This window comes from Rhodanobacter sp. A1T4 (assembly GCF_014207185.1).
Classification (GTDB): domain Bacteria; phylum Pseudomonadota; class Gammaproteobacteria; order Xanthomonadales; family Rhodanobacteraceae; genus Rhodanobacter.
On sequence record NZ_JACHCP010000004.1, the window covers coordinates 402,316 to 517,658 of the forward strand.

A 115,343-nucleotide genomic window follows, 5' to 3' on the forward strand; every position below is an offset into this window, starting at 1 on the left:
GATGATGCGCTGGACACGTGCGGGCATGCTCTGCGGCGATTTCAGTGAGTATAGAGGTGGCATCGTCCGCTGCGGTACGTGGCCGGCGAAGCGCATGGAAATGTCACGCGAGACAAGCAAAATCGGCTGGCTCTTTCCATTGCCGCCCGCTTCCGCGAAAATGGGCGGCCGAACAGCGCGGTTTCCCCCTCGTTGGCGTGGCAGAAAAACTGCACCCCCGCCAGCGTGTCACTCCGCCGTCCGACCTTCCCGACCCACGCGATCGCTTGCGTGCGGCCTCCATAAGTTTCTCCGTTCGCTCGAGGTATCGAATGAATTTCCACGAGTACCAGGCCAAAGAGTTGTTCGCGCAGTACGGTATTGCCGTGCCGCCGGGCAAAGTTGCCAATTCACCCGACGCCGCTGTCGATGTCGCCAAGCACCTTGGTGGTTCGCAGTGGATGGTCAAGGCGCAGATTCACGCAGGCGGACGCGGCAAGTCCGGCGGCGTCAAGTTCTGCAAGACCCTTGACGATGTCCGCGCTGCCGCCAAGGGCATGCTCGGCACCAAGATGGCAACCTACCAGACCGCCGGCCGTGCGCTGCCGGTGAACCTTGTGCTGGTCACCGACGCGACCAACATCGCGAAAGAGCTGTACCTGTCGATCCTGGTGGATCGCGACAGCAAGTCGGTGTCGTTCATCGCCTCCAAGCACGGCGGCGTGGACATCGAGCAGGTCGCCAAGGAAACGCCGGAAGACATCCACACCATCGTCGTCGACTTCGTCGAAGGCCTGCAGCCATATCAGTGCCGTCAGCTGGGTTTTGCGATGGACCTCAACGGCAAGCAGGTCAACCAGCTGACCAAGATCATGCTGGGCTTGTACAAGCTGTTCAACGAGAAAGATCTGGCCCTGGTCGAGCTGAATCCGCTCGCCGTACTCGAAGACGGCACACTCGCCGCGCTCGACGGCAAGGTCGATTCGGATGACAACGCCGAATTCCGTCATCCGGATCTGGGCGCCATGCGCGATCTGACTCAGGAAGACGCGGCCGAAGCGGCTGCTGTGCAGAACAACCTCAATTACGTGACGATGGACGGCAGCATCGGCTGCATGGTCAACGGCGCGGGTCTGGCCATGGCCACGATGGACGTGATCAAGCTGGCGGGCGGTGAGCCGGCCAACTTCCTCGACGTCGGCGGCGGCGCCACCAAGGAACGTGTCACCGAGGCGTTCAAGCTGATCCTGTCCTCGGACAAGGTCACCGCCATCCTGGTCAATATCTTCGGCGGCATCGTGCGCTGCGACCTGATTGCGGAAGGCATCATCGCCGCGGTGAAGGAAGTGGGCCTGAAGATCCCCGTCATCGTTCGCCTGCAGGGCACGAATGTCGAGAAGGGCCGCGAACTGCTGGCCAACTCCGGACTGGCGATCACGCCGGCCGACGATCTCAACGACGCGGCGCAAAAGGCCGTGGCTGCGGCCAAGGCTTAAGGGAGACATGCAAGCATGAGCGTTCTCGTCAACAAAAATACCAAGGTGATCGTGCAGGGCTTCACCGGCCAGCAGGGCACCTTCCACGCCGAACAGGCGATCGATTACGGCACCAAGGTTGTTGGTGGCGTGACCCCGGGCAAGGGCGGTTCAGAGCACATCGGTCTGCCAGTCTTCAACTCAGTCGATGAAGCTGTTCTCGAAACTGGTGCCGATGCGTCGGTGATCTTCGTGCCGCCGCCGTTCGCTGCCGACTCGATCCTCGAAGCGATCGATGCCGGTATCAAGGTGATCGTGGCGATCACCGAGGGCATCCCCGTGCTGGACATGCTGCGCGTCAAGAACGTGCTGGCACAGCATCCGGAAATCGTGCTGATCGGACCGAACTGCCCCGGCATCATCACCCCGGGCGAATGCAAGATCGGCATCATGCCGGGCCACATCCACAAGCCGGGCAAGGTCGGTATCGTGTCGCGCTCCGGCACGCTCACGTATGAAGCAGTGTTCCAGACCACCAACGAAGGTCTGGGTCAGTCCACCTGCATCGGCATCGGTGGCGATCCGATCAACGGCCTCAACTTCATCGACTGCCTGAAGCTGTTCCAGGACGATCCGCAGACCGAAGGCATCATCATGGTCGGCGAGATCGGTGGTTCGGCCGAGGAAGATGCCGCCGAGTTCATCGGTGAGTACGTCACCAAGCCGGTCGTCTCGTTCATTGCCGGTGCGTCCGCTCCGGCGGGTAAGCGCATGGGTCATGCTGGCGCGATCATCTCCGGCGGCAAGGGCACCGCCGCGGCGAAGTTTGCTGCGCTTGAGAAAGCTGGCGTCACCACGGTGAAGTCGCCTGCCGATCTGGGCAAGACACTTGCCAAACTGATGTCGAAATAAGTTGATGACGCAGTAAGTCACCGCTTTCTGGTGACAAGCAAAGGCCGCGGTCATGCCGCGGCCTTTTTATTGGCGTCGAAGTGGCGTGTATTCGAGTGGCATCAGCGCCGATGTTTCGTTCCTTCGGCAATCTGCAGGTCGCTGGCTGCAGCGCGAAGCAAAGTTTCGGTTAGTTGGGACAGTGCCGGCGAACGGATCGTCCAGTGCTGCCAATACATCGGAACGTCCAGCCAGCGATCGGACGCCAGGGTCTGCAGCATGCCGTTGGCAAGTGGGTTTTGCAGCATCGTGGCTGGTGCCATCGCCCAGCCAAGGCCAAGTGCGGCTGCTTCAACGAAGGCTGTCGACGACGGGATGTAATGGATCGGCGGCAACAGCTTCGCACGCGTGATGCTGCGTATGAATCGTGCCTGCAGGGTATCCCTGCGATTGAACGTCAGTACCGGGGCATGGCCCAATGCGGCGGCATGGAGGCCATCGCTGAAGTAAGTCCTAACGAAGGCCGGTGAGGCGATCGGCAGGTAGCGCATCACCCCGAGCTTTTTTACCGCACAACCCTGCACGGGTTTGGCATCGGCCGTGACAGCACCCAGCACGGAACCGTCGCGCAGCAGGTCGGCGGAGTGATCCTGATCTTCTGTCTTTATGTCGAACAACATGCCATGCCGCGTATGCAGTTCGGCCAGCGCGGGTAGCAGCCAGCTGGCCAATGAGTCGGCATTCACCGCAATCGCCATGGTCGACGGTGCCTTGTTCGCCGGATCAGCCGCGGCGAATTCGCCCAGCGTTTCGGCTTCCATCAGCTGCATCTGCTGCACGCTGCGCAGCAGGCGCTGGCCGGCACTGGTGGCACGGCAAGGGCTGCAGCGAAGGATAAGCACCTGGCCGAGGCGATCTTCGAGGGCCTTGATCCGCTGCGAGATGGCTGAAGGGGTCAGTGACAATCGGTGTGCTGCGCCGTCGAAGCTCCCCTCGGCGAGCACGGCGGCGAAGGCGGTGAGTTGGGGATTCAACAGCGTCATGGATTAAGCACCTGCGGGCTGCTTTGGATGGTTTTTGCCATCTTAAGAAAATCTAATCTAGCTGAAGAATATTCAGCTTTACTGATGATATCCCCTGCGCCAGATTGTGCTTCGTCTTCGGGAAAATTCCTATGTCGTCCGCTGCCTATCTGGCCGGTCTCGGTACCGGTGCCAGCCTGATCATTGCGATCGGCGCCCAGAACGCTTTCGTGTTGCGGCAAGGCCTGCAGCGACGCCATGTCGGTCTGGTGGTGGCGATCTGCACCCTTTCGGACGTCACACTTATCCTGCTCGGCGTAGCAGGCATGGGGCTGGCGGTGCAGCAGCACGTTGGATTGCTGCAGTGGCTGCGCTATATCGGCGCGATCTTCCTGCTTGGTTATGGTCTGCTCGCGGCTTGGCGGGCGTGGCGTGGCACATCCGGCTTGCAGCCGACGGGCGGCGATATCGACGCTGATCGCTGGCGTGTTGCGCTGGCCTGCCTCGGCTTTACCCTGCTCAATCCGCATGTGTATCTGGATACTGTCGTGCTGCTCGGCTCGGTATCCACACACTACGCAGGCGATGCTCATTGGTGGTTCGCCAGCGGCGCGGCGAGCGCGAGCGTGGTCTGGTTTACCGGGCTTGGCTATGGCGCGCGACTGTTGCTACCGTGGTTTCGCAGTGCGCTGGCGTGGCGGCTGCTGGATGCCTTCGTCGCCGTGCTGATGCTGGTGCTGGCGTCGGTATTGCTGGGTGCATTTGGCTGAACTGTCGTGCTGTGTGCACGCGGCGCTCGGTTATCATGCGCGTCTGCATTCGACGTCGGACCTCCAGGGCATGACCACCTTACGCTTCGCGCTAGCGCAATTCGATTTTTCGGTGGGTGCGGTGGCCGCCAACGCGAAACGCATGCGTGGCCTGATCGAACAAGCGCAAGTGCAGGAGGCGGCGCTGATCGCGTTTCCGGAGCTGGCGCTGAGCGGTTATCCACCGGAGGATTTGTTGCTGCGGCCGAGTTTCCTTGCCGCTTGCGAAAGCGAGCTGAAATCTTTGGCGGCAGCGTCTGCAGGTACGGCAGTTATCGTTGGCCACCCGCACAGCGAGGGTGAGGTCTTCAACGCGGCCAGCCTGTTGCGTGAGGGTGCTATCGAAGTGACGGCGCACAAGCAGGCGCTGCCCAACTACGGTGTTTTCGACGACAAGCGCTATTTTCGACCGGGCCATGAAAGTGTGGTGGTTACCATTGACGGCGTGCGCGTCGGCCTGCTGATTTGCGAAGACGTCTGGATGCCGGAGCCGGCAGCACAGGCGGCAGCAGCGGGTGCCGAACTCATCGTGGTGATCAATGCATCGCCTTGGGATGACGCCAAGCAGTCGACTCGCGAGGCCGTGCTGACGGCACGGGCACAGGAAACCGGTTGCGCGATCGCCTACGTCAACGTGGTTGGTGGCCAGGATGAGGTGGTTTACGACGGTGCCTCGCTGCTGGTGAATGGCGACGGCCGCATTGCTGCCCGTGCGCCGGCATTCGTCGAGGGGCTGCTGTGGGCGCAGTTCGACGCGCAGACGCGCAGCCTTATTGCGGAAGACTGGCCCGAGGCCACGGATACCTCGCACGAAGCGGTTCTGTACGCAGCACTTGTGCGCGGCATCCGCGACTACATCGACAAAAATGGCTTCGGCGGTGTGTTGCTGGGCCTGTCCGGCGGCATCGATTCGGCGTTGACCCTGGCACTCGCGGTCGATGCGCTGGGCGCTGATCGCGTCACCGCGGTGATGATGCCGATGCGCTACACCTCACAATTGTCGCTGGACGGAGCCCGTGCACAGGCGGAGCAGCTCGGCGTGGATTATCACGTGATCTCGATCGAGCCGACCTACGAGTCGTTCATCGATGCGTTGACGCCGGCGTTTGCAGGCAAGCCAGCCGATACCACCGAGGAAAACCTGCAGTCGCGTACGCGTGGCGTGATGCTGATGGCGTTGTCCAACAAGCACAGCCGGCTGCTGCTGGCGACCGGCAACAAGAGTGAGATGGCCGTCGGCTACGCCACCTTGTATGGCGACATGTGTGGCGCCTACGCGCCGCTGAAAGACGTTTACAAAACCGAGGTCTACAAGCTTTCACGCTGGCGCAATACCCAGCTGGGTGGTGCGGAGTTCATCCCGGTGGCCGTGATCGAGCGGCCGCCGTCGGCCGAGCTGCGCGAGGATCAGACCGATCAGGATTCACTGCCGCCTTACGACGAGCTCGATGCCATCCTCGAACGCTTTATCGAAGGCGAGCAGTCGCAGGCCGATATCGTTGCCGCGGGATTCGCCGCCGAGACAGTGCGACGCGTCGCGCGGCTGGTGCTGGCCAACGAGTTCAAGCGGCGTCAATCGGCCCCTGGACCGCGCGTCACCACCCGTGCGTTTGGTCGCGAGCGGCGTTATCCCATCACATCCGGGTGGCGATAACAGGAATTCGGGGGGCTGGCTCGCCTCGACGCTGCTCCGTCCGGCAGCAATAAAAAAGCCGGCGATCACTCGCCGGCTTTTCGATTTCTGACCAATCTCCTCAATAGTGTCCGGAGAATGGCACCATCTTGCGCAAGGTCGACGGCGCATGCGGCCACTTCGGGTCGGTCAGGTAGGGGTGATTCGGGTAGTTCAGCGCCAGCACCTGACGGGTCTGGTCGGCCAGTTCCTTGTGGTCGAGTGCCAGATAGCTACGGGTGAGGATCGCCAGCGCATCGCCGGTTTGTGGCGCCTGCTGGTAATGCTCGATGACATACTGCGAGCGGTCGGCCGAAGCTACATAAGCCTTGTTGCGCAGATAGAACTTGGCCACATCTATCTCGAACTGCGCCAGACTGTTACGTAAATAAATCATGCGCTGGCGCGCGTCGGCCGCGTAGGCGCTGTCGGGATAGCGCCGGGTCAGCTCGGAGAAATCGTCGAACGACTGCAGGTTGTAGCCTTGGTCGCGGCGTGCTTGGCCATTCTCGCGGTAGACGTAGCGCTCAATTACACCCGTGGTGCGCTCGAAATTGATCAGGCCGCGCAAGTAGTAGGCATAATCGATGTGATTGTTGGCCGGATACGTCTTGAGGAAGCGGTTCACCGTCGAATAGGCATCATCGAGCTGGTTGTTCTTGTACTGCGCGTAAGTCAGATCAAGCTGGGCCTGCTCGTTGTACGGACCCGACGGAAAACGCGCGATCAGGCGCTGATAGGCTTTGACCGCTGCCGCATAGTCGGAATTTTCCAGCGAATTGTGCGCATTGTTGTAAAGCGCATCCACCGGCATGGTATCGAGCGTGTCGCGTTTATGATGGAACATTGAACATGCGCTCATCGATACCGCGAGCGCGAGCACGGTAAGTACCTTGAAAACACGCAATTTGGACATCGGCAGTTTCATTACACGCATGGGAAAAGAATTCAGATGTTTGATCGAAGAGGCATGATAGCCGAAACCGGCCATAGCCCGTGGGGACAACCATGACTACCATTCGGCATGAGGCGGGCGTGCCTCTGGCCGCCGCAGGACGTAGATTCGACCAGGCTTTGGCCGAGATGTTCCCCGATTACTCACGGTCGCGACTCAGCGGCTGGATCAAATCCGGCGCGGTGACCCTGGATGGCGCGCAGGCACCGCCCCGTCAGCTGCTGCGTGGCGGCGAGCAGGTTTTGCTGCAGGTCGAGCTGGAGGTCGAGGTCTCCAGCGAGCCCGAAGCGATCGCACTGGAGATCGTGCACGAGGACGAATATCTGCTGGTGCTGAACAAGCCAGCTGGACTGGTCGTGCACCCAGGCGCCGGTAACCCGGCGGGAACCCTGCTGAACGCGCTGCTGCACCACGATCCGAAGCTGGCCGAGCTGCCGCGTGGCGGCATTGTGCACCGACTGGACAAGGACACCTCCGGACTGATGGTGGTGGCCAAAACATTGCCGGCCTGCACGGCGCTGGTCGACCTGCTGTCCCGTCATGAGGTGGAGCGCCAATACGAGGCTGTCGTGCTGGGTACGATGGTGTCCGGCGGCACGGTAGATGCAGCCATCGGACGTCACATGGGCGATCGACTGCGTCAGTCGGTGCGCGACGAAGAGGATGGCAAGCATGCGGTCACGCATTACCGGCTGCGCGAGCGCTTCCGTGCCCACAGCCTGCTGCAGTGCCAGCTGGAAACCGGCCGCACGCATCAGATCCGCGTGCACATGGCGCATATCAACCACCCGCTGCTGGGCGACCCGCTGTACGGCGGCGGTCTGAAACTGCCCAAGGGCGCCTCACCGGAACTGATCGCCACTCTGCGCGGTTTTCGCCGCCAGGCGCTGCACGCCGAGCGGCTTTCGTTCGTGCATCCGGTCACGGAGGAGGCGCTGTCGTTCATTGTGGAACGGCCGGCAGATCAGCTGGCGTTGATCGAAGCGCTACGGGCGGATCTGGCAGCCCACGGCGCCGACGAGTATTGAATGTCGGTGGCGGATAGCTTTCTCCCAGGTACCGATAGCTGGATTTACCCGGACTGGCCGGCACCGGCCAGCGTGCGCGCGTGCGTAACCACCCGGCACGGGCCCGGTGTGTCGGCGCCGCCGTTTGATCGGCTCAATCTCGGTCTGCGCAGTGGGGATGCGACTGACACGGTCAAAGCAAATCGTGAAGGGCTGCAACAGGCACTGGCGCTGCCATCTTCTCCGCGTTGGCTGCATCAAGTGCATGGCATAGCCGTAGCCGAATTGGGGCCGCTGCCAAGTGATCATGAACCGCAAGCAGATGCGGCGGTATCGCATCTGCCTGGCGCGGTGCTGGCTATTCTCACGGCTGATTGTTTGCCGGTGTTGTTTTGCGCCGCGGATGGGAGCGAGATTGCAGCCGCACACGCTGGTTGGCGAGGTTTGGCCAGCGGTGTGCTGGAAGAAACGCTGACTCAGCTACTTGCTCCACGTAAAGATTTACTTGCGTGGATCGGGCCGTGTATTGGCGCGGCATCATACGAAGTAGGCGGCGAAGTGCGCGCTACATTTCTAAAGCGGCATGCGAATGCATCGCAATACTTTGTGTCAACGCGTCCGGGGCATTGGCTATGCGATCTTGCCGGACTGGCGTGTCTCTTCCTCAGGGCGTCTGGCGTTCAAAACATTTGCGGCAGCGGGTTCGACACCTTCACCGATACGAGATTCTATTCTTACCGGCGAGAAGGTGCGGCTAGCGGCCGTTTCGCTAGCTTGATCTGGCTGGAGCCGCAGCACGGATCGCCGGTTCAAAACAACATGGCTCAAAACAACAGATAAGTAGAGATGATGTACTTGTCGTTGGAGCGTGGTGGCAATCCCGCGTGCTGGTACATCCAGTAAGGCGGAAACATCAGCAGGCGTCCGGCACGCGCGGAAACTCGCAAACCCATATCGCAAAACTCGGTTTCGCCCCCGTCGATCACGTCGTTCAGATACCAGAGAAAGACCATGTACCGATTGCAGGTGTAGTCAAGTGCGTCGAAATGCGGTTGGAACTGATCGCCTTCTTCAACGACATAGCGCTTGATTCGCAAATTTTCCAGCCGGTTGCGTGGCGGAATCGGCAGAGTCAATGGAGCGCGCTCGTTGTAGAGGTCCAAATACTGCAGCACCTGTTGCCGAAACAGGGTCTCGAAGGACGCGTCAGCAACCTTGCTCACGTTGAGTTCGGTCCATGCGCTTGACTGTAGAGCGCCGCGACCACCGCGCGTCTGGAAGCGAGCAAGTTGGTCAAACGACTCGATCATGCGCTTGCAGAAATCAGGCTCAAGCGCGTTGTCGAACCACTGCACGTAGCGCGCAAGGTCGCGAGTGGAGGGTACTTCCTGAGCGGTGATATCGACCGTAGTGGTATTCAAGCCTGCTCCAGTTTCGTGTCGAAATCCACGATGGCAATGGTAAGAGCTGTTAGTGCCTCGCGCTCAAATGGTGTGAGGTCGGGATGCCAGATTTCGGAAGCGAGTAAGCGCGCCTCTGAGTCGCCGCCATTGGAGTATTCGACACCGAAACTGCTGTCGAATACCAGGGCTTCACCTTCCTGAAGGCCGTGTAATTCACCGCCTATCGTGATGTCGATAGGCGCGCTGCCGGGCAATGCGATGACTATGCCGCATCGTGAGTTGCTACGCCCGAAGGGAGTCGATGCCTGCATGGCTGGCCCGATAGCGATGATCTCTGCATCAGGGCTATGCTGAGGAATACGTACCAGCGGCATATTCACCATGGCAGCAAGCAGCTGCGGCGCCTGCTGGCGGATCCCCTCAAGTGGGATGCCATGGTGATAGATGGCTATACGACGTACACGCGACAGCACACTCTCGCTATCTACTGCTTCATCGTCCTTGACCATGCCCAAGTTGAACGCTGACACGCTTGGTTTATCGTGCAGCGCAAGGCATGTATCGATCTCGGTGCTTGTTGTCGCAATGCATGTTGTGCAGGCAGCTAACCAGTCAAAACGCGAAAGACCGATAATAGGCGCCGCGCCGAGGTCGGGAACATAGAGCATGGTCGGCCGCTGACGTGGATCAGCAGGCCGTTCGTTGCTATCGTGCAGATAGATGGCCAGCGCTCGATCGATGCGACCAAGCTCGGCCGACGGCATTTCTTCACGAAAGCGCTCCAGGACGCCGTTGAACCATGCTTGGCGTCCTTCAAACACATATTGCATCGCGTGTTGAACCAACAGGCGTATACCTTCCTGGGTACTGTTGTCATCAAGCCAGTGACCCGTTCGTTGTGCGTCCAAAATGGCTCGGAAATACTGTATCAATGCTAGTTCGGGGCGCTCATCCAACTCCAGCACGTTGGCCAGCAGTAGACGGGCTGTCGTGTTGCGCCCTTCGCTTAGCTCCAGGGCGCGTTCGAATACATAACGCGATGCGTCAAAGCGGTCGGCAATGCGGTACGCGACGCCGAGCTCCATAAGAACGCCAATATCATTGCGATCGATTGCCGCCGTGCGGTTGAGCCATTCGATCGCGGCTCCAATGTCTCCACGTGCCATCGCAGCTTTGGCTAAAAAACGCAGTGCCTCGACTTGTTCCGGTTGCGTCGCAAGAACGTCCAGGAAAGCTCTTTCAGCTTCTGCCACGCGGCCTTCACGCAATAGTTGCTGCGCGGTTTCGAGTGTGTGGTTTATCGAGTTAGAGGCAAATCCGGGATCGGTCAGCATGGCGACGGTCGACAAGGACTCTATAAAGTCAAAACAGTAGCATGTTGCAGCGCGAGCTTGGTATTTCAAGATTGAGGTCAAGCGGGCACCTGGTCTAGGTGTGCGTGGATGCCGGGAGTGCCCGAACAAGCTGCTATTACTAGCATGCCACTTGCGCTGATTACATTCTTTTTTGTCTGGTTTAATCAGGTTCAATGCGGCGCAGGACTTTAATTCTGTCCGTTGTGCAGGCGAGCGCATCCGCGAGTCTATGCGGCAGTATCATCAACCAAGGCAGCGAGAAAACCATTGCGCCATGTGTTGATATCGTGGTTTTCCAGCACGCCCATCATCGCGCGCCAGCGCCGCTGCCGTTCCTTCAGCGGCATTTTCAACGCGCGTTCCAACGCATCGGCGACTTCGGCGGTGTCGGCAGGGTTGATGAGCAGCGCGTCGGGCAGTTCGAAAGCGGCGCCCGCAAAACGCGAAAGTACCAGTACGCCGGGATTTTCCGGATCCTGACTGGCAACGTACTCCTTGGCGACCAGGTTCATGCCATCGCGTAATGGTGTGACCAGACCGACTCGCGCGTTACGGTAGTAGCCGGTGAGCACGCTGTGGGGGAACGATTGATTGACGTAGCGGATCGGTACCCAGTCCGGTGCGGCGTACATGCCATTGATATGGCCGGCGCTGCGTTCCAGGTCCTTGCGGATCTGGCGGTACTCGGGCACGACGCCGCGCGTGGTCGGTGCGATTTGCAAAAAGGTTATCTGCCGATGCAGCTCAGGTGCACGCTCCAGCAGATGCGCGTAACCGCGGAAGCGTTCGGGCAGTCCTTTGGAATAGTCGAGCCGGTCGACGCCGATGATCAGCGCCCGGCCCTCCAAGCTGTTATGCAGTTGTTCGATTTCTTCGAGTGACTCGGCGTCGTGTGCGGTCTGGGCCACTAGCGCGGTATCGATACTGATCGGAAACACGCCGGCGCGAAAACGGCGACCGTTGGCAGCCTGCAGCCTTCTAGCTTTGCGCATGGTGCCGCCGATTTCGTACAGGAAGTAATCCTCCAGGGCGCGCAGGTCGCGGGCGGTCTGCAAGCCGACCAGATCGTAGCTGGCCAGTGTTTCCAGCAGGTCGCGATGCTTCGGCAGGACGATCAGCAGCGCGGCAGGCGGCAATGGCGTGTGCAGAAAGAAACCGATGCGATTTTTTACGCCGCGCTCGCGCAGCATCGAAGCAATCGGTATCAGGTGATAGTCGTGTACCCAGAGGATGTCGTCTGGCTTTAGAAGCTTCAGCAGATGATCGGCAAACAGCGCGTTGGTGCGCATATAGCCATCCAGATGGCTACGCTGATAGTCGACCATGTCGAGTCGAAAATGCAGCAGCGGCCATAAGGTGCGGTTGGCAAAGCCTGCGTAGAACTCGTCATGATCCTGGCGCGAAAGATCGAACGTGGCGTAGTCGACGGATTCATGACTGACCCGATGGAGTTTTTCGTTGTTGGAGACCTTGCCGCTCCAGCCAAACCACAGCCCGCCGCGTTCTTGCAGCGTTGCCTGCATGGCCGACGCAAGCCCACCGGTAGATGTCTGCCCGGGCAGCGCGATCCGGTTAGATATCACCACCAGACGGCCGGGTTTGTGATCGCTCATAGCGCCTCCTCCCAGCGGCGGGAGAGCCGCATTGCTGCCTGAATCATGCCGACCAGTGAATAGGTTTGCGGATAGTTGCCCCAATGCTCGCCACTGCCTGGTGCCAGATCTTCTGACAACAGCCCAAGCGCGTTGCGCTTGCTCAGCATGTTTTCGAACATCGCTCGCGCCTGTTCCTCGCGACCGGTGGACGCCATGGCCTCGATGTACCAGAACGTGCAGATGTTGAAGCTGGTTTCCGGCGTACCGAAATCGTCCGGAGCGATATAGCGGAACAGATAATTGCCGCGGCCCAGTGCCGCGCCGATGGCATCTACTGTGGCGACGAAACGCGGGTCGTTCGCTTCGATGAAGCCGATATCGGCCAGCAGCAGCAGGCTGGCGTCCAGATTCTCGCCGTCGTAAGCGTCAACGAAATAGCCGAGCGTCGCATTCCACGCGCGCGCCTCGATGCGGGCGTGAAGCTCGATGGCTTCGTGGTGCCAGTAACGCGCCCGGTCATCCAATCCCAGCTCGGTGGCAATGTGCGCCAGACGATCGCAGGCGGCCCAGCACATGGCTGCGGAGTAGGTGTGCACCGAGGCGCGGCCACGAAATTCCCACAGACCGGCGTCGGGCTGCTCGGCCATGCGCAGTGCGGCTGTGCCCATGCGCTCAAGCCGCTTGAACATGATCGCGTCGCCGCGATGCTCGATGCGGCGATCGAAAAACAGCTGCGCCGATGACAGCACCACGGAACCGTAGGCGTCGTTCTGGCGCTGCTGCCAGGCGTCGTTGCCGACGCGCACGGGGCCCATGCCGCGATAGCCGGCAAGTCCTTCCACCTGACGTTCGTGCAGCTCCCGCTCGAAGGTGATACCGAACACAGGGCCGACCTCGTCATCGCCCTCGACCACCGCCAGGTTGAAAACGTAGCGTATGTAGTCTTCCATGGTGTTGGTGACGCCGAGTCGATTGAGTGTCCGTACGGTGAAGGCCGAGTCACGCAGCCAGCAGTAGCGATAGTCCCAGTTGCGTGCTGTGCCCGGTGCTTCGGGGATCGAGGTGGTGAGCGCGGCGACGATGGCGCCGGTGGCTTCGTACTGGCAAAGCTTCAAGGTAATGGCGGCGCGGATCACCGCCTCCTGCCATTCGTAGGGAATCGACAGATTGCGTACCCAGTCGCGCCAGTAAGCCTGTGTACGCTCCAGCGCCAAGTGGATGAAGTCGGCGGGGCTCTCGCTCAGTGTTTCGTCGGGGCCAAAGACAAAATGTGCCGGACGATCCAGGCTGAAAGGCAGGCTGCGTTCGATCAACGGTGTAGCCACATCGCTGGTCAGCCGCTGGACGGTTTCACTGAGCATATAGCGAACGTGGTTGCTGCCGGACGTGGTGGACGCCGGTTGTGAGCCGTAATCGCACAGCGGTTGAAGCTTGACGCGAATGCGCGGTGAGCCGCTGAGCGGGCTGATTTTGCGAGCCAGCATGACAGGGTGATACATCCGTCCGAGAGAGCGGTTGCGCGGTGCGAAATCGACGATCTCGATCGCGCCACCGTGCGTGTCGAAAAGCCGCGTCACCAGGACGGCGGTGTTGGGCAGATAGTTCTGCTCGGCCCGTTCGAAATCTTCCAGCTCGATGGCCCATTCGCCGCCATCGATCTTCGGTGAAAGTAGTTTGCAGAAGCTTGCATCGGCGTCGAAGCGTGGCAGGCAGCACCAGACGATGCTGCCATGCGGATCGATCAGCGCGGCGATGCTACCGTTGCCGATAACGCCGAGTTCAAGGCTGGCGGGCAGGGCGTTCGGCGGATTGTTCGTCATGTCGAGGTATTCCTCACGAAAGTGCGTCAAGGACGCGAACCAGCCACGTTTTCACCGCAGCGGGGTCACGCAATGAAAAAGATGCCTGCGTGGATGAATGGGGTGAGCCGATCAGCACGCCCATGCCATGCTTTTGACGGAGGCTGGCAAAAGCGTGTTCGTCCGTCAGGTCATCACCTAGGTACACGGGCAGGCGCCCGTTGAACGGCGCGCTGGCAAGCAGTTCGAGTACCGCCCGGCCTTTGTCCATGCCGGCTGGCTTGAATTCGATCACCAGGTTGCCTGGCTGTAGTTCGTAGCCAGGCAATTGCGTAACCATCTGAACTGCGGCGTCGCGAAGTGGTTCGAACTGTTCGGGTACGCGTCGGCAATGCAGGGCAACGGCAATCCGCTTGTCCTCCAGCTGTACACCTTCGAACCGCGTGGCCAGCGCCGTAGCGGCCTGGAGCATGTGCTGCTGTTGTTCGGGTGTTAACGTTATTCGTCGAAAACTGCCGTCGGCACGGCGCAGTTGCAGCCCATGCAGACCCGCCGCGGCCCAGTGTGGATTGCCGAACAGTCGATCCAGATCATCCAGCTCACGGCCGCTGACCAGCGCCAACGCGCCGCCCAGCGCGTTGTGCAGCGAATGCAGCAAGGCAAGCAGAGGTGCAGTGACTTCGACAGCCCGCGGGTCGTCGTTGAAATCGAGCAGGGTGCCGTCGACATCGAGAAACAGCGCCCAGCGGGAGTCGTTGGCAGGTAGCGGTGGCGCTGGCAACATGCGTTGGGGTGAGTCGGCGTTGGAATTTTTCATATCCATCAGCCCCACCGTAACAAGGCCTATGTGAAAGATATCTTTGCTGGCAATGGGAGAGCAGCAACGGGCGGCAGCGAGGATCTTGATTCCGTCCGAGCTTGATTCAACCCAGGCCGTCCGCATCTTCCAGTCAGTGGCAAGTCGGCTGTTTGAGCGCTGACGGGCCAAACCAATGAGGGCTCATCAATGCGAATGGACAAACTCACGTCGCGTTTCCAACAGGCGTTTGCCGACGCACAGTCGCTGGCGGTTGGCCGCGACAACAACATGCTGGAGCCGGCGCACGTGATGGCCGCGTTGCTCAACCAGCAAGGTGGCTCGACCGGACCGCTGCTGACGCAGGCGCAGGTCAACGTGCCTGCGCTGCAGCAGCGTGTCAACGAATTGCTGGAACGACTGCCGAAAGTCAGCGGCCAGGAAGGCAATATCCACGCGGGCAACGAGCTGACTCGGCTGCTAAACCTCACCGACAAGCTGGCGCAGCAGCGCGGGGACCAGTTCATCGCCAGCGAGCTGTTCGTGCTGGCGGCACTGGAAGAGAAAGGTGAGCTGGGTGCGGCGCTGAAGGCGGCAGGCGCGACAAAACCGAATGTGGAGGCTGCGATCGAAAAGCTGCGTGGTGGTGAAAAAGTGCAGAGCGAAAACGCCGAAGAATCGCGCCAAGCATTGGAGAAATACACCATCGATCTGACCGAACGCGCCGAAAGCGGCAAGCTCGATCCGGTGATTGGCCGCGATGAGGAGATTCGTCGCACTATCCAGGTGCTGCAGCGGCGCACCAAGAACAATCCGGTGCTGATTGGTGAGCCCGGCGTGGGCAAGACCGCCATCGTCGAAGGTCTTGCCCAGCGCATCGTCAAGGGTGAGGTGCCTGAAGGCCTGCGTGACCGCCGCGTACTGTCGCTCGATATGGGTGCGCTGATTGCCGGCGCCAAATTCCGTGGCGAGTTCGAGGAACGACTGAAGGCCGTGCTTAGCGATCTGGCCAAGCAGGAAGGTCGGGTAATCCTGTTCATCGACGAGCTGCACACCGTGGTCGGTGCCGGCAAGGCTGACGGCGCTATGGACGCGGGCAATATGCTGAAGCCCGCCTTGGCGCGCGGCGAGCTGCACTGCATCGGTGCGACCACATTGGACGAATACCGCAAATACATCGAAAAAGACGCCGCGCTGGAGCGCCGCTTCCAGAAAGTGTTCGTGGGCGAGCCTTCGGTGGAGGACACCATCGCGATCCTGCGTGGGCTGAAAGAGCGCTATGCCGTGCACCACGGTGTGGAGATTACCGATCCGGCCATCGTCGCCGCGGCCACGCTATCGCATCGCTATATCGCCGACCGCCAGCTGCCGGACAAGGCGATCGACCTGATGGACGAGGCGGCTTCGCGCATTCGCATGGAAATCGACTCCAAGCCGGAGGAGCTCGATCGGCTCGAACGTCGGCTGATCCAGCTGAAGATCCAGCGCGAGATGCTGAAAAAGGAAAAGGACAGCGAATCGAAACAGCGCCTCGCCGATCTGGAAACCGAGATCGACAAGCTCGAGCGCGAGTTTTCCGATCTCAACGAAATCTGGAAATCGGAGAAGGCTGCGCTGCAGGGCGTGACTCGCGTCAAGGAGCAGATCGAGCAGGCACGGCAGGATCTCGACGCTGCGCAGCGCCAGCAGGACTATGCGCGCATGAGCGAGATTCAGTACGGCAAGCTACCCGAACTGGAAAAGCAGCTCGCCGCCGCGCAGGCTGCCGAAACGCAGGACTTCAAGCTGCTGCAGGACAAGGTCACTGCCGAGGAAATCGCAGAGGTCGTGGCGCGCTGGACCGGTATCCCGGTGAGCAAGATGCTCGAAGGCGAGCGCGAAAAGCTGCTGCATATGGAAGACGACCTGCACCGTCGCGTGGTCGGTCAGGACGAGGCCGTGCGTGCGGTTTCCGACGCGATCCGGCGCGCGCGGGCCGGGCTGTCTGATCCTAACCGGCCCAGCGGCTCGTTCCTGTTCCTCGGCCCTACCGGCGTGGGCAAGACCGAGCTGTGCAAGGCGTTGGCCGAGTTCATGTTCGACACTACCGATGCGATGGTACGCATCGACATGAGCGAGTTCATGGAGAAGCATTCGGTCAGCCGGCTGATCGGCGCGCCGCCGGGCTATGTCGGTTATGAAGAGGGTGGCTATCTCACCGAGGCCGTGCGTCGTCGTCCCTACAGCGTGATTTTGTTGGACGAAGTAGAGAAAGCGCATGCTGATGTGTTCAACATTTTGCTGCAGGTGCTCGACGACGGTCGCCTCACCGATGGTCAGGGGCGCACGGTGGATTTCCGCAACACCGTCATCGTGATGACCTCGAACCTGGGCTCCAACGTGATCCAGGACATGTCCGACAACGGCGGCGATCTGGACAGCGAAGAGCAGTACACGCAGATGAAGGCGTCAGTGATGGGCGTGGTGCAGGCGCACTTCCGTCCGGAGTTCATCAATCGGCTTGACGAGTTGGTGGTGTTCCGTCCGCTGGACAAAAAGCAGATCGGCGCCATTGCACGCATCCAGCTGGCCTCTCTGGAGAAGCGACTGGCCGAGCGCCAGCTGAAGCTGCAGGTCAGCGACAACGCGCTGCTGCTGTTGGGTGATGTCGGTTTCGATCCGGTCTACGGCGCGCGGCCACTGAAGCGGGCGATCCAGCAGCAACTGGAGAATCCGCTGGCCAAACAAATCCTGGAAGGTCGCTATGCGTCCGGTGCCACCATTGGCGTGGATGTCGAAGGCGGCGTGTTGGTGTTCAACACGCTTTGATCGCCGGGTGCAAGTAAAAGCAAAGGCAGGGCATAAAAAAATCCCGGCATGGATGCCGGGATTTTGCCTTGTCACACAACGTCACGGTTACCAGCTGTAACGCACCTTGCCATAGACGTAAGCGCCGTTGTAACCGAAGGGCGAGAATGTCGAGTAAGGCAGGGTGCCGTTATTGGTGTTGTTGGCAATGTTGCGGTCGGGATATGTATCCAGCGCATCGTCCGCACCTACCGTAAAGGTCCAGTTGTTCAGTCGATAATTCACCGCCAGATCGAGCAGCCACTTTGGCGAAAAGGTCTGGTCGACGACACCGGTGGCCACGTTGTAACTGGCCAGGTTGCTGACATAACTCGTGTAACTGCCATAACGGGTCAGGGTGGCGGTTACGCCCCAGTTTCCGACGTTGTATAGCTCGCTGATTATCAGCTTGCTGCGCGGCGTCGAATTGGCCAGATAACCCTCGATGTCCTGACGGTTCAGGCGAACGAAGTTGACGCCCAGGTTTTCCAGTACCGCCGGATTGGCTTTGACCTGGGTAACCTTGTTCTGGTTGTAGTTGGCGCTGAGTGTGGTCGAGAGCGTTCCCGCACTGCCCAGGTCGGACAGGTAGGTACCGACAAAATCGACACCGCGCGTGCGCGTGTCGGCGGCGTTGGTGAAGTAGTTGACGCTGCTGTAGTTGAGGTTGCTGATCCCGTTGGCCGCCAGATAGCTCACTACCGACGGCGCCGTGGTCGAGATAGCACCGGACAGGGCAATGCGGTTCTGGATATCGATCTGGTAGATATCTGCGCTGAGCGTCAGCGCATCGGTGGGATTCCAGACTGCGCCGAAGGTGAAGTTTTCGGATTTCTCGGGCTTCAGTGGCTGCGAGCCGAGCAGTCGCGCAATCTGACTGTCCACCGGCACCAGGCCTGAGTTATAGATACCGGCTGGCAGCCCGGCCGAATTACCGGTGGCATAGAACAGCGATGATATCTGCGAGAAGTATTGCTGCCCCAGCGATGGCGCCCGGAAACCGGTCGAGGCGCTGGCCCGAAGGGCAAAGCGGTCGGTGAAATCAAAGCGCCCTGCCAGCGAGCCGGACGTGGTGTTGCCAAAATCGTTGTAGTGCTCGTGCCGCACGGCGGCCGAGACCGCCAGGCGGTCGGTGAGATTGGTTTCCAGATCGAGATATTCGGCAACATCCTGCCGTGACGCGTCCACGGCGTTGGCTGGCTGCCAGCCGGCAAAACCCTGCGCGCCGCCGGACACGCCGGATGTGCCTACATACCAGGATGGCAGAGAGCCGGCATCGATGCTGTAGGTCTGACGAAGGTATTCGGCGCCGAAGGCCACCGTCACCGGGTTGGGCAACCAGCTTGGCGAAAGATCCTTGGCGATATCGAGGTCGACCGCTTCCTGGGCGGCGGTCAGAATGCCGTCGTCGAATGTCGTCGGCGTGCTGCCGAAGTCGTGCAGATAGGCGTAGTTGAGGCTGTTTTGGGTTTCATAGGAAACCCGGTTGCGACCAAAGTTGCCGCTCAGATCCCAGCGCCAGCCATCGACCGTGCCGCGCAGCCCGGTAACCAGAGACTGGTCGGTGGAGTCGGCATGCTCCAGTGGCAGAAAGCCGTTGGGGTATATCTCGCCGACCAAGGCGTTGTTGGGCTTGGGCGCATTCGTTCCATAACGGAAAAACGCCGGTGAGGTGGTTTCACGGCGACCGAAATGGCCAAACGCATAGAACTGCACATCTGGGGTGATGTCGTACTGGGTATTCAGCAGCAGGTTGGTGTCGTGCACCGCCGGGTCGCCCTGGCGGTAGTTCACACCCAACCCGGTATAGCCCGTGCGGGTGTCCGGTGCGGCACGGTTGGTGTAGTCCTCGTTGCCACTTTGCGCGGTCAGGCGCAGCCAGCCTTTGTCGTCGCTGAGCGGTATGCCGAAGTCGGCCGAACCTTGCCACTGCCGGCCATCGCCCGCCGAATACTGCCCGCCGGTGACCTCGACGTCGCCGCCCTTGGCGCCCTTTTTCAGGATGATGTTGATTACGCCGGCAATGGCGTCGGAGCCGTACTGGGCCGACGCGCCGTCGCGCAGCACTTCGATGTGATCGATTGCCGATAGCGGAATGGTGTTGAGATCCACCGATTGCGAACCCCGGCCAATGACACCGTTGTTCAGCAGAATCGCCCCCGAGTGCCAGCGCTTGCCGTCTACCAGCACCAGCACCTGGTCCGGCGAGAGGCCGCGCAGCTGCGCTGGCCGCTGGCTATCGGCGGTGTCCGATGTCGAAGGCCGCGGAAAATTCAGCGACGGGATGATGCGCGCCAGTGCTGTGGGCAGATCGTTGGTACCAGTCTGCTGGAGAACTTTCGCGGACACGACATCGATCGGAGTGAGAGAACTGCTTTCAGTGCGACTGTCCGAACGTGTGCCGGTAACGATGACGGCGCTGAGATCCTTGGTCTTGGCTGGAGACGGGGGCGTGGAATCCTGTGCTAACGCAGCGTTTGAAAGCGCCAGCGCAATGGCAGCGGGCAGATAGGCCGAAAAAAAAGTGTGGCGACGCTTGCTGATCATTACTTCCCCTGAACTAACGGATTTATAACTGAAGAAATTTCAGGTTAGCGACAACTTAATAAATCGTCAATAGACGTATAGACGTCTATATTTCCAAATGTATATAAGCACAATACGTTAAGTTATGGCGTGCGTTATCACTCCAGCTCAGTCGAGTGTGTAGCCGACAGTGTTTGACCAAAGGCACGGCGAATCAGTCGAGCAGGTTGGTGTGCGAAACGATGGGTGCATCATTCGCAAAAAATCATAGTGTCGATCAATATTCGCGGTATGGAGAGTTTGATTGGTGGTCCACAAGCCCTGCCGCTGCATAGTGACTGGCGCTATGTACAAAGCATCACAGCACAACGATTGTCAGATATCCAAATCGTGGCTACCGCCACCGATAAGGCAAAAAAATCCCGGCATCACAGCCGGGATTTTTTCTTGACCATCTGTGAAACTTAGAAGCGGTAAGTCACCTTGCCGTACCAGTAGCGGCCATTGAAACCGAACGGTGATAGGGCTGAGTACTGCAGGCCGGAGCCATAGTCGTATTCGTTGTTCGCCGCCACCTTGGTCGGGTACTGGTTGGTGACGTTGTCGGCGCCAACGGTAAAGGTCCACGCATCCAGGTTATAGCTGGCAGCCAGATCGAGCAGCCAGCGTGCCGAGAAGAACTGATCCTCGTCACCGTTGGCATCGTCACCGCGACGAATGATCGAGCCATAGCGGGTGAGATTGGCGTGCAGGTCGAAATTCTGAATGTTCCAGTCGCCGTAGAGCACGTATTTGGTGCGCGGCGTGGATGAGGTCAGCAGACCCTGACTGGCACGACCAAAGTTGGGGTTGGTCACGTCCAGCACGTCAGTCTTGTTGTAGTTGCCGCTTACCCCGAGGTTCAATTTCCCCCAATCGCTGAGATCGACGCGCTGGTTCAGTATCAGGTCGACGCCGCGAGTCCTGGTGGTGCCACCGTTGACGAAGAACTGGGCGCCGCTGACTTCACCATTTGCGACGGTCGGGGTGACATCCAGTTGGTCGCTGTAGAGGATCTGGTCATAGATTCTGACCTGATAAGCGTCTAGCGTCGCGCTGAAATCATTGGTCGGTTGCCATACGGCACCGAAGCCGTAGTTGGTGGACTTCTCCGGTGTTAGTGGCTTGGCTCCCAGTGCGATGGCTGTGGGGCTGGATGTACGGAAGGTACCGATTTGCTGGAGTACGCCATCCTGAAGCAAGGTCACAACAGACTCGTAGTTTTGCTGAGCCAGCGAAGGCGCGCGGAAACCGTTGGACGCCGTGCCACGCAAAGCAAAGGTGTCGGTCAGCTGATAACGCAACGACAGCTTGCCCGAGCGGGTCGAGCCGGAATCGCTGTAATCCTCGTAGCGTGCCGCCACGCCGGCGGACAGCTTGCTGGTGAGGTCAGTTTCCAGATCCACATAGGCTGCTTCACTATGGCGTTGGAAATTTCCGGCGACTTCAGGACTGAGGCCCGGGTAGACCTGTGAACCGCCGGGGGCAACGTCACCGCTTATCGGGTCGATGATATTGGAATTGAAATAGTACGAGTTCGGATCACCTGCACCGATGTCGTAGTAATCCTTGCGATATTCGCCGCCAAACGCCACGGTTACAGGGTTAGGCAAAAAGGCAGGGGAATATTCCTTGCTCAAATCGACGTTCGCGACATCCTGTTTGGTGGTGAAGTTGCCTGCGTTGAAATAGGTGGGGCTGAATCCGGTGCCTGTGGCGGCAAGCGTGCTGTAGTACTCGTTGATGTTGAGGCTGTTCGCAATGTCGAACACCATGTGGTTATAGCCAAAATCAGCAGAGGCATCCCAATGCCATCCGCTGTCGGTGGTGCCCTTGATGCCGACGACCGCGGAAGCGTCATTCACATGATTGACGATCTGTGGCAGAAAACCGTTCGGGTAGATCGCCGTGGTGTTGCGGTAGTTGTCGCTGGCTCGGTAGTAGCCGTTCGAGGTGACATCGCGGCGACTCAGGTCGAGGTAGCCGTAAAGTTCGATATTGGGTGTCAAGTCATAGCCGAAATTCAGCACTGCTTGGTACGTTTTTACGGCTGGGTCGCCATAGCGTTCATAGGGCACGCCTTGTGCATTCGCATTGTCCGGAGTAAGCGTGGTTGCGATGTCCGTATTCTGCGCGCGGTTGGTGTTCATGACGTCGGAATAGTTCCACGACAGACGTGCCCAGCCTGGCGCACTGCCTTGTGGGCCGCTGAGCGGAATGCCGACCGAGCCGGACAAGCCATTCTGTGCGCCGTCGCCCTTGTCCATGACGCCGCCATTGGCGGTAATTTCGTTTGAGCCTGGAGCGCTGCCGTGTTTCAGCACGATATTGACAACGCCGGCGATGGCATCGGAGCCGTATTGCGCCGCGGCGCCATCGCGCAAGACTTCGATATGGTCGATGGCCGAAATGGGGATGGAGTTGAAATCGACCGGCGCCGAACCTCGGCCAATCGATTCGTTGTAATTGACCAGACTGGTCGTGTGATAACGCTTGCCATCAACCAGCACGAGCACGTCATCCGGTGACAGGCCGCGCAGAGTCAGTGGGCGGACCGCATCGTTACCGTCATTGATCGCCGGGCGAGGGAAATTGAGCGATGGTAACAATGTGTTCAAGGCACTGGCGATATCAGTGGCGCCACTGGCGGTAATGTCGGCTGGCGTCAGCACATCGATGGGCGAAAGCGACTCGGCTACGGTGCGATTCGTCGAGCGCGTGCCCGTAACCACCACCTGCTGCAACTGCTTGGTGTCTTTGGTGGGTGCCGGAGTGCTGCTGTCCGGCGTTGTGCTGGTCGAAGTGTCTTGTGCGAACAGTGTTGCGCTGAACAGGCTCATGCCAAGTAGTGGAATGAGTGCACTGGCCAATCGATTGCGACGAAATCTTGCCATGTTGAAACTCTCCCCAAATTCACTAGTTAGTGATGCGGTCCCCTCGCCGCTGCGCACCAAATTGGTGGTGCTGTATCGACCGTAAGTGAAATTGATGCGTTGCGCAACAAATAATTCACACAACTTCACAATTTTTGAAATAGATAACATTTGGCAAATAAAAACAAATGCTTACATTTGAAACAATAGTTGGGTCGATCACGCTTAACGTGCTGTGACGCAGCAATCTGGCGCGCGGCGTTCCGGCGCCGAAAGTAAGATGGCCGCAGTGGGTGGTCTTGCACAGCAAGAAATTGCTAAATCCTTTTACGAAAATCACCCGGAAATTTTTGACTAAATGGACGTCTAGAAGTCCATATTGAAGAATAAGGCTTGGGTCGGCGTGTCCGAAATATTGGCATTTGCGGGTGTCGAGGATGTCGGTAACCGGGAGGTGGGCGTTTCTCGCATGGGACGCGGTTTACTGATGGTGACGTTGAAATCCACTCGAACGGGCCGATAATGGTGTGTTGCCGGCCTAGTGTTGGCTGGACAGTACGGAGTTTGAATGCCTATTTACGAGTTCGAGTGCGCCAGCTGCGGTCATCGTTTTGACCGTTTGCAGAAGCTGTCCGACGAAGATCCCACGATCTGTCCTGGTTGCGATGCGCCACAGCTCAGGCGCCGGGTGAGTGCACCGTCGTTTCGATTGGCCGGAAGCGGCTGGTATGAGACCGACTTCAAGAAAGACGGCGATAAAAAGCGCAACCTTGCTGAAAGCAGCAGTGATAGCAGTGGGACCAAGTCCGAATCCTCCGAAAAGGCCGCGGTTACCTCTGCGGCACCCGCGCCTGCGGCAGCAACACCCGCGCCCGCGCCATCGGGGTCGTCCGGTGGCGGGGATTGAGGCAGCTCGTAGCGACCAGCGTTCTTGGTCAGGCGCTGCAGTGGTAAGATTCGGGGTCTTTTCCACCTGATTCAGCCGTTCTGCGGCCCGGAGTTTCAAGCGCATGCGCACGCACTATTGCGGCCTCATCAATGAGTCGTTGATTGGCCAGACGGTCACGCTTTGTGGCTGGGTCAACAAGGTTCGATTGCAAGCTCACGTGGCCTTTGTCGACTTGCGCGACCACGAGGGTCTGGCCCAGGTGGTGATCGAGCGCGACAACGCAGCCGCCTTTGCTATCGCCGGTGAGATCGGCAACGAATACTGTCTGCGCGTCACCGGCACGCTGCGCCAGCGCGTATCGGTCAACGACAAGCTGAAAACCGGCACGGTCGAACTGCTGGCCGATACGGTGGAAGTGCTGAACGCTGCGAAAGACCTGCCGTTCGCCATGCATGAAAATCCGAACGAGGAGATGCGTCTGACGTATCGTTACCTCGATCTGCGTCGCCCCGAGATGCAGCAGATGATGCGCAAGCGCATCAAATTGGTACAGGCGCTGCGCCGTTACCTGGATGAGCGTGGATTCCAGGATGTCGAGACGCCCATCCTGACCAAGGCGACACCGGAGGGTGCCCGCGATTATCTGGTGCCCAGCCGCGTGCATCCGGGCCAGTTTTATGCGCTGCCGCAATCGCCGCAGCTGTTCAAGCAGATCCTGATGATGGCCGGTTTCGATCGCTACTATCAGATCGCCCGCTGCTTTCGCGATGAAGATTTGCGCGCCGATCGCCAGCCCGAATTCACCCAGCTCGACCTGGAGTTCGCCTTCGTTGAAGAGAAGGACGTACAGGATTTTGTGGAGGAACTCATTCGCCACGTATTCCGGGAAGTGCAGGGCGTCGAGCTGGATGCCGCCTTCCCGCGCATGACCTGGGCCGAGGCGATGCGTCGATTCGGCTCGGACAAGCCCGACCTGCGCATTGCACTCGAACTGATTGATATCGCCGATGCGGTGAAGCATGTCGAATTCAAGGTATTCGCCGAGCCGGCCAACGATGCCGGCGGCCGTGTCGCTGCGCTTCGGGTCCCGGGTGGGAGCACGCTGACCCGCAAGGAAATCGATCAGCTCAGCGAGTACGTGACTCGTTATGGTGCAAAGGGTCTGGCTTGGCTGCGCATCGACGATCTGGCGAAGGGGCGCGAGGGCATCAATTCGCCGGTGGCGAAATTTCTCGACGACACAGCGCTGACGAATGTGCTCAAGGCGACCGGCGCGCAGAGCGGCGACATGCTGTTCTTCGGCGCCGGCAGCTGGAAGACAGTTACCGACTTCATGGGTGCACTGCGGCTGAAAGTGGCCAAGGATCGCGGCCTGGTCGAAGACAGCTGGAAACCGCTGTGGGTTAGCGATTTTCCGATGTTCGAATACGACGACGAGGCGCAGCGTTACGTGGCCCTGCATCACCCGTTCACTGCGCCGAAGGTCGATGACATCGGCGACCTGCGCGCCAATGCCGCGACCGCTGTGAGTCGCGGCTACGACATGGTGCTCAATGGCAACGAGATCGGCGGCGGATCGATCCGTATCCATCGCCCGGAGATGCAGAGTGCCGTGTTCGAGCTGCTTGGCATAGGCGCGGCAGAGGCCGAGATGAAGTTCGGCTTCCTGCTGAAAGCGCTGAAATTCGGTGCGCCACCACACGGTGGTCTGGCTTTCGGTATCGACCGCATTGCAGCGCTGATGGCCGGTACCGAGTCGATTCGTGACGTTATCGCGTTCCCCAAGACCACCAGCGCGCAGGATCTGATGACGGATGCGCCGTCGATGGTCAGCGACGCGCAGCTGAAAGAATTGCATGTGCGCGTGGCCGCAGACCCGATAAGCTGAACCCCTCGGGCTCATTAAGCAATGGGCTGCTACTACTGCTTTCTATCCAGGATAGTGCCGCGCGTTGACATTTAATGCTGTCGTCGCGAGGCACAATTCAGTCTCACACCGCAGGCGTGCTCTGTTTGCGGTTATCTTTTACGCATGCCCACCGAACCCCTGTCCCATGACCGAACATGTCATCCTGTTACACGGCCTGTGGATGCGCGGTTTCGCGTTGGCCATGCTGCATCGACGCATGATCGAGCAGGGTTTTCGCGTCCATCGCTTCGACTATATGAGCGTCGCCAACTCACAGGAGCGCATTCTCGCCCGTCTGCACAAGCGCATGCAGTTGCTGGCCGAGGATTCCGTGTCGGTGCATTTGGTCGGTCACAGCCTGGGCGGACTGCTGGCCTTGCAGGTCTGTCATGAAGAGGGAGAGCTGCCGGCGGGCCGCATCGTGTGTCTTGGTTCACCGTTGATGGGCAGTGCGGCGGCGCGTGGCTTTGCGCGCTGGGGCCGCGGTAGTGAGGTGTTGCTGGGACATAATCGCGAGTTGCTGGAAAAAGGCTTTGGCCAATGGAGCGGGCCACGCGAGGTTGGCATGATTGCCGGCCGCTCGCCGATCGGGCTGGGAGCCGTATTGGCCAGTATCGAAGGCGAGCATGACGGTACCGTGGCGGTGGAAGAAACCCGCTTGCCCGGTCTGGCTGATCACTGCGTGGTCGATACCAGTCATACTGGGCTGCTGTTTTCGCCCGATGTGGCACTCCATACCGGGCGATTTCTGCGCCAAGGCTCATTTGCGATGGGGGCGGGAGCGCCCTCGAAAATCGGTTCGGTGCCACCGAGTTCCGTTTCATCCGGTTGAACCATTCATTCGGGCCATCGCGGGTTTTGCAGCCTCGCGGCCCGAGTGCGGTAAAATCACCGGCTTGTCCATTCGCGCAGTGCAGGAATCGTCATGGGTAGAGGTCCGTCCATCGAAGGTCGCAAGAGCGTCGAAGACGCCAAGCGCGCCAAGGTGTTTACCAAGTTGATCCGTGAGATCACCGTTGCCACCCGCGCCGGTGTGGCCGATCCGGCTGCCAACCCACGCCTGCGCACGGCGATCGACAAGGCGCTGTCGGCCAATATGACGCGCGACACCATTGATCGTGCAGTGAAGCGTGGCTCCGGTGCCGATGGCGGCGCCGAAATGCACGAGATGCGCTACGAGGGCTATGGTCCGGCCGGTATCGCTTTCATCATCGATTGCGTGACCGACAACCCGGTGCGCACCGTAGCCGACGTACGTCATGCGCTGACCAAGCACGGTGGCAACCTGGGCACCAGTGGTTCGGTGGCGTTCCAGTTCCAGCGCTGTGGCGAACTGGTATTCGAGACCGCCGGCGATGAGGCACTGGAAGAAAAAATTCTCGAAGCCGCGCTCGACGCGGGCGCTGACGATGTGGTGAATGAGGCGGGTGAAAGTAATGTGCTCTGCACTCCAGACAGTCTTGAGACGGTGCAGCAGGCATTGCTTGCCGCAGGTCTCAAGCCCGCACGTGCTGAAGTGGTGATGCGGCCAGCCAATCGCACGGCAGTACCCGCCGAAGCTCAGGAAACCCTGCTGGACCTGATCGACTGGCTCGAAGAGCTGGACGATGTGCATGACGTTTATCACAACGCCCTGCTGCCCGCCGAGGTTCATCCGTAAGCGCTGCCGGCGGGTTTCCCGCCGCCGCATCCGGCTGCCCATTATGACGTTTTGCCTGTCTCCGTGAGTCGAGCTTCATGACGCGTATTATCGGCATCGATCCGGGCAGCCAGCGCACCGGCGTCGGCATCATCGATGTGGATGATTCGGGCAAGCTCAGCCATGTTTTTCATGGCGCGCTGGCGGTGACCGGCGAGGCGACTTTCCCACTGCGGCTCAAACGCATCTTTGACGAACTCTGTGACATCATCGCCACGCATCAACCGGCTGAATGCGGCATCGAACGTGTATTCATGGCACGTAATCCGGATTCAGCGCTGAAGCTGGGGCAGGCGCGCGGTGCGGCGATTTGTGCGGTGGTGAGTCGCGGTATTGAAGTGCACGAATACGCGGCAACGGAAGTAAAGAAGTCCGTGGTGGGCAGCGGTCGCAGCGACAAGACTCAGGTGCAGCACATGATCGGTATTCTGCTGGGAATCAAGGGGCCGTTGCAGGCGGATGCGGCCGATGCCTTGGCAATCGCGGTGACACACGCCCACACGCGGGCGAGCCTGGCTCGTGTCGGCATTCCACGTACAGCCTGGAGACGCCGCCGATGAAATCGATTGATTCGCACGTGTCGACCAAGGTCGCCGAGATACCAGGACGATGATTGGCCGTCTTCGGGGAATCCTGTTGTCCAAGCAGCCGCCACGGCTGCTGATTGAAGTTGGCGGCATTGGCTACGAGTTGGAAGCGCCGATGTCGACCATCTACGACCTGCCGGCCACCGGCAAGGAAGTGATTCTGCTCACGCATTACGCGGTCAAGGAAGATAGTGTTGCGCTGTACGGTTTCATGCATGAGTCCGAGCGTGCGTTGTTCCGCAGCCTGCAGAAGGTCAGTGGTATCGGCGCAAAAATTGCGCTGGCGGTGTTGTCAGGGGTGTCGACCGATCATTTTGCGCGGCTGGTGCAAACCGGTGACGTGGTGGCGTTGACCAAGATTCCCGGGATCGGCAAAAAAACCGCTGAACGCATCGTGGTGGAACTGCGCGATCGCGTCGACGGGCTTGCCAGCTCGCCGGGCACCCGCGTCAACGGTGCCGAGATGCCGCTGGATGCGGCTGGCGAGGCCACCGTGGCATTGCAACAACTGGGTTACAAGCCGGCTGAAGTGACACGGCTGGTGCAGAAAGTTGCCGCCGATGGCGACAGCGCCGAAGCCATTATTCGCAAGGCGCTGCGCGCCGTGTTGGGAGGTTGATTCCGTGAGTCAGACAACTGTGCAGGGTGATGCAGCGACGACAGATATGCGCCGTCGGCTCGCGGTGCTCGCGTTGGGTGCGATCGGCGTGGTTTACGGCGACATCGGCACCAGCCCGCTATACACGCTGCAAGTCACGCTGACCCATGACGGCATGAAGCCGACGCCGGAAAGCATCTTCGGCGTGCTGTCGCTGATTTTCTGGGCACAGATTCTGGTGGTATCGCTGAAATACGTCGTGTTCATCATGCGCGCCGATAACAAGGGCGAGGGCGGCATCATGGCGCTGATGGCACTGGCCCAGCGCAGCGTGCGCGACCAGCCAAATCTGCGCTGGGTGCTGGCAATTCTGGGCATCTTCGGCGCGTCGCTTTTCTACGGAGACGGTGTGATTACGCCGGCGATTTCGGTGCTGTCCGCAGTGGAGGGTGTAAAGGTCGTCGCACCGCACATGTCCAGCTGGGTCGTGCCGATTACATTGGTCATCCTTCTGGTCCTTTTTGCCATCCAGCGCCGCGGTACTGAACATGTGGGGCGCTTGTTCGGGCCGATCATGGTGGTGTGGTTTGTCGTGATCGCGTTGCTCGGCGTGCACATGATCATGCACAACCCGCACGTGCTGCAGGCCTTGAACCCCTGGTACGGGATCCGGTTTTTCCAACTGCACGGCTTTCAGGGCTTTATTGCCCTGGGCGGTGTGGTGCTGGCGCTTACCGGCGCCGAGGCGCTGTATGCGGACATGGGGCATTTCGGGAAAAAGCCTATCCGGCTTGCCTGGTTCAGCTTTGTGTTGCCGGCACTCGTGCTGAATTACTTCGGTCAGGGCGCGCTGCTGCTGAGCGATCCTTCGGCAATCGACAGTCCGTTCTTCCGGCTGGCACCGGACGTACTGAAGATTCCGATGATTGCGCTGGCTTGCGTGGCCACGGTGATCGCATCGCAGGCGGTGATCTCCGGTGCCTATTCGATGACGCGCGAGGCGATGTCATTGGGCTATTCGCCTCGCATGGCGGTGGTGCATACGTCGAACGAAATGTCTGGCCAGGTGTTCGTGCCATGGGTCAATTATTTCCTGCTGATCATGGTGATGCTGGCGGTGCTGGGCTTTCGCTCGTCCGACAATCTCAGCGCGGCCTATGGCATTGCGGTAACCGGCACCATGGCGATCACCTCGATGCTGGCGTTGGTCGTGGCGCGTTATCAATGGCGCTGGAACCTGGCCGCGGTGATTGGCGTGGGTGTGTTGTTTCTGCTGATCGACCTGTCGTTCTTCAGTGCCAACCTGATCAAGATCGAGTACGGCGGCTGGTTTCCGCTGGCGTTGGGTGTGGTGGTTTTCGCGATGATGACGACTTGGCGTCGTGGTCGCGAGCTGGTGTTGCGCGAGATCAAGCAATCGGGTCTCGCGCTCAAGCCTTTCATCGAAAACATCGGACAGCATCCACCGCTGCGCGTGCCGGGTACGGCGGTTTTCCTGACCGGCAACCAGCACTCGGTGCCGCATGCGCTGTTGCATAACCTCAAGCACAACAAGGTCTTGCACGAGCGCAACGTGCTGCTGACTGTGGAAATGCTGGAGACGCCGGTGGCCGAGAAGTCAGAGCGTATCAACCTGATTCCCTTGGGCGACGAGTTCTACGGGCTGGAGCTGCATTTCGGTTTTGCGGAATATCCGAATATTCCACAGGCGCTGATGGATTGCGGCCGAGAGGGTCTGATGTTCGACATGATGGATACCACGTTCTTCCTGTCGCGCGAAAACATCGTCGCCGATCGACGGCGTCCCGGCATGGCGCTGTGGCGTGACAAGTTATTCGTGTTCATGGCGCGCAACGCGCTGCCGGCAACTGCGTTTTTCCAGATTCCGGGTAATCGACTCATCGAGCTCGGGGCGCAGGTGGAGATCTGATTGCGGTCGAGGGCGCGCTCGTGATTTCAGATAGCCGTATGGTCGGGATTCCCCGTTTCCGACCTGCCATAATTCACGCATGACCGAAACACGTATCATCACCGCTGCCGCGCAGCTGGATGACGAGGCTCTCGAGGCCACCATCCGTCCCCGTCGACTCGCCGAATATCTCGGCCAGCAGGCGGTGCGTGAGCAGCTGTCGATTTATATCGAAGCGGCCAGAAAACGCGGTGGTGCACTGGATCATGTGCTGATCTTTGGGCCGCCGGGCTTGGGCAAGACCACGCTCAGCCACGTCATTGCGAATGAGCTGGGCGTCAACGTGCGCTCTACTTCGGGTCCCGTGCTGGAGCGCGCTGGCGATCTCGCCGCGCTGCTGACCAACCTCGAAGCGAACGATGTGCTTTTCGTCGATGAGATCCACCGCCTGTCGCCGGTGGTCGAGGAAGTGCTGTATCCGGCGATGGAAGATTTCCAGATCGATATCATGATTGGCGAAGGCCCTGCGGCGCGCTCGATCAAACTTGACCTGCCACCGTTCACCTTGATCGGCGCGACGACCCGCGCCGGCATGCTTACCGCTCCTCTGCGTGATCGCTTTGGCATCGTGCAGCGGCTGGAGTTTTACTCGACCGAGGAACTCACCGCGATCGTGCGGCGTGCGGCGCGCATCCTGGGTATCGTCTGCGCGCCGGAAGGCGCCACCGAAATCGCGCGCCGTTCCCGTGGTACGCCTCGCATCGCCAACCGCCTGCTGCGCCGCGTACGTGACTACGCCGAAGTGCGTGCCGAAGGTGAGATCACACTGGCTGCGGCGCAAGCCGCGCTGGATATGCTAAAGATCGATCCGGAAGGTTTCGACGAGCTGGATCGGCGCCTGCTCAGCCTGATCGTGGAGAACTTTGACGGCGGTCCGGTTGGCGTCGAGTCGCTGGCTGCTGCGCTCAGTGAGGATCGCGGCACGCTGGAAGACGTGGTCGAACCCTACCTGATCCAGCAGGGTTACCTCATCCGTACGGCGCGTGGTCGTATGGTCAGTGCGAAGGGTTGGCGCCACCTGGGGCTGACGCCGCCAGCGCGCCAGGCCGTAGCGGCCGACCTGTTTCCGGGTGAGCCTGATGATGTCTGACGAGCCAGCAGTATCGTTACCTTTCAGCTGGACCATCCGGGTGTATTGGGAAGACACTGACGCCGGTGGTGTGGTGTATCACGCCAGCTATCTGCGGTTTCTGGAGCGTGCCCGCAGCGAGTGGCTGCGCGGGCTTGGTATCGACCAGGTGGCGCTCAAGCAGGCGACCGGGCTGGCCTTCATGGTCCGTGATATGCAGATCGATTTTCTCAAGCCTGCCCTGCTGGATGATGAACTGTCGGTAACGGTGGAAGTCAAAGAGCAGCGTGCAGCCAGTATCCTGTTCGCGCAGGCGGTTACGCGAGCAGACGGCAGTTGCCTGATTCGGGCGAAGGTTCGCGTGGCTTGTGTCGACCTTGGACGCATGCGGCCGGCGCTAATTCCGTCGGATCTTTTTGCTGCCGATTCGCTTTCGTGAAATTCGATTTACCCGATGTGATCCATTGGATCTGTTTAGAAAATCCTCTTACAGAGTGACGCCGTGCTAGCCCGTTTGAAGCAGCTGCCTTGAGCGGGTGATCGAAAAACGGTGTGCCACAAGACAACCTGATCTATCCCAACCAAGCCGACCGGCGGAGAACCCTAAAGCAATGAACGGTGGACTGAATATTTTTTCGCTGATCTCCGATTCCAGCATTCCAGTAAAACTGGTGTTGCTGGTGCTGGTGGTGTTTTCCTTCATGTCGTGGGTCATCATCATACGCAAGCATTCGCAGACCAAGGCAGCGATGGAGAATGCCGAGGCGTTCGAGGAGCGCTTCTGGTCCGGTGGCGACCTGGCCCAGTTGTTCCGCGAAGTCAGCAATCGCGGCGGCGCTGGCGGCATCGAGAACATCTTCGAATCGGGCTTTCGCGAATTCGCACGCCAGCGCCAGCGCAAGACACACGATGTACGCAGTGTGGTCGAAAGCTCCGAGCGTGCCATGCGCGTCACCGGCACCCGCGAGATCGGCCTGCTGGAGCGCAATCTGGAATTTCTCGCCAACGTCGGTTCGATCAGCCCTTACGTGGGCCTATTCGGTACGGTGTGGGGCATCATGGGCGCGTTCCAGGGCCTGGGTGAAATGAAGGACGTGACCATCGCCGTGGTCGCGCCGCATATCTCCGAAGCACTGATCGCCACTGCGATGGGCTTGTTCGCCGCCATCCCGGCGCAATGGGCCTATAACCGTTTCGCGACCAAGGTCGAGCGTGTGGCCTCGCATTACGAGGTGTTCCAGGAAGAATTCTCCTCGGTGCTGCAGCGGCAGATCCAGACCGACGACGTGGCCTGAGCGGAGCAGTACCCATGGCCATTTCCCAGCGTCGCAAACGCTACAAGCTCAAGTCCGAGATCAACGTCGTCCCGTATATCGACGTGATGCTGGTGCTGCTCATCATTTTCATGGTCACCACACCGATGATGAAAAGCCTGGGCGTGCCGGTGCAGCTGCCACAGAGCAATGCCAAATCACTGAAGGACATCAAAGATCCCGTGGTGATTTCGATTGACCAGAACGGGCAGATTTTTCTCAAGGTCGGCGATGGAAAAGCCGATCCGGTGAGCGTTGATGAATTCACCCAAAAGATCACTGCGTTCCAGCAGGCCGATCCCGATCTGCAGGTAATACTCGCAGGCGACAAGAATGCGGTTTACGGCAAGGTGTACGTGATCCTGCCGATCCTCCAGCAAGCCGGGGTGACCAAGATCGGACTGCTGAGTCAGCCGGGGTCGGGCGGGACGAATGGACGAAAGTAAGGGCACGCCGAAGGCGGTCATACTTTCCGCCATCCTGCACGTCGGTATCGTGGCGTTTCTGTTCCTCGCGACTCTGCCGTGCTCGAGCTTCGAAAACTTTGTCAACGCGCTGGGCCTGCCTGCGTGGATGAACCCGATTACCTGTACGCCTCCGCTGAATTTGCAGGGGCAGGTGATCCAGGCCGTGTTTATCGGTCCGACCGGCAGCCCACCGCCAAAAACCGTGAAGACCAAACCGGTTCCCGATGCCGTGCCGCCGCCACCCACCACGCCGCCTCCACCGCCGACGCCGCCCAAGCCTGACGAGCCGAAGATCAAGACCTTGCCGCCGCCGCCGGAGCATCCGGACGTGGTGGATCAAGAAAAAGTGGTCGAGGATGCGCTGCAAAAGGCTGACGATGCCAAAAAGCTGCAAGAGGAAAAAGAGCAGCAGCGCCAGTCGGAGATCGACGCGCAGGCAGTGAAGAAAAAGCAGGAGGAACAAAAGAAGGTTGATGAGCTGTTCCGCAAGATGGACGCGGCAGCCAACCAGACCAAAAGTCTCAGCAAACAGGCCGAGCAGCAGAAGCAGGATTTGGCCAATGCCAGTGACCAAAGCCAGCCTGATCTGCCCAAGGCCGACCAGCTGCAGAGCGGCAACAACAGCGACCATACCGATCTAAGCAGTGCCTACGCTGCCGCCATTCAGAATGCGGTCACGCCAAATTGGTTGCGGCCGGATAACATCACGGCCGCCCCATGTGAAGTAAATATTGTTCAGTCACCTGGCGGTGACGTTCTTTCTGCAAATGTTGATCCGAGTTGTCCATACGATGATGCCGGCCGACGTTCGGTCGAAAACGCGGTGCTGCGAACCAAGACACTGCCCTACAAGGGTTTTGAAAAAGTGTTCCAGCGCAACCTAACCTTCACCTTCAGGCCGTAATCATCACGCCATGCAAAAACTCACTCAAACCCTAGTTTTAGTACTCGCAGTGCTGTTGGCGTTGATCACCCTCCCGGCGAGTGCGCAGTCGTCGCTCAATATTCAGATCGTCAAAGGGACTCTTTCGTCGACACCAATCACGGTCGTGCCTTTCGCCCTGCAGGGCGGGTCGCCGCCTCCGACCGATGTGGCCGATGTCATCCACAACGATTTCAACCGTTCCGGCAAGTTCCGCGCACTGGACAAGTCGAGCATCGTCGAGCTTCCGTCGCAGGGCTCGGATATCAAGTTCGACACCTGGCGTCTGCTCAAGCAGGACTACATCGTGGTCGGCCGCATCAAGGATGCCGGCAACGGCATGGTGCAGGTGGAGTACGAGCTATGGGACGTGAACAAGCAGCAGAGCCTGCTCTCACAGGCCATGCAGCCAGCGCCGGTCGGTGATTTGCGCAATGTGGCGCACCAGATCGCTGACGCCATCTACCAGAAGATCACCGGTGTGCGCGGGGCTTTCTGGACGCGTATTGCCTACATCACCGCGGTCGGTCTCGGTAACAACACGACGTATTCGCTACTGGTCGCTGATTCGGATGGCTTCAATCCGCAAGTGGTTGCCCGCTCCAAGGAATCGCTGCTTTCGCCAGCATGGTCGCCGGACGGCAAGAAAATTGCTTACGTATCGTTCGAAAGTGGCAATTCAAACATCTATGTGCAGGACATCACGACGGGCTCGCGCCAGCTGGTGGAGTCGCACCCCAAGGGCATCAACGGCGCACCGGCCTGGTCGCCGGACGGCAGCAAGCTGGCCGTGGCGCTGTCGTTCTCGGGCAATTTGAATATCTATGTGCTGAACATGGCCAGCCGTCAGGAAACCCGCGTAACCTCGGATAACCTTTCCATCAACACCCAGCCAGTCTGGTCGCCGGATGGTCAGAGCATCTACTTCACCTCGGATCGCTCCGGTCGGCCGCAGATCTACCAGACATCGGCCAGCGGCGGCGGTGCCACGCGTATCAGCTTTCAGGGCCAGAACAACCAGAACGTTGCGGTAGGCTACGACGGCAAGCAGATCGCCATGGTGCAGGGCAACGGGAACGTGTATCGTATTGCCATCATGGACCAGAGTCTGGGTGGCCAAGTGCGGTTCGTATCGCCAGGTCCCTATGACGAGTCCCCGAGCTTTGCACCGAATGCCAGCATGTTGTTGTACGCCGCTACCGATGGCACTCGCGGCGTGCTGTACTCGGTATCAGCCGACGGCAACGTTCGTCAGCGGCTGGTGTTGTCAGACGGCGATGTGCGTGAGCCCTCCTGGGGCCCGTACCGCGAGCGCTGATCTTTGAATGATGCCGGGCGCGAATACGCGCCGGCATCATCGCCCAGGGATGGGGTCGAAGGGTGCTTGCGAGCGATTTGGTTTTTGGCCGCGATACTTGGTTGTGTCGTGGCCAATATGTATGTGTGATTGCGTAAAATGATGCACAATCACGCTTACAGTAGTGTCAAAATAACAGCCGGCCTACCGGCGTCGCTGTCCCGCTACCCCAATCGTCATCGTTTGTCGGAAACTCAACCGTTAAGGAATATCACCATGAATAAGACCGCACAAATCGCCTTGGTCGCCCTGCTGTGCGTCAGCGCGGCCGCCTGCACCAAGAAAGCTGTCAAGCCGATGGCTGAGCAGGCCCCTGTCGACCAGGGCGCCATGACCAGCAATGACACCAGCACTGGCAAGTACAAGCAGGGCGATCTCGAGACCGACGCCTGCCTGCGCCAGCGCGTTGTGTACTTCGATTTCAACCAGACCGAGATCAAGCCGGAGTTCCAGCAGATCGTGGCTTGCCACGCCAAGTACCTGCAGGATCGTCCGACCTCGCAGATGCGTCTGGAAGGCAACACCGACGAGCGCGGCACGCGTGAGTACAACCTGGGCCTCGGCGAGCGTCGCGGCAAGGCTGTCTCCGATGCGTTGACGGCAGCCGGCGGTTCGGCCAGCCAGATCAACGTGATCAGCAACGGCAAAGAGAAGCCGGTCTGCCGCGAGCACAACGAGGATTGCTGGAGCAAGAATCGTCGCGTCGAGATCGTCTACACCGCCGAGTAAGCAACACGTATGAAGAAGCCACTGGCTAACAGTTTTACGGCCAGAATCAGCATGGCGGGCGCGATTGCGTCCGCCATGTTTTTTTCGACGGCGGTAACAGCACAGGAGTCGCGTCTGAGTCTTGCAGATCGTGTCACGCAGCTCGAACAGCAGGCGCAGAACAAGGACCAGGGCGGCATCGGCATGGTCAACCAGATGCAGCAATTGCAGGCGCAGGTCCAGCAACTGCAGGGACAGATCGAGGAACTGCAGCACAGCCAGCAGCAACTCGATGACAAGAACAAGGCGCAATACGGCGATATCGATGCCCGGCTTGGCCGCCTTGAGGCAGGTAATGCGGGTACCGCGGCTTCCAAAGCGCCGGCCGGCAATGCACCTGCTAACGCTCCACCCGCGTCACCCCCGAATAATCCGTCAGCGGCTGCACCCGCTGGGCCGGCAAATGCTGCTCCCAATGCAGGGGCCAATGCGGCGGCTGATCCAGGCGCGGCCGCTGCTTACGACGTTGCCTTCAAAGCCATTCGTGCCGGCGACTACGTATCGGCCTCGCGAGATTTTCGCGGCTTCATCCAGAAGTATCCGAGCGATGCGCTGACGCCTAACGCCTTTTACTGGCTGGGCGAGTCGTACTACGCGACGATGAATTATCAGGTCGCGCTCGATGCCTTTCAGCATTTGCTGACCCAATTTCCGCAGAGCGAAAAGGCGCCTGATGCTTTGCTCAAGCTGGGTTACTCCCAGTTGGAGTTGAAACAGATGCCGCAAGCCAAGGCAACACTGACCTCAGTGGCCAGCAAGTACCCTGGTTCCAAGGCTGCCGGTCTGGCTCAGGAGCGGCTGCGTCAGATTCAGCAGTCGTCGGCCAACTGAGGTTTCGCCCGTGAATAGTGACAGCGCTGGCGCGGTCTCCCCCGCACCGGCTGCGGTGATCCCCGAACGGCTGCGCATCACCGAGATTTTCCACTCGATCCAGGGCGAAGCCGATGCGATCGGCTGGCGCACGGTGTTTATTCGTCTGACCGGCTGTCCGTTGCGCTGCGTCTGGTGCGATACCGAGTATTCGTTTTACGGCGGTGACTGGCATGCGATCGACGATATCCTTGCCGAGGTTGCCAAGCACGACGTCAAGCATGTGTGCGTCACCGGCGGCGAGCCACTGTCGCAGAAGCGCTGCCTGATCCTGCTGCGCAAACTCTGCGATGCCGGCTACGACGTGTCGCTGGAAACATCGGGCGCTATTGACGTTGCGTCGGTCGACCCGCGTGTCCATAAGATCATGGATTTGAAAGCGCCGGATTCGGGCGAGAGTGCACGCAATCTGTGGTCGAACCTCGATCATCTGCTGCCGCACGACCAGATCAAGATCGTGATCGCCAGCCGCGCCGACTACGAATGGTCGCGTGTGATGCTGGTCGAGCATGCGCTGGCGCAGCGCTGCATGGTGCTGTTTTCGCCGGTGCACGGGGCAGTACAGCCGCGCGAGCTGGCTGAGTGGATTATCGAAGACAAATTGCCGGTGCGATTTCAAATGCAGTTGCACAAGCTGCTGTGGAACGATGCGGCCGGGAGATGATTTGTGCGTTCATCCATGAGCGCGAAGATCAAAAAGTGGCCATCCATGGCCGCACTCTTCAACAAAATCCGCGTTGTGGCCACGTTGCTGCAAGCGACAAGAAAACCCGCGCGCCGGCCTGTGTTGTCGGTGGCGTTTGTGGCCGGTGACCGGTCAATCCAGTGTGGAATTCCTCATGTCAGAAAAGTCATTACCTAGGGCTGTTGTGCTCGTTTCCGGTGGCATGGATTCGGCCGTTACCATCGCGCTGGCGCGTGAGCAGGGCTATCAGGTACACGCCTTGAGCGTGGCCTATGGGCAACGTCACAGCTCGGAGCTGGCGGCGTCTGCCCGTGTCTCGACCATGCTCGGCGCAGTCGAACACAAGACGGTGACCGTCGACCTGCGCAGTATCGGCGGTTCCGCCCTCACGGCAGATATCGACGTACCGCTCGATACCGCCGAGAGCAGCGATATCCCGGTGACCTACGTACCGGCGCGCAACACCATCATGCTTTCGATCGCACTGGGCTGGGCCGAGGTATTAGGCTCCAGCGACATCTGGTGCGGCGTCAATGCGGTGGACTATTCGGGCTACCCGGACTGTCGTCCCGCCTTTATCGAAGCCTTCGAGACGCTGGCGAATGTCGCCACCAAGGCCGGCGTCGAAGGCGCCGGTATTCGTATCCACGCGCCACTGATGCGCATGGGCAAGGCCGATATCGCGCGCGAAGGTCAGCGCCTCGGTATCGATTTTTCCGCGACCGTCAGCTGCTACAACGCCGACAGCGAAGGCCGTGCCTGCGGCCACTGCGATGCCTGCCGTTTGCGTGCCCAGGGCTTCCGCGAAGCCGGTTTGCCTGATCCGACTCGCTACGTGTGACGCGTTTGCTTGTGCCGCCGACGCCCAGCACGTAAAATTGCGGGCTGGCTTTTGTTCGTTGGGTCGTTAGCTCAGTTGGTAGAGCAGTAGACTTTTAATCTATTGGTCCCGGGTTCGAATCCCGGACGACCCACCAGAATTTCGAAGCGCCCGCAGGGCGCTTTTTTTTGCCCAAATATGGCGTGCTATCTCTAGCCGCCAGCTGCCCGGCAATCAGTCAATGCGCTTGGTGGGCTGCCGGAAACGCCGGGTCATCCGCTCGATCAGCAACGGTAGCAACGCCAGCACGGCGAGGGCGGCCGAGGGCAAAAGCACTTCGCGATGCATGAAGAGATCCATGCTGAAGTTGGTGCTTTGACTGAGCACCGTGCCGATGCCTGCACCGATCGAGGTTTCGAAAATCAGCGTGATCGTGCCACCCAACCAGGTTGCGCCGATAAACAGCCACAGCGGGCAGCGCAGCCATGCCAGCCCGACCGTCACTGCGCCAAATGGCAGGATCGGCAGAAAGCGCAAAAACAGCGTGTAACTCACCGGGTGAGATTCGAATCCGTGATGCAGTTTCACCGCGATGGCCGGCGGCTTGCGGCTGCCGGTGCCGAAGGCATAGCGGCTGGCGAGGAAGAGGATCAGCGAGCCCAGCGTCAGAGCGACCGATGAGCACAACGTACCCTCCGGCACGCCGAACGCGAAGCCACCGGCGAGGATCACGATGATCGTGCCGGGAATGCCGGTGCACATCGTCAGCGTCAGCAGGCCGATGAAGACCAGGCGGCTCAGCCACGGGTGCGCAGCGATATGTGCATGTATCTGACTCTGATGCGCGACAAGCTGCTGTGGCGTGAGCCGATCGAGCGCGCCCGACGCAAACAGCACGATGCCGGCCAGTATAAGCAGGATCAGCGGTAGCGAGGCGCGCAGGCGATTCAATAGACCGTACCGGCTGCGCCGTAGTCGGCCAGAACGCTGCGTGCCTGATCGCGCAGGATGTCGCGGCGCACGGCGATGCCGCGACGTTCCAACTCACCTATCCAGTCGCTCGGCAGCGGACCTTCATCGAACTCGGTGAGTTCCTCGACGTCTTCAGCGCGCGCGCCGATCAGCAGTTCATCGATGCCCGCCCATACCGTGGCGCCATAGCACTGGCAGCATGGTTGTGAGCTGGTGGCCAGCACATAGCGACTGCCGGCCTGGTTGATCCGGTGCTGGCCGAGGCGCTGCTGCGCGACCATCAACGCCATGATTTCGGCATGCGCAACCGAGCAGCTTTGCGGCACGACCCGATTCACGCCGATAGCAATCAGACGTCCACTCTCGGCATCAAATACGGCGGCACCGAATGGGCCGCCGCTTTGCTGCGCCACATTGCGCCGCGACAACTCAATTGCCAGTCCTACGCGCTCCTCATCGCTCATGTAGGGTCGTCCGATATCGGCGACATCGCCCATCCAGGGCGGCAAGGTGAGATGGATTTGCAATGGCAGCATCTGCGTTCCCTCCGTCTACTGGCCAGCCTGCCTCGTCCACGTGTCGCGCAGGGTGACGGTGCGGTTGAACACCGGTTTTGCTGGCTGGTGATCGACGCGGTCGGCGACGAAATAACCGAGTCGCTCGAACTGGAACCGCTGCTCCGGCGCTACATCTGCTGCGGCAGGCTCCAGCCACGCCTGCACAACGCGCTTGGCCTGCGGGTTGACGTGTTCGAGCCAGGTCTTGCCATCCTCTTCGTTCTCGGGCGCAGACACGTTGAACTGGCGATCGTAGAGACGCACCTCGGTAGCGATGGCGTGCTTCGCGCTCACCCAGTGAATCGTGCCCTTTACCTTGCGGTCGGCGCCCGGCATGCCATGGCGTGTTTCCGGGTCAAGCGTACAGCGCAGCTCCGTCACGTTGCCATCGGCGTCTTTGATCATCTGTTCGCACTTGATGATGCCGACGCCGCGCAGGCGAACTTCGCCATCGGGCTTGAGGCGATGAAAGCCCTTTGGTGGAATTTCGGCGAAATCCTCACGCTCGATCCAAAGCTCGGGCGCAAACGGCACGTCGCGCTGGCCGAAGCTGTCGTCCTTGGGATGGTTGGCGAACCGCAGCGTTTCTTCGTGATCGGCCGAAAGATTGGTGATCACCAACTTCAGCGGATCGAGCACGGCCATGCGGCGTGACGCAGTGACATCCAGATCTTCACGGATGCAGTTTTCGAGGATCGCGTAATCGATCACGCTGTTCTGCTTGCTCACACCCACGCGTTCGATCAGCAGGCGCAGTCCGGCCGGCGTGAAGCCGCGCCGGCGCAGACCGCGTAGCGTGTTCATGCGTGGATCGTCCCAGCCATCGACGAAATTTTCGGCGACCAGCTGCGCCAGTTTTCGCTTGCTGGTGATGCAGTAGCTGAGGTTGAGGCGAGAGAACTCGATCTGTCGCGGCTTGGCCGGATGCGTACGCACGCCGCTATCGAGCAAGCTCTTCCACAGTTCGGGATGCTTTGGCAGATCGACCTTGTCGACAAACCAGTCGTACAGCGGCCGGTGATCTTCAAACTCCAGCGTGCACAGTGAGTGCGTGATGCCTTCCAGCGCATCGGACAGGCAGTGCGCGTAATCGTACATAGGATAGATCGGCCATGCGTCACCGGTGTTCTGGTGGGCGATCTTGCGGATGCGGTAGATCGCCGGGTCGCGCATGTTCATGTTACCGGCGCTCATGTCTATCTTCGCGCGCAGTGTCTTGCTGCCGTCGGCGAATTCGCCCGCGCGCATGCGGCGGAACAGGTTGAGGTTTTCCTCCACGCTGCGCGAGCGATGTGGTGAATTGCGCCCGGCCGTCGTCAACGTGCCGCGGTACTCGCGCATTTCCTCGGCGTTGAGGTCGTCGACGTACGCGTTACCATCCTCGACGAGCTTCAGTGCCGAGCGGTACATCACCTCGAAATAATCCGACGCGTGGCGCAGGTCATGCCATTCGAAGCCGAGCCAGCGCACGTCGTCCTTGATGCCTTCGACAAACTCCGGGTCTTCCTTGCCGGGGTTGGTGTCGTCCAGGCGCAGGTTGCACCAGCCGCTGAATTCGCCAGCAATGCCGAAATTCAGGCAGATCGCCTTGGCGTGGCCGATGTGCAGATAACCGTTCGGCTCCGGCGGGAAGCGCGTGTGGATCGCGCGGTGCTTGCCCGCGTTGAGGTCATCGCGCACGATCTGCCGGATGAAATTCTGCTGCACGACCTGCTGCCCGTTTGACGCGGCCGGAATGACAGGTTCGACGGTAAGGTTTTCGGTCGACATCGTGCAAAAACTCGTGTGCGGTAGCGGAAACGTATCAGTTTACCTTGTCACCGCTGCCGGGCGCAGAAAGCTTGCCAGGTGGCCGAATTCAAGGTGCGGCTTGCCCATCGACGGTACGAGGGTTAGCGTGTGGCGTATGCAAACCATTTATCGCGCCGACAACCTGTTTGATGCCCATCTGGTGAAAGATGCGTTGGAGGCCGAAGGCATCCCGGCCTTTATCTCCGGCGAATACCTCACGGGCGCGGTCGGCCAGTTGCCGGCAATGGATTTCATTGCCGTGATGGTGCCCGAATCCAGCCTGTCGGCCGCCAGCGGCATCGTTCAAGCAGTAGAGGTGCAGCTCAGCGAGGCGCGGCTGGCGATCAAGGAGCAAACTGACGTGCCAGACGACCCGCTGGCCGTTTTCTGCTGATAGCGCTGGCTGACCGCGGATCGCCCTGAATACCATGCAAGCTACCGGCTTGCTGTGACGAGAAAGTTGCCGTGAAAGATTTTGCCAAACTGATCCGCGCCGTCGCCGACTTTCCCATGCCCGGTGTCACTTTCCGCGATGTGACTCCACTGCTGGCCGACGCCGAGGCATTTGGCCGCTGTATCGATGCGCTGGCCGAACCGTGGCAGAGCCAGCGCGTGCAGGCGGTATGTGGCATCGAGGCGCGCGGCTTTATCTTCGGCGTGGCGCTGGCGCAGAAGCTGCACGCCGGCTTCGTGCCGTTGCGCAAGCCTGGCAAGCTACCACCACCCGTGGTTGGCGTTGACTACCAGCTGGAATACGGCAGCGACCGACTCGAAGCAAGCAGCGATACGCTCCAACCCGGACGGCGTGTACTCATCGTGGATGATGTGCTGGCCACTGGCGGCACGCTGGCGGCGGCGTGTGCACTGGTCGACAAGCTCGGTGGCCAAGTGGCTGGCGCCAGTGTGCTGATCGAACTCGATGCGCTCAACGGACGAAGCCGTTGGCCATCAGCTTCATTGCTTTATAGCCTGATGCATTATTGAAAAGCCGATCACATCACTTTTCAGAATGCTTCGCTGCAGGCATTCGCCAAGCCCGGGCCATTGATTCACGTTCAATGCGCGACGACGTCAAACCGTTCCACATAAACCAGCTCACAGGCGCCAGCACCGACATCGTCCCGCGTCATCGACGTTTTCCAGTGCCAGCCGCCCGGACGGCTGGCATCGACGAGAAAGCCTTCGAAGTGCACGACCTGACCGACGCGAACCTGGTCGAGTTCGCGTTTGACGCCGGCATCGGCGGGGATCATATGCATGTTGGCGCTGGAAGTTTCGATTTCGCGCCGGGGAATCGGGAACTGGTCGACGTGCCAGTAGTAGAAGCGGTCGGATTGGGTGATCTTGATGCTGGCCAGCACCGAGCTGTCGGACATGCGGCCCCAGCCGAGTGCGAGATCTTCCGGAATGAGCTTGGCGTCGGCGCCCCATGAATAATCTTCACGCGAAAGCACGCGCGCGGTGACAACGAAATGCGCGCGGGTCGTGAGTGTGACATCGCCTTGCTGCAAAACCGGCGCGTCGGTTCCGAGGTTGTCCTGCTGCGGCGTGTCCGGTGCCAGTATGCCGGGTGGTTGCGTCACGGCGCGATGCCGCCAATGGGACAGTGCGCCCCAGCCGATCAGCAGCGCGAGCAGGGCGATCAGTACGCGACGCATGGTCTCGGCCTTGTGTGTGCTGAAATGGTGGAGTGGCTGAACTGCTGCGGTGACTTCCGGAGACTTCGCGTGATCGTCGTCGCGTCCCGATAAATCAGCTCTTGGCCAGCTTCGCCCGTCTGGCCCGCTCGATGCCCGGCACGAACAGATCTGCCGGCAACTCGTGAAACACCTGGGCCACCCGTTTGAGAAAGGTGTTCATCGATGCGCTCTTGCGCCACACCATGGCGATGCGCCGGCTCGGCGGGTGGCCGGCGAATTCGATCAAGTGCACGTTGTCGGTGCGTGCCATCGGCGGCTTGGTCGCCAGCGTGGGTAGCAGGGTAATGCCCACGTTGGCAGCGACCATCTGCCGCAGGGTTTCCAGGCTGGTGGCGCGGAAGCCGGTTTTCTCGCCAGCGCCAGCCAGCTGACATACTTCCAGCGCCTGATCGCGCAGGCAGTGGCCGTCTTCCAGCAGCAGCAATCGCTCGGCGGCGAGGTCGGACAGCTTGAGCTTGCCCTTCTGTTTCACCAGGGCGTGATTGTTGGGCACGGCCAGCACGAAGGGCTCCTCGAACAGGAACTCGGAATGCAGCGAATCCTCATGTAGCGGCAGCGCCAGGATGCCGGCATCGAGCGAACCGTCGCGCAGCATGTGAATGATGTCTTCCGTCTTGCCTTCGGTCAGCAGCAGCTCCAGCCGGGGAAAGCGGTCGCGCATTAGCGGGATCACATGCGGCAACAGGTACGGCCCGAGCGTAGGGAAGATGCCCAGCCGCAGCGTGCCGGCTTCCGGGTCGCGAGTGCGCTGGGCCGTGGCCTTGATCTCGTCGACCTCGGCCAGCACCATACGCGCGCGGCGGGCTATCTCGCGACCGGTTTCGGTGAGCAGCACTTTGCGCGGCATGCGTTCGACCAGCGTGACGCCAAGCTCGTCTTCCAGCTTCTTGATCTGTGTCGACAACGTGGGCTGGCTGACGAAGCTGGCTTCGGCGGCGCGACCGAAGTGGCGATGTTCGGCCAGGGCAACGAGGTAGTGCAGGTCACGCAGATTCATGGGCGATGTCAATTGCCTTGATAGTCAGTGCCTATGATTGTGATGTAAACCATCAATTTGAACAATGGGGGCTGGTTTCGTACGATGGTGCATCGCGACATGCCGTAAACGGGCTTCTTGCTCATATTTCTCTCGCCCATTTTGCAGGGCGTCAATCTGCCACACCCCTATTCATCGGAGAAAAACCATGCTGACCATCGGCGACAAGTTCCCGCAGTTCAACCTCCTCGCGACCGTTTCCACCGAAAGCGTCGAGAAGGCGTTCGCCCCGATCGACAATGGCACCTACAAGGGCAAGTGGCTGCTGGTGTTCTTCTACCCGAAGGACTTCACCTTCGTCTGCCCGACTGAGATCAAGGGCTTTGGCGACTTGAACGGCCAGTTCGCTGATCGCGATTGCCAGGTGCTGGCTGCCAGCACGGACAGCGAGTTCGTGCATCTGGCGTGGCGCAAGGATCACAAGGATCTGCGTGACCTGCCGTTCCCCATGCTGGCCGACATCAAGAAAGACCTGACCTCGGCACTGGGGATCCTGGGCGACGACGGCGTGGCGCAGCGCGCCACGTTCCTGGTCGATCCGGACGGCATCATCCGCTTCGTCTACGTCACCGACGGTTCGGTCGGCCGCAACCCGCAGGAAGTGCTGCGCGTGCTGGACGCTCTGCAGACCGACGAACTGTGCCCATGCAACTGGAGCAAGGGCGAAGAGACCCTGCAGGTTGCCTGATCGCTTGATAGCCGGTATTTGACTGTTCGCTCTACCCCTGGCGTCAGAGTTTGTCCCTCCCCCCGCTGACGCGAGGGTTTTAAACCACCGGCGGCGAGGCTCGCTTCGCCGCCGGATTTTTTTGCCCTGAATTTTTATTTCTTCCCGAAATTTTACTGAGGTGTTCCATGAGTCTTGCCGATCTGAAAAGCCAGTTGCCCGACTATGCCAAGGACCTGCGTCTCAACCTCGAGTCCGTGCTGACCGAGGGCGGTGCGCCCGGCCTGACCCAGAAGCAGATCGTGGTGATTGCGCTCGCGTCGGCGATTGCTTCGCGCTACAAACCGCTCACCGCGGCTGTCAACGAACTGGCTGCGCAGCACGCCAGCGAAGACGAGTTGAAAGGTGCCCGCGTCGCGGCGTCGATCATGGGCATGAACAACATCTATTATCGTTTCATCCACTTGGTGGGCGACGCCGAATACGGCACGCTGCGCGCCGGCCTGCGCATGAATGCCATGGCCAACCCCGGCGGTGACAAAGTCGACTTTGAACTGGCGTCGCTGGCGGTGTCGGCGGTCAACGGTTGCGGCATGTGCCTGGAGTCGCACGAGAAGACGTTGCGCAAGCATGGTCTTTCGGCGCAGCCGATCCAGAGTGCGGCACGCATCGCTGCAGTGATTCACGCGGTGGCCGTGGCGCTGGAGCAGGCGGACGTGGCGGGCTGATTTCGCCGCAAACATGTCGCGTTGATTGACACAAAGTGAACCTCGGTCAGCGATGGCCGGGGGTTTTTTACGCGCGGAAATCAGCCGGGTCATGCCTTCTGGCACTGGGTCGAAAGTCATGTGCCACTTAGCGTGGGCGGTTATCACTTCGGTAACGGGAATCCTCATGCGTCGTTTTGTTCGTCCTCTTTTGCTGACTGCGCTGGCCTCGTGCTGCGGTGCTGCGTTTGCTGCCACGGCTGATCAAGTGCCGCAGGGCAGGTTGCCGCTCTGGGCGGTTCCGCAGTCCTACGCGTTGTCGTTCAAGGTCGATCCGGCACAGGAAGATTTCTCCGGCACCACCACGATCAAGGTCAAGCTCAGCAAGGCCTCCGATCATCTTTGGCTGGACGGCAGCGAGCTGAAGATATCGAAGGTGGCCATCATCGACGCCGCTGGCGCGGCGCATGTGGGTACTTACACCTTGGCGGACCCGGAAGCCGGTGTGGCGCGCGTGGATTTCGGCAGCACGTTGAAGCCGCAGACGCTGACGCTGGCTTTTGAATATACCGCGCCGCTCAACGCGCAACTGCAGGGCCTGTACAAGGTATCGGCGAAGGGTCAGCCCTATGCGATGACGCAGATGGAACCGATCAGCGCGCGCTTTGCGTTTCCGGGTTTCGACGAACCGGGCTTCAAGACGCCGTTCACGATCAGCCTGACCATTCCCGAAAAAGACACCGCCGTTGCCAACACTCGGCAGGTGAAAGAGACGCCAGCTGGTGACGGCTGGAAGACGCTGGAGTTTGCACAAACGCTGCCGCTGCCGACCTACCTGGTCGCCTTCGGTGTAGGGCCGTGGAGCATCGCCACCGCGCCGGACATATCGCCGGACGCCTATCGCACCACGCCGCTGCCGCTGCGTGGCATTGCGTCGGCCGGCGAAGCCTATCGCATGCAGCACGTGCTCGGCGAAACCCCAAGCATCATCCATGCGCTGGAAAACTATTACGGCTTCGGCTATCCGTGGGACAAGCTCGACGTGCTTGCGGCACCGGATTTCGCTGCTGGCGCGATGGAGAACGCGGGCCTGGTGACCTTCCGCGACTGGTTGCTGCTGCTCGACAAGGATTCACCGGCACGCAACGTGCGTGGTTCGTTCAACGTCACCGCGCATGAGCTCGCGCATCAGTGGACCGGTGACACGGTGACGCTGGAATGGTGGAACGACATCTGGCTCAACGAGGCGTTCGCCACCTGGATGCAGCAGAAGGTGACCGAGCAGGTTCATCCGGAATACCGTGCCGATCTCGATCGTGTCACCGGCGCGCAAGGCGCGATGAGCAACGACAGCCTGGTCAGCGCGCGCAAGATCCGTCAGCCGATCACCGGCAATGGCGATATCGAAACCGCATTCGACGGCATCACCTACAAGAAGGGTGCCAGCGTCATCGGCATGTTCGAGAATTACGTCGGCGAAAAGACCTTCCAGAAAGGCATGCAGGCGTACATCCAGAAGCACAAGTTCGGCAACGCCGGGGCGGATGACCTGGTCTCGTCGATTGCCACCGCGGCCGGCAAGGGCAACGACTTCAAGCACGCGTTCAATAGCTTCCTCGATCAGTCGGGCGTGCCGTATGTGCAGACGTCACTGGAACAGAAGGATGGCAAGACCGTGCTGCATCTGAGCCAGAGCCGTTTCCTGCCGGTCGGCAGCACCGGCGACAGCAAGCGCATCTGGGGTATTCCGGTGTGCGTGCGCTATGGCACGGCCGCTAACGGCAAAGATAAGGCACAGTCCAGCAAGGTCAATTGCGAGGTACTGGACAAAGCCACCGGCTCGATGGTGCTGGCCGGCGCCAGCCAGCCGACGTGGATCATGCCCAATGCCAACGCTAGCGGCTATTACCGTTTCAGCCTAGGCAAGAGGGAGCTGGGCGATCTGACTGCACACGTTGGCCTGCTCAGCGACGCCGAACAGCTAACCTATGCCGATGCCATCGATGCGAGCTTCCGGCACGGTGACATCGACGCCGGTGATGCGCTGGTCGCACTGAAGCCGCTGACATCCTCGAAGATTCTGGTGGTTGCTACCGCACCACTCGATCAAATTGAGTGGATCTATCGCAACGAGGCCACCACCGACGCGCAGCGCAGCAAGCTTGCCGAATGGGTGAAAGATGCTTACCTGCCGCATCTGCAGCAGCTCGGCTACCAGCGCAAGGACGGTGAATCCGGTGATGATGCGTTGCTGCGCAGTGAGCTGGCCGGTGCGCTTGGTCTGCAGTACAAGCTGCCTGAAGTACGCGCCGAGCTGCTCAAGCAAGGGGAGGAGGCACTCAAGCGCCAAGCAAATGGACGTCTGAATCTCTCCGCTGCCGATCCCGATTTGCTGGGAGATGCGCTGGGCGTGGCTGTGCAGGAACAGGGCAAGCCTGTCATCGATGCGCTGATCGCCGAACTGCCCCAGACCAGCGATGCCGCGCTGCGCAACAGCATGCTGGCGGGTCTGGCCAGTGTGGAAGATCCCACGCTGATCAACGAGGTGCGTAACTTCGCCCTCAGCAAGCCGGTCAAGGTGGGCGAGATGGCATCGCTGGTGCGTGGAGGTCGTGATACGCAGGCACAGCGCGATGCGTTGTGGTCCTGGTTTACTGCGCATTACACGCAGATTTTGGCACGTACGGGCAGCTTCGCCGGTGGTTATCTGCCGCATTTTGCCGCCGGTGGCGGTTGTTCGGCTGCCGAGGTCGATCGCGCGCAGGCCTTCTTCAAGCCGCGACTGAAAGATGCGGCCGGCGTCGATCGTGGCTTGGCGCAGACCAGCGAATCGATCCAGCTCTGCAGCGCGCTGAAGACCAAGCAGGATCCGGCATCGATTCTGCGTTGAGTGCCTTGATGTCTTGCTGAGTCCAGTGACTGCAAATAAAAAACGCCGGGCCGTCATGCCCGGCGTTTTTTATGACGCTTTTCTAAAGTGCTGACGCCGCCTGCCGTCGCTGCATCACCTGTGCGTGGATGAAATCCACAGTGTCGTTCAATGCCGGCGCCTTGCTGCGGAACTGCCCGGATAGCGAAAACAGCAACGCGAAATGGCCGATGCCCGGGTAGAGTTTTACTTCGACCGGTTCGTGCTCGCGGCGCATGGCAGCGGCCAGCGAAAGGGTGTTACGCGGCCAGACGATCTTGTCGGTGGTGCCTTGCATCAGCAGCATCGGCGGTTCATCGCCGTTGACGAAATGCACGGGCTGCGAGCGCAGCTGGGCTTCATGGGTGGGGCCGAACATGTCGACGAAATCCGGATCTTTCAGTGGCAGGAAATCATACGGGCCGGCCAGGCCGATAAAGCCGGCCAGCTGCCTTGGTTGCATGCTGTCATCAGCAAGCCAGTGCGCGTCCGTTGCCAGCAGGGCGGCGATGTGCGCGCCGGCCGAATGCCCCATCACGAACAGCTCATTGTTGTCGCCGCCGTATTCGCCTGCATGCGTGTGCGTCCACGCCAGCGCGCGTGCACCGTCCCGCATGAAGCCGTCCAGTTTCACTTTCGGCCACAGCCGGTAATCCGGAATCATCACGACCAGACCGCGCTTGGCCAGCGCCTCGCCGACGAAGCGATACCACTGGCGCTTGCCGGACTTCCAGCTGCCGCCGTAGAAATACACCACCACCGGCGCGTGTTCGGTATGCGGCAGGCGATAGATGTCCATGGCCAGACCATGCTCGGCGTCAAACGTCACGTCGCGATCAACGATGACGTCACCGTGATGGCTGGTCGCGTTGAGACCGGCAAAAAGCGTTGCCTGGCAACCTGTCAGCAGGCCGGCACTTAGCGCCAGGAGAATCGCCGCCAGCAGGCCGGAGCGACGTGGGCGAGGGGATGGAGCGTGGTGGTCCGACGGCATGCCTGTTCCTCGCATCTTTGCGGTAGCTCGCCGGGTTCGTCGCCGATTTTGGCGACAGAAAACGGTGCGCGAGCGTATGAGTGAGCTTTTAAATACGTGATGACGCCGCCGCAGGATGCAGGCCCCGCTGTATAGCACCTACACTGTGACGGCCGCAGGAGTGAACCAGGGAGCGCAAGCATGAGGGGCATTGGCATGGGGAAAGCAGAAATGGATCGTCGATCGGTTGTGTTGCTGGCCTTTTGCTGGCTATTCAGTTGGCTGATGGCATCGCCATTGTTGGCGCAGGACATACCGCCGCCACTGCGCGACTGGCAGGCCTGGGTGCTGCACGGCGTACCGCAGCATGACTGCCCATTCCTCGCCAACCAGATGCCGAACGCCGGCAGTTATCAGTGTGCGTGGTCCGGTCGGTTGACCTTGGATGCAAACAAGGACGGGGGCCATTTCAGCCTCGATGTGCATGTGGACGCGCCCAGCTGGGTCGTCCTGCCGGGTGATGCGAGAAACTGGCCGCAGCAGGTCAGCACCAATAAGCAGCCGGCGACCGTGTTGCAGCACGAGGGTCAGCCGATGCTGTGGCTCACCGCGGGTGACTACATATTGCAGGGCACTCTGCCGTGGACCGCACGACCGCCGCGCCTGCGCGTGCCAGCGTCGATCGGTTTGATCACGTTGAGCGTGGATGGCGCCGCGGTCACCCGCAGCGAACGCCAGGGCGATCAGCTGACGCTTGGCGAAGCCGCCTCTGCGCAGCGCGCTGCTGATGCGCTCTCGTTGCGCGTCTATCGTCGCCTGGAAGATGGTCTGCCGGCGACGCTGGAAACCCAGCTGCAGTTCAACGTGACCGGCAGTGCGCGCGAGCAACTGCTCGGGCCGGCCCTGCCAGCCGGTTTCGTTGCGACCGCGCTGACTGGCGATTTGCCAGCGCGACTTGAGAATGATGGCCGTCTGCGCGTGCAACTGCGGCCTGGTCAATGGACTGTTTCGCTGCAGGCGCGGCGCACCGATGCACCGAGTGCCATCGTGTTGAAACTGCCGGTAGCGCCGTGGCCGCGGCAGGAAATCTGGAGTTACGCCGATAACACTGATCTGCGCAGTACGCGCGTCGACGGTCGCGCTGTCGATGCGGCGCAGGCTGGCGTGCCGGACGACTGGCGGGAGCTGCCGGCCTTTGCGTTGGACGATACCGCTGGCCTCACGATCGAACAGGGGGCGCGCGGCGACGAAGGCGGCCAGGGCGCTCAGCTGCATCTGCAGCGAGAGCTGTGGCTCGATTTCGATGGCGCTGGACTCAGCGTCGCCGATCATCTCAGCGGTGACCTGCGTCATCACCAGCGTCTGGATGTGGCCACTCCGTGGCAGCTGCAGCGGGCATCGCAGGGCGAAGAATCGTTGCTGATCAGCAAGGGCGACAACGGTCGCAGCGGGGTCGAAGTACGTCAGCAGAAAATCGATCTCAGTGCAGGTCTGCGTCTGCCCGAGCACAGTGTTGCCGTGCCCAGTGCCGGCTGGCAGCTGCCGCTGGAAAGCATCGACGCCACGTTGCATCTGCCGCAGGGCTATCGCCTGCTCGGTGCGCCCGGTGCGGACCGTTCGCCGGATTCGTGGGTGGCGCAGTGGAGCCTGCTCGATCTTTTCATCGTTGCGGTTATTGCATTACTTGCCGGCCGTTTGCTGGGCTGGCGCTGGGCGGCGCTGGCCGTTGTTTTTCTTGCGCTGGCGCAGCACGAGGACGGCGCGCCGCGCTGGACGCTTGCCGTAGCCATCGCGCTGGCGCTGCTGATGCGGGCCTTGCCCGAAGGGCGTCTGCGGCTGGGTGCACGCATCGGTGCCATCGTGTTGTTTGCGTCGGCTGTGCTGTGGACGCTGCCGTTTGCGTCGACGCAGCTGCAGGACGCCTTGCATCCGCAGCTGGAAGATTCGTTGAATGGACGGGCTGTTGCTGCAGGTTACAGCGCGCCGCCGGCAGTGGACGAAGTCAGCCAGAATGCCGTTCAACCGCCGCCCCCTGTCATGGCCGCGCCAGCTCCGGCAGCAGAGCCCGCGCCGATCGAATATTCGTCAATGGCCAGCCAGTCCGCTTCTCAGGATGAAAGTAAGGCCGCGCATCCAGAGTTGAAAGAGGTGGTAGTCACGGGTTCGTCGATATCATCTTCCACGCAGGTCACCCACGAACAAAACAACCCTGACCTGATTCAGGCTGGCGGCGGCACACCGCAATGGAACCAGGGCAACAATTATCACCTCGGCTGGTCCGGGCCAGTGACGCCAGAACAGACAACCCGCTTGGTGATCGCGCCATCGTGGCTGGTGCGCCTGCTGCGCGTGCTGATGGTGGCCCTGTTGGCTGCGCTGCTGGCCAGGCTTGCACTGTTGCTGTTGCCACCGTTGCGCGGATCGCTGCATGCCTTGCGCAACCGTGGCGTGGCTGGTGCAGTGCTGATCGTGCTGGTGCTGCTGCCACATGTATCTCACGCGCAGAGCCTGCCTGATCAACAGTTGCTCAATCAGCTGCGTACTCGTCTCACCGAGGCGCCGACCTGTGCGCCGACCTGCGCGCAGATTGCGCAAGCACAGCTGCAGGTGACGGCCGATACACTCGGCGTCGTATTGGAAGCGCATATCGGTGCGCCAACCGCGTTGCCCTTGCCGCAACCGGATGATGCACTGCAGTTGCTCGATGTCAGCGTGGACGGTCATCCCATCGCGCCGCTGGCACGTCGTGGTGATCAGCTGCTGCTGCGGCTGGATCGGGGTGTGCATCGGGTCAGCCTGCGCTACCGCATCGCTGCGGCGGATAGTGCCAGCCTGCGCTTTGAACTGCGTCCGCAGCACATCGATTTTGCCGGACAAGGCTGGTCGCTGGATGGTGTCGACGATGGTCGCGTGCTCGGCGACAGCATTGCGCTCAACCGTGTGCGCACGGCCAGCGATGGCAAGGACACTGCACTGGCGCAGAGCTTCCCGCCCTACATTCGGCTGACCCGCAGTCTTGCGCTGGGTATCGACTGGACGGTGGAAAACGTCGCCGAGCGCATCGCACCCAAGGACGGCGGCTTCAGTACCACACTGCCACTATTGCCTGGCGAACATCCGTTGGGCGACGACGCGCTGGTGAAAGATGGACGCATCAGTGTCACCTTCAGCGCCGGCAGCGACACCGTGCACTGGACCAGCCGGCTCGATCACACGACGACGCTGACGTTGAAGGCGCCGGTACTGAGCGAGCGTGCCGAGGTCTGGCAAATCAGTACGGCGCCAATGTGGCACGTGGATGCCAAAGGCGTGCCGACCAGCGCCAGCGACGACGGCTTGCGCTATCAGCCGCTACCTGGCGAGACGCTCCAACTCGTGCTGAGCCAGCCGATAGCGATCGCCGGCGACAGTCTCGCGTTTGACCGCGTGCAGGTGGATAGCACGACAGGTGAACGCGTCACCGAAACCACGCTGGATCTGCAGGCGCGCAGCACGCGCGGCGGCGAGCATGCCATCAGCCTGCCTTCGGGTGCCGAGCTGCTGGAGGCGAAGCGCGATGATGCGCCGATCAACCTCGTCATTCGCGATGGCAAACTCAATCTGCCGCTGCTGCCAGGTGAACACGACTACGCGCTGCGTCTGCGCGAGCCCGGTGGCGTCGCTGCGCGCTTGCATACGCCGGCATTTGCACTGCATGCACCGACCGCCAATATCGACCTCACGCTGCGTCCGCCACAGGATCGCTGGGTGCTATGGACGTGGGGGCCGACGGCTGGCCCGGCAGTGCTCTACTGGTCGCAGTTGATCGTATTGCTGTTGGCATCGTGGTTGCTGGCGCGCTACGCGCCCACACCGCTGCGGTTCCAGCACTGGCTGTTGTTGGGGCTGGGTTTCTCCGCGTTCGCGTGGAGTGCCTATGCGCTCGTAGTGCTGTGGTTGATCCTGTTGGGGTTGCGGGCGCGCGGTGTGCTCTCGGCTCGTCTCAGCACGCCAGTGTTCAATCTGCTGCAGATCGGTCTCGCCATCCTCACGTTGCTTGCGTTGCTGGTGCTGATCTCAGCCGTGCCGAAGGGCTTGCTCGGCTTGCCCGACATGCATGTAGCGGGCAACGATTCCAGCGCGTGGCAACTGCACTGGTTTGCTGACCAGACGGCGGATGCGTTGCCACTGGGTGGCGTGCTGAGCGTGTCGCTGTGGGTCTACAAGATCGCCATGCTGGCGTGGGCGCTGTGGTTGGCCAACGCGCTGATCGGCTGGCTGCGCTGGGGCTTCGAGGCGTGGTCCAGCGGCGGCTACTGGCGGCCCAAGTCGATACCGCCGCTGCCAGCAACACCTGACGCCAACGAGGAGCCGCCGCATGTCTGACGTGCGCAGTGTGCTGACCGATGCCATGCAACGCATCGGCGACGGTATCGATGCCGAGGTGCTCCTGCTGCATGCGCTGGGCAAGTCACGCAGCTGGTTTATCGCGCATGCTGACGATGAGCTGGATATAGACGTCCAGACGGCTTATATGACGCTGGTTGATCGCCGGGTGCAGGGGGAACCTGTCGCCTATATCACCGGCCGTCGGGGCTTCTGGTCGCTGGATCTGGAGGTAACACCGGACACACTGATTCCGCGGCCGGAAACCGAGCTGCTGGTCGAGCTGGCACTGGAGCGCTTGCCTCGTGGCACGGCCGCGCAGGTCGCTGACCTGGGTACCGGCAGCGGCGCCATCGCGCTGGCCATTGCCAGCGCGCGTCCACAGGCCAGCATCACCGCCACCGATGCGAGTGCGGCGGCGCTCGCGGTCGCGATAGGCAACGCCCGGCGCCTGCGCATCAACAACGTGGACTTTCTCCAGGGCGACTGGCTGACACCGCTGATCTTCCAGCGTTTTGCGCTGATTGTTTCCAATCCACCGTATATCGAGGCAAACGATCCACACCTCGCTCACGGCGATCTGCGCTTTGAACCGGCCAGTGCGCTGGTGTCTGGTAGGGATGGATTGAAGGATATCCGCTGCATCATCAGCGATGCGCGCGAACATCTGCAGCCCGGCGGCTGGCTGCTGTTCGAGCACGGCTGGCACCAGGGCGAGGCTGTGCGGAAGCTGCTGAATGCCGCCGGTTACATCAAGGTATTCACTGCGCAGGATCTGGAGCAGCGCGATCGCGTCAGCGGTGGTCGTATTTAATAAAGAGCCCCGCGGGATGGCAGGGCTTCCAGAGGTGAAACTGGATTACTCAACCCGTACTGGCGATCGCCATCAGCTGGAGAAAACGCGCCTGTATCGCATGGCGGATGCCGGGCAGATCGAGGCCTGCCATGGTCAACACTTCGTCACGGCTCCCATGTTCCAGATAGAGATCCGGAAGGCCGAGATGCAGGATGGGTTTGACGATACCGTGGGCAGTCAGGCATTCGGCGACGCCCGAGCCGGCACCACCGGCGACGGCATTGTCTTCCAGCGTGACGAAGGCATCGTGGGTTTTCGCCAGTTCGAGCAGCATCGCCTCGTCCAGCGGTTTGACGAATCGCATATTGACCAGGGTCGCATCAAGCTCGGCGGCGATGGTAGCTGCAGGCGCCAGCATGCTGCCGAAGCTCAGCAACGCCAGACCATGGCCGCGCCGGCGTAGCTCGGCCTTGCCAATTGGCAAGGTATCGAGTTCTTTATGCATAACGGCACCCGGACCACTGCCGCGTGGGTAACGAATCGCAGCGGGTCCCGTGTGCTGGAAGCCAGTGCTGAGCATCATGCGGCACTCGTTTTCGTCGGCCGGCGCCATGATCAGCATGTTGGGCAGGCAGCGCAGGAAAGAGAGATCGAATGTGCCTGAATGCGTTGCACCGTCCGGCCCGACCACGCCGGCGCGATCGATGGCGAAAGTGACGTCGAGATTCTGCAGGGCCACATCGTGGATGGCTTGGTCGTAGGCGCGCTGCAGAAAGGTGGAATAGATCGCCACCACTGGCTTGGCGCCTTCGCAGGCCATGCCGGCGGCCAGCGTCACGGCGTGCTGCTCGGCGATGGCTACATCGAAATAGCGCTGCGGATATTCCTTGGAGAAACGTACCAGGCCCGAGCCTTCGCGCATCGCTGGCGTGATGCCGAGCAGGCGCTCGTCGCTGGCAGCCATGTCGCACAGCCAATCACCGAAGATATCGGTATAGGTGGGTTTTGCCGGTGCAGATTTTTTCGTGAGGCCCGCTTCTGGATCAAACGGCCCAACCGCGTGGTATTCGATCTGCGCCTGCTCGGCCGGCGCGTAGCCCTTGCCCTTCGTAGTGATCACGTGCAGCAACTGTGGCCCGGGCAGGTTCTTCACCGTGCGCAGTGCGTGCAGCAGTTGCGGGATGTTGTGGCCGTCGATCGGTCCGGTGTAGTGGAAGCCCAGCTCTTCGAACAGCGTGCTGGGCACGAACATGCCCTTGGCGTGTTCTTCCCAGCGCTTGAACCAGCGGCCGAAGAAGGATTTTTTCGGGATCGCCCGCTTGGCCCGCTCGCGCCAGGTATTGAGCGTCTGGCTTGCCATTGCGCGCGCCATCATTTTGGTCAGCGCACCGACGTTTTCGCTGATCGACATGCCGTTGTCGTTGAATACCACCAGCATATTCGGCTCGACATCGCCGCCGTGGTTCAGCGCTTCGAACGCCATGCCGGCGGTCATCGCGCCATCACCGATCACGGCAACGACCTTGCGATGGTCACCCTTGCGCTGTGCGGCGATCGCCATGCCCAATGCGGCCGATATCGAGGTGGACGAGTGGCCGACGCCGAAGGTGTCGTACTCGCTTTCCTCGCGGCGCGGGAATGGCGCCAAGCCATCCTTCTTCTTGATCGTGGTGATGCGGTTGCGGCGACCGGTGAGAATCTTGTGCGGGTAGCACTGGTGGCCGACGTCCCATACCAGCCGATCCACCGGCGTTTCGAAGACGTAATGCAGCGCCACAGTCAGTTCCACTACGCCAAGGCCGGCACCAAAGTGGCCGCCGGAGCTGGCCACGGCCTCGATCAGGTACTGCCGCAGCTCATCGGCTATGGCAGGCAGCTGGTCGTCGGATACGCGGCGCAGATCGATCGGCGTGTCGATGGTGTCGAGATGGGGATAGCGGGAAAGCTCGGTCATGTGCGTATTGTTGGTCCAGCGGCATGGCGGAGCAAGGGCAGTGCAGGGTAAATGCCCGGGCAGGGACTATTGTGAGGCCTGGTGCACACTGGCCAAAGCGCCCGACTGGAGTCCGGTCACCACGCTTTCATCCCTTGTAAGGAGTTCTGCATGAGTGCTTCGTCAATATTTCGCCGGTTTGCCGCAGCAACATCATCTGCTGCCGGAAAGCCGTTCACTTTTCTCGCTTCGGTGCTGGTCGTATTGGTCTGGGCTGGCACTGGGCCGATGTTCCACTTTGGCAATACGTGGCAACTTGTGATCAACACGGGCACCACCATCGTCACTTTCCTGATGGTGTTTCTCATCCAGAACACGCAGAACCGCGATGGTGCGGCGGTGCAAATCAAGCTGGATGAGCTGATTCGCAGCAGCCGGGCGCACAACGCTCTGCTCAATCTGGAAGAACTCGACGACGAGACGCTGGCGCGAATTCGGCGGCACTACTGTCGGCTGGCGGACATGGGACGCGGTGAGCTGGACAATCTGGAACAGGCTCTGGCGGCAGATCCTGACTAGTCCGGAGCGCAGGTTTTACGCAAATGCCTCAGCAGTCGCCGGTCGCCGATTCCTCGGCAGGTGGTTGACCAGAAACTCCATCTGATCGGCCAGGATGTTGCGGTTGGACAGGATCAGGTGTTCGACCCAGCTTGGGCGATACGGCACGGCCAGCAGCGGCATGTTGGCCTGTTGCGGGGTACGGTTGCTCTTTTTCAGGTTGCAGTGGAGGCAGGCGCTGACCACGTTTTCCCATGCATCCGCACCGTGCTTGGAGATCGGCAACACATGGTCACGGGTGAGTTCGCCGCGGGTGAAGTGGTTGCCGCAGTAGAGGCACAGATGGCGGTCGCGGGCGAACAGGGCGGTATTGGTCAGCGCGGGTGCAGGATCGATGGCATGGTCGCGGCAGTGGCCGGTACTGGCGATGATCGGATGCAGGTGCATCAGGCTCTGTTCGCCGTGCAGGCGGTTGATGCCGCCGTGGACGGTGAGGCAGGGATCGCCCAGGGTCCAGGCCACCGCGTCGCGCACGTAGAGGCAGACCGCCTCCTGCCAGCTGATCCAGTCCAGGATGCGACCGCTGGCGTCAAGCGACAGCATTCGGGTCGCGTTGATATCGGCCCGGGTTGGAACTTCCGTCAGCGGGACTTCCATAAGCATGCAGATCGTCCTTCAGCCAAAGCGTCAGAGAGCGTTAAACAATGCAGGGTGCCTCATTCCCGCCAGCATAGAACACTTTGATTGCAATTCGCATGCTAGCGGTCAGTAGCTCTTACCGGGCTTCCTGAGCCGTGCGGATTAGTGCGATGGCGCCAGTCACCTAAGGCGAGTCGCCCGCCCGCTGCGGCGCTGATATAGTTGCCCATCACATAGACCCGACGCCGGGTTCTGGGAGGGGACGCTTCGGTGGCGACCCCGGCACGGCGGGGCAGAGGTATCAACGTGGCTGAAGTCCTTTTTTACGAGCGCCCGGTGCCGCTCAATCGTATCGACCACAAAGATATGCGCCTGAAAGGCGTGCCGAATCTGAAATATGCGATGAAGGCACACTCGGTGCCGCTCACCGGCACGGAATTCGCTATCGCTGCGCGCGATCTGTTGATCGTGTTTGCGGGCAATGATGCGAAAGATGCCGGCCCCGTGGCGCTACTCGGCCTTCGTCAGGACGAGAACCTGTACATCGATGCCGAGGGCCAGTGGTCGCCTGACATCTACGTTCCTGCGTTTGTCCGTCGGTACCCGTTTGTATTGGCCGAAAAGCCGGATGGTAAGCCGGGTGAAGAGCTGACCGTGTTCCTCGACGAGGATTATGTCGGTTTCAACAAGACCGAAGGCGAGCGTCTGTTCAAGGAAGACGGCACCGATACCGAGCTGTTGACCAAGGCGGTGGGCTTTCTTGGCGAGTTCCAGCAGAACATTGCCCGGACGCGCTGGTTCCTTGAGCAACTCAACAAGCATGACCTGTTGCAGCCGCGCAATATACGCCTGCAGCGTGGCGCGCCCGACAGTGCGGATAGTCGCTCGATCAACCTCAACGGCTTGTTTGTGGTCAACGAGGAAAAGCTGCGCACACTGGACGAAAAAACCACTCAAGAGTTTGCGAAGGAAGGCGTGTTCGGCTGGATCTACGCGCACTTGCTGTCGCTCTCGAATATCGACCGCTTGGCCCGCCGGCTGGAGCTGCGCGAGCTGGCTGAAACCCCGGCCAGCGACACGCGAAACTGAGGTAACCACGCCGTCGGCTGGTGCGACGCCTATGGCGTTGCGCCGGCCGCTGGTTTTTTCAGCGCACCGGTTTGGCCAGTCGCAGCAGATCCGGTGCATAGCCGCTCGCTTCATATAGCGCTCGCGCACCCTCGTTCCCCGGAAATACCGCCAGCGTCACCAGTTGGCAGTGGTGTTCGCGCGCCCATGCTTCGGCATGCGCCAACAGGGCTTTGCCGACGCCGCCACGCTCGTGTTGCGGCATGACGGCCAGATCGGAGATATGGCAATTGCTGCGTCCGGTAAAAAAGTCCGCCGTGCGCTGCAGATGGATGAAACCGACCCGCTCGCCATCGGCATTCTCAGCCACAAACAAGTAGCTGTTCGCCGGCTGATCCTCCAGATGCTTCAGCAGATCGTTGCGGATGCCCTCGATGCATTCGTGTCGTCGTCGCCACGGCGGCAGCGTGAAGTCCACGAAACGGGGTACCAGCGCGAGAATGAAATCGTCATCGTCTTCGGCAAGACGGATCAGCAAGGTTGGTTCGGTCATCGGGCAGTTGCGTAGCGGAGATTCCGATATCTTTTCTACATCTTGCGCCAAGATGACGGAAGGCCTAGGGCATCCATTTTCACTGAATATCGCTCGCGCTGGTCTTAGTGGTGACTGCGCATCAGGTTCGGCAGGTCGATCTGCCCACTGCGTGTTTGGCCGCCGGTGTCAGCGTTTCGATCAACGGGTTGCCCCGTGCCACACAATAACACACTGAAAAAGTCGTCAGATGTACTGGCTAGGTGGTGGTTGGCAAGCCTATTGCTTTGCTTGTCGCATGAACGAATCAGCCTACGACATCACCTATTTGCTTGAGGCCGAGCTGGCCCAATTCAGTACGCCGGCTGCGCCAGCAGCTCGAACGGAAAAGGCGGCAGCAGCGCCCGCTGTGACTGAGCCCGACGCGGTGGCGCTACAGGCCGCTACGGCTAGGGAACTGCTGGACCTGGACGGCGCGCATGAGGCGTTGATCCAGCAGTATATGCAGATCAGCAACCGTTTTTCGTAAGACTTTCCTTGGTGACAAGTAGTGTCCGTGGTCAGTACGTTGCCACTCTTGGAGCCAGAACTGACCAAGTTCGGCACATTGGTTCAAAGCGGAGTCTCTGCTGACAATTTGTGACGCAGGTTCCTGAAATGGTCTCGCGAACTCAACTAATAAAAAGCCCGGGCATGACCCCCGGGCTTTTGGCTTAGCGGTTATGTCGCCATGACTCAAGCGATTTCGGGCACCGACGCAATGCCTGCTTCGATCACGGCCTGATGCATCAGGCAACGCGGCAGCAGGCGGGCGAAGTAGAAGCTGGCGGTGTCGCGCTTGGCTTGCTTGAAGGCCTCGGACTGCGTGCTGGTTTCCGCAGCGGCCACACCTTTGGCCAGTAGATAGGCGATGGCCACGTAGCCGGAGTAGAAGAGGTAGTCGTTCGCCGCGGCGCCGAGTTCTTCCGGGTTGGTCTGCACGCGCTGGGCGAGTTTCATTGTGAGGTCGCCCCACTGCTTGGTGGCAATGGCGAGCGGGCCGATCAGCGAGCGCAGTGCTTCGTTGCCACTCTGCTTTTGGCAGAACGCGCTGATCTCTTCGAGGAAGTGCTTCAAGCCCACGCCCTGCAGCTGGAGAATCTTGCGACCGAGCAGGTCCGCCGCCTGGATGCCGGTGGTGCCTTCGTACAAGGTGATGATGCGTGCGTCGCGGACGAACTGCTCCATGCCATTCTCGGCGATGAAACCGTGGCCGCCATACACCTGCAGCGCTTCCTTGGTGCACTCCTGCGCCAGTTCGGTAACCACACCCTTGGCGATCGGAATCAGGAAAGCCACCAGCTCGCCGGCCTTCTTGCGCACGGCCTCATCGGTGGCGCGTGCCTCGACGTCAGTCTGCAATGCGGTATACAGCAGCAGTGCACGCGAGCCTTCCACGAAGGCACGCTGGGTCAGCAGCATGCGGCGCACGTCCGGCTGCACCAGCAGGTTGTCGGCGACCTTGTCGGGGAACTTGGGGCCGGAGAGCGCGCGCGACTGCAGGCGCTCACGGGCATAATTGAGGCTGTTCTGCAGCGCGCGTTCGGCCAGTGCCAGGCCCTGTACGCCGACGGAGAGGCGTGCAGCATTCATCATGGTGAACATCGCGGCCAGGCCCTTGTGCGGCTTACCGATCAAGAAACCTTCGGCATTGTCGAAGTTCATCACACAGGTGGAGCAGGCGTGGATGCCCATCTTGTGCTCGATCGAGCCGGCGGCTACGGCGTTGCGCTCGCCGAGCGAACCGTCCGCGTTGACCTTGAATTTCGGCACGATGAACATCGAGATACCACGGCTGCCGGCCGGCGCGTCGGGCAGGCGAGCCAGCACCAGATGCACGATATTCTCGGTGAGATCGTGCTCGCCGGCGCTGATGAAGATCTTGGTGCCGCTGATCTTGTAGGTGTCGTGCTCGCCGGACTTTTCGCCCGGCTCGGCGCGCGTCTTGATCATGCCCAGGTCGGAACCGGCCTGCGGCTCGGTCAGGCACATGGTGCCGGTCCAGCGACCTTCGACGATCGGCTTCATGTACAGCTGGCGCTGCCATTCTTCACCGTGCATTTCCATCGCGTGGGTCGAGCCCTCCGACAGCAGCGGATACAGGCTCCAGGCCAGGTTGCCGGACTGGAAAATCTCGGTGGTAGCGGTGCCCAGCACGGCAGGCAGCGCTTGGCCGCCATATTCCTCGGGGTTGGTTAGTCCAGTCCAGCCGCCATCGGCGAACTGCTTGAACGCTTCCTTGAAGCCCTTCGGCGTGGTCACTGTCTGGGTGGCCTTGTCGAAGTGGCAGCCTTCCTGGTCGGCGGGTCCGTTAGTGGGCGCCAGCAGCTGTTCGCTGAGGCGGCCCGCTTCTTCCAGCACGGCGTCGAACAGATCGCGGCTGTGCGCTTCGCCGCCGCTCAGGGCGGTAAGCGTCTTCTCGGCGTCCAGCACGTCGAAGAGGGTGAAACGCAGATCGTCGAGCGGAGCCTTGTAAGCAGTCATGGTGATTCCTTGGTCGAAAGGGCGTCGTGTGAAAGTGTTTTATGAGAGCGAGGTTTTATGAAAGCGGTGTCGTAATGAAGGAAGGCGATCAGCGAAAAGTGTTGGGTATGCCCGGTGCAGGCGAGAGAAAGTCGTTGCCGGAGAAATCGAAATCGCGCGTCTGCTTTTCCTGTTCGGGCTTGGCATTGGCGCTGCCGGTGACACGATAAGCCAGCGAGCCGGCGCTGCCTTTGGCGTTGACCGCTTGCAGCGTCTTCACCATTTGCGCTGTGGGCAGCACCTCGATCGTGATCACATCGCCAACCAGTGCAGGGACGTCCAGCTCGAACGCTGCGTGTAGTCGAACCGGAACCAGTTCTGCGACCTGCAGCTGGCCGTCGAGCGACTTGAAGTCCATCTCGCCATAGCTGTTGTTCTGGATGCGCACAGTCAGCTGCCACTCGCCGTCGGGCAACAGCTTGAGCTGCTGAATGCTTACCGTGGGCGGGAACACACTCTTCTTCGGCGGCCCGCAGGCAACCAGCCCGGCCGTCAACAAAAGCAGAAAAGAGCCGCGTAGCAGTCGTTTCATCGGAATCATCTCAAACGATTGTTTGAATATTAGCAGGAACTCGGAAAAGTGCTGTGTCACTTTGCGCGAACGTTTTGGCGCAGCCGAGACGCAGGCCGGTAGTTCCCATGGCGCGGTGCAGCAGGCATCATCGCCATTTTCCCCATTACCGGCAGACCCTTCATGACACGTCGCATCATCGCCCGTCGCTCGCCCATCCATGGCAACGGTGTTTTCGCCGTCGAAACCCTGGCCAAGGGCGAGGAAGTGATCCAGTACAAGGGCAAGTTGCTGACCAATGACGAGGCCGACGATCTGTACGGTGATGGTGGCGAGACCGGCCATACGTTTCTGTTTACGCTCAACGACGAATACATCATCGACGCGAACCAGAAAGGCAACGGGGCGCGGTGGATCAATCACAGCTGCGAGCCGAACTGCCGCGCGCTGGTCGAGGAAAGCCCCAGCGGCAATCCGCGCAAGGACAAAGTAGTGATCGAAACCATCCGCCGCATCAAGCCCGGTGAAGAGTTGACCTACGACTACGGCATCGTGCTGGAAGTGCCACACACGGCGCGGCTGAAAAAATTGTGGAAGTGTCTGTGCGGTTCACCGAAGTGCACCGGCACCTTGCTCAAGTCGAAAACGCAGCCGGCTTGAACAGACCTGCGTTGCCGCTCACGCGCAGCGCATGCCGGGCTCGACGTAGCTGATGTCCGCCCCTTTGGAGAGGGGTATGAGCAAGCAGGATTTGAACGGCCATCGCCGCCACCGACATCTTTGAGCAGGTAGAGTTGAAAAAGCTCGTTTCGCCGCGCTGTTCCATGCGGCGCTTTTCATTCAACATCCAGCCGTCAAAACGCTTGTGAAGCCACGCTTTCAAGCCGTGCTCATGTCCAACGGATGCGTCGTTACCTCGACGCCATAGCGTTCCCGCACGCGCTCCAGCATCACGCGCAGATGCAACTCCGAAAGACCGCGTACCACCGTGGCGTTGGGTGCCTTGTGATGTTCGACGCTGAAACAAGGTTCCTCCTCGATCAACCGTGCGAGCGCAACCGCCAGTTTCTGCTCCTGTCCCTTGGGTTTGGTCTCCAGTGCCAGGCAATAGGTCGGCGATGGAAACGTCGGTGGCGCCAACGTGATGCGGTCTTCGTCGTGCGAGTCGTGCAGCACCGCATCGAAGTGGATGTCCTCGACCTTGGCCACGGCGGCAATATCACCTGGCATGGCCACGTCGATCTCGGTATACGTTTTGCCCTGTACGCGAAACAGATGGTTGACCTTGAAAGGCTTGCGACCGTCATCGATCAGCAACTGGCTGTCGCGGCGGATCGTGCCCTGCCACACGCGGAAGATGCCGAGCTTGCCCATGAACGGATCGTTGACGATCTTGAACACGTCGGCGATCACATGGCTGGACGGGTTGGCATCGATCACCAGCGGTTCGCCATCGCCGCCAACAAAAGGCGGTGGATTCCCCTCGGCCGGATTCGGCAGGAGTCGAGCCGCCAGCTCCAGTAGTTCGTGTATGCCTGCACCGGTTCGTGCGCTGACGAAACAGATCGGCACCAGATGGCCTTCGCGCAGACACTGCTCGAACGCATCGTGCAACTGCCGTGGCGTGAGTGCCGCTTCGCCCGACTCGAGGTACTGGCCCATCGTGGCTTCGTTGATCTCCACCACTTGATCGAGGATGCGCTGATGCGCTTCAGCCAGCGATGAAAAATCGCTGCTGCCTTCACTGTGAAAGAAGCAGTCCAGTACACGCTTGCCGTGGCCAGCGGGCAGGTTCACCGGCAGGCATTCGCTGCCAAACTCCTCGCGGAGTGCCTCGACCAATGCGCGCAGGTCGGCACCGTCGAAATCGATCTTGTTGATCACCAGCAGTCGGGCCAGTCCGCGTTCGCGCGCGTGTTTCATCAGCTCGCGGGTGCCATGCTCGATACCGTTGATTGCATTGACCACCACTGCCACGGTTTCCACGGCAGCCAGTGCGGATAGCGTGGCGCCGAAAAATTCGGCATGGCCGGCGGTATCGATCAGGTTGAGATGGCAGCCGCCGTGATCGAGGTGTGCGACGCAGCTGTCGATCGAATGGGCGCGCGCTTTTTCCTGGCTGTCGGTATCGGACACCGTGTTGCCGCGATCGATGCTACCTGCCGTTTGGATCGCGCCACCGGCCAGCAACAACGCTTCAAGCAATAGGGTCTTGCCCGCGCCGGCGTGACCGGCGAGCGCGATATTGCGGATCTGTTCGGTGCGGGTGCCTTTGGCATCTGCGGTCTTGCCAGTGATATTTTCGGTACGGATGTGTTCTGAAGTATGCGGCACGATGCAGCCCTCCTTGAGATGATGCGACGGCGCGTCGGCATGAGGCCATGCCGCACGGGGTCGCATCAGGCGACGAATGGCGGGCCGTCACGGTCGTCCCCCTGAACACGCATGGGAAAGATGCGCTGAGGGCGGTCATGGCGGGGCGGCGAGATACGCCGCTACCCAGCCTTGAGCCAACGCCTGTTGGGGTCAAGCTGCAGTGCGGGGAACCGTGGCCATATCCCGTGGTCTGCAATGGGCGCCCGAATCTTTCAGGCCACAGGCCTGGTCAGTCCCCCACGGTTCAAGCGCCATGCAGCATGCTTTGCCGTCAACTCATTCTTGAGGCACCGTCATCGTTCATCCGCCGCAGGTCGAGCATCATCGCTGGACGTCGCCCGCCGCCGATCAGCCCGTTCACGGACTGACCCTGCTGGACGAGCCAACGCGCGCGATGTTGCGACAATTGCGTTGGCGCGAACCGCCACGCGATTCCCGACGGCTATGGCTGGCGGTGACTGTCGCTATACTCCTACACGTGCTGTTCGGTTGGGTGATCTGGCGCCAGATGCGTCCCGCGTACGTGGCTCTGGTCACGCCGCAACGGCAAGACGACGCCATCGAAATCCGCTTTATTCCACGCAGCTCGCCAATCGCCGCGCCGCCACCACCCACCATGCCGGTACCACCACCACCGCCGCCGCAAAAAACGGCCGCGCCGCGTCCGCGTGTCATCGCTCCACGTGTCGTCGCAGCATCGGAGCCAGTGTCGAAGGATGCGATGACCGTGCAGCTGCCTGAGACCAAGCCTGCCGATGCGCCGCCGCCGAAGCTTTTCGATAATAACGGCCAGCCGCTATTGCCCGCCGCGGCATCCAGTACGCCACCCGCGCCCGCCGCGGATTATGTGCAGCGCATGCCGACGGACAGCGACAAGGTCATGCAGCACACCACGCCGATCAAATACACGCCAACGCGCTTCGACAAGTACTGGCACAAGGGCAGCACGGTGGATGACGGTCTGCAGAAAGCCGTCGATGCCACCACCGTGTCGCATACCATCAACTTGCCCAGGGGGGTACGCATCCACTGCAGCATTTCGCTGGCCATGCTGGCCGGTGGCTGCGGTGGTGATCCGCCGCCGCCGCCGTCGAAGAAAGATGGTGACGAGCGCCTGAGCATGGCACCGTCACAACCGCTGGCGAAAGATCCGCACCCACCGACGCCGCCGACCATCGAAGCGTGTATCGCGATGTACCGCGCCGAGAAACCGTTGGCCTACGGTTGCCTGGTCGACACGCCCAATCGTTCGATCGATGCGGAGAAGAGCGATCGCGCCAAGGCGGCAGCGGGCAAGCCTTGAGACGTAAGCCCTGAGCTATCGGCGAAAGCCTGGGTCGCCGTTACACTGGCCGCATGCCTTTGCCGCCCACCGATCCCTCTGCCGTCGGCGATCCCGCCAGTCGTCCTGCGCGGGTCTTGATGGATTCGCCGCTGGCCATGTCCACCCGCGTCATTTTTCGCCGCCGGCTCACCCGCCAGTCGCCAAGCGAACGCTGGCGGCGCGTACTCGGCTTCGTTGGTGCGCTGCTGGTACATATTTTGTTTTTGCTGAGCTTCGTACTCGGGCCAGTGTATGAACCCTTGTTGCCGCCCGAGCCCAAAATAGTGGCGCTGCATGTTCGCCTGATCGACGCGCCCGAACCGCCACCGCCGCCGCCCGTGCGTGGTACGCCGCCGAGGGAAAAAGGCCCAAGGCACAAAGGTCATGCCAGCCAGCTTGCCAACATCGCTCAACGCACCAGCGAGCCGTCAACGATGGCCATCGCGCAGGCGAGTCCCGCCACGGCGCCACCGGTCATGGCACAGGTCGCAAGAACCAGTGCGCCCAACCCCAAGCCGGTTGCTGCGCCGAAGCCGCCGGTGAGCTTGCCCAAGCCTGCGCCAATGCCACAGTTGCAGCCGATTCCGGTGTCTGGTGCGCCGCCGGTGGTGGTTCTCGCTACACCTACCATGCAGCCGCCGGTGCCGCCCAAATTCCAGCCCGAGCCGGTGCGTGCGCCGCAGGCCGAAGGCAATCAGCCGATGCCGCCACCCGCCTCGCTGGCGCTGCCGGATGTGCCGGCACAGGCCATGCCGGCTATCGACAAGCCCGTTATTGCCCTGACCAGCGTGATGCCAAAATCCAGCGCGCCGCCCAGCGTGACACCGGTTCGTGCCGAGATGCCTGCTGCACCGCCCGTGCCTGAGCTGCAGGCCGTCCCGTTACCGGCGCAGCCCGCGCCGACAGTGAACCTCAAGTCATCCGTGAGCGTGCCTGCCCCCAGCGTTCCGCGCGAGCTGCCGCAGGTGCAGGCACCTACCGTCGAACCAGTTGAAGCCCAGCTCGAAGCCGTGCCTGTGTCACCCATGACAAAGCCGAACGTGCCGTCGATCGCACCGACGGTGAAAATCAACGTCGCCGACAAGGCATCGGCATCAGCCGTCCAGACGTCCATACAAAGACCTGAGCTAAACACGCAGCCGGCGGTTACTGATGCAACTCAGGCGACTGCTCAGCCATCCAGTGCCAGCCAGACTGCCGAATCGCCGAGGAAGTCGGACACGACGGCAAAAGCAGCCGACGCGAAATCAGCCAGCACCAGTCCGAGCGCAAGTTCGAATCAGCTCAGCAGCGATCGCGATGTCAGCACTGCGCCGAACGCCACGCCACAGGGCAGCGACACCGCTACCCCAGGGGAATCCAATGGCGTCGTCAATGCACCGGATAACAACGGCAAGCAGGGCTCGCCGCTGTCGTCAGCGCAGGGGCACGGTGCCGACCAGTCAGCCAAGGCCAGCGGCAAGAGCAACGAGGGCGGCAAATCCGATACCGGCCAGATCGGCACCACGGCTGAGGCGGGCGCAGCACAAGGCGACAAGCAGGGCGAGATCGGCAGCTATGTGCAGGTGACGCCGCACGGCGATACCAAGATCATGGATCACGGCACACCCAATATCGGCTACAAGGCCACACGTTTCGACAAAGACTGGACCCCGCTCGGCGAAAGCTCAGTCGACACGGCGCTGCGTCATGCAGTGGAAAAAACCACCGCTACGCACACCTTCAATCTGCCACGCGGTCTGCGCATCAAGTGCGCACTTACGCCACTGCTGCCGATGGCGCTCCTGAGCTGCGGCAATGGCGATCCACCGCCCGCACCGGTCGCCGACAAGGTTTACGACCGCATGCACCTGGCGCCAGCCAATCCAGTCGTGCCCCCGGCACCAGCAAGCAGCACGGCATCCGTCGCCAGCGCGCCCATCCAACTGAATAACGACGCCGAATGCGCCACCGCCCGCGTCAGCGGTGGCCCACCACCGCCCGGCTGTGCGTCGATCATTCTGCCGGTGAAGCTGGCGCATCCCGCGTCATCGTCATCCAGTTCATGGGTGCCGGCGAGTGATCAGTTTCATTGAGGCGTTTCCGCTGCGTTGATTGTCTGCGGCCAGCCGCACGCATGTTTCGTACACGGTGCTTGTCGTTGGCCAGAATGAACCGCCGGATCCAGCCGACATACGCCGGCTCCATGAGGCGTTCAATTTTTCCTATCCTTGTCGTGCTATCGATTGCGGTTGTGCTCACACTTTTGGCGAGGCAACGCATCTGGACGGAGTCAGGCCTGGAAGGCGCATGTAAAGAGAAGACACGTGCTTATTTTCTAGCAAAGAAGGTTATGCCCACAGACTGGACGCCGTCTATGCTAAGCACGCTTGGCGAGAGTGTGATGAGTTTCTACGGTAGTTGGCGTGTAGGCACGAAACACTATGATGTCATGTGCTCAGCTCGATTTGGCGAACCCATTGTCAGCGTTGGTTACGAGATTGGCGAGCCGAAATAGCAGCTAAATATCGAGTAGGTGCCTAACTACTTGTTCAAGGCGGACGGCTCCGTCGCCGCTTAATTTCAGCGTTAGGTTTAGATAGCGAAATCAACGAATATGTCAACAATCATCAAATGGTCAGCAGCTGCGCTATGTGCGGTGATTCTCTTCACCGTGTATCAGCACCACAAAAGAGCGACTCCTTTCTCAGCGGATCAAATCGCTCAAACGATTGCTTCGCATTCAAGGCTACCTAATCGGGTTAACGACATAACTGAACTTGAATCAATATCTGGTGCTGGCAGCACAGTTACGTTTGGGTATTCGGTCGCCCAAGGGTTGGATGGACCCAAAGACCGTCAAGATACCGAGGTCACTCTAGATCACCAGCTAAAAGACTGGGTGTGCAATCGCGACCCACAAGCAAAGGAAATTCTTGCCGATGGCTACATTATTGAGCGACGGTATAGCTTCCAAGGTGGTAGTGATGACATAGTGGTTTCGGTATCTAAGCAGTCGTGCGCATCTGGTACCTAACTACTCGTTCAAGGCCGCCGCCGCTTAACCCCAGCGTTAGGCTCATATGAAAGTAGCTATTGCAATCTGCCTTTGTCTACTCATTGGCGCATGCGCTGGTTCTCACATTCGTCCTGATCCGAACTATGTAGCGTTCATGCACACTGCGGTGCTCTACATCGAAGGGCGCCGAACCAGCGAATTCACCTACGTCGTTCCAACGTCAATAGATCCGCGAGCGCGTGAGGCGCTTGCCTCTGTACGTAAAGTCGTCACGCCTTCAGAGGTTCCCGCATCCTCCAAGGTACCTTTCTCCAACTACATCGAAATCAATAAACTTCAGATTGTTGGAGATACAGCTCTGGTTGAAGGCACGATAGATCCGTACGAGCACAACGGACTCAATTGCGGCCAAGGTTTCTCCTATCCCTTCAAGTATGTAAATGGCGCATGGCTGCAGCAAACGTCTCACTGGCATATGTGCTAACTACTCTAAGGGCCTAACAATTCCGTAAGAGACTTCCCGTCAATACCGCCCGCTTGATGCTCTTGCCTTGAGCTTTCAGGCTTTCGCTGGCCATCATTTTGCCCTCTATGTTGCGTCGTGCGTGTCAGTGCGTTTGGCGTTGAACGTTGCCAGACTGCATTTCCGTAAACGGTCTTGTTGCATCGATGGTGCTGACGCGGACCTGGGTATAAACCGCGCCCGGAGACCTCGCTCGTTCAGCGGTGTCGTCGGTGTCTGGCGATCAACCAGACACGTTTAGACGTCCAGAATGTTAGTCAGGTTCTCTCCGGGTGGGTCTGACCCGTTGCTACCTCTTCGCGCTGACGTTGAACGGATGAAACGTGTCGCCTGGTTACGCCGCGGTGCTCATCGTGATGGCGTGTTTGCCGGCCGGGCGCTGCACCATGGCCCGAGGCCACCCAGTCGGGTGCTTCAGCCACGCGTCGGCATCGTAGGTTTCGTCATGGGCCAGCATCGCCCACAGCTGCCGGGCGTGTTTGTTGGCAATGGCCACCAGCACTTTGCCGAACGGCATCCGACAGGCCAGCTGGCGTATCCATATCTGCTCGGGCGTGGACTTATCCACGCTGACCGCTTTGGCCCGCTGCAGGTTGCTGCGGGCTCCCTGGATCAGCAGCGTGCGCAGGTAGCCATCGCCACGACAGCTGATTGCACCCAAGCGAGCATGGCCGCCACTGGAATGCTGCGTCGGCACCAAACCCAGCCACGCGCTGACCTGTCGGCCGTTGCGAAATTCCTTGGCATCGCCCAGCGTAGCGATCGCCGCATCGGCGGTGATCGCACCGACCCCGACCATCGCGCGCAGCCGCACACACCGCTCGTCCGCCCGCGCATGGGCGTCGATGCGTGCACTGCACGCGGTGCGGACCTGCCCCCAGTGTGCGCTGAGGTTGCGCAGCAGCTCGCGCATCTCAGAAGGCAATGCCGTCTGCTGATCCAGGTCGGCCAAGACACGGCGCAGGGCATGATCGCTTTTCGCCACCACGATGCCGAATTCGGCCAGCAATCCGCGCAGGCGGTTGCCGATCGCCAACGACTCGACCTTGTAACCCTCGCGCACCCGATGCCATGACAACCGCGCTTGTTGATCGATGGTTTTGACCGGCACGAAGCGCATATTACCTTGGCGGGCCGCAGTGGCGATCGCCTCGGCATCGTTGCGGTCGTTCTTCGCGGTGCGATTCTTGCGAAACGGCGTGACGAACTGTGCCGCCATCAAGCGTGGCTGCAAGCCGAACTCCAGGCAACACCGGCCTCAATGGTGCGCACCGCTGCATGCCTCCATCGCCACGACCGTGCCCGCCGGCACCTGTGCCAGCCACGCCGCAAAGGCATCCCGCTTGAGATCCCGGCGGCGCAGTACATGCCCGCTGTCGTCCATCTCGCACACCGAAAACACGCTCTTCGCCAAATCCACGCCGATGGTTATAGTGTTCATGGAGACTTCCTCTTCGAGTGACGGTTGATCAGCATCACCATCATGGCCCTCGAGGCCGAAAGGGGAGGAAGTCTCTTTTTACTCGCTCAAGGCGGACGGCTTCGCCGCCGCTTAACTCCAGCGTTCGGGCGCATATCATGCAACTCATCTTTACGAAAGGATCCGGAAAACACGACAAGATGGAAGTGATCAGAGATGACTCCCTTACCGATCTTGCTGAAAGTATTGAATGCCCCAAGCAAGGCATCATTCCTCATGACATGGTTCACTACGCTGTCGAGCATACGCTCCATAAGCGGGGTTTTATCGGTCGCATTCTTGATGGTGAGGCAGCCTCATTCCATATGGAGGCTGAGTCTGAGAGCGATGGAGTGGAGCGCCTCGTCGAGGTATTTCAAGCTGATGGCTGGTCAGGCTGGAGCAGCTCCCCGACAGACATGTTCGACTTGTATCAAGTCACTTGTAGAGCTCGTCAATGTAAGCCTTTGGCGTTAGAAGCTGATGACATTGATGCCGTGCGCAAGAGAATTCTGGAGCTTACGGAACAATGGCAGTCAATTCCTGTGGGCAAGTCGCTGGCTTTGCAGTTCGAGCATAGCCAGCATGCGCCCTGACATTTCGTCCGTGGAAGTGGTCATCATTTTTCATGCGGCATATGTCCCAATCACTCGATCTGCATCGGGTGGCATCAAAGGTCGTCCAGCGTCTTTTTACTTAACTTCCTCAGTCATCAGGCAGGTTTGACGCCGAGGCGAGTCCCAGGAACTGTCGTGCTGTCGCAAATCGATTAAGTACCAGGCGTTCGAGCAGGAGGACGATCACCATCGTCGCTCCCAGCAGTGGCAGTAACAGGCCAAGTAAGACCAGTAGGCCGATCATGACGAACGGATAGCGCACGCCAGCATGCGCGGGTAGGGCGCCGATCGAGCCGGTGGGCCTGCGCCGCCACCAGAGCACGACAGCGCTTGTGGACAGCATGATCATGCCGAGCGCGGTGAACACGCCCAGGATCTGGTTGAGCGGTGGAAACAGCTGGCCCTCGTGGATGGCCACGCCGTAGCCGATGATCCGGTCGAGCAGTGGGCGCTGGGAGAACGCGGTGCGACTGACCATGGTGCCGGTAGCACCATCGAGTACAAGATCAATACGCAATGGGCGATTCCCTGCATCGGAACGCGCGGCCCGTGTGGGTGCGAATTTGGACGGTGGTGAAATCAGAATCGGTGGCGCCAGATTTTGTGCAGTGACTGTCGGCATCAGGCGATCAAGTGCCGAGTAGTCCATACCGATAGGTCCCCCATCAGCATCGCCCGGCATGGTCATGCCCGGCATGGAAGGCGCTCGTGCAGGAGCATTTTGCAGGGCGGCGATCGCCCGGTCGTGTGCGCTGCCGATGCTCCAGTCTTGTGCGGTAACGGTGCTGGCATAAGTCTGCCGCAGTGTATGCAGCATGCCGCCCCAGGATTTGCTCCACGGTAGCCCCGACACCAGCAGAAACAGTGCGAAGCACGACACCCAGACGCCGGTTACCGCATGCATATCGCGCCAGAACGTGCGCGAGCCGTGGCGCAAACGTGGATACAGCACGCCGCCGAGGCGGCGCGTTCGAGGCCACCATAGGTAGAGTCCACTCAACAGCATCAGGATGGTCCACGAGGCTGCCAGTTCCACCAGCATCGAGCCTGCTGTGCCTAGAAGCAGCTCGCCATGCAAATAGAAAATTACCCGCATGAAGCGATCGCTCTCACCCACAACATGCAACACGCGAAGGCTGGACGGATCGACAAACACGCGAATGATTTCCGGGCCTTTACCGACCAAAACGCGTGTCGCCGCGTCGCGTGAGGTAGGCAACTCGTAGGCGTTCAGCACCCCGCCGGGTACCGCTTTCAGTGCGGCGAGGACCTGAGCAGATGCTGGCTGCGGTGTGCCGCTGGTGACGTGGGCATACTGTCGTTCCAGCAGTGGTTCGATCTGCGGCTTGAACAGGTAGATCATCCCTGTGATCGATAGCCACACGATAAACGGCAGACAGAACAGGCCGGCATAGAAATGCCAACGCCAGATCAGGCGGTAAATCTGCTGTCGCCGCGTCATCGTGGTCGCCTTGGGAAGGTCGGCCATTGCACGTATGGCATTCACAGATGCACCTCGGCTTTGACATAGATGGTGCGCGACGGATACGGGTAATAAACGTAGTAGCGACGATTGGTGAGATTGTCCACGCCGACGCCGACATTCCAGTGCGCATTCACCGTCCAGTTGAAGCTGGTATCCCACGTCAGAAAATCGCTGACGCCACCGAAAGTATCGGGGTTGATATCACTGTGGTTGAGCGTGTTGTATTGGCGGCTGGAATAACGTCCGGCCAGGGTCAGCGACGTACTCTCACTGCTGTGCCAGGTGCCAATCACATTGGCGCGCCATCGAGGCACGCGATAGAACTGCTTGCCCTCGGCGGTCGGGTTTTGCGGATCGCTCACGGTGGTGGCTTGCGTATACGCACCGTTGGCCGTCAGATCCAGACGGTCGAATAGCACGCCCTGGCCCTGATAACTGACTTCCGCACCACGGGTGCGCACTAGTCCCACATTCTGCACATTGGTGACCGTGGGAAATACGCTGTAGTCAGTCTGATTGAAAAGCGTATCGCGGGTGTCGCTGCGGTAGAGCGAAAAGCGAGTCAGGCCACGCGCAGTCGTCCATTCGGCAGAAAGTTCTCGGGAGAGATCGTTTTCCGGTTTGAGGTAGGGATTGTTGTTGACCAGACTCAAGCCACTGAATGATCCCTGGAACAATTCGCCCACCGTCGGAAACCGATACGCGCGTGCACCAGACAATCGCAGCAGCCATGCATCGTCCAGTTGGAAGGCGAGCGAGGCCTTTGGCGACAGATGTTTCTCTTTGCGCGGCAGCAGCGCAGCGTAGCTCGTTGTCGCGCCGTTCGTTTTGCTGATGAAGCCATCGAAGGCTCGCCATTGCTCGTAGCGTGCTCCGTAAGTGAGCTGCCAACGGGCACTCAGCTGCCAGGCATCCTGCAGATAGATTGCCTGGGTTTGGGTGCTGCCCCCGGTTGCGCTGATTGACGCATCGGCGTGTCCGTCAATCCACTGGCCCAGGGCAAAGGTGTTGTTGACCAGCGCATAGCCATCGTAGTGATAGCCCATACTGACCCAATGGCTGCCAGCATCGATCTGATCGGGACGGTAGCTGCTGCGCAGGTCGAACGTACGCCAGCGGCTGCCGTCACCTAGCGTGATCTGACCTGGACCGTCGTTCGTCAGCGCACTGCTTGCGGAGCGATCCTGGCTCTTGTCGCGATCGAAGTAGGATGCCTGCGCCTGTACGTTCCAGCCGCTCTCGCGGTGCGTACCCAGTGATATGCCGTAGAGATAGTTTTCACTGCGGCGCGTGCTCGGCGCAAAAAAGCCGGCCGGTATGACGTATTGCTGGCCATCGATCGCCACCGTTCCCGCCAGCACCGTCTGGCCGCTAGCATCGCGAAGGTAGCTCTCTGTTCGGTGGCTGAGATCCTGGCTCCAATAGCCGATGTCCAGTCCACCTCGCAGGTCCGGGGTGAAGTCGTAAGTGAGCTTGAGATTGGCCTGATCCTGTGAGGTGGCTTCCTGCCCTTCGCTATTGATGCCCACGGTGGTTCGCGGTTGACCATTCGGGCCGACATCGGTGAGCGCGCCGGTGACTGGGACCGCCGTGCTGGCTGCGGTGCCTGAGAGGTTCTGTGTGGCGAATACCAGTGGCTGACCGTTGCTTTGCAGATGCGCAAATCCCACCAGAAACGACAGCTTGCCCACGCGGTCACCTAGCGTGACGCTGTTGCGGCTACCGCCGTAGTTGCCGTCGACGCCGTCGTTGTCGACATGCTGGGTGAACAGTTGCGTCTGCGCCGACAGTTCCAGTTTGTCTGGCATGCGGGTGGTCATCAGCACCGTGGCACCGATCGCGTTGCCTGGATACAGCGCCGAGTAGGCGCCATACAACACATCGACCCGTGCCAGATGATCGGTAAACACCATCGACCAGCGTGGCGGCGTGCTGAACGCGTTGTTCGAAAAATCGCTCAGCAACAAACCATCCAGATACACCAAGCCACGGGAGCTTTGCGAATTGCCGGTGCCTCGCACCGCAAACGTGGCGTTTTCATCGCCGATGAAACGTTTGCGTATGCCCATAGCCGGCATGTACTTCAGTGAGTCCTCGGCATTGACGATGTTGAGATCGTGCAACTGCGCCGCGCTGATGGTTTCGACTGCCGCGGGTATGTTGGGATCGAACGGCGGCGAAGCTGGCTTCACCCCATTCACCTCAACGGCTTTGAGTGTCTTGGCGGTAGTCGATGGTGACGTGTATGCGTCATCCGTCGCGCCCTGCGCCGTCGCAAAGCAAGGAAAGAGCAAAACAAGCGGCAGTGCGATGAATGCACTGTTCGAAGGAGAAAATCGCATGAATAACTTCCGGTCTATGACGCGCCGCGGTGGCGGCAGCAATCAAGTTAGGCAGGCATCACGGGGCATAGACGGCCGACAGCGCGCGCACGGTTTATGCGCACCGGTCTTGACGAATGCCTTGTGGAGCAATAACGATCGACGCGTGCACAACGGCGACGCGCGATCCGCGGGATCAGCCGTGGCGAAGCGTCGGTGGACCGCGGGGATTGGCACTGAGAACCGGTTCGACGTAAGTTGCGCCGGAAGCCCACAGCCGTGGCACCGAAGCTGCCGGCAGCGTCGGTGTCGAAAAGACGATGGTATGGCTCGACAGCAGCGGGCTGTGGCCGAGCAGCGTGCAGTAACCGCAATGGTCGACATGTAGCGCCGGATCGGATGGTGCCGACGGGTGATGGGCGCTAAGCCCATGTCCGGTACACCACGCACCCAAGTCAGGCATGGATTGCGCATCAGGCAATGCTCGCGACACCACCGGTGTCACGATCGTCAGCCACATGGCGGCCATGGCCAGCCATGCGACGAACCGCTGATGCGTCAACTTACGAGACATGGCTTCCCAATCCTGCGTCAACGAGCGGCGCATAGTCGTAAATAATTGCACATCAACGTCGAGCGGAGTCCAACGTGTGATGCGGCAAAAAGTCTCGTGAACCGGATTTCTCGAACAGTCAGTCCGTGACCTCCATTGGCAGCGCTACGCGATCACCGTGAAACATGGCTGCAGGCAAGTGACAGCGCGTCACTCACTTTCCAACGGATGCCTGCATATCGATGCTGACGCTTGCGCACCGCAACATGTTCGAAAGATGCACCGCGCTACACTGACTGGGCTAAAGGTGTCCTGCCGCCGCCATTCCGGTGCGCAGGGTGAAACGGGAAGCCGGTGCGGATGAATTCATCCCAGGCCGGCGCTGCCCCCGCAACGGTAAGCGAGAAAACCCGACTCAGAACCACTGCGATAGTCGCGGGAAGGTGTCGGGGTGATGCTTTGAGCATCGCTCGCAAGCCCGGAGACCGGCCTATGGCGGACATCCTTCGGGATGGCCTTCTCGGGCGTTGCGGTGGGCAACCAGACGAGCTGATTCGGCGCGGCTGTGTGCTGTCCTGATTGGTCTTGTCCTGCTCCTCAATGCCTCCTCGCGGGTGAGCGATATGGAGACAGGACACATGAATAAGCTGGACCACGCTGCGACTGATATCGCAACCGTCAAACTGCTGATCGATGGCGCATTCGTCGAATCGGCTTCCAAGCAATGGCGCAACGTCGTCAATCCGGCCACGCAAACGGTATTGGCACGCGTGCCCTTCGCCACCATCGATGAAGTGGATGCTGCCGTCGCCGCGGCGAAACAGGCATTCAAGAGCTGGCGCAAGACACCCATCGGCACGCGTGCTCGCATCTTCCTGAAGTACCAGCAGCTCATCCGCGAGCACATGCAGGAACTTGCCGCGATCCTCACGGCCGAACAGGGCAAGACCTTGCCGGATGCCGAAGGAGACGTGTTCCGCGGGCTGGAAGTGGTCGAGCACGCGGCGGCCATCGGCAACCTGCAACTCGGCGAACTGGCCAACAATGTGGCTGGCGGTGTCGATACCTATACATTGCTGCAGCCAATCGGCGTTTGCGCCGGCATCACACCGTTCAACTTCCCCGCCATGATTCCGCTGTGGATGTTCCCGATGGCAATTGCCACCGGCAACACCTTCGTGCTGAAGCCTTCCGAACAAGATCCGATGGTGACCATGCGTCTGGTTGAACTGGCACTGGAAGCCGGGATTCCGAAGGGCGTGCTCAATGTCGTGCACGGCGGCGAAGACGTCGTCAACGCCATTTGCGATCACCCGGATATCAAGGCCGTGTCGTTCGTGGGTTCCACCAAAGTCGGTACGCATGTCTATCACCGTGCGTCGCAGGCGGGCAAGCGTGTGCAGTGCATGATGGGTGCGAAGAATCATGCCGTGGTATTGCCGGACGCCAACAAGGAGCAGACGCTCAATGCCATGGCTGGTGCGGCGTTCGGCGCCGCCGGGCAGCGGTGCATGGCTGCTTCCACTGCGGTCTTGGTGGGTGAAGCGCAATCGTGGATTCCCGAGCTGGTGGTCAAGGCAAAAACGCTCAAGGTCAACGCGGGCAACGCCAGCGGCACCGATGTCGGCCCGTTGATTTCCTGTGCGGCGCGCGAGCGTGTCGAGGCCTTCATCGCGTCAGGCATCGAGCAGGGTGCAACACTGGAACTGGACGGCCGCCAGCCGCAGGTGCCCGGCTATGAACAAGGTAACTTTGTCGGACCGACCATCTTTTCCGGCGTCAAACCGGGAATGCGCATCTACGACGAGGAAATTTTCGGTCCAGTGTTGGTGATTCTGGCCGCCGATTCGCTTGATGAAGCCATCGACATCGTCAACGCCAACCCGAACGGCAACGGCACGGCCGTATTCACGCAGTCGGGTGCGGCGGCCCGGAAGTTTCAGGAAGAGATCGACGTCGGCCAGGTCGGCATCAATGTGCCGATCCCCGTGCCGGTGCCTCTGTTTTCCTTCACCGGCTCGCGCGCGTCCAAGCTCGGTGATCTCGGACCGTATGGCAAGCAAGTCGTTATGTTCTACACGCAGACCAAGACGGTGACACAGCGTTGGTTCGACGACGACAGCTTGCATGTCGGGGTCAATACCACGATCAGTCTGAAGTGACGACGGCGGTCATGGATATCCATGCAACTCGGTCGTCACCGACGGATTTGAGCGAGGAGCAGCTGGCCTTTCGCGAAGCCGCACACGATTTCGCACAGGCCGAGTTCGCTCCCCATGCGGCGCATTGGGATGCGGACAGCGAATTTCCGCGCGAGGCCATCAGCAAAGCCGGCGAGCTAGGCTTTTGCGGGTTGTACGTGGATGAAGCCGCTGGCGGATCGGGGTTGACGCGCCTGGATGCGGCTATCGTCTTCGAGGAACTGGCTGCCATCGATCCGTCCACCGCGGCATTCATCAGCATCCACAACATGGCGACCTGGATGCTCACCGCGCACGCGCAACCGACGTTGCGCAATGCATGGGGGCCGGTACTCGCTTGCGGCGAAAAACTGGCGTCCTACTGTCTGACCGAACCCGGTGCGGGTTCCGACGCCGCATCGCTGAAAACCCGAGCCGAACGCGATGGCGACAGCTACGTGGTGAACGGCAGCAAAGCTTTTATCTCAGGTGCAGGTGTCACCGACGTGCTGGTGGTGATGGCACGCACCGGCGAAAGCGGCGCACACGGCATCAGTGCATTTGCGGTGCCTTCCGATACGCCAGGCATCGGCTACGGGCGTAAGGAAGACAAACTTGGCTGGCATAGTCAACCGACGCGCAGTGTCAGCTTCGATGGCGTCCGAGTGCCCGCCGATCATCTTCTCGGCGAAGAGGGCGACGGTTTCAAGATAGCGATGAAGGGGCTCGATGGCGGCCGTATCAACATTGCGGCCTGTTCGCTGGGCGCTGCGCAAGGTGCGCTCGATGCGGCTCGCCGTTACATGGGCGAACGCAAGCAATTCGGCAAGAAGCTGGCCGAGTTCCAGGCGTTGCAATTCAAGCTGGCGGATATGGCTACGCAACTGGTCGCCGCTCGGCAGATGGTGCATACCGCTGCGCGCAAGCTCGATGCGCACACCAGCGATGCCACCGTATGGTGCGCGATGGCCAAGCGGTTTGCCACCGATGCGGGCTTCGCCATCTGCAATGAGGCCCTGCAGATTCACGGAGGTTATGGTTACATTCGCGAATATCCCATTGAACGGCTGCTGCGCGATTGTCGTGTGCATCAGATTCTGGAAGGGACCAACGAAATCATGCGCGTAATCATTGCGCGCCACCTGCTCAACACCCATGAGGAATTGCGATGAGTCACGCAGGCAAGCACTACACTGGATCGACACTGGAGATCGACGGTCACGTTGCCGTGGTCACGTTAAGCAATCCACCCGCCAACACCTGGACTCGCGACAGTCTCGCTGCGTTGCGCGATCTGGTTCGCGACCTGGATGCGGACCTCAGCGTCTATGCGTTGGTCATCACCGGTGAAGGCGAGAAGTTCTTTTCCGCGGGTGCTGACCTTAAACAGTTCGCCGAGGGTGACAAGGCGCTAGCACGCGAGACAGCACGCCGGTTCGGCGAAGCGTTCGAAGCGTTATCGGCCTTCCGTGGCGTAAGCATTGCCGCGATCAATGGCTATGCCATGGGCGGCGGACTGGAATGCGCGCTGGCCTGCGATCTGCGCATCGTCGAAGAGCAGGCACAACTGGCGTTGCCGGAAGCCGGTGTCGGTCTGCTGCCCTGTGCCGGCGGCACGCAGAACCTGCCGCGCCTGGTCGGTGAGGGTTGGGCCAAACGCATGATTCTGCTGGGCGAGCGCGTCGATGCTGCGACGGCTTTGCGCATTGGTCTGGTCGAAGATGTTGCGCCAAAAGGCGAAGCGAAGGCACGCGCGATCGCCTGGGCCCGCCAGGCCGAAAAGCAGAGCCCGACCAGCGTCGCCGCGTGCAAGAAAATGGTACAGGCCACGCGCACGCAAACGCATGCCACCGCGCTGGTTGCGGAGCGTGAGGCGTTTGTGGATCTGTTCGACAGCGCCGATCAGAAAGAAGGCGTCCAGGCGTTTCTCGAAAAACGTGCGCCGCAATGGAAGAACGCATGATCTCAGAAATGCCCCAAGCGCCCGAGGCGCCCGTCCTTTTCGAGGAGCGCGCGACTGCCAATGGCCGACGCATTGGCATTGCCACCCTCAACGCACCCAAGACGCTCAATGGCCTGTCGTTGGAGATGGCGCGTTTGCTGGATGCGCAACTGCAGGCGTGGGCGTCGGATGCTGCCATCGTAATGGTGCTGCTGCAGGGGGCGGGGGAGAAGGCATTCTGTGCCGGTGGTGATCTGCATGGTCTTTATCGCTCTATGCTCGATTACCGTGCCAGTGGCAGTCACGACATCCGTGACAACAGCTACGCAAGCAACTTCTTCGCGGTCGAATATCGCCTCGATTACCGCATCCATACCTATCCGAAGCCGTTCTTGTGCTGGGGCCACGGCATCGTGATGGGTGGCGGCATCGGGCTGATGGCGGGTGCTAGTCACCGCGTGGTCACCGAGCGCTCGAAGCTGGCATTTCCGGAAATCACCATCGGCCTTTATCCGGATGTGGGTGGTAGCTGGCTGTTGAACCGCGTGCCAGACCGAGGAGGTCTGTTCCTGGCATTGACGGGCGCGCCGTTGAATGCCGGCGATGCGATCCATGCTGGCCTCGCCGATTGGTCATTGCGTGAAGAACAACGCAGCGCCGTCTATGACGCCTTGATCGACATGCCATGGTCGGATGATGCCGCTGCCACCCACAACCAACTTAGTGGCTTGCTGAAACACCATGCGAGCACGCCGGGTGACGGTCCGCTCCAGCGCCATCGCACACTCGTCGCGCAGGTTTGCGCGCACGAGGCGCTGGAACTGATCGCCGCCGCGATTGCGAATATCGACCAGTACGATCCGTGGCTGGAGACGGCCAAGCAGACGCTGGCAGCCGGTGCGCCCAGCTCGGCGCGGCTGGCCTTTGAACTGCAACGACGGACGACCTCGATGCCATTGGCCGACGTGTTCCGGCTTGAATACCTGGTGTCGCTGCAGTGTGCTGCTCACGGTGATTTCGCCGAAGGCATCCGTGCCTTGCTGATCGACAAAGACCGTCAGCCACATTGGCGCCCCGGAACGTTGGCCGAGGCATCGCATGCCTGGGTCGATGATTTCTTTTTGGCACCCTGGCCGGACAGCGAACATCCGCTGGCCAACCTGGGCGATGACACGGATTCAAGGAGATAGCGTATGAGCCGAATTGCTTTTATCGGTCTGGGAAACATGGGTGCGCCCATGGCCGCCAACCTTCTGAAGGCCGGCCACGCACTGCGTGTCTTCGATCTCACGCCCGCGGCGGTCGACGCTGCTGTCGTAGCGGGCGGCGTGGCCGCCACCAGTGCGATCGACGCCGTAGTCGATGCCGACATCGTCATCTCGATGTTGCCGGCCAGCCGCCATGTCGAGGGTCTGTATCTGGACGCGAGCAGCGGTTTGCTCCCGCACATTCCGGCCCATGCGCTGGTGATTGATTGCAGCACTATCGCTCCCGCCACTGCGCGCAAAGTCGCCGAAGCCGCGGCGAAACACGGTCTGGCAATGATCGATGCTCCCGTATCGGGCGGTACCGCGGGCGCAGCGGCGGGCACTCTGACCTTCATTGTCGGTGGTGAGGCCACAACTCTGGAGCGCGCACGGCCAATTCTCGTCAATATGGGCAAGAACATCTTTCACGTGGGCAGCAGCGGTGCTGGCCAGGTTGCCAAACTGTGCAACAACATGGCGCTTGGCGTGATCATGGCAGTCACCGGCGAAGCCCTTGCATTGGGCGTCTCACATGGCCTGGATGCGAAGGTGTTGTCGCAGATGATGGCGGTGAGTACGGCCCGCAGCTGGGCCACCGAAGTATGCAATCCGTGGCCGGGTGTGCTGGAGAACGCACCGGCATCGCGGGGTTATACCGGCGGCTTCGGCAACGATCTCATGTTGAAGGATCTGGGCCTGGCGGCCGAAGCGGCGATGTCGGTGGGAGCCTCGATTCCACTGGGCGAGCTGGCGCGGAATCTGTATGCAATGAACAGCCGTGCCGGCCATGGCGGCTTGGACTTCTCCAGCGTGGTGAAGCTGGTGGCGAAAGACGTATGAGCGAGTCTGTGCGTGAGACGTTGGTTTTACCGAATGGCGGCGACAAGTTGCTGATGCACTCGTGCTGCGCGCCATGTTCGGGTGAGTTGATGGAGGCGTTCCTCGAATCGGGGATCGACTACACGATCTTTTTCTACAATCCCAATATCCATCCGTTGAAGGAATATCTGCTGCGCAAGGAGGAAAATATCCGCTTTGCCAGCAAGCACGGTGTCCCGTTCGTGGATGCCGACTACGACACCGACAACTGGTTCGCGCGTGCGAAAGGCATGGAGAACGAGCCTGAGCGCGGCATCCGTTGCACGATGTGCTTTGACATGCGCTTTGAGCGAACGGCGCTGTACGCCCATGAACATGGCTTTCCCGTCATTACCAGTTCGCTCAGCATTTCGCGCTGGAAAAACATGGCGCAGATCACCGATAGCGGCGTCCGCGCCGCCGCACCTTACGGTGGCCTCGTCTACTGGGATTACAACTGGCGCAAGGGTGGCGGAAGTCAGCGCATGATCGAGATCAGTAAGCGCGAACACTTCTATCAGCAAGAATACTGCGGCTGCGTCTATTCGTTACGTGACACCAATCGCCATCGACGCGATCAGGGACGTGAGCGCATCCACATGGGCGTCAAGTTCTATGGCGACGAGAGCGGTGGAACAACGTAAGCAAGAGATGATGGGCTACGTTCGCTTCCACCGCGCGTACCAGATCGACGTTGCGACCGGTACCATCAATGCAACCCATGCGACCACTTTCCAGCCGAGCTGTTCACCCAGCAACGCGGACAGCAAGCCCAGCATCGTGATCACGGCAAGCAGCAAAGGAATCGTCCATGTGTGCCGCAAGCCACGTGCGGCAGATCGCGTAGGGTTCATACCAGCGACGCCGCAGGCTGTTGGTCGTCACCGTGATGCACAGCGATGATGCGCGCCAGGCGTGCTGACTGTGTCTTGCGCCGAGCAATCCACAGATACAGGCCGCTGATCAGGATCACGATGGTGATCACATCCAGCAGCGCCCAGAGAATCTTCAGCGGAAGGCCACCGTAATCACCGAAGTGAAGCGGCCGCGATACTTCCAGCGCGCGCAGATACCACGGCATCTTGACGACGGCACTCAGCCTGCCCGAACGCGCATCCACCAGAACGGGCGTGAGCAAACGCGAGGTCAGCGTGCTGGAGCCCTTGGCCCAGAACAGATAGTGATAAGGACTGCCGAACGGATTGCCGGGATAGACCGCACTGGTCACGGTCATCCCTGGCACCGCATGACTGGCCGTCTCCAACGCCGTCTGCAAGGATGGCAAAGCGATCTGCGGTGGCGCCGACGTACCCTGGTAGGACGCGAGCAGACTTTTGACGTCGGTCTGTTGCCACAGCGCGAACAGCGGCGTGGATAGTTCGTTCATCACGCCTGTTGCGCCGACCACCAGCGTCCACGCCATGACGGTGATGCCAAGCAGATTGTGCAGGTCCAGCCACTTCAAACGTGACGAGCGATCGGCTCTTACCGTGCCGAACGCCAGCTTCTTCATGAAGGGGCCATACAACACGACGCCGGACACGATCGCCAACACAAACAACAACGCCATCGAGCCAAGGAAGAGCTCGCCCGGCAAGTCCACGAATAGATCGGTATGCAGGGCCAGCATGATGTCGATGAAAGTCTTTGGCTGCTCAGCCGCGGACTTTGTTGTTTCCAGAACCTCCCCCGTGCGTGCGTCGAAGCGGACGAAATGCATCGTTTCGGGTTGCGCGCGCATCTGCGCAAACGAGGGTGCCATCCAGACATAGATTTGTGGTTCGTCATCGTCGGCGAACATGGAGGCGATTACTTCCCCAGGATACAAACGATGGCTTGCCGTGGCCAGGCGGTCGAGACTGACCTGGGGTGTGTCCGCGGGCAGCGTCACATAGTGATGTGGCTGCAGCCACTGATCGATCTCGTCGCGAAAGACCAAAGGCAAACCGGTCAGACAGATCAGCAACAGGAACCCCGTGCAAATCAGGCTGCTCCACTTGTGGATGAGATACCAGCGTTTGAGCGAATGCGAGGCGATCACGGTCGTTTACCAGTCGTAGGTTGCGCTGGCGTAGATGGTGCGGCGAACACCGAAATTGCAGGTGGTGCTGCTGTCGCACGCCGACACATAGGACTTGTCCAGCAAATTGGAAATATTGAGCTGCAGTTTCAACCCACGCAGCGCCGGATCAATCGCACCGACGTCATAGCGAATGGCGGCATCGAGCAGCGTGAAGGCTGGCACCTTGAACGAGTTGACATCGTCGCCGTAGGACGAGCCGACGTAGCGCACGCCGGCGGACATGCCCAGACCCTGCAACACATGGCCATGCAAGGTGTAATCGAGCCATAACGATGCGGTCTGTTTCGGCACCGCGTATTGGTAGTTGCCTTGCACCGCGGCCGAGACGCCGTTGTAACCTGTGTCGGTAGCCGGAGTCTTGGTGTAGCGCGAATCGGTGTAAGCGTAGCTGGCGATCAGATTCAGATCATTGGTGAGGCTGGTGCGATCGGACAACTCCAGTCCGCGCGAACGGATCTCGCCGACCTGGATCACAAAACCCGGATCGAGCGGATCGGATTCGGGCACGTTCTGCTCGGTCAGGTTATAGATTGCCGCGGTAAGCAGACTGTTACTCCCTGCCGGCTGAAACTTCAGCCCCGCTTCGTATTGCTGGCCGGTGGTCGGCACCGCCGGCGCACCGCTCGTGGTGATCGAACCAAATTGTGGCTGGAACGATGTGGCATAGCTCACGTAAGGTGCCAGGCCGTTATCGAACAGATAGACCAGGCCCGTGCGCCAGGTGAACTTGTTACTGGGTTGATTGGGGATGACCAGACTGGGCTCATTGCTTGTCTGATCTTCCTTTACCCAGTCTTGGCGAACGCCGAGCAGCAAGCGCCAATGATCCAGGCTCATCTGATCTTGCAGATACACGCCCGTTTGGCTGGCGTGATTGTTCTCGGCGCTGAACGTATCCGGATTGGGTCCTTGTACCGATACGCCATACACCGGGTCGAAAATATTAATCGGTGGTACGTCCACGCTGCTGCCGTAGACCCAGTTTTCGTTGAAGCGCGAATACGAGATGCCCAGCAGCATGGTGTTCTGTATGGCACCCAGATCGAACTGCGCCGTGAGACGGTTATCGATAAGGTAGGAACGTGCACTCATGTGCCGAACGAACGCGTAGCGATCGAGTGTCTCGCCATCGGCTTCCAGACCATCTGGCCAGATCATGTTGGCTTCGTTGCGGTTGTCGGTGAAGCGTGCGTTCTGCTGAAACGTCCAGATGTCGTTGAAATGATGTTCGAACTGATAGCCGATCATGCCCATGCGCTGTTCGGCCTTGTTGAAACTCGGATCGCCGGGATTGAAGTCCGCGGAGACCTTGCCCAATGGACTGGGCAGTACCGATCCGACAGCAGGGCTATTGGAATAGTCGCCCATGTCGGGGCTGTAGGTGAAATTCGCCCGCAGGGTCAGTGAGGTGTTCTCGTCGGGGCGCCACGTGAGCGCAGGCGCAATGCCGTAACGCTTGTGTTTGATCCACGGCGTCTGCGTGGCCTGTGTGAGTCCGATGCCGGTCAGTCGGTAGAGCCAGTGATCGTCCTGGTCGAGCGGGCCACTGAAGTCGAAGCCAGCCTGGTAGCGATCGTAGTTGCCGAGGCCGAACGTGATTTCGTGCAGCGGTGTCGCGGTGGGCTGCTTGCTGACGACATCGATGATGCCACCCGGGCTGGCTTGCCCGTACAACACCGAAGGCGGTCCACTGAGCACCTCCACACTTTGGTAGAAATACGGATCGACCATGTCGTTGGTTGAGCTGTCGTCTTGCAGGCCATCCAGAAAGACGCCCGGTGTAAATCCGCGCAATTGCAGACTGTTGGCGCCCCAGAAGTTGGAGGCGGTTCCTTGCGTTTCCGGCACTACGCCGGGGGAATAGCGCAGCGCCTCGTTCAGGCTTTGCGGTTGTTGATCGTCGATCTGTTGTCGCGTCACGATCGAAATGGACTGCGGTGTTTCGATGATCGGCGTATCGGTTTTTGTCGCTGCGCTGTCGTCGTTGGCGACGTACCCCGTGGCGCTCTGCGCTGTCACGGTAACCTTGGAAAGTGTCTTTGCGTGTGCGCTGGCGCTGGTCTTTACGTCGGCTGGAGCGGCGTCGACAGTCGTTTGCGGTGTGGTGTCGCTGGCATGCCCTGCCATGGCGATCGTCATGGCAGCCACCAATAGGTACATGCGGTGCGCGCGAGCGTGGGGAACGTAGCGGTTGTGGCGGTTGAACGAACAAGCAAACGGCGCAAAGCGACGCTGAGGCGTAGCGTTTTTCAAAAGAGGAAGTCCCTGGCAAGTCAGCACGGTTGATCGCCAGGCTTGTGGGGGTGGCCAAGGCGAGCAACGCCATCAGGCTGCTGGCGTTGGCTGGCCACCTGTTAATACGAATAAGTATCGTTTAGTTCTGTTCAGCTGACAAGTTGCCCGACTCCATCTACCAAGGCAGGCCAATCATCGGCGGGAAGTGTCTGTGGCTCATGATGCAGGGCGCGCTGCGGCGTCTGGAGGAACGTACGTTGGCGCTGTCTTGCCTTCCGCTGATCTGACTACGCGGTATCGACAGCGAGAAAGGTACCTGTCGTAACGTCTCTAATGCTGGCGTCGCAAATTAAGAAAGCGGGTCTTCAAGACCCGCTTTCCCGAATGAAACTATCAACAGATTTATCCGCGCTGACAGATATTACGACAGTCGCGACAGTTCCTTGGTCAGCGGCAATCGGCGGATGCGTACGGCGGTGGCGCGGAACACGGCATTGGCGAGCGCCGGGGCGGCGGTGGGCATGGCCAGGAAGCTGGCGCCGGCGGGGTCGCGGTCACCGGACACGGTAATCACTTCCACCGCATCGGGCAGCTGCGCCATGCTGGCAAGCGGGTAATCCTTGCCGCTGCGCTGCTGGATCTGGCCATCCTTGAAGGTGATGGAAAGATTCAGTGCGGTAGACAGCGCATCGAGCGTGGCGCCGGCGACCTGACCTTCCAGACCCATAGGGTTGATGATGCGGCCGACATCGACCGCGCAGACCACGCGCTGGATCACGAGCTTCTGATCTTTCGACGCCACTTCGATGGCGTGCGCCACATAGGCACCGTTGAAATGCCAGCAGGCGATACCGAGACCGTTGACGCTGTGCAGCCAGTTTTTCCATTCGATGCGATCGGCGACCAACTTGAGCACATTGATCAGCCGGCCGGTATCGAACGTGCCACCGCCGCTGAGCGGCACCTCGCGCGCTTCGCCGAGCAGGCGCAGATGCGTGTCGAGCGGGTCCTCTTTCATGCTGTGCGCAATTTCGTCGATGAAGCTTTCCACCGCGAAGGCGTTGCTCAGGTGCGGCATGCTACGGGCCGGTCCGCGCGGAATCGCCGAGGTTTGCCCGTACCAGTCGCTGCGGTAGTTGGACACCAGTGCGGCGGGCAATTGATCGACGTCGACTTCCGATGTCCACAGCCGACTGTCGGGTACGCCGCGGTTGACCAGTGTGGAGGCGCTGGCCATGCGTTGATTCCAGCCGGTGATCTGGCGCTTGTGATCGATCACGACACTGAGCTGATGCACGCTGCCGGAGCGGTAGTAGTCGTGGTCCAGATCCTGCTCGTGCGTCCACATCAGCCGCACGGATTTATTGATGTCCTTGTTGGTTGCGAGCATGACCGCTTCGGCCACGTAATCGTGATCGAGTCGGCGACCGTAACCGCCGCCGACACGCGGTACGCTGATCTGGATCTGGTCTGGTGTGAGACCGGTGAGGCGATGTACCACCGCCCATGCTTTTTGCGGCGCTTGCGTCGGCACGACCAGGGTGGCCTTGTCCTTTTCCACGCGAACCAGACAGTTCATGGGTTCGGCAGTGGCGTGCGCCAGCCACGGCTGAAAATAAGTGGCTTCCAGCCGGCGTGCGGCCTTTTTGCCCGCGGCATCGACGTCGCCATCGTTGCGCACGCGAGTGGTTGGGTCGGTCTTGCCGGCGAGTAGTGCGACAGCCTGTTGCTCCAGCGCATCGCTGCTTTCGCTGTTGCTGGCGCCGGGTTTCCACTTGAGCTTGAGCTTCTGGCGACCCTTCAGGGCGGACCAGGTGTCTTCGGCGACCACGGCCACGGCTATCGTGCTCAGCGTAGTGCCAGTCTGCTGCCCAGCCTCGGGATTGAGCTGCAGTACCTTCACCACGCCCTTGACCGCGAGCGTGTCGGTGAAGTCGATGCCATCCAACGTGCCGTCCGGCCAGGGGCAATGCACCACCACGGCGGTCAGCGTGTCGCCGTACTGCTGGTCGATCGCAAAACGCGTCTGGCCGGTGACGATTTCACGGGCGTCAACATCACCGGCCGGGTTACCGATCAGCTGATAGCGCTCGGCAGTTTTCAGCGGTGGGACGCTGTTGGGCATGTCGATCTTGCTGGCGTCTTCGATCAGGCTGCCGTAGGTAAAGCGGCGGCCGTCCAGCGCGATCACAGTGCCGGATTCGCAGCGCAGTCGGTCGGCCGGTACGCCGAGTCGACGCGCGGCAGCCTGCAGCAGTAGCCAACGCGCCACTGCGCCAGCCTGGCGCAGGTCGGCCCACGCGGCTGAAATCGACCCGCCGGTGCCACCCACCTGGCGCCCGTAGATCCAGCTCGGCTCGCCATTGTTGTTGGTTACGCCCAGGCCTAGCGACACCACGCTGACGCGGTTCCAGTCGGCGTCGAGCTCGTCGGCGATGATGCGTGGCAGTGAGGTGGCCACGCCGGTGCCGGTGTCCGGATCGCGCACACCGATCAGCACATTGCCGTCGGTATCAATGCGCACGTAGGCACCGATGCCGTAAAAGGTGTCGCCGAGCAGCGATGGTGGCAACGGTACGTCGACATCGGCCGCGTCAGCCATGCGGATGCCGATCATCAACGCACCAGCGCCGCCGGCCAGCACCTGAAGAAAGCGGCGACGTGACAGTCGAATGCCGCGATTGCTGACGTGATCGCTCAAGAGATCGTCGCTCATGGCAGGCCTGCCTTGCCGGCGGCCACGCGCTTGATCGCGCGGCGCACGCGCGTCTGACAGCCACAGCGGCAGACGTTGGGTAGCGTGTCGATGTCGTCGTCGCTGGGTTGCTTCTTGCGCTTGAGCAGATCGACCGAGGCGATGATCCAGCCAGGCGTGCAGTAGCCGCAGCCGATCGCATCCTCGTCGATGAAGGCCTGCTGCACGGGATGTAGGGTGCCGTCGTTGGCGGCGAGGCCTTCGATGGTGACGATATCCATACCGCTGGCTTTGGCGACGGTTACCGAAATCGCGGAGGTCGCCTTACCCTTGAGCAGTATCAGGTCGGCGCCGTTCTCGCCGTGGTCGCCGCCGTACTTGGTGCCGGTGAGTCGCAGTACGTCACGCAGGTACCACAGCAGCGGCATCTGCGGATCACCCGTGTGGCGGTAGTTCTCGCCGTTGATCAGCAGGTCGATGCCGTCACGGATTTTGTCGGGCACGATGGTGCCGGTGGTTGCCGGCAGAGCCTGGGCTTGCGCAAGCGCCATTCAAAATCTCCTCAAAAGCTGTCCACGCATTGTCGCATTGCTTAGGCGGCAACCGCTGAACAACCTGCGCCACTTGTGGCAAGCATTGCGGAACAGCTGACGCCACTTGTGGCAAACACTACGACCTGAAGCCGAATAGACGACGCCACTTGTGGCAAGCATTACGGCTTGAAGCCGAATAAACGACGCCACTTGTGGCAAACACTACGGCTTGAGGCCGAATAGACGACGCCAGATGAAATACACCGGCGCGCCTGCGGCGATAATCGCCAGCCCGATGCCTGCGTTCATGGGGTTGTCGCGCATCGTCGCCAGTACCACCCATGCGATCACGGCAATGAATATCAGCGGCATCAAGGGATAGCCAGGCACTCGAAAGCGCGCTGTAGCATCGTCGTGGCGGCGATACCAGAACAGCGTGGACACGCCCACTGCGCAGGCCAGCCAATCGCCGAAGGTGGCGTAATCCAGCAACTGGCCGTAGGTGCCCGAGAGGGTCAATACGATGGACCATGCGATCAGCAGCAGCAGCGCGATGTTCGGCGTGTGATAGCGCGGATGCAGTCGTGCCACCGAGCGGAAAAACAGCCCATCCTCGCCCATGACCTGCAGCACGCGCGCACCGGCAACCAAGGTGATGTTGCAGAAGCCCAGCGCGGAAATCGCTACGCCCAGCGCGATCACCCGCGCACCGATCGGGCCGAACACCTGTTGCATGACGTCCGCCGCGGGCGCGTGACTGGCCGCCAGTCCGGCATGTCCCAGCACGGCCAGATAAGCCACGTTGACCAGCACATAGGCCACGATCACCAGCAGCATGCCCAGCATCAGCGCGCGGGGCAGCGTACGCTGGGGATCGTGGATTTCGCCGGCCAGATTGTTGAGGTAGGTGAAACCCGAATAGGCGAAGAGCACCGGCAGCGCCGCACCCATGAAGCCCACGCCGTGACGCGCAGGGTCCGCCGCCAGCACCTGGCCGTGACCCGCGCCAGCAAGAAACAGTCCGCACGCCACCAGCGCAGCCACTGCCAGCAGCTTGAGTAAGGCGAATAGGTTCTGGATCTGCGCGCCCAGCTTCAATCCAAATAAATTGAGGCCGGCCACGATAACCAATGCGCCAACCGTCAGTGGCAGTCCCCACGCCGCCGGAGGCAGGCCAAACAGAGCACACGCATAGCTGGCGAAGATCGTCGCCACAGCGGCACTCGATCCCGAATAGATCACCAGCAGCATCGTCCAGCCGAACAGGAAGCCGGCCAGTGGGCCAAACGCCTCGCGCATATAGACATAGCTGCCGCCCGCCTGCGGCCGTCGTGCCCCCAGTTCGGCATAGCAGAGTGCACCAATCAGCGTGAGCACGCCGGCGCCCACCCACATCAGCAAAAGCGTCAGCCCCGAATCAGTGCGCTGCGCGGCAATGCCGGGGTTGAGAAAAATGCCGCCGCCGATAATCCCGCCCACCACAATCAGGGCGGCGTCCCACGGGCGAAGGCTGCGGAGATAACCGGTGGGTATCGGAGAGGAACTCATTCACCAGGCCATGGTTGAAAACAACGCAAGAGCATGGCGTTTCAATGGAGTGGCAGCAAGTCCCTGCAACGCCGTCGTTACGCACGAATCAGCGCACGTCCTGCAAGTCGCTGACGGTGGTGATATCGCCACCGTCAGCGTCCCGTTTCCACGACTAATCAGCGACGAAAGCTGAAGAGTCCACTTTTCAGGTACAGATCCAGATTGGCGACGTCCAGCGTGCCGATGCCGGCGCCCGGCTCATAGCCATGTTTTCCCTGGTAGAACCAGTTGTCGCCTGCACGGATGTCAGTGAACGGTGTGTATTTGCCGTAGCCGAAGATGTTCTGCATTGCATAGACCTGCGGATTCCACAGACCGATACGATGATGATTGCTCTGTGTCAGCAGGGCGCTGATACCGTTGAGCTGCGGCGCCACGAAGCTGGTGCCGCCTTCGGAAATCAGGCCGCCATCGGAGGTCGATACCACCGTATAGCCGGTTTCCGGATCCGCGTTGAGCGCGATATCCGGCACGTTGCGGCCACGGAAGTGGGCAGGCAATTCCAGCAGCGTGGTGGGACCGGCGCTGGGGTCGTCATACGACAGCGATTGCTTGGTTTCGCTGGTACGGATGCCCGACGTGAACAGCTGATAGAACGGCGTACGCCAGTAGACGCTGACGCCGCCGCCGCCGCCGACCGAAAACACGTCGACGACCCCGACTCCGAAATTGGTGTCGAAGTAGTTCTGTAGATAATCCCAACCCCAGACACTTTCCTGCGTGACCGACGCGGTGGGTCCACCGCTGAAGCTGTAGGTATAGGGACGCGTGGTGCCGCCGGCCGCGGTGATGTACGGATCGGAAGCGGGCGAGTCCACCGTCAGTGGTGCCGTGTAGGTGCCTGGTGTGGTGCCCACGCCGAGGCCGCGCACGGTGTCATAGGCGCCGGAGTCGCCACTGGCAGCGAATACCGACTGTCCCTGCGCCGCCGCCTCGAGGAAGATCTGGTGGAACGTCTGCAGGTCGCCTACGTCGCTGGTGTCGGTAACGCTGGCACCGGTGACATTGAGCGCCGCGAAGTTGTAGATTTCCGGGCCGCCCCAGCTGGTGGAAATGCTGTCGGCTTTGTTGTCGGAGACGGCCTGCGCGAATGCGTCGACAAAACCGTTGCCTGCGTTCGGCGCGTCATACACGATGATGTTGGCATCCGGTGCAAGGCCGCCAGACTGCTCCACGTCGAGTGCGGTTTCGCCGCTGCCGTCGTCGATCACGCCGCCACCGTCGATATGCACCTGGGTGATGCGATTGGGCTTGGTGGTCAGGCCGATATCGGTCCAGTAGGTCTGCGCATCGGCCGGATAAAAGTTGGACAGCGTTACGATGGCGACGGTACTGCCCTTGCCGGTAACGCCATGCTTGTACAACGGATTGATGTTGTAAAAATTGGCGACATCGCCGACGGTGAAACTGCCGGGCTCGCCCGTGGCGGTGGGGTTGCCGGTGGAAGCGCTGGCGGTTTCTGTCAGTGCCGTGGTGGCAAGCTTCGATTTCAGGCTTGGCTTGGTGGGTACGCCGGATACGTTCAGTGCCTGGATCCGGTGTGACAGATATTTTTTCTCACTGTTCAGGCCGGACGTCGCCACGACCAGATTGGCCACCGCGGATGGCAGCAGGACAGTGGACGAAGGGCGATGAAACCGCTGTCCGGACGCCGTCGATACGTAGCTGTGGATGGGCGTACTGAACGCTGCACCAAACTGGGCGAGCGTGCCGGTGGCGCGGATCGTCATGTGGTTGTCCAGCACCTGGCTGGTCAATCCTTTCTGCTTGAGGAACGTCTGTACCTGCGCAATTTCCGCCGCAGTGGCGCCGTACTGGCTGGCAAACTGGCTGGTGGTCAGAAATTGCTGAAAATGGGCGCTTCCCGGTGTCACGGTGTCCTGGATGTATTGCTCCAGTGCCGGCTGGTTATGCAACTTGAGCGTCAGCGTGACGGTGGTCGTCTGGCTGCCGGAAGCCACTCCCATGTCGACATCGGGTTGTGCGTTGGCGGCAAGGGAGGCGCTGCTGAAACTGGCGAATGCCACGGCGAGGGAGGTTGCCAGGGCCGTGCGATGAAAATGGCGGGTCATCGGAGTTCCTTCTTAGGATAGAAGACGCTGACACTTAATCCACGACACGACCCTGGTTTATCGCTGCCAGGCGGCATCGCTTCCGGTCAGGCTGTAAGCGCTACATCAAGAAATACCCTATAAGCGGCGAAACACGTCCCCCCTGTCGTTCGGTGCCACGCCTCGTCGCAAATTACCGCAGTCCGGTGTGAAAGTGGGCAAGGCTGAAGTCGAAAGTTCTTGCGAAATTGTCCGTGCCGGGAGAAGTCTGCGTTTTCAACGGGACAGGCAGCGATGGCGGCATCACGGCGTGATGCGCAATACCGTCGATGCCATCAGAACCCCTGCCATAAACATGAATTCCTTAATTTGACCCGAATTTGTAATATGCGTCGCCCGCATGCATGAGGCGGCGGGCTGGAAGCAACAACACAGGGGAAACATAAATGAAGCAGATTCAAATGATCGCCGTTGCTGGCGTGCTGGCGGCTGTCTCGGGTAGCGCTTTGGCCACCGATCAGGGAGCATTTTTCATCAACGGCAATCTTGGCCAGTCGACATATCACGAAAGCGGATTCAACGACAACACGGACACCAGCGGTGCGATTCGCGCCGGCTACAGCTGGCAGAGCTACAAGGTCGATTTCGGCGTGGAAGCCGGCTATGTCGGTCTGGGTACGGCCACAACCAATCTGTCCACGGGTCTGCCGGGTGTGACCGAGAAATTCAGCGTGAAAGTCAAGGGGCCGCTGGTGGGTCTGAACATCAAGTACAAGTTCGAGAACCAGATGTTTGTCTCCGCGCGCGGAGGTCTTTTTCATTCATCGGTAGATGCCAACGTCGAAGACTTCGGTTCGGAGCGTTTCCATGGCAACGGCGGTTATGTCGGTGCCGCGGTGGGCTACGATTTCAACCAGCATTTCAGCCTGGGTCTGGCGTACGACGGTTATCACGCTCGTATCAATAGCGGCGAAGTGAAAGGCAACGAGAGCATTGGCGTGTATTCCGGTTTTGCTGAATACCGCTTCTAAGGCAGCGTCTTTGTAAAAACAACAGCGGCCGCATTCGCGGCCGTTGTTGTTTTTAACCTGGTTGTGAATGCACAGCCGGTTCAGTTCAGCCGTAGTTCTCCGTGTACGCCGATCACACAGGCGCCGCCAATCGTGATCGCCGATGTGGTGATATCGACGTTGACTTCCACGAGGCCATTGCGGCCCACCTCGCGGCCCTGGCTTGCGCGATAGCGTTGGCCATAAGCGGCGAGTCCGTTCGTTTCCTGCAGATACGCCGCTATCGCAGCATTTGCGCTGCCGGTGACGGGATCTTCGGGCATGCCGTCAGCTGGGCAGAATGCGCGCACGGCCATCGCGGTATTACTGTTGTGCTCGCGCCCGAATACGCAGGCACCGACGGCGGGCACACGCTCGCAGATCGCTGCGATGGCAGGTAAATCTGGACTTAGCGCGCGCACAATGCCGGCCTCGTCGAGATCGCAGACTATCCATACGGGGCCGTTGTTGACCTTGCGTATCGCTGCTGCGTTCACCGGTGTGTGCAAGGCATCAGCCACGCGATTTGCAAACGCTTCATCGCAGCGACCGATCGTTGCGGATGGCGCCTGTACATGGATGATGCGCGATGCGCCTTCGCCGTCGACCCGCACGGGCAACAGCCCGGCCGCGCATTCCTGCACCAGCGAGCGCTTGCCGATCCGGACCTTGCCCGATTCGATCGCCACATAGGCGCTGCCCACGCTGGGATGCCCGGCGAAGGGCAGTTCCTGCCGGGTGGTAAAAATGCGCACGCGATAGTCTGCGTGTGGCTGTGTCGGAGTCAGCAGAAAGGCGGTTTCGGAGAGGTTGGTCCAGCGCGCGATGCGCTGCATGGTATCGGTATCCAGCCCGTCAGCATCGATCACCACGGCCAGCGGATTGCCGTCGAACAGTCGGCCGGAAAAGACGTCGAGCTGGGTGTATTGGAAACGACGGGGCATGGCGATGACGGTTGTGGGGAAAGGCTCGGAACCATGCCACTGGCACGCCTTGAGTGGCAAGCGCCCCGCCCTTGCCACCACACAGTCAGATTCGGATGGCCCGCTTGCGGCACAATAGGCGGGTGGTGCGCGGCAGATCACGCCGGCGCATGGCACCTTTTCCATCAACGTTGGCCAGTACCGGCCAACCACCAAAAGCCGCCCCATGACCATCATCAAGCAAGACGATCTGATCCAGTCCGTTGCCGATGCGTTGCAGTACATCAGCTACTACCACCCAGTCGACTACATCAAGGGGCTCGCTGCTGCCTATGAGCGCGAAGAAAGCCCTGCCGCCAAAGACGCGATGGCGCAGATCCTGATCAACTCGCGCATGGCCGCCGAAGGGCATCGACCGTTGTGCCAGGACACCGGCATCGTGACGGTGTTCATCAAGCTCGGCATGAACGTGCAGTGGGACGCGACGATGTCGCTGGACGACATGATCAACGAGGGCGTGCGCCGTGCCTACAACGACCCGGACAATAAGCTGCGTGCCAGCATCCTGGCCGACCCGGCCGGCAAGCGCATCAACACGAAAGACAACACGCCGGCGGTGATCAACGTCAGCATCGTGCCGGGCGACAAGCTCGATGTCATCGTCGCGGCCAAGGGCGGTGGTTCCGAGGCGAAGTCGAAGTTCGCCATGCTCAACCCGTCCGACTCCATCGTTGACTGGGTGCTGAAGACGGTGCCGACGATGGGCGCGGGCTGGTGCCCGCCGGGCATGCTGGGCATCGGCATCGGCGGCACGGCCGAAAAGGCGATGCTGATGGCGAAAGAGGCGCTGATGGAGCCGATCGACATCCAGGAGCTGATTGCACGCGGTGCGAGCAATCGCGGCGAAGAGCTGCGCGTCGAACTGTACGACAAGGTCAACGCGCTGGGCATTGGCGCGCAGGGTCTGGGCGGACTCACCACCGTGCTCGATATCAAGGTAAAGGAATACCCGACCCATGCGGCGAACCTGCCCGTGGCGCTGATCCCAAACTGCGCGGCTACGCGCCATGCGCACTTCACGCTGGACGGTTCTGGCCCGGTGATGCTCGATCCGCCATCGCTGGAAGACTGGCCGAAGCTTACCTACGACACCTCGAAGGGTCGTCGCGTCGACCTGGACACCGTGACCAAGGAAGACGTCGCCAGCTGGAAACCCGGCGATGTGCTCCTGCTCAACGGCAAGCTGTTGACCGGTCGCGATGCGGCACACAAGCGCATGGTCGAGATGTTGAACAAGGGCGAGGCGTTGCCGGTCGATTTCAAGGGGCGCTTCATTTACTACGTCGGCCCGGTCGACCCGGTACGCGACGAAGTGGTCGGTCCCGCGGGTCCGACCACAGCGACGCGCATGGACAAGTTCACCGAACAGGTGCTTGCCGAAACCGGTTTGCTTGGCATGGTTGGCAAGGCCGAGCGTGGCCCGGCCGCCATCGAGGCGATCAAGAAACACCAGTCGGTGTATCTAATGGCGGTGGGTGGCGCGGCCTATCTCGTTTCCAAGGCAATCAAGGCCTCGCGGGTGGTCGGTTTTGCCGATCTCGGCATGGAGGCGATTTACGAGTTCACCGTGCAGGACATGCCGGTCACCGTGGCGGTCGATTCGCTCGGCAGCTCGGTGCACCAGACGGGGCCGAAGGAATGGCAGGCGAAGATCGGGCGAATTCCCGTCGCGGTGGTGTAAGCGTTTGGATGGATTTCCATGGCAGAGTTCTATGGAAGTCTAAACGTCTAAACATCCAATAATCAAAGACCATTGCCATTTTCGTTCTGCAGCGCAACACTGGCTGGATGACTTTTTCCCTCGCTGACAACCAACGCCCGTGACCCAGACCAATCTTGTACCTTTGCCTGTGGGCGCCCCCTGGATCGTGATGAAGTTCGGGGGCACCAGCGTGGCGACGCTGCCACGCTGGCAGAACATTCTCGAACTGGTTGCCAGTCGTCGTGCCGAGGGCGCGCGTGTGCTGGTGGTGGTGTCCGCACTGACCGGCATCACCGATGCGCTGAAGAATCTCTGTGTACAGACCACATCGGATGCGCGTATCGACTCGGCGCAGGCCATCGCGCAGCGCCATCACGATCTGCTGGAACACATGCAGTTGGGCCTGCCCGACACGCTGGCGGCGAGGCTGCATGATCTCGCGGGTCTTGCTGCTCACGGCAGTGGTGATCTGGCTTGGCAGGCGCAAGTGCAGGCGCATGGCGAGCTGATGTCCAGCGCGCTCGGCGCGGCCTTTCTCAGCGCGAATGGCTTGGCAACCGAATGGCTGGACGCGCGCGAGTGTCTGGAGGCGGTCACCCTGCCGAACCAGAACGAACGCACGCGGCTGCTTTCAGCCATTGTCGATTCGCAGCCGGATCCGGTATTGGCAGCCCATCTCGCTGCACGCGGTGATGTGTTCATCACCCAGGGTTTCATCGCGCGTGAAGGCGTCGATCCGGACGATGCATCGAACAAGGGCGGTCGCACCGTGTTGCTGGGTCGCGGCGGCTCGGATACCTCGGCGTCGTATTTCGGTGCACTGCTCAAGGCCCTGCGGGTGGAAATCTGGACCGACGTGGCCGGCATGTTTACCGCCAACCCGCGGCAAGTGCCGGGTGCGCGCCTGCTGCGGCGGCTCGATTACGAAGAGGCGCAGGAAATCGCCACTACTGGTGCCAAGGTGCTGCATCCACGTTGCCTTTCGCCGTTGCGCCTGCCGCGTGTGCCGCTGCTGATCAAGGACACCAATCGACCGGAGCTGGCCGGCACGCGGATCGGGCCGGAGCTGCGCGAGGAAGCGGCGAGCATCAAGGCGATCAGCACGCGCAAAGGCATCACCCTGGTGTCGATGGAGTCGGTCGGCATGTGGCAGCAGGTCGGCTTTCTGGCCGACGTATTCAACCAGTTCAAGCAGCACGGCCTGTCGGTGGACCTGATCGGCTCGGCCGAGACCAACGTGACCGTGTCGCTGGACCCTACGGAAAACCTGCTCGATTCCGATGTTCTGGCCGCGCTGGCCACCGATTTGGCCAAGGTCTGCCGGGTCAAGGTGATTGCGCCATGCGCAGCGGTGACCATGGTGGGACGCGGCATGCGCTCAATGCTGCATCGGTTGAATCCGGTAATGGCCGAATTCGGCCAGCATCGCGTACACATGATTTCGCAGTCGTCGAACAACCTCAACCTGACCTTCGTGGTCGATGAAAATGTCGTGGACGACTTGCTGCCGCAGCTGCACGAGCAACTGGTGCGCGCCGGCGCCATGCGCACCGACGATGCCGACCTGTTCGGTCCGACCTGGGAGCGGCTCTACGGTGCCGAGGCCGCAGCGCATGATGAAGCGTGGTGGTTGCACGCACGCACGCAGCTGATGCAACTGGCTGAGCAGCGCAGCCCTCGCTATGTCTATCACCTAGGCACCGTACGGGAACGCGCTCGTGCTTTGAAGGCCAAGCTGCCAGTGGATCGCCTGTTCTATGCGATCAAGGCCAACTCGCATCCGGCGATCCTGCGCGTTCTGGCGGAGGAAGGGCTGGGGCTGGAGTGTGTGTCGCCAGGCGAACTGGCGCGTGTTGCCGAGACCGTGCCTGCCTCGACACCGAGGTTGTTCACGCCCAACTTCGCGCCGCGCAGTGACTACCGCGATGCGCTGGAGGCTGGTGTGATGGTGACGCTGGACTCGCTGCATCCGATGGAGCACTGGGTCGAAACGTTCGACGGCCACGACATCAGCCTACGCATCGATCTGGGTCGCGGCTCAGGCCACCACGATAAGGTGCGTACCGGAGGCAGTACCAGCAAGTTTGGCCTGCCACTGGATCAGCTCGATGCCTTCGTGCACCTGGCTACCGCACGTCACGCGCGTATCGTCGGCTTGCATGCACACCTGGGCTCGGGCGTGTTGGAGCCGGGCCATTGGGCTGAGGTTTACGCGCAGCTGGCCAGTCTCGCCGAGCGAATTCCTTCGGTGGAGTTTCTCAATATCGGCGGTGGCCTCGGGGTGCCATCGCATCCCGGCGAGCAGCCGCTGGATCTCGATGCCGTCGGTGAAGCGCTGGTCGAGGTGAAGCGGCTGTATCCACGCTACCAGTTGTGGATGGAACCGGGCCGTTTTCTGGTGGCCGAGGCGGGTGTGCTGCTGGCCAAGGTCACCCAGCTCAAGGGCAAGGGCAGCTGGCGCTATCTGGGCGTGGATGCGGGCATGCACAACCTGATCCGTCCCGCGCTGTACGACGCCTGGCACGAAATCGTCAATCTCACTCGCTTCAACGAGCCAGCCACGGCGATGTACCAGGTCGTGGGGCCAATCTGTGAATCCGGCGACGTGCTGGGCAATGATCGCCGCCTGCCGGAAAGCCATGAGGGTGATGTGGTGCTGATTGCCACCACCGGCGCCTACGGCCAAGTGATGTCCTCGCCATATAATCTGCGTGGTCCGGCAGAAGAGATCATTCTTGATTGATGTCGTACTCGGGCTAGGAAACAACAGCAGGTGATAAACGTGATTCAACCCCGCCTGACCCAGGTGTTTCGTTTCGTCCGTCACGCCTATGCCGATGGCGTGGCCGAGCTGGTCTATGCGTTCGATGACGGTGATGAGCTGATCGAGAAGATTTACTTTCCCGATGTGCCGGTGCTGCCGCCCGAGCGAGCCGAAGCCTTCGGGCGTGCGCTGCAGCTGCTGCACCTGATTGCCGGCGTCAGCTACTACAAGGCAGGCGTGCCGCCAACGATCGAAGTGGCTGATGGCTCATTGGACGACGCAACCGCCGATGTACTCGATGCGCTGTACCTGCACGGGCTGGCCGAATTCGCGTATCGCAACGCTCTGGATCTGCGCGGACGCATCATCTTTCCGCGAGGTGGTTCCACACAGTCGGCAGCAGGATCTCTCGGCCTGCCGAAGCGCACCCTGGTGCCGATTGGCGGTGGCAAGGATTCGCTGGTGGCAGTTGAGGCGATCAAGGCCATCGGCGGCGAGGCGACCGCGGTATGGGTCGGCAACTCGCCGTTGATCGCGGCCTGCGCCGAGCGTACTGGCCTGCCCATGCTCAATATTCAGCGCGAACTTGCACCGGGCCTGTTCGAGTTGAACCGGCTCGGTGCATGGAACGGTCATATCCCGGTGACGGCGGTGAACTCGGCTATCCTCGCGGCGGCAGCGATTCTCTATGGCTACGATTCCATTGCGTTCGCCAACGAGCGTTCGGCTTCGGTGGCCACGCTGGAGTACGACGGCCTGCAGGTGAATCACCAGTGGAGCAAGGGCTACGCGTTCGAGCAGCTATTGGGCGACTGGCTGCACACGCACGTTGCTGCCGATCTGGATTACTGCTCGCTGCTGCGTCCGTATTCGGAGCTGGCAATCACGCGCGCGTTTGCCAAACTTACGCCGTATTTCGACACGTTTTCCAGCTGCAACCGCAACTTCAAGCTGCTCGGGCCCAAGCCGGCCGATCGCTGGTGCGGGCACTGCCCGAAGTGCCACTTTGTGTTTCTTGCACTGGCGCCGTTCCTTTCCAAGCCACGGCTACTGGGTATTTTTGGACGCAACCTGCTCGATGACGAAACGCAGTCGGCCGGCTTCGATGCCCTGATGGAGTACCAGGACCACAAGCCGTTCGAATGCGTGGGCGAAGGTGCCGAGGCGCGTGCCGCAATGTTTGCGCTGAGCCAGCGACCGGAGTGGCAGGAGGATGCACTGGTTGCACGCTTCCGCAGTGAAATTTTGCCGCAGCTCGATGCCTCACAGCTGGCTTTGGAACCATGGCTGCGGCCGGATACCGAGCATCGCGTGCCGGCACGTTTGCAGCCGGCGCTGGCGACCATCGGCTGATGCGTATTGCCGAACTGGCGGATCGGCGCGTCGCGGTCTGGGGTTTTGGTCGCGAGGGCCGGGCGACGATCGCCGCGGTGCGCGAGCAATTGCCTCACCTGCCGCTGACGCTGTATTGCAGTGAATCGGAAATCGACGCTGCGCATCGCTTCGACAATGCACTCATCGTCCGTGGCCAGGAGCCGGATGCTATCGCGTTGAGTGTTTTTGACGTAGTGGTGAAATCGCCGGGCATTTCCGCATACAAGCCGGCCATCCTCGCCGCGCAGGCGCACGGTACGCAGTTCACCTCGGGTACCGCGCTGTGGTTTGCGGAAAACCCCGGTGCACACGTGATCGCCGTGACCGGTACCAAGGGCAAGAGCACCACCAGTGCGATGATCGCTCACCTCGCGCGATCGCTCGGCGTGCGCACGGCGTTGGCCGGCAATATCGGTTTGCCTCTGCTTGAGTTGCGCGGACAATCGGCCGAACTCTGGGTTATCGAGCTGTCCAGTTTCCAGACCGGCGAAGCCGCCTCGCTGGAGTTGGGCGTCATAACCAGCCTGTACGAAGAGCACCTCGACTGGCACGGCTCGCGCGAGCAGTACGTTATCGACAAGCTGCGACTGGTCGATGCCTCTCGCCAGCTATTGGTCAATGCGCTGCAGCCCGTGCTGATGGAGCGTACGCAGGAGCATCCGCACCGCTTGCTGTTCGGACAGCTATCCGGCTGGCATGTGGCCGATGGTTTTATCCGTCGCGGTGCCGACGAAGTTTTTCCGACCGCCCAGCTCGCTGCGCCCGGTTTGCACAATGCGCTGAACGCCTGCGCCGCGCTCGCGGCATTGGCTGATATCGGCATGGATGCGCTGGCGGCGGCGCCCTCGCTGGCGAATTTCCTTCCCTTGCCGCATCGCCTGCAGCCACTGGGTGAACGCAACGGATTTCACTGGATCAACGATTCCATCAGCACCACGCCACAAGCAACGCTGGCCGCTCTGGAAAGCCTGCGCGGTCAGTCGGTGACGGTACTTGTCGGTGGCTACGATCGCGGTGTCGACTGGACTGCTTTCGTCGAGGCAATGAGCGCCACGCCACCCCATGCGATTATCTGCATGGGCAGCAATGGCACGCGCATTGAAGCCGCGCTGCGTACCGTTGACGTCCGCTGTTCGATGGTACGTGTCGATGATCTTGCCACTGCGATTGCCGAGGCAGAAGCGCGAACCAGCAACGGTGGCGTGATTCTGCTCTCGCCCGGCGCACCAAGCTTTGATCAATTCCAGGATTACGCAGAGCGCGGCCGCCGTTTCACCGAGCTGGCCGGCTTCGATAGTGTGGCTATTACAGGCATCGACGGCTTGGGCATTGGCTAGCGTAGCGCGCAAACAATAGGTGCGCTTGTCTCGGCACTCTTATTGCGACGAGTGACTTAGCGCAGCGTATAGCCGGTCACTCGCCATCGCTGGTCGGTGTCGAGATGGAACGACACCCGTTCGCGTACAGGCTTTGGGTCGGTACCGAACTGGGTTGCAAAGGCTACGTTGATGTAAATGCCGGCGGGAGTGGTGGGTCCGCCCTTGGCGGCCACGCGACCGTCGGAGACGAGGCTTCCAAGTCCGCTGAGTTGCCGCAATTTGACCGCGCCGAGCGGCGCACGTTCTGCGGTGATCTGGCTCACGAAGACGTCTTTGGCAACGATAGCCTTGGCAATCCCGGATGCGTTGTCCCAAACCTCGTCGGCCTTGTTCTTGTCGATCAGTTCGGCGATCTGGGTAGCGAGAGCGACTAGCTGCGGACCTACACTGTTGAGCTCTGCCTGCAACGCCTTCTGTTGCGGTGTCAGTGTTTCAGCTGTTGGCGGTTTGATGGCCGGCGCTGGGTTTTGCGCCTGTGCTGCAGTGGCGGCAATCAGCAGCATTGCAGGGAAAAAGAATTTGGCGAACATCAGACAATCTCCGTCAAGGACCCTGTCGATTCAGCAGCCTGCGTTGACGTTAGCACGACCGCGTGCGTAGCGCAGTGCGTCGATGTGGGGCTGCTGATCAACAACGCCGGCATCACGGTGCGTGGTGAAACGCTGTTGTCTGATGGCAGCGTGGTCGCTTACCAATGGCCTGCGAAACGATCCAAGCGGGGAAAATATCTTGGTGATTGACGTACATGCCGGACTGATCGAGACCGACATGACCAAGGGCCTTGGTAACAGCACGTTGCCAAGGCCGTCATGAAAGACCTCGAAACAGGCGACACCGAAGTGATTGCCAACAACACTTCGTGGAATGTCAAAGCAGGCTTTGGAAAAACGCCGTCGGCTTATCTGGCGACCAGCGCGCAGTGAAATAAAACGGCCGACGAGTCTGGATCCGATGCTTTCATGCATCGTCCAAACAGTCAGCCGTTTCAGGTAAAGCGATTACTGCTTAGGGCAAGGCAGTGATCGTTGTTAAGCCGTGATGCCGTCCATGGCGCCTCACCTGATCGGTCGGTGAGCTATCAAGAGCAATCAGCGGTGCTTGTCGTCATCCTTGCGCTTTGGCTTTGCGGCGGGATGTGGCGCAGGGTGAGCAGCACCGCTGTTGTGCGGCTGCGGACGCGGTGCTGCTTGCTCGTGGCGGGCCACTTCCTGCGGACGCGGCTGCGCCATTGGGCGTGGCGCAGCCGTCTCGCGAGGAGCCGCGGCCTGTCGTTGCTGCGGCGCCTGCCGCTCCGGCTGGTTGAAATGTTGTGCTTCGACCGGTCGTGCGGTTGCGTGTTGCTGCGCTGGTGTATTCACGTGCTGCTGGGGTGCAAATGCGGCATGAGTCTGTGCCGCCGTATGTTGTTCGGCACCGTTGGCGCGATTCACTGCCTCACGATTTTGCTGAGCGCCGGGCAAGCCGTGCTGCGTGTTTGCCACGTTGGAATGTGCGAGGTTGTTCGGCGCTGCGTGTCCCACGGCGCGCTCGCTTTGCGCCGTGGTCACACCGCGTTGCGGTACGCCGTTGAAGTGCGGCATGCTCATCGGGGCGTGTGCTGCAGCGGCCACATTTGCATGAGCCACGGCCGGGTTGCCGGCGATGCCGCGCGCGCCCTGCTGACCCGGAAGAGCACGCTGGGCGGCGGCGTTAGCGCCGAAGTTAGGAGTTGCGGCTGCACCCGGGCGATTGTTGACCACGGTGTTGCCAACGTTCCGGTTGTTGTTGATGTTGTTGACCGTACGGTTGTTGCCGTAATTGTTATTGGTGACGTTGTTGTGATTGATCACCGTGGTGGAACGCGAGACGTAGGTGTTGTTGTTGTAGACCACAGCCGGACGGCCGCCACCGTAGCCGCCGCCATAGCCACCACCGCCGCCGCCGTGACCACCCCAGTTCATGCCCCAATTGTTCCAGCCATAACCACCACCGCCGCCATAACCACCATCATGGTGGTGACCGAATAGCGAGCCGACCAGGATCGCTGCGCCGAAACCGATGGCGCCTGCGGCAATGAGATCGCCGCCGCTGTATCCGCGCGGTTGTTCATAGACATAACCGGGATAATAGGGAACCTCTTCACCGTAGACGACCTGCGGGTTGTACTCCGGCACATAAACGGTGTCCGGATTGCTCGGCTGGATTTCGATCACCTGGGTCGGTGCGGGCACGACGGAATATACCGGCTGGCCGCCATCGCTCTGATAATCGACGGGCGTTGCCGTCTGTGTCTGCACGGTCAGTTGCGTGGAACTGCGCAGACTGCCGTGCGACGACGCGCGCTGGCGCATGACCTGGATCGCATTCATCACGTCCGTTGGATCGTTGACATACGCTTCACCAAGCGAAGTCGTCCAGTCAACGTTCTTCGCCATCTGGTCGAGCACGCTGGGGAAAACGGTCAGGCCTTTGACGCTGGGATCCCATGGCTGCTGGGCGATGGCGGTCTGCAGCGCATCACCTTTCAGGTTCGGATTCTGGTCGACCACGCCATCAGCGGCGGTGATCTGGTCAGGATAGGTCGAGCCGGCCAGCACCTGCGCCACGAGTTTGTCCGGGAACAACGCGATCGGCGCGACCATTTGATAAAGCTGATCGGCGGACGGCGGTGTGTAGGCCGCCTGTTGGGCGCCCGCGGCTGTCTGTGCCGGTGCGGGGGCCGATGCGGAACTAGCAAGAGGCTGCGCCGGCGTGGCTGGCTGATTGCAGCCTGCTATCACTACGAAGCCTGCGCAGAGCAGGGTGTACATCGTGTTTCGTGCAAGCGGCATACGGGGCACGGGGCAACCTCTCAGGTAAATGGGTGAAAGTACGGAAATCCAAATCCTTCCTGCAATTCCTTTCGGAGACGTTCTGTTCGAAGACGCTTCCTGTCGAGAACTTGCAGCTTTCTTAGTCCGCACTCGTGATTTCAAGCGGAAGTGTGGCGTGAGGTGGATTATCAGGGCGTGATTTGAACGGTTGCTGTCGCGACAGTTACCGTTCGTAGCGATAGTTCAGGCTGGCGCGGTTGAAGTCGGTAGCGTTCTGCGCCTCGAAGTTCCAGCGTTGGGTGAGGCGATAACGCAGCGTAATTACCTGGCCGGATTCAAACAGGCCAACGCCATAGCTGAGATAAAGCCGCGGTGACAGATACTTACCCACGGTAAACGCGGAGTTGCCGTTCAGTGCGTCGCTATTACTGACGCCGATATCGTCTACGCCCAAGCGCGATCCGATCCGCTTTGCCAGGAAATTACCGCCGGCCGAGCCCAGTGCCTGCGCAGCGGAACTGACGGCACTGCCTTCGCCACCTTTCACATCCGATAGCGGCTTGCCAGTGATCAGGTATGACAGTGCGTCGGATTGTTCCATCACGGGATTGGAGAACACGGTAACGCTTGGGCGCTGCGCGGTGCCGGCAATCAGTAATCCGACCACTTGCCCGTCATCGACGGTGGCGTTCGGGTTGATCTTGCGCACGGCGCGGATGTTGAGGCCGGGGTTGTCGATCGGCGTGCTGGCGAACAGCAGCTGACCGCGCTCGATCTGCAGATTCTGACCGTAGGCTTTATAGGTGCCGTCCACACCGATCTGGCCGCGACCGGTAGTGGCGCGTCCGGGTATTTCGCTGACCGTGAGCTGGCCACTGAGGTGACCATCCAGACCCTTGCCGATCAGGTGGGTCTTGGAGCCGAGATCGACTTTCACCTGCGCACTGATCGGCAGCCCTTTGGCAGCTTGCTCCTGCTGTTCCTGATCGACGACCACGATGTCTGGCGAGGCTTTGGTGGCGCCGGCGCCGGGCAGCTTGTCGAGATTGACGTCAGCGCTGTCCAGCGTGACACCGCCGCCAACATCGATGCCTTTGGCATCCTGCTTGATGGTCAGATCCGGTGAGACCACAACCTTGGCGGCAGGAATGTCGGCGGCGGTGAACTGGCTCCCCTTGAGCGTGATCGTCGTTTGCGCACTGGCACCAAGGTCACCGCTCCCATCGATCGCCAACGTGCCCTTGCCGGACTGCACGTTGCCCGTGATACGGAAGTGCTGCGCATCCAGCGCACTGACCACCACCTTGCCCTGCGTGAGCTTGAGACCGGCGGCGGGCACTTCGGCGGCAAAGTCGCTGAGGGTGGCGTTGCCGAGAACAGACGGCTGTTTCAAAGTGCCGCCAATACGGAAACTGCCGCCTAGCGCGCCCTTCACGTTGGCTACCTGACTGGTCAGCAGCTCGATGAAACCGAGTTTGTTGAGGCGCAGATCGAGCTGGCCGTTGAGCGACTGCTGCGCACCGCTGACGATGATTTGGCCGTCCAGACGTCCACCGCCGTCGAGGCCGCCGTGCAGCTCGACGCGCTGGCTGTCCGGCGAGAGCGTAGCGTTGATGCCCAACTGGTTGTAGGTCAGCAGCGGCTCGTCGGCGTGGTCGGTATAGGTCACGCTGCCGTTTGCCGAGGTGATTGATGCGGTGCCGCTCAGCGCTCCAGCCGCGTTGCGACGGATGTTGCCGCTGCCTTCCAGCGTACCGTCAGCGCGCACCGGCAGATTGGCTTCACCGGCAGCATTCATCAGCAGCGCGAGTGGTAGCTGGCGCAAGCGGTAGCTGGCATCGAGGTTGCCTGCCTTGTCCTGTTTGGCCTGCACGCATAGCAGCGGATCGCCAGCACTCAGGCACATTTCCGACATGCTCATTGCACCGCCAACGTAGGCGAGCTGCGCCGGTTGCTGCAAGCGCAGGCCAGGCAAGCCTTGCGGCTCCAGTGTTAGCGTGGACAGCGTGCCGCGCCAGTCGGAGCCTTTCAGCGCACCGCTCAACGCCAGCACTGCTGAAAGCTGCGTGCCGCGCGCATCGAGATTCAGATGGTGCTGCGCTGCTGTGCCGCTGGCTAGCAGGCTGATCTGCGAAAACAGCAGACCGCTGGCATTCACGCCGTGCAGCTGCAGGTTGAACTTGCCGCCGGGGTTGCTGATGTCCGGCACGTTGGCATCGAGCTGCAGGCTGGCGACGCGCTGCTGCTGGTAGGCGATGGACTGCCCCTGCAGCTGGCCGTCGACGCTGAGCTTCGGCTGCCGGCCGCGAAGATGGAACGCGCCATTCAATCGACCGCTGGCATCGGGCAGCCAATCCCCCAGCGAGGTGACGGCAAGATCCAGCGCAATATTGTTGGCAGCGCCGCCGCCTGAACTTTTCGCGCTCACACGTACGGTGCTGTCCCCCGAGGAGAGATTGAGTTGACCGTCGACGACTTCGTTGGGCGAAAGATGCAGCATGCCGTCGCCCTTGATCGCGCGCTTGCGCAGCGTGCCGTTGAGTTTGCGGATTTCCAGCGTCACGTCGGGACGGTTCTGCGGCAGCGTGCCGTGGCTGGCGATGTCGAAGTTCAGCGCGCCGTTCCAGCCAGCTAGCAGCTGGCCGGGATCGAGCTGATCGGCGGTGGCATCGACCTGCCAGGCCAGTGCCGGCTGAAGGGTCAACGTGCCGTTGACCTGCATCCCGCCACGCACCTGCTTCAGCGCTAGCGTATGCAAAGCAATCTGCTGCGGTGTGCCGTCGAGATTCAGCGCCAGTGACGCCAGCTTGCCGGGTGGGCCGATCGCGACATCGCCTTCCGCGTGATAGTTGTTGGAACTGCCACTGGCTTTCAGTGTGCCGTGACTGGTCAGCGGCTGGCCGGCCAACTCCGCCGGTAGTTGCAGGTCGTTCCACTGGATGGCCAGCTCGGCGCTTACTGGCTGCGCATCGAGTTGCACGGTGCCGCTGGCCGCCACACTCCCCTTGATCTGCGGTGAGCCCAGGTTGAGTTGGCGCAGGGTCAGCGTCTTCAGGTCGTGATCGAACTGCACGCTGAGCGGTTGCAACAGCAGCTTGTAGGCGTTGAGGTTGAGCGTGCCATCGAGAACAGCGCTGTAGCGGTCGCCGTGGCCTTGCAACGACAACGCGAGCGTCTTCAGCGAACTCTCGCCGAGCAGCGGTTTGGGATCGAAAGTTGGCGCATCGAGTTTGGCCGTCCAGACGTAGTCGCCGCTCTGGCTCAGATCGAGTTGCAATTGTACGACTGTTGGCTGTTGAAGTTTTAAATCCACATGCGCGCGCTGGCCGTCGCTATGCACGGTGAGGCTGCCGGCATAGTCCGTGGTGTCGATCTTCCACGCAAAGCTGGCACTGCCGTTGCCCTGGTAATTCTTGCCCACGGCCAGATTGCCGTCGAGCATGGCGTGGCCATCCGGTGCCTGCAGATCGAGCTGGTGCAGTTCGATGCCCTTGCTGGTCCAGCTGCCGGCGAGGTCGAGCTTGTTCGAGGCGAACACGGTCTGCTTGGCCTGGGTGATTGTTACGGAACCGACATGCACGCGATCCAGCAACAGATCCAGCGGCGGTCTCAATGAAAAGGTCGAGTCGCTTTTTTCCGTTGGTGATGCGTTCGACGGCAGGGCTACGTTGACGCCATCGACATTGAGGTCCAGCACGTGTAACCGTTTGCCCAACAGGGGCCAGATGCGCAGATCGAGATGGACGGTGGCGACCTGTGCATCAAGCCCGGTGCCGTCGCGATAGCGCACGCCGGAGAGATCGAGCGGTCCGATCAGACGTCCGTCGGCTTGTTGTACCTGCAGTGCACCATGAGTCATCGATTGCGCGTGTGCCAGCGCAAAGCGCAGACCGGATGAGGTGCCGAGCAGCCATGCGGCGGCCGCGACGATCAATACAAAGAGCAGCAATAAAATCGCGCCGATCCAGCGCAGCCGGTGACGCAGTGGCGGCTTGGCAGAAGAAGCGGACGGGTTCATGGCATTCACATCACTCATAGATCCGGTCCGATCACGAGGTGCAATTCAAAGCCGCTTTCGCGCGAGTTGTGAATCGGTGTGCCGACATCAACGCGGATCATGCCCACCGGCGACAGCCAGCGTACGCCGAGACCGGCGCCGATGACTGGGCTGTAATTGGTGCCGGTGAACGCGTTGCCGGCGTCGACAAATGCCGCCATGCCCCAGGTGCGGGTGAAGTAATGCTCCACTTCGGTGCTGGCGACCAGCAGATTTTCGCCACCAATGACGCGACCGAAACTGTTGAGCGGACCGACTTCCTGAAACCCATAGCCTCGGATCGAGCGATCGCCACCAGCGAAAAAGCGCAGTTGCGGAGGCAGTGCAGTGAAGTCGTTGGTCCAGGTGACGCCAGCCGTGCCACGCAGGATCAGTCGGTTGCGATCGTTGGCGCCAAACGCGTCGATCCATTTGGCATCGGCCATCAGCTGGCTGAAGCGCGCATCGGAGAGCAGTGTGCCGGCGGTGCTGCGTGCGGTCAGGCTCAGTGACCAGCCGTGATGGACGAAGTTGGGATTGTCGGCCTTCTTGCGCGACAGCGACGCTTCGCCAAATACCTCGGTACTGCGGCCGTGCTCGATGCCGGGCGTGCTGTCCGGCTCGTTGCCGATCTTGCCCACGGTGAACGTACCAGACAGCGCATGCACGCCGAGCGTTCGAGTCCAGCCGTGCCACAGTTCGGTTTCGTTGGCGACCAGCTCGAGCGTACGCGACTGCGAGGTATCGGTATTGGAGTCGCGATAAGTGGCGCCATAGTTGAGGCTACGCTGGTTGGTGCCGGGCAGGGGAACGGAATACAGCGTGGACACCGTTTTCAATCGTTGCGCCAGCACCACTTCGTTCTTCCACTTGTGCCCGCGGCGGTTGACCCAGCGACGCTCGATGCCGCCGCGTACGCCTACGCCGGTGTCTGTGCCAATGAACGGACCGCCGCTGTAGATCGTGCGCTTGGCCGGCGCCAGTTGCACACTGATATCGACGACACCATTTTTCGCGCTGTCCACATCGGGCAGCACGTTGACTACTGAAAAATAATCCGCGCCGTTCAAGGCTTGCTGCAGTTCCAGCAACTGATCCTGTGAGAAATAATCGCCGGGTTTGAACGGTATATAGCGATCGAGAAAATCCTCGCGGAACTGGGAGTTGTCAAAGTGCACCTGACCATAGCGGTAGCGTTCTCCAGCTTCCCATGCCAGCGTGATGACGGCGTGGTGCTCCGCTCGATTCACTTCGACACGATGAGTCACCAGCCTGGCATCGAGAAAGCCATTCGCGGTGAGCGCGCCGCTGACGCGATCACGCAGATCATCGTAGGCGCCATCGTTCAGTGGCTGGTCCTTGAGCTTTTCCAGTGCGCGCATGGCGCGACGGATCGGTGCGATGGTCGCGGCCTGCTTGTCCATGGTCAGATTGACGGTCGTGATTTTCACCGGCTCGCCCGCCGTCACGTGCAGGGTGACTTTCCAGTCCTTGCCGATCTGTTGAATGTCACCGGTGGTGGTGGCTTCGTAGTAACCGTAGGGTTGAAGCGCCGCTTTCACCTGATCCGGCGCGCGTTCGTAGAGACGGCGCGCCTGAGCGTCGCTCACGTCGCGTGCTGCGTATTGCGATAACTCCACGCTCGCAGTCACTGCGTTTTTGAGTGTGTCATCCACACCATCCACCACAAGTTGCACACCGGCATGCGCCAGCGGCGTCAGCAGCAGCAAATTCAGCGCCAGCAGCAATCGCTGACGTTGGGTAAATCGGCGCATGCGTGGGGGTTCCGTCCTCAAGGGCGTGTGCACGTAAACTAAGCCGTAAGCTTAGTTCAGAGAAATGTCCGCGGAGTATGAACGTACCGCACCGATGCAGCACTGATCAGTACAGTGTTATCGCCACTGTACTGAATTAGTACCTGAGAACCGGCGTTGGAGTGTCTCTGCGCGACGGCGATAGCGTGTTGCAAATCGTCGCGATCGGCTCTATCAGCCAGCCTTGTCACCCGCACGATGAGCGATCCACGCGCCGGCGACCGCTGAAAAATAGGGAATCGACTGCGCGCAGAGGATGAATATCCACAGGCGGCCCTCGATGAGGTGCGAGGCGTAACCCATGGCGATGCCAACCACGCACATGCTGATGGCGAAGGCCATCATCATTTCCTCGCGCACCGGCGCGAAGGCGGCAAAGCTCGATTCGCCCAGACGGCGGCTTTTTGCAGTCACCACGAACGAGGTTTTCTCGCGCGTCAGTCCGTGCAGGATGCCGCGCGCGATCGCGTGGCTCAGACCCATGCTGGCCAGCGAAGCCATCAGCGTGTCGTACCAGCTGCACGGCACGCGGGCGCGGTACAGCACGATGCCGAAGATCGCCTTGGCAAAAAAGAAGCCGATGATCGGAATCAGGAACAGCTGCATCGGCAGGCTGAAAAGTTCGGGGTAGGCCACCATGCCGGCGGTCCAGAAAATCGCCATCAGGCTGAATAGCAGATGCAACGCGTCGGCGAACCAGCTGAACCAGCCGGTGAGGAAGTGGAAGCGTTGGCCACCGGACAGCGGGCCGGCCTTGGTCATCCAGCGCCAGCGACCTTTGAGGATCTGCATCGCGCCGAAGGCCCAGCGATAGCGCTGGCTCTTGTACGCCTTGAAGTCGGCCGGGGTCAGGCCCTTGCCCATCAGTTCGTCGACGTAGACCAGGTCGTAACCGGAGTGCATCAGGCGCAGGCCCAGCTCGGCGTCTTCGCAGATCGTCCACTCCGACCAGCCACCGGTGCCTTCCAGCGCCGAGCGCCGCACCATGGTCATGGTGCCGTGTTGGATGATCGCGTTGCGTTCGTTGCGATGATGCATGCCAATGCGGAAGAAGCCGTCGTATTCCCAGGCGGTCATGCGGCGGAACGTGTTGTTCTCGAATTCGCGATGCGCCTGTGGGCACTGCACCACGGCGACCTTCGGATCGTGGAAGTGGCCGGTTAGTGTGGACAGCCAGTCGTGGCGTACTTCGTAGTCGGCGTCAATCACCGCGACAACATCGGCACGCGGATCGGTTTCTTTCAAACCAAAATTCAGTGCGCCGGCCTTGAAGCCCGGCCACGGCTCCAGATGGAAGAAGCGGAAACGCTTGCCGAGCTGTTCGCAATACGCCTGCACCGGTTTCCACACGTCCGGGTTCTTGGTGTTGTTGTCGATCACCAGCACTTCGTAGTTCTCGTAATCGAGTGCGGCCAGCGAATCGAGCGTGATGATCACCATCTCCGGCGGCTCGTTGTAGCAGGCCAGGTGAATCGATACGAACGGCTGCTTCTCCAGGCGGTCTGGCCTCAGCATGCCGGCATTACGCACCCAGCTTCGGCGCCATAGCACTTCGGTGAACTCGAAACCGTTGATCAGCAGGATGGCAAGAATCGCGATCTGCGCCGGGAACAACAGCACCAGCATGGTCCAGTCGATCCAGCTGAGATAGAAATTGAACGGTAAGGTGGCCGACCACGTCAGCAGTCCGCAGGCGAGCTGGATCAGCATGCAGAAAAACAGCCGACCCATCGGCTTGAAGCGGCTGAAGCGGCGCGCAAACCAGATCATCGGCAGCAGGGCGAGCAGGCTGGCGGCGATCGCCTTCCACGGCCAATTGGTGTCCTCGATGATCGGGCCGGTCAACGGAAACTTCAGCTGGCGGTCGGCGTTGAAGATACCCCAGTAAGCGCCGGTGCGGCCTTCGCCGAGGTCTTCTTTCCAGGGTTGGTCGAAGGCTTCGAACAGGTAGTAATCGATATTTTCTTTCTTGGCCTCGTTCAGCCATACCCGGTCGAAGATCGCCTCGTTGGAGATCGAAGGATAGGACTGCTTTTGACGGTCGCCGTTGGATGGCCAGCCAATTTCACCGACCACAATGTGCTTGTTCGGAAAACGATGCTGTATGGCATGGTAAGCACCCAGCGCCTGGCCAACGGCGTCGGACTTGCCGTTTTCTCCGCTGGACACCGTCACGCCATTCCAGAACGGGAACAGGTGGATGGTGATGAAATCGACGTGGTCGGCCAGCTCGGGATACTTCAGCCAGATGTAGTCGGGCTCGGCAATCGATACCGGCTGATGCAGCGCGGCGCGCACCCGATCCGCATAGGCCATCATCTGTTCGGGCGTGACGTCATTTCGGTAGAGGACCTCGTTACCCACGATGACCCGATCGATCGTGCCGGGATAGCGGCGTGCCTGCGCGATCAGCGCATCGATCTCTTTCTCGTTGCCATCCATCCCCTTCAGGATCTGGGCCCCGGCCATCACCTTCAGACCCTGTTTTTCAGCCAGTCGCGTGACCTGGGGGTTTTCCAGCATCGAGTAGGTGGCGATGCGGGAGGTATAGCGGCCGAGCAGCTTGAGATCGTCCTCGATCTGATCGTCGCTGGGAAAGTCGTGATTGAACGGGTTCTGGTAGCGCTGGAAGCCGGAGTAGGCAAAACCGCTGATCTGACCGTGCCAGTCGCCTGGCCCATTAGGCAGGTTGCCCCACCACCACAGTCCGATATTCAGCGCGGCCACGAGCAGCGCGATCGCCAGGGCGGAGAGAAGCGGGTACTTGCTGTCGTGGTTTGCTGCCGTGGCGCTCAAAAAAATTCCCGGAAAAGCCTGCGTCGGAAGCGCAAAAGCTTAGGGAGCTTAACCAATGCAGGGCAACAGGCTCAACCAAAAGCACACGCGGTGGTCAGCGCGAGGTCAGGACGGGTTGTAGTGACGGCCTGCAATAAGGTGTAAAAAGCCCGCTCGTCGGTCGCTAAGTACCGAGATGACAGAAAGAAAAACGGCGCCGTCCGAAGAAGGCGCCGGTGACTCCGGGAGGATCGAGATTTCCCGAGCTATCGCTTATTTCAGCAACGAGCGCAGCATCCAGGCAGTTTTCTCGTGCTCCTTGAGGCGGCCGGTCACCATGTCGGCCGTGCCTTCGTCGCCCGGACCGTCAGCGGCCTTGATGGTT

Annotated in this window: 92 protein-coding genes, 1 tRNA gene, 2 pseudogenes and 1 riboswitch (2 of these 96 only partly in view); of the genes and pseudogenes, 54 read left to right on the forward strand and 41 right to left on the reverse strand. The window is 60.6% G+C overall.

The features are described from left to right. Positions 1 to 17 carry the start of a HAMP domain-containing sensor histidine kinase gene (locus tag HDE80_RS10435; protein WP_184670575.1) on the reverse strand. The gene continues 1,597 nt to the left of window position 1, outside the view, so 17 of the gene's 1,614 nt are visible here — the first part of the coding sequence; its start codon is at positions 15 to 17; its stop codon lies off the left edge, out of view. 264 nt (positions 18 to 281) lie between these two features. On the opposite strand from HDE80_RS10435, the gene sucC reads away from it, so the two are divergent. Both sucC and sucD read left to right on the forward strand, forming a co-directional pair. Then, complete coding sequence (sucC, locus tag HDE80_RS10440; protein ID WP_345776442.1) at positions 282 to 1,475, forward strand: ADP-forming succinate--CoA ligase subunit beta; 1,194 nt, start codon at positions 282 to 284, stop codon at positions 1,473 to 1,475. A gap of 15 nt (positions 1,476 to 1,490) precedes the next feature. After that, positions 1,491 to 2,366, forward strand: coding sequence for a succinate--CoA ligase subunit alpha (gene sucD, locus HDE80_RS10445; RefSeq protein ID WP_179477745.1), 876 nt, complete (start codon positions 1,491 to 1,493; stop codon positions 2,364 to 2,366). 101 nt (positions 2,367 to 2,467) lie between these two features. Here sucD and HDE80_RS10450 read toward each other — a convergent pair whose 3' ends face one another. After that, positions 2,468 to 3,388 (reverse strand): LysR family transcriptional regulator ArgP, encoded by a 921-nt coding sequence (locus tag HDE80_RS10450; RefSeq protein WP_184670577.1) that lies wholly within the window; start codon positions 3,386 to 3,388, stop codon positions 2,468 to 2,470. Between the two features lie 131 nt (positions 3,389 to 3,519). Between HDE80_RS10450 and HDE80_RS10455 the strand changes: the two genes are divergently transcribed. Continuing rightward, positions 3,520 to 4,137: a LysE/ArgO family amino acid transporter gene (locus HDE80_RS10455; protein ID WP_184670579.1), complete on the forward strand. Its 618-nt coding sequence runs from the start codon at positions 3,520 to 3,522 to the stop codon at positions 4,135 to 4,137. Between the two features lie 70 nt (positions 4,138 to 4,207). After that, positions 4,208 to 5,830 (forward strand): NAD+ synthase, encoded by a 1,623-nt coding sequence (locus HDE80_RS10460; RefSeq protein WP_184670581.1) that lies wholly within the window; start codon positions 4,208 to 4,210, stop codon positions 5,828 to 5,830. Between the two features lie 100 nt (positions 5,831 to 5,930). Here the strand turns inward: HDE80_RS10460 and HDE80_RS10465 are convergent, their stop codons facing one another. Beyond that, positions 5,931 to 6,764, reverse strand: a complete 834-nt coding sequence (locus tag HDE80_RS10465; protein ID WP_255483673.1) for an outer membrane protein assembly factor BamD — start codon at positions 6,762 to 6,764, stop codon at positions 5,931 to 5,933. A gap of 92 nt (positions 6,765 to 6,856) precedes the next feature. Here HDE80_RS10465 and rluD point away from each other — a divergent pair, with 92 nt between their 5' ends. Together rluD and pgeF are read left to right on the forward strand one after the other, a co-directional pair. Next, positions 6,857 to 7,831 carry a 23S rRNA pseudouridine(1911/1915/1917) synthase RluD gene (rluD, locus tag HDE80_RS10470; protein ID WP_184670584.1) on the forward strand — a complete coding sequence of 325 codons (975 nt, stop codon included), beginning with the start codon at positions 6,857 to 6,859 and terminating at the stop codon, positions 7,829 to 7,831. Further along, entirely contained in the window at positions 7,832 to 8,650 is an 819-nt protein-coding gene (gene pgeF, locus HDE80_RS10475) for a peptidoglycan editing factor PgeF (protein WP_184670586.1), read from the forward strand. Here pgeF and HDE80_RS10480 read toward each other — a convergent pair. The 5 genes from HDE80_RS10480 to otsB all read right to left on the reverse strand — a co-directional run bounded on the left by HDE80_RS10480 (position 8,635) and on the right by otsB (position 14,785). After that, positions 8,635 to 9,231 carry a 2OG-Fe(II) oxygenase gene (locus HDE80_RS10480; protein WP_255483674.1) on the reverse strand — a complete coding sequence of 199 codons (597 nt, stop codon included), beginning with the start codon at positions 9,229 to 9,231 and terminating at the stop codon, positions 8,635 to 8,637. The two genes, pgeF and HDE80_RS10480, sit on opposite strands and share 16 nt — an antisense overlap. Then, positions 9,228 to 10,547: a tetratricopeptide repeat protein gene (locus HDE80_RS10485; RefSeq protein ID WP_184670588.1), complete on the reverse strand. Its 1,320-nt coding sequence runs from the start codon at positions 10,545 to 10,547 to the stop codon at positions 9,228 to 9,230. Before HDE80_RS10485 ends, HDE80_RS10480 begins: the two co-directional genes overlap by 4 nt. A gap of 248 nt (positions 10,548 to 10,795) precedes the next feature. Next, positions 10,796 to 12,181: a trehalose-6-phosphate synthase gene (locus tag HDE80_RS10490; protein ID WP_184670589.1), complete on the reverse strand. Its 1,386-nt coding sequence runs from the start codon at positions 12,179 to 12,181 to the stop codon at positions 10,796 to 10,798. Then, complete coding sequence (locus tag HDE80_RS10495; RefSeq protein ID WP_184670591.1) at positions 12,178 to 13,983, reverse strand: glycoside hydrolase family 15 protein; 1,806 nt, start codon at positions 13,981 to 13,983, stop codon at positions 12,178 to 12,180. The genes HDE80_RS10490 and HDE80_RS10495 overlap by 4 nt, the downstream gene beginning before the upstream one ends. Before the next feature lie 13 nt (positions 13,984 to 13,996). After that, positions 13,997 to 14,785 carry a trehalose-phosphatase gene (gene otsB, locus HDE80_RS10500; RefSeq protein ID WP_184670593.1) on the reverse strand — a complete coding sequence of 263 codons (789 nt, stop codon included), beginning with the start codon at positions 14,783 to 14,785 and terminating at the stop codon, positions 13,997 to 13,999. A gap of 183 nt (positions 14,786 to 14,968) precedes the next feature. Between otsB and clpB the strand changes: the two genes are divergently transcribed. After that, entirely contained in the window at positions 14,969 to 17,566 is a 2,598-nt protein-coding gene (gene clpB, locus HDE80_RS10505) for an ATP-dependent chaperone ClpB (RefSeq protein WP_184670595.1), read from the forward strand. An 87-nt stretch (positions 17,567 to 17,653) separates the two neighbouring features. Here the strand turns inward: clpB and HDE80_RS10510 are convergent, their stop codons facing one another. Then, positions 17,654 to 20,131 (reverse strand): TonB-dependent receptor, encoded by a 2,478-nt coding sequence (locus HDE80_RS10510; protein WP_184670597.1) that lies wholly within the window; start codon positions 20,129 to 20,131, stop codon positions 17,654 to 17,656. Positions 20,132 to 20,356: 225 nt separating this feature from the next. Here HDE80_RS10510 and HDE80_RS10515 point away from each other — a divergent pair, with 225 nt between their 5' ends. After that, positions 20,357 to 20,578, forward strand: coding sequence for a hypothetical protein (locus tag HDE80_RS10515; RefSeq protein ID WP_184670599.1), 222 nt, complete (start codon positions 20,357 to 20,359; stop codon positions 20,576 to 20,578). On the opposite strand, the gene HDE80_RS10520 is transcribed toward HDE80_RS10515, so the two are convergent. After that, positions 20,575 to 23,043 (reverse strand): TonB-dependent receptor, encoded by a 2,469-nt coding sequence (locus HDE80_RS10520; protein ID WP_184670601.1) that lies wholly within the window; start codon positions 23,041 to 23,043, stop codon positions 20,575 to 20,577. The two genes, HDE80_RS10515 and HDE80_RS10520, sit on opposite strands and share 4 nt — an antisense overlap. Before the next feature lie 547 nt (positions 23,044 to 23,590). On the opposite strand from HDE80_RS10520, the gene HDE80_RS10525 reads away from it, so the two are divergent. The 18 genes from HDE80_RS10525 to HDE80_RS10610 all read left to right on the forward strand — a co-directional run bounded on the left by HDE80_RS10525 (position 23,591) and on the right by HDE80_RS10610 (position 39,101). Then, positions 23,591 to 23,929, forward strand: coding sequence for a zinc ribbon domain-containing protein (locus tag HDE80_RS10525; protein ID WP_184670603.1), 339 nt, complete (start codon positions 23,591 to 23,593; stop codon positions 23,927 to 23,929). 103 nt (positions 23,930 to 24,032) lie between these two features. Next, complete coding sequence (gene aspS, locus HDE80_RS10530; protein WP_184670605.1) at positions 24,033 to 25,799, forward strand: aspartate--tRNA ligase; 1,767 nt, start codon at positions 24,033 to 24,035, stop codon at positions 25,797 to 25,799. 166 nt (positions 25,800 to 25,965) lie between these two features. Further along, positions 25,966 to 26,652: an alpha/beta fold hydrolase gene (locus HDE80_RS10535; RefSeq protein WP_184670607.1), complete on the forward strand. Its 687-nt coding sequence runs from the start codon at positions 25,966 to 25,968 to the stop codon at positions 26,650 to 26,652. A gap of 93 nt (positions 26,653 to 26,745) precedes the next feature. Further along, positions 26,746 to 27,480, forward strand: coding sequence for a YebC/PmpR family DNA-binding transcriptional regulator (locus HDE80_RS10540; protein WP_184670609.1), 735 nt, complete (start codon positions 26,746 to 26,748; stop codon positions 27,478 to 27,480). 77 nt (positions 27,481 to 27,557) lie between these two features. Continuing rightward, positions 27,558 to 28,079: a crossover junction endodeoxyribonuclease RuvC gene (gene ruvC, locus HDE80_RS10545; protein WP_184600733.1), complete on the forward strand. Its 522-nt coding sequence runs from the start codon at positions 27,558 to 27,560 to the stop codon at positions 28,077 to 28,079. Positions 28,080 to 28,128: 49 nt separating this feature from the next. Next, positions 28,129 to 28,725 carry a Holliday junction branch migration protein RuvA gene (gene ruvA / locus HDE80_RS10550; protein WP_184670611.1) on the forward strand — a complete coding sequence of 199 codons (597 nt, stop codon included), beginning with the start codon at positions 28,129 to 28,131 and terminating at the stop codon, positions 28,723 to 28,725. A gap of 46 nt (positions 28,726 to 28,771) precedes the next feature. Then, positions 28,772 to 30,634, forward strand: coding sequence for a potassium transporter Kup (locus HDE80_RS10555; RefSeq protein WP_184601115.1), 1,863 nt, complete (start codon positions 28,772 to 28,774; stop codon positions 30,632 to 30,634). Between the two features lie 79 nt (positions 30,635 to 30,713). Then, complete coding sequence (ruvB, locus tag HDE80_RS10560; RefSeq protein ID WP_184670613.1) at positions 30,714 to 31,763, forward strand: Holliday junction branch migration DNA helicase RuvB; 1,050 nt, start codon at positions 30,714 to 30,716, stop codon at positions 31,761 to 31,763. Continuing rightward, complete coding sequence (ybgC, locus tag HDE80_RS10565; RefSeq protein WP_184670615.1) at positions 31,756 to 32,181, forward strand: tol-pal system-associated acyl-CoA thioesterase; 426 nt, start codon at positions 31,756 to 31,758, stop codon at positions 32,179 to 32,181. The genes ruvB and ybgC overlap by 8 nt, the downstream gene beginning before the upstream one ends. Positions 32,182 to 32,353: 172 nt before the next feature. Beyond that, on the forward strand, positions 32,354 to 33,037 hold the full coding sequence (tolQ, locus tag HDE80_RS10570) for a protein TolQ (protein WP_184600737.1): 684 nt from the start codon (positions 32,354 to 32,356) through the stop codon (positions 33,035 to 33,037). Between the two features lie 14 nt (positions 33,038 to 33,051). Then, on the forward strand, positions 33,052 to 33,501 hold the full coding sequence (gene tolR, locus HDE80_RS10575) for a protein TolR (RefSeq protein ID WP_184670617.1): 450 nt from the start codon (positions 33,052 to 33,054) through the stop codon (positions 33,499 to 33,501). Further along, positions 33,488 to 34,426 carry a cell envelope integrity protein TolA gene (locus tag HDE80_RS10580; RefSeq protein WP_184670619.1) on the forward strand — a complete coding sequence of 313 codons (939 nt, stop codon included), beginning with the start codon at positions 33,488 to 33,490 and terminating at the stop codon, positions 34,424 to 34,426. The genes tolR and HDE80_RS10580 overlap by 14 nt, the downstream gene beginning before the upstream one ends. A 10-nt stretch (positions 34,427 to 34,436) precedes the next feature. After that, on the forward strand, positions 34,437 to 35,762 hold the full coding sequence (gene tolB / locus HDE80_RS10585; RefSeq protein ID WP_184670621.1) for a Tol-Pal system beta propeller repeat protein TolB: 1,326 nt from the start codon (positions 34,437 to 34,439) through the stop codon (positions 35,760 to 35,762). Between the two features lie 255 nt (positions 35,763 to 36,017). After that, a complete protein-coding gene (gene pal, locus HDE80_RS10590) occupies positions 36,018 to 36,530 on the forward strand; it encodes a peptidoglycan-associated lipoprotein Pal (RefSeq protein ID WP_184670623.1) in 513 nt (170 codons plus the stop codon). A gap of 9 nt (positions 36,531 to 36,539) precedes the next feature. Then, positions 36,540 to 37,400, forward strand: coding sequence for a tol-pal system protein YbgF (gene ybgF / locus HDE80_RS10595; protein WP_255483675.1), 861 nt, complete (start codon positions 36,540 to 36,542; stop codon positions 37,398 to 37,400). Between the two features lie 10 nt (positions 37,401 to 37,410). Continuing rightward, the gene (gene queE, locus HDE80_RS10600; protein ID WP_345776438.1) at positions 37,411 to 38,103 is read left to right on the forward strand and encodes a 7-carboxy-7-deazaguanine synthase QueE; all 693 of its coding nucleotides are present in this window, start codon (positions 37,411 to 37,413) and stop codon (positions 38,101 to 38,103) included. A 175-nt stretch (positions 38,104 to 38,278) separates the two neighbouring features. Continuing rightward, the gene (gene queC / locus HDE80_RS10605) at positions 38,279 to 38,965 is read left to right on the forward strand and encodes a 7-cyano-7-deazaguanine synthase QueC (protein ID WP_184670625.1); all 687 of its coding nucleotides are present in this window, start codon (positions 38,279 to 38,281) and stop codon (positions 38,963 to 38,965) included. 60 nt (positions 38,966 to 39,025) lie between these two features. Continuing rightward, a tRNA-Lys gene (locus HDE80_RS10610) sits at positions 39,026 to 39,101 on the forward strand. A 77-nt stretch (positions 39,102 to 39,178) separates the two neighbouring features. On the opposite strand, the gene HDE80_RS10615 is transcribed toward HDE80_RS10610, so the two are convergent. From HDE80_RS10615 to HDE80_RS10625, 3 genes are read right to left on the reverse strand one after another with little or no spacing between them, the layout of a single operon-like run. Beyond that, positions 39,179 to 39,895, reverse strand: coding sequence for a VTT domain-containing protein (locus HDE80_RS10615; protein WP_184670627.1), 717 nt, complete (start codon positions 39,893 to 39,895; stop codon positions 39,179 to 39,181). Continuing rightward, positions 39,892 to 40,452, reverse strand: coding sequence for a nucleoside deaminase (locus HDE80_RS10620; RefSeq protein WP_184670629.1), 561 nt, complete (start codon positions 40,450 to 40,452; stop codon positions 39,892 to 39,894). Before HDE80_RS10620 ends, HDE80_RS10615 begins: the two co-directional genes overlap by 4 nt. 15 nt (positions 40,453 to 40,467) lie before the next feature. After that, entirely contained in the window at positions 40,468 to 42,243 is a 1,776-nt protein-coding gene (locus tag HDE80_RS10625) for a glutamine--tRNA ligase/YqeY domain fusion protein (protein WP_184670631.1), read from the reverse strand. Positions 42,244 to 42,379: 136 nt separating this feature from the next. On the opposite strand from HDE80_RS10625, the gene HDE80_RS10630 reads away from it, so the two are divergent. Further along, positions 42,380 to 42,658, forward strand: coding sequence for a DUF2007 domain-containing protein (locus tag HDE80_RS10630; protein ID WP_184670633.1), 279 nt, complete (start codon positions 42,380 to 42,382; stop codon positions 42,656 to 42,658). A gap of 71 nt (positions 42,659 to 42,729) precedes the next feature. Continuing rightward, positions 42,730 to 43,248 (forward strand): adenine phosphoribosyltransferase, encoded by a 519-nt coding sequence (locus HDE80_RS10635; protein ID WP_184670635.1) that lies wholly within the window; start codon positions 42,730 to 42,732, stop codon positions 43,246 to 43,248. A gap of 71 nt (positions 43,249 to 43,319) precedes the next feature. Here HDE80_RS10635 and HDE80_RS10640 read toward each other — a convergent pair whose 3' ends face one another. Beyond that, entirely contained in the window at positions 43,320 to 43,922 is a 603-nt protein-coding gene (locus HDE80_RS10640) for a hypothetical protein (protein WP_184670637.1), read from the reverse strand. A gap of 94 nt (positions 43,923 to 44,016) precedes the next feature. Beyond that, complete coding sequence (locus HDE80_RS10645) at positions 44,017 to 44,961, reverse strand: LysR substrate-binding domain-containing protein (protein WP_184600752.1); 945 nt, start codon at positions 44,959 to 44,961, stop codon at positions 44,017 to 44,019. 187 nt (positions 44,962 to 45,148) lie between these two features. Here HDE80_RS10645 and HDE80_RS10650 point away from each other — a divergent pair, with 187 nt between their 5' ends. The 3 genes from HDE80_RS10650 (at position 45,149) to HDE80_RS10660 (ending at position 49,264) form a co-directional block, all read left to right on the forward strand. Next, positions 45,149 to 45,688 carry a peroxiredoxin gene (locus tag HDE80_RS10650; RefSeq protein WP_184600753.1) on the forward strand — a complete coding sequence of 180 codons (540 nt, stop codon included), beginning with the start codon at positions 45,149 to 45,151 and terminating at the stop codon, positions 45,686 to 45,688. Positions 45,689 to 45,855: 167 nt separating this feature from the next. Next, on the forward strand, positions 45,856 to 46,395 hold the full coding sequence (locus tag HDE80_RS10655) for a carboxymuconolactone decarboxylase family protein (protein ID WP_184670638.1): 540 nt from the start codon (positions 45,856 to 45,858) through the stop codon (positions 46,393 to 46,395). 166 nt (positions 46,396 to 46,561) lie between these two features. Next, positions 46,562 to 49,264 carry a M1 family metallopeptidase gene (locus tag HDE80_RS10660; protein ID WP_184670640.1) on the forward strand — a complete coding sequence of 901 codons (2,703 nt, stop codon included), beginning with the start codon at positions 46,562 to 46,564 and terminating at the stop codon, positions 49,262 to 49,264. A gap of 82 nt (positions 49,265 to 49,346) precedes the next feature. Here the strand turns inward: HDE80_RS10660 and HDE80_RS10665 are convergent, their stop codons facing one another. Continuing rightward, positions 49,347 to 50,276 carry an alpha/beta hydrolase gene (locus HDE80_RS10665; RefSeq protein ID WP_184670642.1) on the reverse strand — a complete coding sequence of 310 codons (930 nt, stop codon included), beginning with the start codon at positions 50,274 to 50,276 and terminating at the stop codon, positions 49,347 to 49,349. A gap of 210 nt (positions 50,277 to 50,486) precedes the next feature. On the opposite strand from HDE80_RS10665, the gene HDE80_RS10670 reads away from it, so the two are divergent. Together HDE80_RS10670 and prmC are read left to right on the forward strand one after the other, a co-directional pair. Then, positions 50,487 to 54,620 (forward strand): hypothetical protein, encoded by a 4,134-nt coding sequence (locus HDE80_RS10670; protein ID WP_184670644.1) that lies wholly within the window; start codon positions 50,487 to 50,489, stop codon positions 54,618 to 54,620. Then, positions 54,613 to 55,434: a peptide chain release factor N(5)-glutamine methyltransferase gene (gene prmC, locus HDE80_RS10675; RefSeq protein ID WP_184670646.1), complete on the forward strand. Its 822-nt coding sequence runs from the start codon at positions 54,613 to 54,615 to the stop codon at positions 55,432 to 55,434. Before HDE80_RS10670 ends, prmC begins: the two co-directional genes overlap by 8 nt. Positions 55,435 to 55,483: 49 nt before the next feature. Here the strand turns inward: prmC and dxs are convergent, their stop codons facing one another. Beyond that, positions 55,484 to 57,370 carry a 1-deoxy-D-xylulose-5-phosphate synthase gene (dxs, locus tag HDE80_RS10680; RefSeq protein WP_184670648.1) on the reverse strand — a complete coding sequence of 629 codons (1,887 nt, stop codon included), beginning with the start codon at positions 57,368 to 57,370 and terminating at the stop codon, positions 55,484 to 55,486. 150 nt (positions 57,371 to 57,520) lie between these two features. On the opposite strand from dxs, the gene HDE80_RS10685 reads away from it, so the two are divergent. Then, positions 57,521 to 57,928 (forward strand): low affinity iron permease family protein, encoded by a 408-nt coding sequence (locus tag HDE80_RS10685; RefSeq protein ID WP_184670649.1) that lies wholly within the window; start codon positions 57,521 to 57,523, stop codon positions 57,926 to 57,928. Between the two features lie 15 nt (positions 57,929 to 57,943). Here HDE80_RS10685 and HDE80_RS10690 read toward each other — a convergent pair whose 3' ends face one another. Further along, positions 57,944 to 58,570, reverse strand: a complete 627-nt coding sequence (locus HDE80_RS10690) for an HNH endonuclease (RefSeq protein ID WP_184600760.1) — start codon at positions 58,568 to 58,570, stop codon at positions 57,944 to 57,946. A 282-nt stretch (positions 58,571 to 58,852) separates the two neighbouring features. Between HDE80_RS10690 and HDE80_RS10695 the strand changes: the two genes are divergently transcribed. Beyond that, positions 58,853 to 59,635, forward strand: a complete 783-nt coding sequence (locus HDE80_RS10695) for a SapC family protein (RefSeq protein ID WP_184670651.1) — start codon at positions 58,853 to 58,855, stop codon at positions 59,633 to 59,635. Positions 59,636 to 59,693: 58 nt separating this feature from the next. Here the strand turns inward: HDE80_RS10695 and HDE80_RS10700 are convergent, their stop codons facing one another. After that, positions 59,694 to 60,167 (reverse strand): GNAT family N-acetyltransferase, encoded by a 474-nt coding sequence (locus HDE80_RS10700; protein WP_184600762.1) that lies wholly within the window; start codon positions 60,165 to 60,167, stop codon positions 59,694 to 59,696. A 277-nt stretch (positions 60,168 to 60,444) separates the two neighbouring features. On the opposite strand from HDE80_RS10700, the gene HDE80_RS10705 reads away from it, so the two are divergent. Next, positions 60,445 to 60,675: a hypothetical protein gene (locus tag HDE80_RS10705; protein WP_184670654.1), complete on the forward strand. Its 231-nt coding sequence runs from the start codon at positions 60,445 to 60,447 to the stop codon at positions 60,673 to 60,675. A gap of 206 nt (positions 60,676 to 60,881) precedes the next feature. On the opposite strand, the gene HDE80_RS10710 is transcribed toward HDE80_RS10705, so the two are convergent. After that, positions 60,882 to 62,669 (reverse strand): acyl-CoA dehydrogenase C-terminal domain-containing protein, encoded by a 1,788-nt coding sequence (locus HDE80_RS10710; protein WP_184670656.1) that lies wholly within the window; start codon positions 62,667 to 62,669, stop codon positions 60,882 to 60,884. An 88-nt stretch (positions 62,670 to 62,757) separates the two neighbouring features. Then, the gene (locus tag HDE80_RS10715) at positions 62,758 to 63,240 is read right to left on the reverse strand and encodes a hypothetical protein (RefSeq protein ID WP_184670658.1); all 483 of its coding nucleotides are present in this window, start codon (positions 63,238 to 63,240) and stop codon (positions 62,758 to 62,760) included. 162 nt (positions 63,241 to 63,402) lie between these two features. Between HDE80_RS10715 and HDE80_RS10720 the strand changes: the two genes are divergently transcribed. Then, positions 63,403 to 63,879 carry an SET domain-containing protein-lysine N-methyltransferase gene (locus tag HDE80_RS10720; protein ID WP_184670660.1) on the forward strand — a complete coding sequence of 159 codons (477 nt, stop codon included), beginning with the start codon at positions 63,403 to 63,405 and terminating at the stop codon, positions 63,877 to 63,879. Here the strand turns inward: HDE80_RS10720 and HDE80_RS10725 are convergent. Both HDE80_RS10725 and HDE80_RS10730 read right to left on the reverse strand, forming a co-directional pair. Further along, positions 63,854 to 64,102, reverse strand: a complete 249-nt coding sequence (locus HDE80_RS10725) for a hypothetical protein (protein ID WP_184670662.1) — start codon at positions 64,100 to 64,102, stop codon at positions 63,854 to 63,856. The genes HDE80_RS10720 and HDE80_RS10725 overlap by 26 nt on opposite strands. Before the next feature lie 17 nt (positions 64,103 to 64,119). Beyond that, positions 64,120 to 65,517: pseudogene (locus HDE80_RS10730) on the reverse strand (GTP-binding protein); the annotation flags it as partial. Positions 65,518 to 65,989: 472 nt separating this feature from the next. Here HDE80_RS10730 and HDE80_RS10735 point away from each other — a divergent pair. The 4 genes from HDE80_RS10735 to HDE80_RS10750 all read left to right on the forward strand — a co-directional run bounded on the left by HDE80_RS10735 (position 65,990) and on the right by HDE80_RS10750 (position 70,401). After that, a complete protein-coding gene (locus HDE80_RS10735; RefSeq protein WP_184670665.1) occupies positions 65,990 to 66,898 on the forward strand; it encodes a hypothetical protein in 909 nt (302 codons plus the stop codon). Positions 66,899 to 66,951: 53 nt separating this feature from the next. Beyond that, on the forward strand, positions 66,952 to 68,994 hold the full coding sequence (locus tag HDE80_RS10740) for a hypothetical protein (protein WP_255483700.1): 2,043 nt from the start codon (positions 66,952 to 66,954) through the stop codon (positions 68,992 to 68,994). Between the two features lie 521 nt (positions 68,995 to 69,515). After that, on the forward strand, positions 69,516 to 69,935 hold the full coding sequence (locus HDE80_RS10745) for a hypothetical protein (RefSeq protein WP_184670667.1): 420 nt from the start codon (positions 69,516 to 69,518) through the stop codon (positions 69,933 to 69,935). 46 nt (positions 69,936 to 69,981) lie between these two features. Further along, on the forward strand, positions 69,982 to 70,401 hold the full coding sequence (locus tag HDE80_RS10750; protein ID WP_184670669.1) for a hypothetical protein: 420 nt from the start codon (positions 69,982 to 69,984) through the stop codon (positions 70,399 to 70,401). Positions 70,402 to 70,774: 373 nt separating this feature from the next. Here the strand turns inward: HDE80_RS10750 and HDE80_RS10755 are convergent. Beyond that, a pseudogene (locus tag HDE80_RS10755) lies at positions 70,775 to 71,881 on the reverse strand (IS110 family transposase). 137 nt (positions 71,882 to 72,018) lie between these two features. On the opposite strand from HDE80_RS10755, the gene HDE80_RS10760 reads away from it, so the two are divergent. Beyond that, a complete protein-coding gene (locus tag HDE80_RS10760) occupies positions 72,019 to 72,495 on the forward strand; it encodes a hypothetical protein (RefSeq protein WP_184670671.1) in 477 nt (158 codons plus the stop codon). A gap of 109 nt (positions 72,496 to 72,604) precedes the next feature. Here the strand turns inward: HDE80_RS10760 and HDE80_RS10765 are convergent, their stop codons facing one another. The 3 genes from HDE80_RS10765 to HDE80_RS10775 form a co-directional block, all read right to left on the reverse strand. Then, positions 72,605 to 74,023, reverse strand: a complete 1,419-nt coding sequence (locus HDE80_RS10765; protein WP_221437511.1) for a PepSY domain-containing protein — start codon at positions 74,021 to 74,023, stop codon at positions 72,605 to 72,607. Next, positions 74,020 to 76,344, reverse strand: coding sequence for a TonB-dependent receptor (locus HDE80_RS10770; RefSeq protein ID WP_184670673.1), 2,325 nt, complete (start codon positions 76,342 to 76,344; stop codon positions 74,020 to 74,022). Before HDE80_RS10770 ends, HDE80_RS10765 begins: the two co-directional genes overlap by 4 nt. A 175-nt stretch (positions 76,345 to 76,519) precedes the next feature. Then, the gene (locus HDE80_RS10775) at positions 76,520 to 76,897 is read right to left on the reverse strand and encodes a DUF2946 domain-containing protein (protein WP_184670675.1); all 378 of its coding nucleotides are present in this window, start codon (positions 76,895 to 76,897) and stop codon (positions 76,520 to 76,522) included. Between the two features lie 267 nt (positions 76,898 to 77,164). Then, positions 77,165 to 77,385: riboswitch (cobalamin riboswitch) on the forward strand. Between the two features lie 129 nt (positions 77,386 to 77,514). On the opposite strand from HDE80_RS10775, the gene HDE80_RS10780 reads away from it, so the two are divergent. Genes HDE80_RS10780 through HDE80_RS10805 form a run of 6 tightly spaced genes read left to right on the forward strand, consistent with a single transcriptional unit; the run spans position 77,515 to position 83,747 of the window. Beyond that, positions 77,515 to 79,038: a CoA-acylating methylmalonate-semialdehyde dehydrogenase gene (locus HDE80_RS10780; protein ID WP_184670677.1), complete on the forward strand. Its 1,524-nt coding sequence runs from the start codon at positions 77,515 to 77,517 to the stop codon at positions 79,036 to 79,038. Between the two features lie 11 nt (positions 79,039 to 79,049). After that, a complete protein-coding gene (locus HDE80_RS10785; protein WP_184670679.1) occupies positions 79,050 to 80,228 on the forward strand; it encodes an acyl-CoA dehydrogenase family protein in 1,179 nt (392 codons plus the stop codon). Continuing rightward, positions 80,225 to 81,019 carry an enoyl-CoA hydratase gene (locus HDE80_RS10790; RefSeq protein WP_184670681.1) on the forward strand — a complete coding sequence of 265 codons (795 nt, stop codon included), beginning with the start codon at positions 80,225 to 80,227 and terminating at the stop codon, positions 81,017 to 81,019. The genes HDE80_RS10785 and HDE80_RS10790 overlap by 4 nt, the downstream gene beginning before the upstream one ends. Beyond that, positions 81,016 to 82,188, forward strand: coding sequence for an enoyl-CoA hydratase/isomerase family protein (locus tag HDE80_RS10795; RefSeq protein WP_184670683.1), 1,173 nt, complete (start codon positions 81,016 to 81,018; stop codon positions 82,186 to 82,188). The genes HDE80_RS10790 and HDE80_RS10795 overlap by 4 nt, the downstream gene beginning before the upstream one ends. A 3-nt stretch (positions 82,189 to 82,191) precedes the next feature. After that, positions 82,192 to 83,085, forward strand: coding sequence for a 3-hydroxyisobutyrate dehydrogenase (mmsB, locus tag HDE80_RS10800; protein WP_184670685.1), 894 nt, complete (start codon positions 82,192 to 82,194; stop codon positions 83,083 to 83,085). After that, positions 83,082 to 83,747 (forward strand): epoxyqueuosine reductase QueH, encoded by a 666-nt coding sequence (locus tag HDE80_RS10805; RefSeq protein WP_184670687.1) that lies wholly within the window; start codon positions 83,082 to 83,084, stop codon positions 83,745 to 83,747. The genes mmsB and HDE80_RS10805 overlap by 4 nt, the downstream gene beginning before the upstream one ends. A gap of 15 nt (positions 83,748 to 83,762) precedes the next feature. Here the strand turns inward: HDE80_RS10805 and HDE80_RS10810 are convergent, their stop codons facing one another. The 7 genes from HDE80_RS10810 to HDE80_RS10840 form a co-directional block, all read right to left on the reverse strand. Continuing rightward, positions 83,763 to 83,957 (reverse strand): hypothetical protein, encoded by a 195-nt coding sequence (locus HDE80_RS10810; protein WP_184670689.1) that lies wholly within the window; start codon positions 83,955 to 83,957, stop codon positions 83,763 to 83,765. Then, the gene (locus HDE80_RS10815; protein ID WP_184600785.1) at positions 83,954 to 85,144 is read right to left on the reverse strand and encodes a PepSY-associated TM helix domain-containing protein; all 1,191 of its coding nucleotides are present in this window, start codon (positions 85,142 to 85,144) and stop codon (positions 83,954 to 83,956) included. The genes HDE80_RS10810 and HDE80_RS10815 overlap by 4 nt, the downstream gene beginning before the upstream one ends. A gap of 6 nt (positions 85,145 to 85,150) precedes the next feature. Beyond that, positions 85,151 to 87,325: a TonB-dependent siderophore receptor gene (locus HDE80_RS10820; RefSeq protein WP_184670691.1), complete on the reverse strand. Its 2,175-nt coding sequence runs from the start codon at positions 87,323 to 87,325 to the stop codon at positions 85,151 to 85,153. A gap of 517 nt (positions 87,326 to 87,842) precedes the next feature. Further along, positions 87,843 to 90,137, reverse strand: coding sequence for a molybdopterin cofactor-binding domain-containing protein (locus tag HDE80_RS10825; RefSeq protein ID WP_184670695.1), 2,295 nt, complete (start codon positions 90,135 to 90,137; stop codon positions 87,843 to 87,845). Beyond that, the gene (locus tag HDE80_RS10830; protein ID WP_184670698.1) at positions 90,134 to 90,667 is read right to left on the reverse strand and encodes a (2Fe-2S)-binding protein; all 534 of its coding nucleotides are present in this window, start codon (positions 90,665 to 90,667) and stop codon (positions 90,134 to 90,136) included. The genes HDE80_RS10825 and HDE80_RS10830 overlap by 4 nt, the downstream gene beginning before the upstream one ends. Before the next feature lie 204 nt (positions 90,668 to 90,871). Further along, positions 90,872 to 92,197 (reverse strand): amino acid permease, encoded by a 1,326-nt coding sequence (locus HDE80_RS10835; protein WP_184670701.1) that lies wholly within the window; start codon positions 92,195 to 92,197, stop codon positions 90,872 to 90,874. A 158-nt stretch (positions 92,198 to 92,355) separates the two neighbouring features. Further along, entirely contained in the window at positions 92,356 to 94,311 is a 1,956-nt protein-coding gene (locus HDE80_RS10840) for a S53 family peptidase (RefSeq protein WP_184670703.1), read from the reverse strand. A 425-nt stretch (positions 94,312 to 94,736) separates the two neighbouring features. Here HDE80_RS10840 and HDE80_RS10845 point away from each other — a divergent pair, with 425 nt between their 5' ends. After that, entirely contained in the window at positions 94,737 to 95,321 is a 585-nt protein-coding gene (locus HDE80_RS10845; protein WP_184670706.1) for an outer membrane beta-barrel protein, read from the forward strand. An 80-nt stretch (positions 95,322 to 95,401) separates the two neighbouring features. Here the strand turns inward: HDE80_RS10845 and HDE80_RS10850 are convergent, their stop codons facing one another. Then, positions 95,402 to 96,283, reverse strand: coding sequence for a PhzF family phenazine biosynthesis protein (locus HDE80_RS10850; RefSeq protein WP_184670709.1), 882 nt, complete (start codon positions 96,281 to 96,283; stop codon positions 95,402 to 95,404). A 205-nt stretch (positions 96,284 to 96,488) separates the two neighbouring features. Between HDE80_RS10850 and HDE80_RS10855 the strand changes: the two genes are divergently transcribed. The 4 genes from HDE80_RS10855 (at position 96,489) to murD (ending at position 103,499) form a co-directional block, all read left to right on the forward strand. Continuing rightward, positions 96,489 to 98,003, forward strand: a complete 1,515-nt coding sequence (locus HDE80_RS10855; protein ID WP_184600792.1) for a fumarate hydratase — start codon at positions 96,489 to 96,491, stop codon at positions 98,001 to 98,003. Between the two features lie 139 nt (positions 98,004 to 98,142). After that, positions 98,143 to 100,767 (forward strand): bifunctional aspartate kinase/diaminopimelate decarboxylase, encoded by a 2,625-nt coding sequence (locus HDE80_RS10860; RefSeq protein WP_345776439.1) that lies wholly within the window; start codon positions 98,143 to 98,145, stop codon positions 100,765 to 100,767. A 30-nt stretch (positions 100,768 to 100,797) separates the two neighbouring features. Continuing rightward, positions 100,798 to 102,141: a UDP-N-acetyl-alpha-D-muramoyl-L-alanyl-L-glutamate epimerase gene (murL, locus tag HDE80_RS10865; RefSeq protein ID WP_184670712.1), complete on the forward strand. Its 1,344-nt coding sequence runs from the start codon at positions 100,798 to 100,800 to the stop codon at positions 102,139 to 102,141. After that, positions 102,141 to 103,499, forward strand: coding sequence for a UDP-N-acetylmuramoyl-L-alanine--D-glutamate ligase (gene murD, locus HDE80_RS10870; protein ID WP_184670790.1), 1,359 nt, complete (start codon positions 102,141 to 102,143; stop codon positions 103,497 to 103,499). Before murL ends, murD begins: the two co-directional genes overlap by 1 nt. 56 nt (positions 103,500 to 103,555) lie before the next feature. On the opposite strand, the gene HDE80_RS10875 is transcribed toward murD, so the two are convergent. Further along, positions 103,556 to 104,071 (reverse strand): DUF4019 domain-containing protein, encoded by a 516-nt coding sequence (locus tag HDE80_RS10875; RefSeq protein WP_184670714.1) that lies wholly within the window; start codon positions 104,069 to 104,071, stop codon positions 103,556 to 103,558. An 84-nt stretch (positions 104,072 to 104,155) separates the two neighbouring features. Between HDE80_RS10875 and HDE80_RS22175 the strand changes: the two genes are divergently transcribed. Continuing rightward, a complete protein-coding gene (locus HDE80_RS22175; protein WP_255483676.1) occupies positions 104,156 to 104,281 on the forward strand; it encodes a hypothetical protein in 126 nt (41 codons plus the stop codon). A gap of 348 nt (positions 104,282 to 104,629) precedes the next feature. Here HDE80_RS22175 and HDE80_RS10880 read toward each other — a convergent pair whose 3' ends face one another. The 5 genes from HDE80_RS10880 to HDE80_RS10900 form a co-directional block, all read right to left on the reverse strand. Then, entirely contained in the window at positions 104,630 to 106,330 is a 1,701-nt protein-coding gene (locus tag HDE80_RS10880; protein ID WP_184670717.1) for a DUF3300 domain-containing protein, read from the reverse strand. Between the two features lie 226 nt (positions 106,331 to 106,556). Continuing rightward, positions 106,557 to 110,369, reverse strand: coding sequence for a translocation/assembly module TamB domain-containing protein (locus tag HDE80_RS10885; RefSeq protein ID WP_184670719.1), 3,813 nt, complete (start codon positions 110,367 to 110,369; stop codon positions 106,557 to 106,559). Then, positions 110,366 to 112,144: an autotransporter assembly complex family protein gene (locus tag HDE80_RS10890; protein ID WP_184670721.1), complete on the reverse strand. Its 1,779-nt coding sequence runs from the start codon at positions 112,142 to 112,144 to the stop codon at positions 110,366 to 110,368. The genes HDE80_RS10885 and HDE80_RS10890 overlap by 4 nt, the downstream gene beginning before the upstream one ends. Before the next feature lie 213 nt (positions 112,145 to 112,357). Continuing rightward, positions 112,358 to 114,979, reverse strand: a complete 2,622-nt coding sequence (locus HDE80_RS10895; RefSeq protein WP_184670723.1) for a glycosyltransferase — start codon at positions 114,977 to 114,979, stop codon at positions 112,358 to 112,360. Between the two features lie 252 nt (positions 114,980 to 115,231). Continuing rightward, positions 115,232 to 115,343 carry the 3' portion of a Dps family protein gene (locus tag HDE80_RS10900; protein ID WP_184600805.1) on the reverse strand. 356 nt of this gene lie beyond the right edge of the window, so the window shows 112 of its 468 coding nt (coding positions 357–468); the start codon falls outside the window, past its right edge; the stop codon is at positions 115,232 to 115,234.

Excerpts from the sequence above, each read along its gene's own strand:
- HDE80_RS10835 (WP_184670701.1), bottom strand. The coding sequence starts at position 92,197 with ATGAGTTCCTCTCCGATACCCACCGGTTATCTCCGCAGCCTTCGCCCG.
- HDE80_RS10785 (WP_184670679.1), top strand. The coding sequence starts at position 79,050 with ATGGATATCCATGCAACTCGGTCGTCACCGACGGATTTGAGCGAGGAG.
- mmsB (WP_184670685.1), top strand. The coding sequence starts at position 82,192 with ATGAGCCGAATTGCTTTTATCGGTCTGGGAAACATGGGTGCGCCCATG.
- ybgF (WP_255483675.1), top strand. The coding sequence starts at position 36,540 with ATGAAGAAGCCACTGGCTAACAGTTTTACGGCCAGAATCAGCATGGCG.
- HDE80_RS10655 (WP_184670638.1), top strand. The coding sequence starts at position 45,856 with ATGAGTCTTGCCGATCTGAAAAGCCAGTTGCCCGACTATGCCAAGGAC.
- HDE80_RS10850 (WP_184670709.1), bottom strand. The coding sequence starts at position 96,283 with ATGCCCCGTCGTTTCCAATACACCCAGCTCGACGTCTTTTCCGGCCGA.
- HDE80_RS10830 (WP_184670698.1), bottom strand. The coding sequence starts at position 90,667 with ATGGCGCTTGCGCAAGCCCAGGCTCTGCCGGCAACCACCGGCACCATC.
- HDE80_RS10840 (WP_184670703.1), bottom strand. The coding sequence starts at position 94,311 with ATGACCCGCCATTTTCATCGCACGGCCCTGGCAACCTCCCTCGCCGTG.
- HDE80_RS10690 (WP_184600760.1), bottom strand. The coding sequence starts at position 58,570 with ATGCTTATGGAAGTCCCGCTGACGGAAGTTCCAACCCGGGCCGATATC.
- HDE80_RS10645 (WP_184600752.1), bottom strand. The coding sequence starts at position 44,961 with ATGAATCTGCGTGACCTGCACTACCTCGTTGCCCTGGCCGAACATCGC.
- HDE80_RS10760 (WP_184670671.1), top strand. The coding sequence starts at position 72,019 with ATGCAACTCATCTTTACGAAAGGATCCGGAAAACACGACAAGATGGAA.
- HDE80_RS10510 (WP_184670597.1), bottom strand. The coding sequence starts at position 20,131 with ATGATCAGCAAGCGTCGCCACACTTTTTTTTCGGCCTATCTGCCCGCT.
- HDE80_RS10740 (WP_255483700.1), top strand. The coding sequence starts at position 66,952 with ATGCCTTTGCCGCCCACCGATCCCTCTGCCGTCGGCGATCCCGCCAGT.
- HDE80_RS10890 (WP_184670721.1), bottom strand. The coding sequence starts at position 112,144 with ATGCGCCGATTTACCCAACGTCAGCGATTGCTGCTGGCGCTGAATTTG.
- HDE80_RS10705 (WP_184670654.1), top strand. The coding sequence starts at position 60,445 with ATGAACGAATCAGCCTACGACATCACCTATTTGCTTGAGGCCGAGCTG.
- tolQ (WP_184600737.1), top strand. The coding sequence starts at position 32,354 with ATGAACGGTGGACTGAATATTTTTTCGCTGATCTCCGATTCCAGCATT.
- HDE80_RS10670 (WP_184670644.1), top strand. The coding sequence starts at position 50,487 with ATGGATCGTCGATCGGTTGTGTTGCTGGCCTTTTGCTGGCTATTCAGT.
- HDE80_RS10750 (WP_184670669.1), top strand. The coding sequence starts at position 69,982 with ATGAAAGTAGCTATTGCAATCTGCCTTTGTCTACTCATTGGCGCATGC.
- HDE80_RS10770 (WP_184670673.1), bottom strand. The coding sequence starts at position 76,344 with ATGCGATTTTCTCCTTCGAACAGTGCATTCATCGCACTGCCGCTTGTT.
- HDE80_RS10845 (WP_184670706.1), top strand. The coding sequence starts at position 94,737 with ATGAAGCAGATTCAAATGATCGCCGTTGCTGGCGTGCTGGCGGCTGTC.
- HDE80_RS10490 (WP_184670589.1), bottom strand. The coding sequence starts at position 12,181 with ATGAGCGATCACAAACCCGGCCGTCTGGTGGTGATATCTAACCGGATC.
- HDE80_RS10485 (WP_184670588.1), bottom strand. The coding sequence starts at position 10,547 with ATGCTGACCGATCCCGGATTTGCCTCTAACTCGATAAACCACACACTC.
- HDE80_RS10520 (WP_184670601.1), bottom strand. The coding sequence starts at position 23,043 with ATGGCAAGATTTCGTCGCAATCGATTGGCCAGTGCACTCATTCCACTA.
- dxs (WP_184670648.1), bottom strand. The coding sequence starts at position 57,370 with ATGACCGAGCTTTCCCGCTATCCCCATCTCGACACCATCGACACGCCG.
- pgeF (WP_184670586.1), top strand. The coding sequence starts at position 7,832 with ATGTCGGTGGCGGATAGCTTTCTCCCAGGTACCGATAGCTGGATTTAC.
- otsB (WP_184670593.1), bottom strand. The coding sequence starts at position 14,785 with ATGGATATGAAAAATTCCAACGCCGACTCACCCCAACGCATGTTGCCA.
- clpB (WP_184670595.1), top strand. The coding sequence starts at position 14,969 with ATGCGAATGGACAAACTCACGTCGCGTTTCCAACAGGCGTTTGCCGAC.
- queC (WP_184670625.1), top strand. The coding sequence starts at position 38,279 with ATGTCAGAAAAGTCATTACCTAGGGCTGTTGTGCTCGTTTCCGGTGGC.
- HDE80_RS10795 (WP_184670683.1), top strand. The coding sequence starts at position 81,016 with ATGATCTCAGAAATGCCCCAAGCGCCCGAGGCGCCCGTCCTTTTCGAG.
- HDE80_RS10780 (WP_184670677.1), top strand. The coding sequence starts at position 77,515 with ATGAATAAGCTGGACCACGCTGCGACTGATATCGCAACCGTCAAACTG.
- ruvC (WP_184600733.1), top strand. The coding sequence starts at position 27,558 with ATGACGCGTATTATCGGCATCGATCCGGGCAGCCAGCGCACCGGCGTC.
- HDE80_RS10555 (WP_184601115.1), top strand. The coding sequence starts at position 28,772 with ATGCGCCGTCGGCTCGCGGTGCTCGCGTTGGGTGCGATCGGCGTGGTT.
- HDE80_RS10525 (WP_184670603.1), top strand. The coding sequence starts at position 23,591 with ATGCCTATTTACGAGTTCGAGTGCGCCAGCTGCGGTCATCGTTTTGAC.
- HDE80_RS10720 (WP_184670660.1), top strand. The coding sequence starts at position 63,403 with ATGACACGTCGCATCATCGCCCGTCGCTCGCCCATCCATGGCAACGGT.
- HDE80_RS10660 (WP_184670640.1), top strand. The coding sequence starts at position 46,562 with ATGCGTCGTTTTGTTCGTCCTCTTTTGCTGACTGCGCTGGCCTCGTGC.
- HDE80_RS10710 (WP_184670656.1), bottom strand. The coding sequence starts at position 62,669 with ATGACTGCTTACAAGGCTCCGCTCGACGATCTGCGTTTCACCCTCTTC.
- HDE80_RS10820 (WP_184670691.1), bottom strand. The coding sequence starts at position 87,325 with ATGACGATCGCCATGGCAGGGCATGCCAGCGACACCACACCGCAAACG.
- HDE80_RS10630 (WP_184670633.1), top strand. The coding sequence starts at position 42,380 with ATGCAAACCATTTATCGCGCCGACAACCTGTTTGATGCCCATCTGGTG.
- tolR (WP_184670617.1), top strand. The coding sequence starts at position 33,052 with ATGGCCATTTCCCAGCGTCGCAAACGCTACAAGCTCAAGTCCGAGATC.
- HDE80_RS10650 (WP_184600753.1), top strand. The coding sequence starts at position 45,149 with ATGCTGACCATCGGCGACAAGTTCCCGCAGTTCAACCTCCTCGCGACC.
- HDE80_RS10875 (WP_184670714.1), bottom strand. The coding sequence starts at position 104,071 with ATGTTCGCCAAATTCTTTTTCCCTGCAATGCTGCTGATTGCCGCCACT.
- murD (WP_184670790.1), top strand. The coding sequence starts at position 102,141 with ATGCGTATTGCCGAACTGGCGGATCGGCGCGTCGCGGTCTGGGGTTTT.
- ybgC (WP_184670615.1), top strand. The coding sequence starts at position 31,756 with ATGTCTGACGAGCCAGCAGTATCGTTACCTTTCAGCTGGACCATCCGG.
- tolB (WP_184670621.1), top strand. The coding sequence starts at position 34,437 with ATGCAAAAACTCACTCAAACCCTAGTTTTAGTACTCGCAGTGCTGTTG.
- ruvB (WP_184670613.1), top strand. The coding sequence starts at position 30,714 with ATGACCGAAACACGTATCATCACCGCTGCCGCGCAGCTGGATGACGAG.
- HDE80_RS10825 (WP_184670695.1), bottom strand. The coding sequence starts at position 90,137 with ATGAGCGACGATCTCTTGAGCGATCACGTCAGCAATCGCGGCATTCGA.
- aspS (WP_184670605.1), top strand. The coding sequence starts at position 24,033 with ATGCGCACGCACTATTGCGGCCTCATCAATGAGTCGTTGATTGGCCAG.
- HDE80_RS10775 (WP_184670675.1), bottom strand. The coding sequence starts at position 76,897 with ATGTCTCGTAAGTTGACGCATCAGCGGTTCGTCGCATGGCTGGCCATG.
- HDE80_RS10790 (WP_184670681.1), top strand. The coding sequence starts at position 80,225 with ATGAGTCACGCAGGCAAGCACTACACTGGATCGACACTGGAGATCGAC.
- HDE80_RS10620 (WP_184670629.1), bottom strand. The coding sequence starts at position 40,452 with ATGCTGCCATTGCAAATCCATCTCACCTTGCCGCCCTGGATGGGCGAT.
- HDE80_RS10715 (WP_184670658.1), bottom strand. The coding sequence starts at position 63,240 with ATGAAACGACTGCTACGCGGCTCTTTTCTGCTTTTGTTGACGGCCGGG.
- HDE80_RS10885 (WP_184670719.1), bottom strand. The coding sequence starts at position 110,369 with ATGAGTGATGTGAATGCCATGAACCCGTCCGCTTCTTCTGCCAAGCCG.
- HDE80_RS10685 (WP_184670649.1), top strand. The coding sequence starts at position 57,521 with ATGAGTGCTTCGTCAATATTTCGCCGGTTTGCCGCAGCAACATCATCT.
- ruvA (WP_184670611.1), top strand. The coding sequence starts at position 28,129 with ATGATTGGCCGTCTTCGGGGAATCCTGTTGTCCAAGCAGCCGCCACGG.
- rluD (WP_184670584.1), top strand. The coding sequence starts at position 6,857 with ATGACTACCATTCGGCATGAGGCGGGCGTGCCTCTGGCCGCCGCAGGA.
- HDE80_RS10465 (WP_255483673.1), bottom strand. The coding sequence starts at position 6,764 with ATGTCCAAATTGCGTGTTTTCAAGGTACTTACCGTGCTCGCGCTCGCG.
- HDE80_RS10735 (WP_184670665.1), top strand. The coding sequence starts at position 65,990 with ATGTTGCGACAATTGCGTTGGCGCGAACCGCCACGCGATTCCCGACGG.
- HDE80_RS10580 (WP_184670619.1), top strand. The coding sequence starts at position 33,488 with ATGGACGAAAGTAAGGGCACGCCGAAGGCGGTCATACTTTCCGCCATC.
- HDE80_RS10880 (WP_184670717.1), bottom strand. The coding sequence starts at position 106,330 with ATGTACACCCTGCTCTGCGCAGGCTTCGTAGTGATAGCAGGCTGCAAT.
- HDE80_RS10700 (WP_184600762.1), bottom strand. The coding sequence starts at position 60,167 with ATGACCGAACCAACCTTGCTGATCCGTCTTGCCGAAGACGATGACGAT.
- HDE80_RS10460 (WP_184670581.1), top strand. The coding sequence starts at position 4,208 with ATGACCACCTTACGCTTCGCGCTAGCGCAATTCGATTTTTCGGTGGGT.
- HDE80_RS10665 (WP_184670642.1), bottom strand. The coding sequence starts at position 50,276 with ATGCCGTCGGACCACCACGCTCCATCCCCTCGCCCACGTCGCTCCGGC.
- HDE80_RS10455 (WP_184670579.1), top strand. The coding sequence starts at position 3,520 with ATGTCGTCCGCTGCCTATCTGGCCGGTCTCGGTACCGGTGCCAGCCTG.
- pal (WP_184670623.1), top strand. The coding sequence starts at position 36,018 with ATGAATAAGACCGCACAAATCGCCTTGGTCGCCCTGCTGTGCGTCAGC.
- HDE80_RS10450 (WP_184670577.1), bottom strand. The coding sequence starts at position 3,388 with ATGACGCTGTTGAATCCCCAACTCACCGCCTTCGCCGCCGTGCTCGCC.
- HDE80_RS10745 (WP_184670667.1), top strand. The coding sequence starts at position 69,516 with ATGTCAACAATCATCAAATGGTCAGCAGCTGCGCTATGTGCGGTGATT.
- HDE80_RS10535 (WP_184670607.1), top strand. The coding sequence starts at position 25,966 with ATGACCGAACATGTCATCCTGTTACACGGCCTGTGGATGCGCGGTTTC.
- sucD (WP_179477745.1), top strand. The coding sequence starts at position 1,491 with ATGAGCGTTCTCGTCAACAAAAATACCAAGGTGATCGTGCAGGGCTTC.
- HDE80_RS10640 (WP_184670637.1), bottom strand. The coding sequence starts at position 43,922 with ATGCGTCGCGTACTGATCGCCCTGCTCGCGCTGCTGATCGGCTGGGGC.
- HDE80_RS10540 (WP_184670609.1), top strand. The coding sequence starts at position 26,746 with ATGGGTAGAGGTCCGTCCATCGAAGGTCGCAAGAGCGTCGAAGACGCC.
- HDE80_RS10495 (WP_184670591.1), bottom strand. The coding sequence starts at position 13,983 with ATGACGAACAATCCGCCGAACGCCCTGCCCGCCAGCCTTGAACTCGGC.
- HDE80_RS10625 (WP_184670631.1), bottom strand. The coding sequence starts at position 42,243 with ATGTCGACCGAAAACCTTACCGTCGAACCTGTCATTCCGGCCGCGTCA.
- HDE80_RS10810 (WP_184670689.1), bottom strand. The coding sequence starts at position 83,957 with ATGAACCCTACGCGATCTGCCGCACGTGGCTTGCGGCACACATGGACG.
- prmC (WP_184670646.1), top strand. The coding sequence starts at position 54,613 with ATGTCTGACGTGCGCAGTGTGCTGACCGATGCCATGCAACGCATCGGC.
- HDE80_RS10855 (WP_184600792.1), top strand. The coding sequence starts at position 96,489 with ATGACCATCATCAAGCAAGACGATCTGATCCAGTCCGTTGCCGATGCG.
- HDE80_RS10805 (WP_184670687.1), top strand. The coding sequence starts at position 83,082 with ATGAGCGAGTCTGTGCGTGAGACGTTGGTTTTACCGAATGGCGGCGAC.